Annotated in this window: 100 protein-coding genes, 7 tRNA genes and 2 other RNA genes (2 of these 109 cut by a window edge); 78 read left to right on the top strand and 31 right to left on the bottom strand. The window is 68.4% G+C overall.

What is annotated here, in order from left to right; genetic code table 11:
- From ispE to ychF, 6 genes are all read left to right on the top strand, one after another.
- Positions 1-363: the final stretch of a 4-(cytidine 5'-diphospho)-2-C-methyl-D-erythritol kinase gene (ispE, locus tag I596_RS12445; protein WP_067648412.1), read on the top strand. Its footprint begins 531 nt before the window's first position; only the last 363 of its 894 coding nucleotides appear in the window; the start codon falls outside the window, past its left edge; the stop codon is at positions 361-363.
- 70 nt (positions 364-433) lie between these two features.
- Positions 434-508 (top strand) — tRNA-Gln (locus I596_RS12440).
- 58 nt (positions 509-566) lie between these two features.
- Positions 567-1526 carry a ribose-phosphate diphosphokinase gene (locus I596_RS12435; RefSeq protein ID WP_067648410.1) on the top strand — a complete coding sequence of 320 codons (960 nt, stop codon included), beginning with the start codon at positions 567-569 and terminating at the stop codon, positions 1524-1526.
- Positions 1527-1627: 101 nt separating this feature from the next.
- Positions 1628-2278, top strand: a complete 651-nt coding sequence (locus I596_RS12430; RefSeq protein WP_067648407.1) for a 50S ribosomal protein L25/general stress protein Ctc — start codon at positions 1628-1630, stop codon at positions 2276-2278.
- Positions 2279-2302: 24 nt separating this feature from the next.
- On the top strand, positions 2303-2893 hold the full coding sequence (gene pth, locus I596_RS12425) for an aminoacyl-tRNA hydrolase (protein WP_067648405.1): 591 nt from the start codon (positions 2303-2305) through the stop codon (positions 2891-2893).
- Between the two features lie 46 nt (positions 2894-2939).
- On the top strand, positions 2940-4031 hold the full coding sequence (gene ychF / locus I596_RS12420; protein WP_067648400.1) for a redox-regulated ATPase YchF: 1092 nt from the start codon (positions 2940-2942) through the stop codon (positions 4029-4031).
- A gap of 1017 nt (positions 4032-5048) precedes the next feature.
- Here the strand turns inward: ychF and I596_RS12415 are convergent.
- Together I596_RS12415 and I596_RS12410 are read right to left on the bottom strand one after the other, a co-directional pair.
- Entirely contained in the window at positions 5049-12008 is a 6960-nt protein-coding gene (locus tag I596_RS12415) for a S8 family serine peptidase (RefSeq protein WP_150132137.1), read from the bottom strand.
- Between the two features lie 390 nt (positions 12009-12398).
- Positions 12399-14828, bottom strand: coding sequence for a winged helix-turn-helix domain-containing protein (locus I596_RS12410; protein WP_067648394.1), 2430 nt, complete (start codon positions 14826-14828; stop codon positions 12399-12401).
- 617 nt (positions 14829-15445) lie between these two features.
- Here I596_RS12410 and I596_RS12405 point away from each other — a divergent pair.
- The 50 genes from I596_RS12405 (at position 15446) to I596_RS12160 (ending at position 55973) form a co-directional block, all read left to right on the top strand.
- Positions 15446-15531, top strand: a tRNA-Tyr gene (locus I596_RS12405).
- Between the two features lie 44 nt (positions 15532-15575).
- A non-coding RNA gene (locus I596_RS12400) (RtT sRNA) lies at positions 15576-15715 on the top strand.
- Positions 15716-15826: 111 nt separating this feature from the next.
- Positions 15827-15900: transfer RNA gene (locus tag I596_RS12395), tRNA-Gly, on the top strand.
- A 64-nt stretch (positions 15901-15964) separates the two neighbouring features.
- Positions 15965-16040 (top strand) — tRNA-Thr (locus tag I596_RS12390).
- 36 nt (positions 16041-16076) lie between these two features.
- Positions 16077-17267 (top strand): elongation factor Tu, encoded by a 1191-nt coding sequence (gene tuf / locus I596_RS12385; RefSeq protein ID WP_067648392.1) that lies wholly within the window; start codon positions 16077-16079, stop codon positions 17265-17267.
- Positions 17268-17361: 94 nt separating this feature from the next.
- Positions 17362-17437 (top strand) — tRNA-Trp (locus I596_RS12380).
- 12 nt (positions 17438-17449) lie between these two features.
- Complete coding sequence (gene secE, locus I596_RS12375; protein WP_067648391.1) at positions 17450-17839, top strand: preprotein translocase subunit SecE; 390 nt, start codon at positions 17450-17452, stop codon at positions 17837-17839.
- A 13-nt stretch (positions 17840-17852) separates the two neighbouring features.
- Positions 17853-18413 (top strand): transcription termination/antitermination protein NusG, encoded by a 561-nt coding sequence (gene nusG / locus I596_RS12370; protein ID WP_067648388.1) that lies wholly within the window; start codon positions 17853-17855, stop codon positions 18411-18413.
- Between the two features lie 176 nt (positions 18414-18589).
- Positions 18590-19018: a 50S ribosomal protein L11 gene (gene rplK, locus I596_RS12365; RefSeq protein WP_067648385.1), complete on the top strand. Its 429-nt coding sequence runs from the start codon at positions 18590-18592 to the stop codon at positions 19016-19018.
- A gap of 4 nt (positions 19019-19022) precedes the next feature.
- Positions 19023-19721, top strand: coding sequence for a 50S ribosomal protein L1 (rplA, locus tag I596_RS12360; protein ID WP_067648382.1), 699 nt, complete (start codon positions 19023-19025; stop codon positions 19719-19721).
- 329 nt (positions 19722-20050) lie between these two features.
- The gene (rplJ, locus tag I596_RS12355; protein WP_067648379.1) at positions 20051-20575 is read left to right on the top strand and encodes a 50S ribosomal protein L10; all 525 of its coding nucleotides are present in this window, start codon (positions 20051-20053) and stop codon (positions 20573-20575) included.
- Positions 20576-20635: 60 nt separating this feature from the next.
- Positions 20636-21013, top strand: coding sequence for a 50S ribosomal protein L7/L12 (rplL, locus tag I596_RS12350; RefSeq protein WP_067648375.1), 378 nt, complete (start codon positions 20636-20638; stop codon positions 21011-21013).
- 239 nt (positions 21014-21252) lie between these two features.
- Positions 21253-25413 (top strand): DNA-directed RNA polymerase subunit beta, encoded by a 4161-nt coding sequence (gene rpoB / locus I596_RS12345; RefSeq protein WP_484481958.1) that lies wholly within the window; start codon positions 21253-21255, stop codon positions 25411-25413.
- Positions 25414-25439: 26 nt separating this feature from the next.
- Positions 25440-29654: a DNA-directed RNA polymerase subunit beta' gene (gene rpoC / locus I596_RS12340; protein ID WP_067648369.1), complete on the top strand. Its 4215-nt coding sequence runs from the start codon at positions 25440-25442 to the stop codon at positions 29652-29654.
- A 161-nt stretch (positions 29655-29815) separates the two neighbouring features.
- Positions 29816-30190 (top strand): 30S ribosomal protein S12, encoded by a 375-nt coding sequence (gene rpsL, locus I596_RS12335; protein WP_067648365.1) that lies wholly within the window; start codon positions 29816-29818, stop codon positions 30188-30190.
- A gap of 20 nt (positions 30191-30210) precedes the next feature.
- Positions 30211-30678: a 30S ribosomal protein S7 gene (rpsG, locus tag I596_RS12330; RefSeq protein WP_067648363.1), complete on the top strand. Its 468-nt coding sequence runs from the start codon at positions 30211-30213 to the stop codon at positions 30676-30678.
- A 27-nt stretch (positions 30679-30705) separates the two neighbouring features.
- Positions 30706-32796: an elongation factor G gene (fusA, locus tag I596_RS12325; RefSeq protein ID WP_067648360.1), complete on the top strand. Its 2091-nt coding sequence runs from the start codon at positions 30706-30708 to the stop codon at positions 32794-32796.
- Between the two features lie 89 nt (positions 32797-32885).
- Positions 32886-34076 (top strand): elongation factor Tu, encoded by a 1191-nt coding sequence (gene tuf, locus I596_RS12320; RefSeq protein ID WP_067648358.1) that lies wholly within the window; start codon positions 32886-32888, stop codon positions 34074-34076.
- Positions 34077-34377: 301 nt separating this feature from the next.
- Positions 34378-34689, top strand: a complete 312-nt coding sequence (rpsJ, locus tag I596_RS12315) for a 30S ribosomal protein S10 (protein ID WP_067648354.1) — start codon at positions 34378-34380, stop codon at positions 34687-34689.
- A 21-nt stretch (positions 34690-34710) separates the two neighbouring features.
- Complete coding sequence (gene rplC / locus I596_RS12310; protein WP_067648351.1) at positions 34711-35355, top strand: 50S ribosomal protein L3; 645 nt, start codon at positions 34711-34713, stop codon at positions 35353-35355.
- A gap of 10 nt (positions 35356-35365) precedes the next feature.
- Positions 35366-35968 (top strand): 50S ribosomal protein L4, encoded by a 603-nt coding sequence (gene rplD / locus I596_RS12305; RefSeq protein ID WP_067648350.1) that lies wholly within the window; start codon positions 35366-35368, stop codon positions 35966-35968.
- The gene (rplW, locus tag I596_RS12300; protein ID WP_067648345.1) at positions 35965-36255 is read left to right on the top strand and encodes a 50S ribosomal protein L23; all 291 of its coding nucleotides are present in this window, start codon (positions 35965-35967) and stop codon (positions 36253-36255) included. The genes rplD and rplW overlap by 4 nt, the downstream gene beginning before the upstream one ends.
- 14 nt (positions 36256-36269) lie before the next feature.
- The gene (rplB, locus tag I596_RS12295; RefSeq protein ID WP_067648342.1) at positions 36270-37097 is read left to right on the top strand and encodes a 50S ribosomal protein L2; all 828 of its coding nucleotides are present in this window, start codon (positions 36270-36272) and stop codon (positions 37095-37097) included.
- Between the two features lie 12 nt (positions 37098-37109).
- Positions 37110-37391, top strand: a complete 282-nt coding sequence (gene rpsS, locus I596_RS12290) for a 30S ribosomal protein S19 (protein ID WP_067648339.1) — start codon at positions 37110-37112, stop codon at positions 37389-37391.
- A gap of 11 nt (positions 37392-37402) precedes the next feature.
- Entirely contained in the window at positions 37403-37732 is a 330-nt protein-coding gene (gene rplV / locus I596_RS12285) for a 50S ribosomal protein L22 (RefSeq protein WP_067648334.1), read from the top strand.
- A 19-nt stretch (positions 37733-37751) separates the two neighbouring features.
- A complete protein-coding gene (gene rpsC, locus I596_RS12280; RefSeq protein WP_067648329.1) occupies positions 37752-38471 on the top strand; it encodes a 30S ribosomal protein S3 in 720 nt (239 codons plus the stop codon).
- Between the two features lie 2 nt (positions 38472-38473).
- A complete protein-coding gene (gene rplP, locus I596_RS12275) occupies positions 38474-38887 on the top strand; it encodes a 50S ribosomal protein L16 (protein WP_067648325.1) in 414 nt (137 codons plus the stop codon).
- Complete coding sequence (gene rpmC / locus I596_RS12270) at positions 38887-39072, top strand: 50S ribosomal protein L29 (RefSeq protein ID WP_067648323.1); 186 nt, start codon at positions 38887-38889, stop codon at positions 39070-39072. Before rplP ends, rpmC begins: the two co-directional genes overlap by 1 nt.
- A 12-nt stretch (positions 39073-39084) precedes the next feature.
- Entirely contained in the window at positions 39085-39348 is a 264-nt protein-coding gene (gene rpsQ, locus I596_RS12265; protein WP_067648320.1) for a 30S ribosomal protein S17, read from the top strand.
- Positions 39349-39376: 28 nt separating this feature from the next.
- The gene (rplN, locus tag I596_RS12260; protein WP_067648317.1) at positions 39377-39745 is read left to right on the top strand and encodes a 50S ribosomal protein L14; all 369 of its coding nucleotides are present in this window, start codon (positions 39377-39379) and stop codon (positions 39743-39745) included.
- 13 nt (positions 39746-39758) lie between these two features.
- Positions 39759-40073: a 50S ribosomal protein L24 gene (gene rplX, locus I596_RS12255; RefSeq protein WP_067648314.1), complete on the top strand. Its 315-nt coding sequence runs from the start codon at positions 39759-39761 to the stop codon at positions 40071-40073.
- A gap of 11 nt (positions 40074-40084) precedes the next feature.
- The gene (rplE, locus tag I596_RS12250) at positions 40085-40624 is read left to right on the top strand and encodes a 50S ribosomal protein L5 (RefSeq protein ID WP_067648311.1); all 540 of its coding nucleotides are present in this window, start codon (positions 40085-40087) and stop codon (positions 40622-40624) included.
- Between the two features lie 20 nt (positions 40625-40644).
- Positions 40645-40950, top strand: a complete 306-nt coding sequence (gene rpsN, locus I596_RS12245; protein ID WP_067648309.1) for a 30S ribosomal protein S14 — start codon at positions 40645-40647, stop codon at positions 40948-40950.
- 168 nt (positions 40951-41118) lie between these two features.
- Positions 41119-41514 (top strand): 30S ribosomal protein S8, encoded by a 396-nt coding sequence (gene rpsH, locus I596_RS12240; protein ID WP_067648307.1) that lies wholly within the window; start codon positions 41119-41121, stop codon positions 41512-41514.
- A gap of 15 nt (positions 41515-41529) precedes the next feature.
- Complete coding sequence (gene rplF / locus I596_RS12235; protein WP_067648305.1) at positions 41530-42057, top strand: 50S ribosomal protein L6; 528 nt, start codon at positions 41530-41532, stop codon at positions 42055-42057.
- 31 nt (positions 42058-42088) lie between these two features.
- The gene (gene rplR / locus I596_RS12230) at positions 42089-42442 is read left to right on the top strand and encodes a 50S ribosomal protein L18 (protein WP_067648303.1); all 354 of its coding nucleotides are present in this window, start codon (positions 42089-42091) and stop codon (positions 42440-42442) included.
- Between the two features lie 128 nt (positions 42443-42570).
- Positions 42571-43080 carry a 30S ribosomal protein S5 gene (gene rpsE, locus I596_RS12225; protein WP_067648299.1) on the top strand — a complete coding sequence of 170 codons (510 nt, stop codon included), beginning with the start codon at positions 42571-42573 and terminating at the stop codon, positions 43078-43080.
- Positions 43073-43270: a 50S ribosomal protein L30 gene (gene rpmD / locus I596_RS12220; RefSeq protein WP_067648297.1), complete on the top strand. Its 198-nt coding sequence runs from the start codon at positions 43073-43075 to the stop codon at positions 43268-43270. Before rpsE ends, rpmD begins: the two co-directional genes overlap by 8 nt.
- Positions 43271-43299: 29 nt before the next feature.
- Positions 43300-43734, top strand: a complete 435-nt coding sequence (gene rplO, locus I596_RS12215; RefSeq protein ID WP_067648294.1) for a 50S ribosomal protein L15 — start codon at positions 43300-43302, stop codon at positions 43732-43734.
- Between the two features lie 4 nt (positions 43735-43738).
- A complete protein-coding gene (secY, locus tag I596_RS12210) occupies positions 43739-45052 on the top strand; it encodes a preprotein translocase subunit SecY (RefSeq protein WP_067648291.1) in 1314 nt (437 codons plus the stop codon).
- A gap of 116 nt (positions 45053-45168) precedes the next feature.
- Entirely contained in the window at positions 45169-45525 is a 357-nt protein-coding gene (gene rpsM, locus I596_RS12205) for a 30S ribosomal protein S13 (RefSeq protein ID WP_067648288.1), read from the top strand.
- A gap of 18 nt (positions 45526-45543) precedes the next feature.
- Positions 45544-45933 (top strand): 30S ribosomal protein S11, encoded by a 390-nt coding sequence (rpsK, locus tag I596_RS12200; protein ID WP_067648285.1) that lies wholly within the window; start codon positions 45544-45546, stop codon positions 45931-45933.
- A 16-nt stretch (positions 45934-45949) separates the two neighbouring features.
- Positions 45950-46579, top strand: coding sequence for a 30S ribosomal protein S4 (gene rpsD, locus I596_RS12195; protein WP_067648282.1), 630 nt, complete (start codon positions 45950-45952; stop codon positions 46577-46579).
- A gap of 16 nt (positions 46580-46595) precedes the next feature.
- Entirely contained in the window at positions 46596-47594 is a 999-nt protein-coding gene (locus I596_RS12190) for a DNA-directed RNA polymerase subunit alpha (protein ID WP_067651900.1), read from the top strand.
- Positions 47595-47906: 312 nt separating this feature from the next.
- Positions 47907-48296 (top strand): 50S ribosomal protein L17, encoded by a 390-nt coding sequence (rplQ, locus tag I596_RS12185; RefSeq protein WP_067648280.1) that lies wholly within the window; start codon positions 47907-47909, stop codon positions 48294-48296.
- 150 nt (positions 48297-48446) lie between these two features.
- Entirely contained in the window at positions 48447-48965 is a 519-nt protein-coding gene (locus tag I596_RS12180; protein WP_067648278.1) for a disulfide bond formation protein B, read from the top strand.
- A 74-nt stretch (positions 48966-49039) separates the two neighbouring features.
- Positions 49040-50431 carry a class II 3-deoxy-7-phosphoheptulonate synthase gene (locus tag I596_RS12175; RefSeq protein WP_067648275.1) on the top strand — a complete coding sequence of 464 codons (1392 nt, stop codon included), beginning with the start codon at positions 49040-49042 and terminating at the stop codon, positions 50429-50431.
- 221 nt (positions 50432-50652) lie between these two features.
- Positions 50653-53796: an amidohydrolase family protein gene (locus I596_RS12170; protein WP_067648273.1), complete on the top strand. Its 3144-nt coding sequence runs from the start codon at positions 50653-50655 to the stop codon at positions 53794-53796.
- Positions 53796-55097: an amidohydrolase family protein gene (locus I596_RS12165; protein ID WP_067648270.1), complete on the top strand. Its 1302-nt coding sequence runs from the start codon at positions 53796-53798 to the stop codon at positions 55095-55097. Before I596_RS12170 ends, I596_RS12165 begins: the two co-directional genes overlap by 1 nt.
- A gap of 96 nt (positions 55098-55193) precedes the next feature.
- Positions 55194-55973, top strand: a complete 780-nt coding sequence (locus I596_RS12160; RefSeq protein ID WP_223303826.1) for an HAD-IA family hydrolase — start codon at positions 55194-55196, stop codon at positions 55971-55973.
- A 244-nt stretch (positions 55974-56217) separates the two neighbouring features.
- Here the strand turns inward: I596_RS12160 and I596_RS12155 are convergent.
- Positions 56218-56307: transfer RNA gene (locus tag I596_RS12155), tRNA-Ser, on the bottom strand.
- A 267-nt stretch (positions 56308-56574) separates the two neighbouring features.
- Here I596_RS12155 and I596_RS12150 point away from each other — a divergent pair.
- Positions 56575-57225, top strand: a complete 651-nt coding sequence (locus tag I596_RS12150; protein WP_067648267.1) for a response regulator — start codon at positions 56575-56577, stop codon at positions 57223-57225.
- A 155-nt stretch (positions 57226-57380) separates the two neighbouring features.
- Here I596_RS12150 and I596_RS12145 read toward each other — a convergent pair whose 3' ends face one another.
- Positions 57381-60446, bottom strand: coding sequence for an Rne/Rng family ribonuclease (locus I596_RS12145; protein ID WP_067648264.1), 3066 nt, complete (start codon positions 60444-60446; stop codon positions 57381-57383).
- A 379-nt stretch (positions 60447-60825) separates the two neighbouring features.
- Between I596_RS12145 and I596_RS12140 the strand changes: the two genes are divergently transcribed.
- Positions 60826-61785, top strand: coding sequence for an RluA family pseudouridine synthase (locus I596_RS12140; protein ID WP_067648261.1), 960 nt, complete (start codon positions 60826-60828; stop codon positions 61783-61785).
- Here I596_RS12140 and I596_RS12135 read toward each other — a convergent pair.
- On the bottom strand, positions 61778-62116 hold the full coding sequence (locus I596_RS12135) for a 4a-hydroxytetrahydrobiopterin dehydratase (RefSeq protein ID WP_067648259.1): 339 nt from the start codon (positions 62114-62116) through the stop codon (positions 61778-61780). The genes I596_RS12140 and I596_RS12135 overlap by 8 nt on opposite strands.
- 76 nt (positions 62117-62192) lie before the next feature.
- Here I596_RS12135 and I596_RS12130 point away from each other — a divergent pair, with 76 nt between their 5' ends.
- Positions 62193-62789 (top strand): NfuA family Fe-S biogenesis protein, encoded by a 597-nt coding sequence (locus tag I596_RS12130; RefSeq protein ID WP_067648256.1) that lies wholly within the window; start codon positions 62193-62195, stop codon positions 62787-62789.
- Between the two features lie 98 nt (positions 62790-62887).
- Here I596_RS12130 and I596_RS12125 read toward each other — a convergent pair whose 3' ends face one another.
- From I596_RS12125 to I596_RS12115, 3 genes are all read right to left on the bottom strand, one after another.
- A complete protein-coding gene (locus I596_RS12125) occupies positions 62888-63394 on the bottom strand; it encodes a cupin domain-containing protein (protein WP_425478772.1) in 507 nt (168 codons plus the stop codon).
- Entirely contained in the window at positions 63391-66852 is a 3462-nt protein-coding gene (mfd, locus tag I596_RS12120; RefSeq protein WP_067651891.1) for a transcription-repair coupling factor, read from the bottom strand. The genes I596_RS12125 and mfd overlap by 4 nt, the downstream gene beginning before the upstream one ends.
- A gap of 701 nt (positions 66853-67553) precedes the next feature.
- Positions 67554-68123: a GNAT family N-acetyltransferase gene (locus I596_RS12115; protein WP_067648253.1), complete on the bottom strand. Its 570-nt coding sequence runs from the start codon at positions 68121-68123 to the stop codon at positions 67554-67556.
- Between the two features lie 144 nt (positions 68124-68267).
- On the opposite strand from I596_RS12115, the gene I596_RS12110 reads away from it, so the two are divergent.
- Entirely contained in the window at positions 68268-68639 is a 372-nt protein-coding gene (locus tag I596_RS12110) for an MmcQ/YjbR family DNA-binding protein (RefSeq protein WP_067648250.1), read from the top strand.
- A 15-nt stretch (positions 68640-68654) separates the two neighbouring features.
- On the opposite strand, the gene I596_RS12105 is transcribed toward I596_RS12110, so the two are convergent.
- A complete protein-coding gene (locus I596_RS12105) occupies positions 68655-69158 on the bottom strand; it encodes a Slp family lipoprotein (protein ID WP_067648247.1) in 504 nt (167 codons plus the stop codon).
- A 53-nt stretch (positions 69159-69211) separates the two neighbouring features.
- Entirely contained in the window at positions 69212-70060 is an 849-nt protein-coding gene (locus I596_RS12100) for a 23S rRNA (adenine(2030)-N(6))-methyltransferase RlmJ (protein WP_067651888.1), read from the bottom strand.
- A gap of 142 nt (positions 70061-70202) precedes the next feature.
- Between I596_RS12100 and I596_RS12095 the strand changes: the two genes are divergently transcribed.
- From I596_RS12095 to I596_RS12070, 6 genes are all read left to right on the top strand, one after another.
- Positions 70203-72032, top strand: coding sequence for a DUF885 domain-containing protein (locus I596_RS12095; protein ID WP_067648244.1), 1830 nt, complete (start codon positions 70203-70205; stop codon positions 72030-72032).
- Positions 72033-72209: 177 nt separating this feature from the next.
- Complete coding sequence (locus tag I596_RS12090; RefSeq protein ID WP_067648241.1) at positions 72210-72812, top strand: GNAT family N-acetyltransferase; 603 nt, start codon at positions 72210-72212, stop codon at positions 72810-72812.
- Between the two features lie 2 nt (positions 72813-72814).
- Entirely contained in the window at positions 72815-73696 is an 882-nt protein-coding gene (locus I596_RS12085; protein ID WP_067651885.1) for a carbon-nitrogen hydrolase family protein, read from the top strand.
- A gap of 249 nt (positions 73697-73945) precedes the next feature.
- Positions 73946-76345 (top strand): winged helix-turn-helix domain-containing protein, encoded by a 2400-nt coding sequence (locus I596_RS12080; protein WP_067648238.1) that lies wholly within the window; start codon positions 73946-73948, stop codon positions 76343-76345.
- A 280-nt stretch (positions 76346-76625) separates the two neighbouring features.
- A complete protein-coding gene (locus I596_RS12075) occupies positions 76626-78308 on the top strand; it encodes a hypothetical protein (protein WP_067648235.1) in 1683 nt (560 codons plus the stop codon).
- Positions 78309-78450: 142 nt separating this feature from the next.
- Positions 78451-79143: a hypothetical protein gene (locus I596_RS12070; protein WP_067648232.1), complete on the top strand. Its 693-nt coding sequence runs from the start codon at positions 78451-78453 to the stop codon at positions 79141-79143.
- A gap of 20 nt (positions 79144-79163) precedes the next feature.
- On the opposite strand, the gene I596_RS12065 is transcribed toward I596_RS12070, so the two are convergent.
- Positions 79164-79721, bottom strand: a complete 558-nt coding sequence (locus I596_RS12065) for a phosphatase PAP2 family protein (protein ID WP_067651882.1) — start codon at positions 79719-79721, stop codon at positions 79164-79166.
- On the bottom strand, positions 79721-80857 hold the full coding sequence (locus tag I596_RS12060) for a glycosyltransferase family 4 protein (protein ID WP_067648230.1): 1137 nt from the start codon (positions 80855-80857) through the stop codon (positions 79721-79723). The genes I596_RS12065 and I596_RS12060 overlap by 1 nt, the downstream gene beginning before the upstream one ends.
- 135 nt (positions 80858-80992) lie before the next feature.
- Between I596_RS12060 and I596_RS12055 the strand changes: the two genes are divergently transcribed.
- The 4 genes from I596_RS12055 to phoU are packed head-to-tail and all read left to right on the top strand — an operon-like array spanning position 80993 to position 84870.
- Positions 80993-82051, top strand: coding sequence for a PstC family ABC transporter permease (locus I596_RS12055; protein WP_067648219.1), 1059 nt, complete (start codon positions 80993-80995; stop codon positions 82049-82051).
- A complete protein-coding gene (locus I596_RS12050) occupies positions 82048-83310 on the top strand; it encodes an ABC transporter permease subunit (protein WP_067648216.1) in 1263 nt (420 codons plus the stop codon). The genes I596_RS12055 and I596_RS12050 overlap by 4 nt, the downstream gene beginning before the upstream one ends.
- A gap of 7 nt (positions 83311-83317) precedes the next feature.
- Positions 83318-84124 carry a phosphate ABC transporter ATP-binding protein gene (locus I596_RS12045; RefSeq protein WP_083965549.1) on the top strand — a complete coding sequence of 269 codons (807 nt, stop codon included), beginning with the start codon at positions 83318-83320 and terminating at the stop codon, positions 84122-84124.
- A gap of 23 nt (positions 84125-84147) precedes the next feature.
- The gene (gene phoU / locus I596_RS12040; protein ID WP_067651876.1) at positions 84148-84870 is read left to right on the top strand and encodes a phosphate signaling complex protein PhoU; all 723 of its coding nucleotides are present in this window, start codon (positions 84148-84150) and stop codon (positions 84868-84870) included.
- 61 nt (positions 84871-84931) lie between these two features.
- On the opposite strand, the gene I596_RS12035 is transcribed toward phoU, so the two are convergent.
- Both I596_RS12035 and cysS read right to left on the bottom strand, forming a co-directional pair.
- Positions 84932-85375, bottom strand: coding sequence for a SufE family protein (locus I596_RS12035; protein ID WP_067648213.1), 444 nt, complete (start codon positions 85373-85375; stop codon positions 84932-84934).
- Positions 85359-86756, bottom strand: a complete 1398-nt coding sequence (cysS, locus tag I596_RS12030) for a cysteine--tRNA ligase (protein ID WP_067648210.1) — start codon at positions 86754-86756, stop codon at positions 85359-85361. The genes I596_RS12035 and cysS overlap by 17 nt, the downstream gene beginning before the upstream one ends.
- A 200-nt stretch (positions 86757-86956) precedes the next feature.
- Here cysS and I596_RS12025 point away from each other — a divergent pair, with 200 nt between their 5' ends.
- Positions 86957-87526 carry a glycine zipper 2TM domain-containing protein gene (locus I596_RS12025; RefSeq protein WP_067648207.1) on the top strand — a complete coding sequence of 190 codons (570 nt, stop codon included), beginning with the start codon at positions 86957-86959 and terminating at the stop codon, positions 87524-87526.
- A gap of 63 nt (positions 87527-87589) precedes the next feature.
- Here I596_RS12025 and I596_RS12020 read toward each other — a convergent pair whose 3' ends face one another.
- Together I596_RS12020 and I596_RS12015 are read right to left on the bottom strand one after the other, a co-directional pair.
- Entirely contained in the window at positions 87590-89254 is a 1665-nt protein-coding gene (locus I596_RS12020; protein ID WP_067648204.1) for an isovaleryl-CoA dehydrogenase, read from the bottom strand.
- Positions 89255-89347: 93 nt separating this feature from the next.
- Positions 89348-90448: a ribonuclease D gene (locus I596_RS12015; RefSeq protein ID WP_223303825.1), complete on the bottom strand. Its 1101-nt coding sequence runs from the start codon at positions 90446-90448 to the stop codon at positions 89348-89350.
- A gap of 205 nt (positions 90449-90653) precedes the next feature.
- Between I596_RS12015 and I596_RS12010 the strand changes: the two genes are divergently transcribed.
- A tRNA-Phe gene (locus I596_RS12010) sits at positions 90654-90729 on the top strand.
- A 273-nt stretch (positions 90730-91002) separates the two neighbouring features.
- Here the strand turns inward: I596_RS12010 and I596_RS12005 are convergent.
- From I596_RS12005 to I596_RS11960, 9 genes are all read right to left on the bottom strand, one after another.
- A complete protein-coding gene (locus tag I596_RS12005; protein WP_150132135.1) occupies positions 91003-91983 on the bottom strand; it encodes a hypothetical protein in 981 nt (326 codons plus the stop codon).
- Positions 91984-92194: 211 nt separating this feature from the next.
- On the bottom strand, positions 92195-94261 hold the full coding sequence (locus I596_RS11995; RefSeq protein WP_150132134.1) for a tetratricopeptide repeat protein: 2067 nt from the start codon (positions 94259-94261) through the stop codon (positions 92195-92197).
- 179 nt (positions 94262-94440) lie between these two features.
- Positions 94441-95814, bottom strand: a complete 1374-nt coding sequence (locus I596_RS11990) for a TolB family protein (protein WP_067648191.1) — start codon at positions 95812-95814, stop codon at positions 94441-94443.
- Between the two features lie 34 nt (positions 95815-95848).
- Complete coding sequence (locus I596_RS11985; RefSeq protein ID WP_067648188.1) at positions 95849-97354, bottom strand: right-handed parallel beta-helix repeat-containing protein; 1506 nt, start codon at positions 97352-97354, stop codon at positions 95849-95851.
- A 111-nt stretch (positions 97355-97465) separates the two neighbouring features.
- Entirely contained in the window at positions 97466-100093 is a 2628-nt protein-coding gene (locus I596_RS11980) for a serine/threonine-protein kinase (protein ID WP_067648185.1), read from the bottom strand.
- Entirely contained in the window at positions 100086-100721 is a 636-nt protein-coding gene (locus tag I596_RS11975; protein WP_223303824.1) for an ECF-type sigma factor, read from the bottom strand. The genes I596_RS11980 and I596_RS11975 overlap by 8 nt, the downstream gene beginning before the upstream one ends.
- A 357-nt stretch (positions 100722-101078) precedes the next feature.
- Positions 101079-103073 carry a reprolysin-like metallopeptidase gene (locus I596_RS11970; RefSeq protein ID WP_067648179.1) on the bottom strand — a complete coding sequence of 665 codons (1995 nt, stop codon included), beginning with the start codon at positions 103071-103073 and terminating at the stop codon, positions 101079-101081.
- Positions 103074-103394: 321 nt separating this feature from the next.
- Positions 103395-103688, bottom strand: coding sequence for a hypothetical protein (locus tag I596_RS11965; RefSeq protein ID WP_150132132.1), 294 nt, complete (start codon positions 103686-103688; stop codon positions 103395-103397).
- A gap of 799 nt (positions 103689-104487) precedes the next feature.
- Positions 104488-105096 (bottom strand): glutathione S-transferase family protein, encoded by a 609-nt coding sequence (locus I596_RS11960; protein WP_067648174.1) that lies wholly within the window; start codon positions 105094-105096, stop codon positions 104488-104490.
- A gap of 93 nt (positions 105097-105189) precedes the next feature.
- Here I596_RS11960 and I596_RS11955 point away from each other — a divergent pair, with 93 nt between their 5' ends.
- Complete coding sequence (locus I596_RS11955) at positions 105190-106167, top strand: helix-turn-helix transcriptional regulator (protein WP_067648171.1); 978 nt, start codon at positions 105190-105192, stop codon at positions 106165-106167.
- A gap of 157 nt (positions 106168-106324) precedes the next feature.
- On the opposite strand, the gene ssrA is transcribed toward I596_RS11955, so the two are convergent.
- Together ssrA and smpB are read right to left on the bottom strand one after the other, a co-directional pair.
- Positions 106325-106679: a transfer-messenger RNA gene (ssrA, locus tag I596_RS11950) on the bottom strand.
- A 192-nt stretch (positions 106680-106871) separates the two neighbouring features.
- Positions 106872-107360 (bottom strand): SsrA-binding protein SmpB, encoded by a 489-nt coding sequence (smpB, locus tag I596_RS11945; protein WP_067648167.1) that lies wholly within the window; start codon positions 107358-107360, stop codon positions 106872-106874.
- Between the two features lie 83 nt (positions 107361-107443).
- On the opposite strand from smpB, the gene I596_RS11940 reads away from it, so the two are divergent.
- Positions 107444-107875, top strand: coding sequence for a type II toxin-antitoxin system RatA family toxin (locus I596_RS11940; RefSeq protein ID WP_150132131.1), 432 nt, complete (start codon positions 107444-107446; stop codon positions 107873-107875).
- Positions 107868-108167 carry an RnfH family protein gene (locus tag I596_RS11935; RefSeq protein WP_067648161.1) on the top strand — a complete coding sequence of 100 codons (300 nt, stop codon included), beginning with the start codon at positions 107868-107870 and terminating at the stop codon, positions 108165-108167. Before I596_RS11940 ends, I596_RS11935 begins: the two co-directional genes overlap by 8 nt.
- Here I596_RS11935 and I596_RS11930 read toward each other — a convergent pair.
- Positions 108158-108586 carry an outer membrane protein assembly factor BamE gene (locus I596_RS11930; RefSeq protein WP_067648158.1) on the bottom strand — a complete coding sequence of 143 codons (429 nt, stop codon included), beginning with the start codon at positions 108584-108586 and terminating at the stop codon, positions 108158-108160. The two genes, I596_RS11935 and I596_RS11930, sit on opposite strands and share 10 nt — an antisense overlap.
- A gap of 295 nt (positions 108587-108881) precedes the next feature.
- Here I596_RS11930 and fur point away from each other — a divergent pair, with 295 nt between their 5' ends.
- Positions 108882-109289 (top strand): ferric iron uptake transcriptional regulator, encoded by a 408-nt coding sequence (gene fur, locus I596_RS11925; protein WP_067648155.1) that lies wholly within the window; start codon positions 108882-108884, stop codon positions 109287-109289.
- A 57-nt stretch (positions 109290-109346) separates the two neighbouring features.
- Here fur and purB read toward each other — a convergent pair whose 3' ends face one another.
- Entirely contained in the window at positions 109347-110717 is a 1371-nt protein-coding gene (gene purB / locus I596_RS11920; RefSeq protein ID WP_067648153.1) for an adenylosuccinate lyase, read from the bottom strand.
- Positions 110718-110732: 15 nt separating this feature from the next.
- Complete coding sequence (locus tag I596_RS11915) at positions 110733-112040, bottom strand: hemolysin family protein (RefSeq protein WP_067648150.1); 1308 nt, start codon at positions 112038-112040, stop codon at positions 110733-110735.
- Positions 112041-112173: 133 nt separating this feature from the next.
- On the opposite strand from I596_RS11915, the gene I596_RS11910 reads away from it, so the two are divergent.
- Both I596_RS11910 and I596_RS11900 read left to right on the top strand, forming a co-directional pair.
- Positions 112174-113568: a class II fumarate hydratase gene (locus tag I596_RS11910; protein ID WP_067648147.1), complete on the top strand. Its 1395-nt coding sequence runs from the start codon at positions 112174-112176 to the stop codon at positions 113566-113568.
- A gap of 243 nt (positions 113569-113811) precedes the next feature.
- Entirely contained in the window at positions 113812-114606 is a 795-nt protein-coding gene (locus tag I596_RS11900; protein WP_150132130.1) for a hypothetical protein, read from the top strand.
- Positions 114607-114681: 75 nt separating this feature from the next.
- Here the strand turns inward: I596_RS11900 and I596_RS11895 are convergent, their stop codons facing one another.
- Positions 114682-114751, bottom strand: the final stretch of a protein-coding gene (locus I596_RS11895) for a hypothetical protein (protein ID WP_067648139.1). 905 nt of this gene lie beyond the right edge of the window; only the last 70 of its 975 coding nucleotides appear in the window; its start codon lies beyond the right edge, outside the window — the gene reads right to left on this strand; it ends in the stop codon at positions 114682-114684.

Raw genomic sequence — 114751 nt, 5'->3', positions numbered from 1 at the left:
CCCGGCGTGCACGTGCCCACCGCCGACCTGTTTCGGGCACCGGAATTGACACGCGATACGCCAGCTACGACAATTTCACGTTTCCTTTCGGGCGAAACGGCGTTCAACGCCTTCGAGCCGCTCGTGCGCCGGCGCTATCCGGCGGTGGCGCGGGCGTTCGAATGGCTCGAGCCGCATGGCGTCGCGCGGCTGAGCGGCTCGGGATCGGCAGTGTTCGTGCCGGTCGCGAGTGCGGAGGACGGGTATCGGTTGGCGGGCGATCGACCGGCGGGCATGACGGCCTTCGTCGCGCAGGGCCTGGACCGTTCGCCGCTGCACGCGATGCTGGAGCGCCGGGAGGGGGAAGACAACAGCGATTCCTGACACCGGACGGTGGTCGTTTCCCGCGGGGAAACGGGCGGCGCCGGCCTTGCCGGGAATCGCATCGGTTTGCTGGGGCGTCGCCAAGTGGTAAGGCACCGGGTTTTGATCCCGGCATTCGCAGGTTCGAATCCTGCCGCCCCAGCCACTTCGACCGGTTCCGGCGTGGCCTGTGTGGCAGCTGACGAGGGCGACACGTGAACAGCATGGCGAATACGGCCGGGATTCTGGTCTTCACCGGCAACGCCAACCGCGCGCTGGCGACGGCGATCTGCGAGGACCTGGGGCTGCCGCTGGGCAAGGCCCAGGTCGGGCGCTTCAGCGACGGCGAAGTGCAGGTGGAGATCGAGGAGAACGTGCGCAACCAGCGCGTCTTCGTGATCCAGCCGACCTGCGCGCCGACCGCCGACAATTTCATGGAGCTGCTGGCCCTGATCGACGCGCTCAAGCGCGCCTCGGCGTCCAGCATCACCGCGGTGCTGCCGTATTTCGGCTACTCGCGCCAGGACCGGCGCCTGCGGTCGGCGCGCGTGCCGATCACCGCCAAGGTCGCGGCGATGGCGATCGGCGCGGTCGGCACCGACCACGTGCTGACCGTGGACCTGCACGCGGACCAGATCCAGGGATTCTTCGACATCCCGCTGGACAACGTCTATTCCTCGCCGGTGATGCTGGCGGACATCTGGCGCGGCTACGGCCGCGACAACCTGATCGTGGTGTCGCCGGACGTCGGCGGCGTGGTGCGGGCGCGGGCGATCGCCAAGCGCCTCGACGACGCGGACCTGGCGATCATCGACAAGCGCCGTCCGCGCCCGAACGAGGCGACGGTCATGAACATCATCGGCGACGTCAGCGGCAAGACCTGCGTGCTGGTCGACGACATCGTCGATACCGCCGGCACGCTGTGCGCCGCGGCCGCCGCGCTCAAGAAGCACGGTGCGGCGAAGGTCGTCGCCTACTGCACGCACCCGGTCCTGTCCGGTCCGGCGCTGCAGAACCTGGCCGGGTCGCAGCTCGACGAGCTGGTGGTGACCGACACGATTCCGCTTTCCGAGGCGGCGCGTGCGGTCAGCAAGATCCGGCAGCTGTCGGTGGCCGAGCTGCTCGCCGAGACGATCCGGCGCATCGCCTACGGCGAATCGGTCAGCTCGTTGTACGTGGATTGACGGCCTCGGCCGGGAATCCTCATCGCTTCACTTCATCCGCTCTCCTGGTCGCGGGAGAGCCCGACGCCGCCGCGAGGCGGCCAACTCCAGAGGCAACAAAAATGGCAACTCACGTAATCAATGTCGAACGCCGCAACGACGAGGGCAAGGGTGCGAGCCGCCGCCTGCGTCGTTCCGGCATGGTGCCGGCCATCGTCTATGGCGGCGACCTCAAGCCGGTCAGCATCCAGATCATCCACAAGGACGTCATGGCGGCCAGCCAGAACGAGTGGTTCTACTCCTCGATCCTCGATCTCAGCCTGGGCGGCGACGTGCAGCGGGTGCTGCTGCGCGACCTGCAGCGCCATCCGTTCAAGCAGCAGCTGCTGCACCTGGACTTCCAGCGCGTCAACGAGAACGAGGCGATCCGTGCCCGCGTGCCGCTGCACTTCCTGAACCAGGAAACCTCGCCGGCCGGCAAGACCAGCGGCGTGATCGTCATGCACGAGCTGACCGAAATCGAAGTCTCGTGCCTGCCGCGCAACCTGCCGGAGTTCATCGAGATCGACCTGGGCCAGATCACGCTGGGCGACATCATCCACCTGTCCGAGATCACCCTGCCCGAGGGCGTGGAGATTCCGGAGCTGCGCCTGGGCAAGGAACACGACATCGCCGTCGTGATCGCCAAGATGGCCAAGGAAGAGGTCGAGCCGGTGCCGGCCGATGCCGCCGCCGCGCCTGCGGCGGATGCGAAGAAGGACGAGAAGAAGTAAGCGCCTGGGCGCTTCGGCTTCCCGATGGCCGGCCTGCGGCTCATCGTCGGCCTCGGGAATCCCGGGGCCGAGCATCTCAGGACCCGGCACAACGCCGGGTTCTGGTTCGCCGATGCCCTCGCCCAGCGCGAGGGCGCCCGTTTCGGCTTCGAGACGAAGCTGAGCGCCGAGACGGCCAAGCTGGCCGTCGAGGGCGGCACGGTCTGGCTGCAGAAGCCGACCACCTACATGAACAAGAGCGGCGTCGCCGTCGCGGCGGCGCTGCGCTACTGGAAGATCGAGCCGGAGGAGATGCTCGTCGTCCACGACGACCTGGATCTTCCTCCCGGCGCGGTGCGGTTGAAGTTCGACGGCGGCCACGGCGGCCAGAACGGCCTGCGTGACATCTTCGCCCACCTCGGGCACGGCCGCTTCCATCGGCTGCGGCTCGGGATCGGCCATCCCGGCCATCGCGACAAGGTGACGCCCTGGGTGCTCGGCCGGCCGTCGGTGGCCGACGAGAATGCCATCCTTGCCGCCATCGGCGAGGCGTTCGACGTGCTTCCGCTCGCCGTCCGCGGCGAGTTCGAGAAGGCCATGCAGTCCCTGCATACGCCGCGCGCGGCCGGCGCATAGCCAGGCCGGCGGGTGCCGGTCCGAATCCACCATTGCGGAGTTCCAGATGGGTATCAAATGCGGCATCGTCGGCCTGCCCAACGTGGGCAAGTCCACGCTGTTCAATGCCTTGACCAAGGCCGGCATCGCGGCGGCCAATTTCCCGTTCTGCACGATCGATCCCAACGTCGGCGTGGTGCCGGTGCCCGATCCGCGGCTGGTCGCGATCGCCGGCATCGCCAGGCCGTTGAAGGTCATCCCGACCTCGATCGAGTTCGTCGACATCGCCGGCCTGGTCGCCGGCGCCTCCAAGGGCGAAGGGCTCGGCAACAAGTTCCTGGCGCACATCCGCGAGGTGGATGCGATCGCCCACGTGGTGCGCTGCTTCGAGCATCCGGACATCGTCCACGTCGCCGGCCGGATCGATCCGATCTCGGACATCGAGACCATCGACACCGAACTGGCGCTGGCCGATCTCGAATCGGTCGAGAAGGCGCTCAACCGGGTCGAGCGCGCGGCCAAGGCCAATGACAAGGATGCGCTGGCCCGCCGTCCGGTGCTGCGCAAGCTGGCCGAGGCGCTCAACGAAGGGCGGCCAGCTCGCGCCGCCGGGCTGGACGAGGAGGAGAAGGCGCTGGTCCGCGACCTGTTCCTGCTGACGCTCAAGCCGCTGATGTACATCGCCAACGTCAAGGAAGACGGCTTCGTCGACAACCCGCACCTGGAGGCCGTGCGCCAGCGCGCGCAAGGCGAGGGTGCCGAGGTCGTGCCGGTCTGCGCGGCGATCGAGGAGGAGCTCTCGCAGCTCGACGACGCCGATCGCGACACGTTCCTGGCCGACATGGGCCTGGACGAGCCGGGCCTCAATCGCGTCATCCGTGCCGGCTATCGCCTGCTGGGCCTGCAGACCTACTTCACCGCCGGCGAGAAGGAAGTGCGCGCCTGGACGGTCCGCAAGGGGGCGACGGCGCCGCAGGCCGCCGGCGTCATCCATACCGATTTCGAGCGCGGCTTCATCCGCGCCGAAACCATCGCCTACGACGACTACATCAAGTACCGCGGCGAGGCGGGGGCCAAGGAGGTGGGCCGGCTGCGCCTGGAAGGCAAGGACTACCTCGTAAAAGAAGGCGACATCCTGCATTTCCGCTTCAACGTCTGAGCCCTCGTCGCGCGCGACCGCGTGCCCGGGCGGGTGCCTGCTCGTTATCCCGACGAAAGCTGCGGCCATGGATGGCCGCGAGTCACTGATCCGAATGCGTCGCACATTCGCGGCGACCTATCCCGACGGTGGCGATCCCGGACGGATCGCATAGGCAGCCCTCCCAGAAAAGTTCTTCGCCCATGTGCGGGGACATTTGGCCTTGCTCCTGCTTTGGCTTTGGCTCTTGGCTTTTTCGCCCTAAAGCAAGCCGAGCATCGCAGGGCGAGGAGGCCGCAGAGGCGCCCCGTGTCTGAGCGAAGCGAGTTGGGGCGCCGTGCCTGGTCGTCCGAGAAGCGCAGGGGACGCCGGGCGAGAGGGCTTTTGGTTCCTTTTGGCCCGTCAAAAAATGTCCGGGAGACATTTTTGACATCGCGTCAGCGATGGCCCGGAGGGCGGCGGCCAGGGATGGCTGCCGCAAAAGGGACTCGGCCGCGCAGCGGACGAAAGCTCTTGATGTTGCTGTTGTTCTTTTCTGTGCCAGCAATCCTCACCAGATAACCACGGCAGAAGATCAGAGCAGCAGCTTCCGCACGCTGCGCGCGCGGGTCACTTTTGCGGCCCGCCATCCCTGGCGGCCGCCCTTCGGGCCGTCGCTGCGCGACGTCAAGAATTTCTCCAGGAAATTCTTTGTCTTGGCAGAAGTAACCAAAACCGCCTGCGCCGGCGCGAGCCGGCACGGCTGCGCCGCGCCGGTCCCCTGCGCTTCTCGGTCGGCCAGGCACGCTGCCCCAACTCGCTTCGCTCAGACACGGGGCAGCTCTTCGGCCTGGCCGACCTGCGATGCTCGGTTCGCTTTAGGCGCCAACAGCAAGAGCGAGAGCACGGCAACGGCAACAGCGACAGCAACAGCGAGAGCGAGAGCAGCAGTGGTTGCGACGGAAGCGGCAGCTGATTGATTCCCGCGAAGGGGCGAAGAACCAAAAAAAAACCCCCCATCACAAGGATGGGGGGCGCAAGTCACGCGGCCTTGCCGGTCTAGTTCGCTTCGGCAACGCGGCGCACGGGGGTGAATGACCACAGCACGTAGCTGCCGGCCGGATCCGCCAGCGGCACGGTGAGCACGTCCGAGCCGATGCCCAGGTTCAGCACGTACTGCCGGCGCGCCTCGCCTTCTTCCGATCCAGGTTCGAGCTCGACCAGGGCGAGTACCGCTTCGCCCGCCGGGTTCGCTCGCGTCCAGTCGGTGGCGAAAGCCTGGCCGCTCTCGTCGCGGGCGACGATGCGCAGCCAGGTCGTCCCGGCGCCGTTGAGGCGTTCGATGCGGAAGGCGGCGGCCTCGAGCGCGTCCGAAGTCCCCTCCGGCATCGCGACGAGCACGGTATCGACCAGTTCCCGTGCCGGCGCGTCCGGCGTGAACGCGATCGCGGCCTGCATGTCCAGCCGCTCCTGTCCCGGCTGCAGGCCGGCCGTCTGGCCGAAGTGCTCGAAGCCGTCGCGGTAGATGACGATCGGCGCGCCGGCCGTGTGCTGGTCGTTGGCGGGGTTCGCGTCGGCGGCGTGCGTCGTCCGGCCGGCGAGCGCGGCGAGGCCGTCGGCGTTCCAGCGCACCGGGGCGCTGACCAGGTAGCTCAGGCTGCTGCCGGCCGGCACCGCCAGGCTCGCGTCCTGCAGGTCGCCGGTGCCGCTGCCGGTGCAGTGGCTGCTATCGGCCGCCAGGCACTGCCAGCTCGCGAACGTGGCATCGAGCTGTGGCGACAGCTGGCCGCTGACGGTCCCGTTCGCGACCGCATCGCGTCCGAGGTTGCGCACGGTCACCAGGTAGTCGAGCAGATCACCGCGCTGCGCGTAGCCGCGCAGGCTGCGCACCTCGATCGCGAGGTCGGTGCTGGCCGCGAGGTTGGTCAGCACGAACTGCGCCGGCGTCACGCCGCTGACGCTCGCCGTCACCGCGTAGGTGCCGGCGCTTGCATTGGCGACGGCCTGCACGGCGGCGTAGCCATTGGCGTCGGTGGTGACGCGTGCTTGCGACAGCGCGGTCGACGCGCCGGTGGCGGGCGCGGTGAAGTCGACGTTCGCGCCGGCCAGCGGCTGGCCCTGGCTGTTGAGCACCTGCACCGACAGCGGCACCGGGAAGGCCGCGTTCAGCGCCGCGCTCTGGCCCGAGCCGCCGAGTGCGCTCAGCGTGGCGGGATCGTTTGCGCCGGCTTCGACGGTCAGCCGGACCGGAACGATCACGCGCGGCTGTTCCGGATCGTTGCTGTCGAGGCAGAGGCTGGCATGGTGCTCGCCGGTGGCGAGTCCGCTGCTGTCGATGCGCACCGCGACGTCGGTGCTGGCGCCGGGCGCGACGCTGCCGCTGGACGGCGTCAGCGTCAGCCACGACACGCTGCTCGCGGCTTCGCAACCGGACACGTCGTGCGTGGCCGCGCGGATGAACAGCGAGCGATACGCCGGCCACGCGGCAACCAGCGATTCCCACGCGCCCTGGTCGAACTTCTTGTAGCCGTGGCCGACGTTGGCCGGCTGGCCAGCCGAAGTATCGGCGCCGAGCGTCACCGGCGGATCGGTGGCGAACCAGCGCACGCCGATGTAGACGCCGCCCGAGAAGATGCGCAGGTTCAGGCTCGACAGGTCGAAGCTCTTCCACGGCAGTGCCGGCGGCAGCGGCGGGATCGGCAGATCGGTCGCGCTGAGCGCGAGCGAGCCGAGCTCGGTACCCGGCGAGCCGCCCGGACCGTCGTCGTCGTAGACGACCAGGTCGAAGTCGAGCGAGCTCGGCCCGATGCTGACGAACACGATGCAGGCGGCGTCGAGCATGGTCGGGTACGTGCGCGGCACGAAGTAGTCGACCATCGTGATGCGCTGCACGAGGCTGGGATCGGCGCCGTAGCCGCTCTCGACGCTGCCGTCGTCGTGCCGGATCAGCCCGGGCGCGTTGTTGCAGTCGAGCTGGCCGGCCGTGCCGATCGTGGCGAGGCCGGGCAGCGGCTGGCCGAAATGGCCGGCCAGCTCGAAGCCGCCGGCCCCGGAACCGCCGGCGGGAGCGAGCACCTCGGGTGCCGGCGAAGCGGTCGGCGTCGCGCCGCGGGCGTTCCAGTCCAGCGTTCCGGCGCCGTCCGTGTTGTGCAGCGTGAAGGTCTGCGTGGTGTTGCCACCGGCTTCGAGGGCGACGTCGAACGCGGAGGGCGCGGTCTCCAGGCAGGGGGCGTCGAGCTTGACCTGCAGGTCCACCGTGGTGGTCTGCGTGGACGCCAGCACGATGTCGTCCAGCGAGACGTCGACATGTCCCGCCTTGCGCACGAGAACGGACAGCGGACTCTCGTCGAGGCTGATCTCCCTGCTGAAGCGGCCGGCGGAGTCGGTCGTCATCGTGAAGCTGTTGTGCTGGCCGGTGATGGTGACCTGCGCATTCGCCGCGGCCGTCGTCTGGCGGCCGCAGTAACCGAGCGCGGAGACGTTGCCGGCGAGCGTGCCGGCGCTGGAGTCGGCCACGGTCAGCTGCACCGGAACGCGGATCAGCTCCGCGTTCGGATCGTTGGTGCTGAAGCACAGCTGGGCGCGGTACTGACCGAGCGCCAGGCTGTTCGCGTCGGCACCCACGGTCACCACGGAGCCGGCGCCCGGCGCGACGGTGCCGCCGGTCGAGCCGAGCGTCAGCCACGGAACGTCGTGCGGGCTCATGCAGGCGCGTGCTTCGCCGCCGAGGCTGGTCTCGAAGGTGCCGCCGCCGTTGGTGGCGGCCAGCAGGCTCGAGGTCCCCTTGAAGGCGAAGCCCTGCGGAACCGGCCCGGCGACGGGGATGCCGCTGTCGAAGCGCTCGAAGCTGGCGCCGGCGTCGCCCGAACGCAGCACGCGGATCGTGCCGGCGAGGGTGGAGGACTGCCCGGCGTAGATCACGTTCTCGTCGACGGGATCGCAAGCGAGCGAGACCACCAGGACCGGGAAGGTGGAGCCGGTGGCCTGCCAGTTGGCGCCGCCGTCGTCGCTCCGGTACAGCGCGCTCGGATTGCCCTTGACCGCGAATACGCGCTGCGGCGTGGCCGGATGCGTGCACATGCGCGCAGTGGCCCAGTAGCCGACCGGCTCGATGCCGGCCGATGAGGGTTGCCAGCTGGCGCCGCCGTCGGTCGAGCGCAGGACACCGCCGAGCGAGGCCGAGCCGGCAGTGGCGACCATGTTCAGGTCGGTGCCGTCCTGGATGATCTCGATCGCCGTGACCTTGTAGCCGGCGGTGGCCTCGTGCACCTTGGTCCAGGTCTGGCCGCGGTCGGTCGAGCGCCAGATCGTGGCCTCGGAGCCGGCGACGCCGTTGTCCTTGCCGCCGACGACGATCAGGTTCGGGTCGTTCCAGCCGAACGCGATGGCCTCCAGGTCGACCAGGAAGTTCGCGCCCTGGTTCGGGCCGAGGTGCGTCCAGGTGCCGTCGGTTTCGCGGCGGTACACCGCTTCCCTGGCGATCGTGGTCGGGCCGGTCGAGATGCCGTACAGGGTGCCGTCCGGCGCGAAGCGCACCGTGACGTAGCGCGTCGGCGGCGCCGACTCGACGATCCAGTGTGCGCCGCCGTCGGCGGTCGAGTAGATGCCGCCGGCATTGGCGGCCTGGAACGCGACGGCGATCTCCTGCGGGTTGAGCGGGTTGGTCGTCACCGAATACAGGCGCGCCTCGGCGATGCCGGTGCCGTACGCGGCGAAGCTGTCGCCGCCGTCGAGGCTGCGGAACAGGCCTTGCGACATCGCGCCGGCGAGGATCTCGCCCGGGCTGCCCGGCACCAGGGCGAGGTCCATCATGCCGACGCGCGAGGTGCCGCCGAGTCCGGTCTGCCAGGTGACGCCGCCGTCACGGCTGCGATGGATGCCGCTGTTGCTGGTGGCGAGGTAGATCGTGTCGGAATCCTGCGGATCGACGGCAATGGCTTCCACGTGCGGCGTCGGCGTCGACGTGTGCAGCGCGGCCCAGGTGACGCCGAGATCGAGCGATTGGTACAGGCCGAAATACTGGTTGTTGTAGGCCTGGCCGCCGCCGACCAGCAGCCGCGTACCGTCGAAATGCACCGAGCGCGGCGGATTGCCGGGCAGGCCGGCGGAGCGGTTCGTCCAGCTCGCGCCGCCGTTCGTGCTGACCCAGACCTGGCCGCCGCCGAAGCCGCCGTCGAACAGCGCGACGACCGTGTTCGGATTGGTCGGATGCACCGCGATCGCGCGGCCGTTCAAGGTGGCGCCGAGGGTCGGCGTCACGTTCTGCCAGGTCACGCCGGCGTCCGTGCTGCGCAGCAGGTTCTTGGTCTGCACGCCGTTCGCGGCCGCGACCGCCGCCCAGACGATCGACGAGTTGCTCGGCGCGACCGCGACGCCGAAGGTCTGGCGGTTGGCGCCGATGTTGAGGTTCGGCGTGGACCACGTGACGCCGTCGTCGGTGCTCTTGCGTACACCGGCCATCGTTCCGGCATAGGCCGTGCCGTCGCCGGCGTACACGATGCTGTAGATGTTCGCGCCGCTGATGACCTGGGTCCAGCTCGCGCCGCCGTCGATGGAGCGGTACAGGTTGCCGGCGCCGACGGCGGGCGCGGTGCCGAGCAGGATCAGGTCGGGATTGATCGGCGAGATCGCGATCGCCTCGACGTCGCCGCCGAGCGGGCCGATCGGTTGCCAGGCGGCATCCGCGCTCGGCGCCGTCGCGCTGACGCCGGCCTCGGCGGCGGTCCAGACCAGCTCGGCCGAACCGGTGTTGGCGATGTTGAGGCTGCGGCTGTCGGTGGCGTCGGCCGCCAGGGTGAACGCGAGCGAGCCGGGCGTGATGCTGGCGACCGGGTCGAAGCGGGTGCTGAAGGTTCCGGTCGCCGACCAGTTGCCGCCGCCGCAGGTGTTCTCGCCGCGCACGCGCCAGTAGTAGGTCTTGCCGGTGGCGAGCAGGCTGGTCGGCCGGAAGCTGGTCGCGGCGACGGTCTGGTCGATCGACGGCGCGGCGAACGCGGCGTCGGTGGCGACCTGCACGTGATAGGTCTCGCCGGCGACGCCGTTCCATTCGAAGTTCGGTCGCACGACGACGTTCGTCTCGCCATTGGCCGGCGCGCTCAGCGTCGGCGCGGCGAGCGCGGCGGCGTCGATGTGCAGATCCAGGTCCACGCTGCGTTCGAGGGCGGCGAAGGCCGGTCCGGAGGATTGCGCCTTGACCGTCAGCCTGTAGCTGGCGCTGGGCTGGCCGGCGGTGTTGCCGAGGCCGAGCGTGGAGGTCGAGGCCGGGTCGGCCGGCACCAGCGGGTTCTGCGAGAAGCTCGCGGTGACGCCGGCGGGCAGGCCCGAGGCGATCGACAGCGTGACCGGGTCGTGGAAGCCGCCGTGGCTGCGCAGTTCGAGAGCGTAGCTGGCCGGGTTGGCCGCGCAGACGTGCAGCTCGGCCGGTGCGCCGGCAATCGTGAAGCCGCCGCATTCCTCCATCGCCGCGTCGACGGCGGCCAGCGCATCGATCTCGCCCCAGCCGGTGGCGTAGTTCGGCACGTTGCCCGGCCCCGGTGCTGGCGTTCCGCCGGAGGCGTACGGCACCGGCCGCGCGGTCTTCATGATGATCGTGCCGGTGCCGGCGTAGTCGCCGACCAGGCAAGGTGCCGCTTCCCACATCAGCGCCACCAGGCCGGCCACGTGCGGAGCCGACATCGAGGTGCCGTTGCTGAGGTAGTAGTGATCGTCGGAGTCCTTGCCGGCCGAAAGAACCGACACGCCGGGCGCGACGATGTTCGGCTTGATGCTCGGGAAGCCCTGGTGATCCGGATAGTTCGGCAGGCCGGCGGTGGGGTAGTCGGTCGGTCCCCAGTTCGAGTGGGCCGCGTACAGGCCGTTGTCGGTGCCGGTGGAGCCGACCGAAAGCACCTTGCCGTAGCGTGCCGGGTTGCCGACGGTGTTCAGGCCGGGCGGGCGCGAATAGTTGCAGTTGCTGGCGTTGCCGTTGGAGAACACCGGCACGATGCCGGCGGCGATCCACGCGTCGACGACGCCCTCGTACCAGGTGTCGACCTGGCGGTTGCAGTCGGTCCAGGAGTTGTTGACGACGTGCGGACGGCGGTTCGGATCGGGGTTCTGCTGGGCCAGGTTCCATGGCGCGAGCATGAACTGGCCGCATTCGAACAGGGCCGACGCGGTCGAGGACGGATTGAAGCCCTGGCAGGCCATCCATTTCGCGCCCGGCGCCATGCCGATCAGGCGGTCCGAGCCGCCGTCGCCGACCATCGTGCCGATCGTGTGCGAGCCGTGGTTGTGCGGGTCGGTGGGGGCGGCCGAGTGGTCGTACGGGCTCCACCAGTTGTAGTTGTGATCGTATTGGTCGGGACCGATCGTGCCACGGTACCGGTGCACCAGGGCGTCGTGGCTGTAGCGCGCGCCGGTGTCGATGTTGGCGACGGTGATGCCGCGCCCGGTGAAGCCGAGATTCCAGACGTCGGGCGCGTTGACGTGCTCGATGTTGCTGATCGCGGCGGCCAGCTCCGGCAGCAGCACCGGCTCGGTCTTTTCCGGCTCGATCAGGCGCACGTCCGGCTCGCCGATGATCCGATCGATGCCGGCGGAGGCCGCGCGGCTGGCCAGCGTGTCGAGCACGGCGAGATCGGCGTCGCGAACGTGGATGACGTTGTCGATCCAGAACGCCTGGTACTGGACGCCCTGCTGGTCGAGCAGGGCGCGCAGCTCGCGCTGCGATTCCTCGGCCACCGCCTGCAGCGCCTGCTGGACGTAGTGGCCGCGTGCGTTCCAGTCCATGCCGAACGCGGCTGAGAGGTCGGCGCGGCGTCCCAGGTAGACGAACATGTCGGACTTGCCGCCGCCACTGAGGCGGCCGGCCAGGGCCTGGTCGATATGGAACGGGGCCGCCTGCGTGGCGGATGGAGCGGGAACGGCTGACGGCGTACCGGCCGTGATCGGCACGGATACGCTGCCGGCGAAGCCTATCGCCAGCGACATCAGTAGCGGGCGCGGGTTGAGCCGGCCGCGACGTGGGACAACGGACATCGGGGTCTCCTTAACGGACATCGACGAAGAGCGGCCGAATCGGATGGCGCCTGCCATCGACTCGGGGTCCGCCTGCGAGTCTCGCGGCAACGCGCGGCGCCGGCCTTGCGAAAGCCCCTGCGAAGCCTTCCAAAACCCTGCCATTGGACATTCCAACGTGTTCATCCACCGGGGTTTTTGGCCGCATCCGGGGGCGGCGGCATTGCTGCGCCGCAGCGTCCGGACGGGCAGTCGTGGCATGGATGCGGTGGCGCGATCGGCCGCCGCCGCTCCCGGAGGGCGCGTGCGCGCGGCTCGCCTCGGGGAGTGCGTCCCGCGGAGCGGACCCGCCGGCGGCCATGCCCCGGTGCATCGAGCCGGCAGCGGATTGCGGTCGTGCCGCCGTCGCGGTCAGGGCGGGGTCGGCGGGACGAGCAGGGCGGGCGGCAGGTCGCGCTCGCCAGCCAACTGCCGGGCGCGATCGAGGGTGCGCCGCCAGGCGCTGGTCTGCCCGAGCGCGTGGTGCAGGCGGACCTGCAGCAGGGCGGCGTCGTAGTTGCTCTGGCCCCAGCGCGCCATGTGGCCCGCGATTCGCGTGGCGTCCTGGACCTGCCCGGTCGCGAACAGGAAATCGCAGTACGACTGGGCCACGTTGAGCATTTCCCGCGGCACGGCCCGGCGCACGGCCTGCGACCAGGCGGCTTCGTACAGCTGCCTGGCCGCGTCCGCATCGCCCCGTGCGGCGGCGTCCTCGGCACGCATCAGCGTGATCCAGTGGACGACCAGCGGTGCCTCCTGATAGGGCTCCGCCCAATGGCGTGCAGCTGCCAGCGTCGCCGCGGCGGCGTCCGCCTCGGCGCGCGCGCGCTGGGCGCGGGACAGTGTCGCCCAGGTGCGGGCGATGTTCCACGGTGCCCCGGTGGGCTTGCCGGCATGCCGCGCCAGCGCCTCGCCGGCAGCCGCGACGGCGCCCGCGGCATCGCCGGTCTCCTGCGCCAGCCACGCGGCGACGTACTGGGGCCACAGGCCCTTGCGGACATCGTCGGGGCCGGGCGGCGACGCCGGTTCCAGCAGGTGCCGCAGCCGTTCGCGTGCCTCGGCGAGCCGTCCGGCATCGGCGAGCATGTAGGCTTCGTTCAGGCGGGCCAGTTCGATCAGCGCGGGATTGTCCACCTGGGCGCCGGGCCGCTCGAACTGGCGCGCATCCTCGAGCGCGGCGGCGGTCTCCAGCTGGTCGCTGTGAAGCTCGGCCAGAGTGATGCGCAGGCGCAGCTCCGATTGCACGTCACCGAACAGGGCCAGCCGTTCGAGTGCCGCGCGCCCCAGCGACTGCGCCTCGGCGATGCGATGCGCGTCGCCGAGCAGCATCGAGAGATTGGCGTCCAGGCGCGCCAGCGCGAGCTGGTCGCCGCTGCTCTCGAACAGCACGCGCGCGCGGCCGTAGTCGGCCTCGGCGCCCGCGTAGTCGCTGTCGATCACGCGGCGCAGGAACGCCCGTGCGGAGATCGCGAAGCCGAGCGTGTCGTGCGCGTTGCGGAACGGCTCGCGCGTCTCCAGCAGGGCGATGGCCTCCTCGACATAGGGAAGCGCCTGCGGGTTCTGCACCTGGCGGATGTGCGTATAGGCCAGGCCGTGCAGGACCTGCGCGCGCAGTATCGGGTCTCGCTCGGCGGGAACCCGGTCCAGCAGATCCAGCAGGATCTGCTGCGCCAGCGCGTAGTTGCCGGCCCGCAGCTCTATGTCGCCGCGCTGGTAGAGGATGCGCGGCTCGTTGTGCGGCCCGGATTTCTCCAGCAGGTGGCGCGCCTCGTCGAGGCGGTCCACGAGGGTCGCCGCCTTCACCTGCTGCAGCAGGTAGTCCAGCGCGTCGCCGTGGGCGGTACCCGGGTCGGGGGCGGCGACGGCGAGGTCGAGCAGGATCGCCATGCGATCGGTGGCGGCGCGCGCCGCTTCGATGACGTCGGCGCCGTCCCCATGGGCCGCCAGCGCGTGCTCGCGGCCGTGCGCGGTTCTCAGCTCGACCCGCCAGCCGTCGCCGTTCGGCTCGGCGGAGGCGCGCAGCACGAGGCTGGCGGCCGTGGCGTCGGCGAGCGCCTCGATGTCGGCCGCGGTCGGTTCCGCCGGCAGTCTGCGGGCCAGGGCGACCACGTTGTCGCTCGGCACCACGGTCTGGCCGGCCGCGCGCAGGCGCTCGCCGATCAGGTCCATGACGCCGAGACGGATCCAGGCGTTGCCCGGCGCCTGTGGCGCCCGTACCGGCAGCACGATCGCGGTGTCGGCCTTGGCGTCGACCGCGGGGGCCATGAAGGTCGGCATCACGCCCCACAAGCCGATCAGTGCGGCGAGCGCGACCGCAGCCAGCCCGAGGCGCCACGGCAGTGCCTTCCGGCGCTTGGACGCAGGGGCCGCGGCGGCCGGCAGGGCACCGGCAGGCGCCTGGGCGAGGAAACCGGTATCGGCGGCCGCGCCTGGCTGGCCGGCGGGCTCGGGCGGGGCGTCGGCCTCCGCCGGATCGGCCGCGAGGACCCGGACCGGCATGACCCAGCTGTAGCCGACACGCGTGATCGTGCGGATCGTGATCTGCCGGTTGGCGTTGTCGCCGAGGACGCCGCGGATGCGGCTGATGATCTGGCCGAGCACGCTGTCGCCGATCTCGACCTTGCCCCAGACCGTCGCGATGATCTCGTCGTGCCCGACCACCCGGTCGCGATGCTCCAGCAGGTAGACCAGGCAATCGAACGCCTTCGGCTGCAACGGAACCAGCCGGCCTTCGTACCAGAGCTCGCGCTTGGCCGGGTCGACGCGATAGCCGTCGAACTGGTAGACCGCGTTGCTGCTCATGCCGTATGCCTTGCCGGGGTGCGGTTTCCGTCATCGGGTGCGGCGCGGGTGCGCTGCGTCGACGCACACCGGGCGGCGTCGGGAAGGCTGGCGGCGGGCGTGGCGGATCGGCGGGGCGAAAACGGCGGTGGCATGCTCGAAACTGCGGACGTGCGGCGGCTGACCTCGTCGAGGGCGCTTCCGCCTCGATCTTCCCCATGGGCATGAACACGCGCCCAGCAGCCGGCGAGCATGCCTCTTCCGGCCGCATCACGCCAGTTGTCGCGGCCGGCCTCCGCTTCCGGCCGAGAGCGAAGAGCGGCGCTGCGCAGCGACCGCGGCCAAGGCGGGGCGAGAAGCACGGACATGGAAAAATAACGAGACCTTCGGCAGTCATTGCCGGTAGGATGCGCCGCCCGGCGACGGTCGGTTGCCGCCCCGGAGCGATCCGGAGCGCGCAGGCGCCGCGGGGGCGGCGCGCCCGGCACCGGCAGCCGGAGTGTCCGCACGTGGCGAGGCGTAACTTTTCCGCTTGCGGACCTTGACAGTGCCTCGGCAGCGAAAGGACAATAAGCGGCTCCGTGACACGAGCTGCTTCGTGGCACAGGTTCGGGCACGAAAGTCCCGAAGCGAGATCCGGAGGGATACCCAAGCGGCCAACGGGGGCAGACTGTAAATCTGCTGGCTAACGCCTTCGGTGGTTCGAATCCACCTCCCTCCACCAGCTTCCGGCCGCTGCACGCCGCCGGGTTCTGGAGAGAATGCAAGTTCGAAGCGCGGCGGAGGTGGATTGAGAACCGCCGTCGTGGTTCGACAGGGACGCAGGAGCGGCCCTGAACGTATCGCGTAGCGATACGGCCCGGAGGGTGGAGGGCAGGATGCCCGGAGTCATCCACCTCCCTCCACCAGCGTCCGGCTGCTGTTCAAGCGCGGGGTGCTGGAGAGGACGGTCCGGCTGCTTCGGCAGCGGGTCCGGACAGCAAGACGAGAATGCAACTGGAAGTGTGTTTAGGTCCCGTGCGGGAGTAGTTCAATGGTAGAACCTCAGCCTTCCAAGCTGATGGTGCGGGTTCGATTCCCGTCTCCCGCTCCATTGACGTCCACCGCCCGTCCGGACACGTTTCCCTAGAAGCAAAGCTGCACACCTTTTTCAGTGTGCTCACGTAGCTCAGTCGGTAGAGCACCTCCTTGGTAAGGAGGAGGTCGATGGTTCGATTCCATTCGTGAGCACCATTTCTTCACTCTCACACTCGGTAGAAGAGCACTGCCATGGCCAAGGGTAAATTCGAGCGGACCAAGCCGCACGTGAACGTCGGTACGATCGGACACGTCGACCACGGCAAGACGACGCTGACGGCGGCGCTGACGAAGGTCGGCGCGGAGCGCTTCGGCGGCGAGTTCAAGGCATACGACGCGATCGACGCGGCGCCGGAAGAGAAGGCGCGCGGCATCACGATCTCGACGGCGCACGTGGAATACGAGTCGCCGAACCGCCACTACGCGCACGTGGACTGCCCGGGCCACGCCGACTACGTGAAGAACATGATCACGGGTGCGGCACAGATGGACGGTGCGATCCTGGTGTGCTCGGCCGCTGACGGCCCGATGCCGCAGACGCGCGAGCACATTCTGCTGTCGCGCCAGGTGGGCGTGCCGTACATCGTCGTGTTCCTGAACAAGGCCGACATGGTGGACGACGCCGAGCTGCTCGAGCTGGTCGAGATGGAAGTGCGCGAGCTGCTGAGCAAGTACGAGTTCCCGGGCGACGACACGCCGATCATCAAGGGTTCGGCGCGTCTGGCGCTGGAAGGCGACCAGTCGGAGATCGGCGTGCCGGCGATCATCAAGCTGGTGGAAGCGCTGGACGCGTGGATTCCGGAGCCGCAGCGCGACGTGGACAAGGCGTTCCTGATGCCGGTGGAAGACGTGTTCTCGATCTCGGGTCGCGGCACGGTGGTGACGGGCCGTATCGAGCGCGGTATCATCAAGGTCGGCGACGAAGTGGAGATCGTGGGCATCCGTCCGACGGTCAAGACGACGGTGACGGGCGTTGAGATGTTCCGCAAGCTGTTGGACCAGGGCCAGGCGGGCGACAACGCGGGTCTGCTGCTGCGCGGCACGAAGCGCGACGACGTGGAGCGCGGTCAGGTGCTGGCGAAGCCGGGCTCGATCACGCCGCACACGAAGTTCGAGGCCGAGGTGTACGTGCTGTCGAAGGAAGAGGGCGGTCGTCACACGCCGTTCTTCAAGGGCTACCGCCCGCAGTTCTACTTCCGCACGACGGACGTGACCGGATCGGTGGAGCTGCCGGAAGGCGTGGAAATGGTCATGCCGGGCGACAACATCAAGATGGTGGTGACGCTGATCGCGCCGATCGCGATGGACGAAGGCCTGCGTTTCGCGATCCGCGAAGGCGGCCGCACCGTCGGCGCCGGCGTCGTCGCCAAGATCTTCGAGTGAACTCAAAGCAACTGCTTTTGTCTTGAGCTGTCCAGAATAGTCCGGTCGGAATGGCCGGACTATTCTTGGCCGTCACGGAGGACGGCACACATGAACGCCAGTAGCTCAATTGGCAGAGCAGCGGTCTCCAAAACCGCAGGTTGGGGGTTCGAGTCCCTCCTGGCGTGCCACCACCCGAGAACATGAACGCTAAAGTCGAACAACATTCCGGCGCCGGTGCCGTGGAGATCGCCAAGCTGGCGCTGGCCGCGGTACTCGCCGTCGCCGGCATCGTTGGCTACTACTACTACGCCGGAACCCTGGGGTCGCTGCCGCGCCTGGGTATTCTGGTCGGTGCGTTCGTGCTCGCCCTGCTCATCGCGGCGTTCACGCGGACGGGCCGCTCGGCGCGCGAGTTCCTGGGCGAGTCGCAGTTCGAGCTGCGCAAGGTGGTCTGGCCGACCCGCGACGAGACCCTCAAGACGACCGGCGTCATCATCGTCGTCGTCATCATCCTGAGCTTGCTGCTGGGCTTGATGGACCTGATCCTGAAGTGGATCGTGCTGGACTGGCTGCTGAAGCTGGGCCACTGACGGAGGCGGGCCGATGTCCAAACGCTGGTACGTGGTTCACGCCTATTCGGGTTTCGAGCACCAGGTCGAGCGGTCGCTGAAGGATCGCATCGCCCGCGCCGGCATGGAGGCGAGCTTCGGCGAAGTGCTGGTGCCGACCGAGGAAGTCATCGAGATGCGCGGCGGCCAGAAGCGCCGCAGCGAGCGCAAGTTCTTCCCCGGTTACGTGCTGGTCCAGATCGAGACCGACGATCAGGGCAAGGCCCTGAAGATCGACGACGAAGCCTGGCATCTGGTCAAGGAGACGCCGAAGGTGCTCGGCTTCATCGGCGGTACGGCCGACCGGCCGCTGCCGATCCGCGACAGCGAGGCGGACGTGATCCTGCGCCGGGTTCAGGAAGGCGTGGACAAGCCCAAGCCGAAGGTGCTGTTCGAGCCGGGTGAAATGGTCCGCGTCATCGACGGCCCCTTCAACGATTTCAACGGTGTCGTCGAGGAAGTCAACTACGAGAAGAGCCGCCTGCGCGTGGCGGTTCTGATCTTCGGGCGCTCGACGCCGGTCGAGCTGGAATTCGGCCAGGTCGAAAAGGCCTAAAATCCCTGCTATACTTGCCGGCTCGCCGTCATGAAGGCGGGCCGAAGTTCCGGCCGCCGCATGGCGGCCGTCGGCATGTCGGCCGATCGAAAATGAACAACGTGACGCCGGGACACGTGATTTCCCGGTCCGATGGGGAGCCTTGAATCCAAAGGCGCTAGCACCCGGAGAGAGAAATGGCTAAGAAAGTCGTCGGTTACATCAAGCTGCAGGTCAAGGCCGGCCAGGCCAACCCGTCGCCGCCGGTCGGTCCGGCGCTCGGTCAGCGTGGCCTCAACATCATGGAGTTCTGCAAGGCGTTCAACGCGGCCACGCAGAAGCTCGAGCCGGGCCTGCCGATCCCGGTCGTCATCACCGCCTATTCCGATCGCACGTTCACCTTCATCACCAAGACGCCGCCGGCGACGATCCTGCTGAAGAAGGCCGCCGGTATCCAGTCCGGCTCGAAGACCCCCAATACCGTCAAGGTCGGCAAGGTCACGCGCAAGCAGCTCGAGGAGATCGCCAAGGCGAAGGAACCCGACCTGACCGCGGCCAGTGTCGACGCGGCGGTTCGTACGATTGCGGGCAGCGCCCGCAGCATGGGTCTGACGGTGGAGGGCTGAGGTCATGGCGAATATCGGAAAGCGCTACAAGTCGCTGCGGGACAAGGTCGTTCCGGGCAAGGCCTACGGGATCGAGGACGCACTCAAGCTGGTCAAGGAGGGCGCCAAGGCCAAGTTCGTCGAGTCGGTCGACGTCGCCGTCCGCCTCGGCATCGATGCGAAGAAGTCCGACCAGGGCGTGCGCGGCTCGTCGCTGCTGCCGCACGGCACCGGCAAGACCGTCAAGGTCGCCGTGTTCGTGCCGGCCGGCGAGAAGGCTGAAGCGGCCAAGGCCGCCGGCGCCGATGCCGTCGGCATGGAGGACCTGGCCGAGAAGATGCAGGCCGGTGATCTCGACTATGGCCGCGTCATCGCCACGCCGGACGCGATGCGCGTCGTCGGCAAGCTCGGCCAGCTGCTCGGTCCGCGCGGCCTGATGCCGAACCCGAAGGACGGCTCGGTCACGGCCGACGTCGCCACGGCGGTCAAGAACGCCAAGGCGGGGCAGGTCAAGTTCCGCAACGACAAGGCCGGCATCATCCACGCGACGATCGGCAAGTCCAGCTTCGAGATCGACGCGCTCAAGGACAACCTGAACGCGCTGCTGGCCGATCTGGTCAAGGCCAAGCCGTCCACCGCCAAGGGCGTGTTCCTGCAGAAGGTCTCGGTGTCGAGCACGATGGGCGTCGGCGTCAGCGTCGATCCGTCGAGCCTCAGCACCTGACCGGATTCGAAATGAGGCAAGCCCGCCGTTCGCACCGGCGGGCCGAGAAATTTTGAGGGCCTCCCGCAAGGGAGCCGTCAAAGACCGCAGGCGGCCAAGACGGCACGCTCCCGGCGGCAAGGAAGCGGAACTTGCGAAGGAAACGCCGGGGCGAGCGTCGTCGAGTCCTTAAAACGACCAGCCTGCGTAGATGGTGCAGCCCGACAGGTTTACCTGGAACGGCCACCTAATGGCGCGAAAGCGCCGACGGGTCTGCGATGGAACCGCGGCCCGTGACCGTTTGGGAGCCGGAACGCAGGAGCGCACCGGAGCCCGGTTCGGAGACAACAATGGCGCTCAATCTTGCGCAAAAGAAAGAGGTCGTTGCCGAACTGGCGGATGTCGCTGCCAAAGCGCATTCCCTGGTCGCGTCCGAGTACATCGGTCTTACCGTCGAGCAGCTCACCGAGCTGCGCAAGAAGGCCCGTCAGGGCGGCGTGTATCTGCGAGTGGCCAAGAACACCCTCGTATCGCGCGCCGTGGACGGCACGGACTATGCGTGTGTCAAGGACACGCTCACCGGTCCGCTGCTGTACGCCTTCTCGACCGAAGATCCCGGTGCTGCCGGACGTCTGATCAAGGAATTCGCGAAAGCCAACGACAAGTTGCAGCCAAAGCTGGTCGCCATTGGCGGCAAGGCATATCCGGGGACGCACGTCGACGTGCTGGCCTCGCTGCCGACCCGCGAACAGGCGCTCAGCATGCTGCTCAGCGTTCTCGTCCAGCCCGCCACGATGCTCGTGCGCGTCCTGGCCGAGCCGGCCTCGCAGGTTGCCCGCGCGATCAACGCGGTCGGCCAGCAGAAGTCCGCCTGAGCGCATTCGCCGATTCGTCACACCTTTCCATTCAGTTAGAACCGTTTCAGGAGCAAATTCATGTCCCTCAGCAACGAGCAGATCATCGAAGCGATCGCCGGCAAGACCCTCGTCGAAGTGATGGAGCTGGTCAAGGCGATGGAAGAGAAGTTCGGCGTGTCCGCAGCCGCTCCGGTGGCTGTCGCCGCCGCTCCGGCCGCTGGCGCTGCCGCGCCGGTCGAAGAGAAGACCGAGTTCACGGTCTCCCTCAAGTCCGCCGGCGAGAAGAAGGTCGAAGTCATCAAGGTCGTCCGCGCCATCACCGGCCTGGGCCTCAAGGAAGCCAAGGACCTGGTCGAGTCGGCTCCGGCCGTCATCAAGGATGCCGTCAGCAAGGACGAGTCCGAGAAGTTCAAGAAGGATCTTGAAGCCGCTGGCGCAACCGTCGAGATCAAGTAATCGACGTTGCGTCGCTGGTCTCGGCTGGCGATACCCGAAGCCTGGGGGCGAAAGCCCCCGGGCTTTGTCCGTTGCAGCGCCGGGGCGTGGCGATTGGCGACTGCCGGTGGGAACCGGCGATGCTCACGGCATCGTCACGTTGTCCCCGGAAGACAGTCCCCATCCGCCAAACCCTTTGAGTTTCTCCTTCGCCGGTGCGATCCGTGCCGGCATGCAATCCCGACCCGAGGCGGTACCCGATCATGACCTACTCGTTCACCGAAAAGAAGCGAATCCGCAAGGACTTCGGCAAGCGTCCGCCGGTGCTGGACGTCCCGTTCCTGTTGGCCATCCAGGTCGACTCCTACCTGGAGTTCCTGCAGGCGGACGTCCCGCCGGCCAAGCGTGAGGACAAGGGCCTGCATGCCGCCCTTCGCTCGGTGTTCCCGATCTCCAGCTACTCGGGCAGCGCCGCGCTCGAGTACGTCAGCTACCGCCTGGGCGAGCCGCCGTTCGACGAGCGCGAGTGCCGCTCGCGCGGCATGAGCTACGGCGCACCGCTGCGCGTGACCGTGCGGCTGGTGATCTACGACCGCGAGTCGTCGAACAAGGCGATCAAGTACGTGAAGGAGCAGGAGGTGTACATGGGCGAACTGCCGCTCATGACCGACACCGGCACCTTCATCGTCAACGGCACCGAGCGCGTCATCGTCTCGCAGCTGCACCGCTCGCCGGGCGTGTTCTTCGACCACGACCGCGGCAAGACGCATTCGTCCGGCAAGCTGCTCTACAGCGCGCGCGTGATTCCCTACCGCGGCTCGTGGCTGGACTTCGAGTTCGATCCGAAGGATGCGCTGTTCACGCGTATCGACCGCCGCCGCAAGCTGCCGGTCACCGTGCTGCTGCGCGCGCTCGGCTACAACAACGAAGAGATCCTCGACATCTTCTTCGAGAAGAACGAGTTCACGCTGGGCAAGAAGGACGGTGCCGAGCTGGAGCTGGTCGCCGAGCGCCTGCGCGGCGAGACGCTCAACTTCGACCTGCGTGTCGGCGACGAGGTGATCGTCGAGGCCGGCAAGCGCATCACCGCGCGCCACGTGCGCCGCCTCGAGAGCGCCCAGATCAAGACGCTGGAAGTGCCGGACGAGTACCTGCTCGGCCGCATCCTGGCCCATGACGTGGCCGACACCAAGACCGGCGAGCTGCTGGCCGCGGCCAACGAAGAGATCAACGACGGGCACCTAGAGACGTTCCGCAAGGCGGGCGTCGAGAAGGTCGCCACCCTGTGGGTCAACGACCTCGACCGCGGCCCGTACATCTCGCAGACGCTGCGCATCGACTCGACGCGCACGCCGCTCGAAGCGCTGGTCGAGATCTACCGGATGATGCGTCCGGGCGAGCCGCCGACCAAGGAAGCGGCGCAGAACCTGTTCCAGAACCTGTTCTTCTCGGCCGAGCGCTACGACCTCGATCGCGTCGGCCGGATGAAGTTCAACCGCCGTGTCGGCCGCAAGGAAGACACCGGCCCGGGCATCCTGTACGACTCGAAGTACTTCGGCGACCGCAACGACGAGACCTCCAAGGGCCTGTACAAGGAGCTGGGCGTCGGCTCGGACATCCTCGACGTGCTCAAGGTGCTGATCGAGATCCGCAACGGCCGCGGCACCGTCGACGACATCGACCACCTCGGCAACCGGCGCGTGCGCTCGGTCGGCGAGATGGCCGAGAACGTGTTCCGCATCGGCCTGGTGCGCGTCGAGCGCGCCGTCAAGGAGCGCCTGTCGCTGGCCGAGTCCGAGGGCCTGACCCCGCAGGAGCTGATCAACGCCAAGCCGGTGGCCGCCGCGATCAAGGAGTTCTTCGGCTCCTCGCAGCTGTCGCAGTTCATGGACCAGAACAACCCGCTGTCGGAAGTCACCCACAAGCGCCGCGTCTCGGCGCTCGGCCCGGGCGGCCTGACGCGCGAGCGCGCCGGCTTCGAGGTGCGCGACGTGCATCCGACCCACTACGGCCGCGTCTGCACGATCGAGACGCCGGAAGGCCCGAACATCGGCCTGATCAACTCGCTGGCGGTCTATGCCCGCACCAACGACTACGGCTTCCTCGAGACGCCGTACCGCAAGGTCGTGGACGGCAAGATCACGCGTGAGGTCGAGTTCCTGTCGGCGATCGACGAGGGCGAGTACGTGATCGCCCAGGCCAACGCGCCGCTCAACGAGGACGGCAGCTTCCAGGAAGACTTCGTCGCCTGCCGTTCGCGCGGCGAATCGGAGCTGCGTGGTCCCGGCGAGATCCAGTTCATGGACGTCTCGCCGATGCAGACCGTCTCGGTCGCCGCGGCGCTGATCCCGTTCCTCGAGCACGACGACGCCAACCGCGCGCTGATGGGCGCCAACATGCAGCGCCAGGCAGTGCCGACGCTGCGCGCCCAGACGCCGCTGGTCGGTACCGGCATCGAGCGCGCCGTGGCGCGCGACTCGGGCGTCACCACGGCCGCGCGCCGCGGCGGCGTGATCGACCAGATCGACGCCGGACGCATCGTGGTCCGCGTCAACGAGGTCGAGATCGGCGAGAACGACGCCGGCGTGGACATCTACACGCTGACCAAGTACACGCGCTCGAACCAGAACACCAACCTCAACCAGCGCCCGCTGGTCAAGGTGGGTGACGTCGTCGCCAAGGGCGACGTGCTGGCCGACGGCTCGTCGACCGACCTGGGCGAGCTCGCGCTCGGCCAGAACATGCTGGTCGCGTTCATGCCGTGGAACGGCTACAACTTCGAAGACTCGATCCTGATCTCCGAGCGCGTGGTCCAGGAGGACCGCTACACGACGATCCACATCGAGGAGCTGACCTGCGTCGCCCGCGACACCAAGCTCGGGCCGGAGGAGATCTCGGCCGACATCCCGAACGTCGGCGAGCAGGCGCTGGCGCGCCTGGACGACTCCGGCGTGGTCTACATCGGTGCCGAGGTGAACGCCGGCGACATCCTGGTCGGCAAGGTCACCCCCAAGGGGGAAAGCCAGCTGACGCCGGAAGAGAAGCTGCTTCGCGCGATCTTCGGCGAGAAGGCGTCGGACGTGAAGGACAGCTCGCTGCGCGTGCCGCCGGGCATGGACGGCACGGTGATCGACGTCACCGTGTTCACGCGTGACGGCATCGAGAAGGACAAGCGTGCGCGCCAGATCGAGGAAATGGAGATCAAGCGCATCAAGAAGGACTTCGACGACCAGTTCCGGATCCTCGAAGGCGCGATCTTCAGCCGCCTGCGCTCGGTGATCGTCGGCAAGGTCGCCAACGGCGGCCCCGGCGCGCTCAAGAAGGGCAGCGACATCACCAACGACTACCTCGACGGCCTCAAGAAGGACGAGTGGTTCTCGATCCGGATGAAGGACGAGGACGCCGCCGACTTCCTCGAGAAGGCGCAGGAGCAGATCAAGCGCCATCGCGAGGAGTTCGACAACCGCTTCAAGGAGAAGCAGGCCAAGATCACGACCGGCGACGATCTGGCGCCCGGCGTGCTGAAGATGGTCAAGGTGTACCTGGCCGTCAAGCGCCGCATCCAGCCGGGCGACAAGATGGCCGGCCGCCACGGCAACAAGGGCGTCGTGTCGATGATCGTCCCGGTCGAGGACATGCCGTTCGATTCGAACGGACGCCCGGTCGACATCGTGCTCAATCCGCTCGGCGTGCCGTCGCGCATGAACATCGGCCAGATCCTGGAAGTCCACCTGGGCTGGGCCGCACGCGGCCTCGGCGAGAAGATCGGCCAGATGGTCGAGATCAACGCCAAGGCGGCCGAGGTGCGCAAGTTCCTCGACCAGATCTACAACCACGACAAGGACGAGTTCGGCCAGCGCGTCAACCTCAAGTCGCTGAGCGACGAGGAGATCCTGGAGCTCGCCCGCAACCTGCGCAGCGGCGTGCCGATGGCGACGCCGGTGTTCGACGGCGCCAGCGAGGCGGAGATCAAGGCGATGCTGCGCCTGGCGGACCTGCCCGAGTCGGGGCAGACCGTGCTGATCGACGGCCGCACCGGCGAGGCGTTCGATCGCCCGGTCACGGTCGGCTACATGCACATGCTCAAGCTCAACCACTTGGTCGACGACAAGATGCACGCCCGCTCGACCGGCCCGTACTCGCTGGTCACCCAGCAGCCGCTCGGCGGCAAGGCGCAGTTCGGCGGCCAGCGCTTCGGCGAAATGGAAGTCTGGGCGCTGGAAGCCTACGGCGCCGCCTACACGCTGCAGGAGATGCTGACGGTCAAGTCCGACGACGTCTCGGGCCGCAACCAGATGTACAAGAGCATCGTCGACGGCGACCACGAGATGGCGGCCGGCATGCCCGAATCGTTCAACGTGCTGGTCAAGGAGATCCGCTCGCTGGCGATCGACATGGAACTGGAAGAGACGAAGAAGTGAGCGCCCCGGGCTTTGGAGACTGAACCATGAAAGACTTGCTCAACCTGTTCAATCAGCAGCGCCAGACGCTCGACTTCGACTCGATCAAGATCGCGCTCGCCTCGCCGGACCTGATCCGTTCGTGGTCGTTCGGCGAAGTGAAGAAGCCGGAGACGATCAACTACCGCACGTTCAAGCCGGAACGCGACGGCCTCTTCTGCGCGGCCATCTTCGGACCGATCAAGGACTACGAGTGCCTGTGCGGCAAGTACAAGCGCATGAAGCACCGCGGCGTGGTCTGCGAGAAGTGCGGCACCGAGGTCACGCTGGCCAAGGTGCGCCGTGAGCGCATGGGCCACATCGAGCTGGCCTCGCCGGTCGCGCACATCTGGTTCCTGAAGTCGCTGCCGTCGCGCATCGGCCTGATGCTCGACATGACGCTGCGCGACATCGAGCGCATCCTCTATTTCGAGGCCTACGTCGTCATCGACCCGGGCCTGACGCCGCTGCAGCGTGCCCAGCTCCTCAACGAGGAGCAGTACCTGCAGGCCGTGGAGGAGCACGGCGACGAGTTCGACGCGCGCATGGGCGCCGAGGCCGTCTACGAGCTGCTCAAGACGATCGACCTGCAGCAGGAGATGATCAAGCTGCGCGAGGAGATCGCCTCGACCAACTCCGAGACCAAGCTCAAGCGCCTGACCAAGCGCATCAAGCTGGTCGAGGCGTTCCACGAGTCGGGCAACCGCCCGGAGTTCATGGTGCTGACCGTGCTGCCGGTGCTGCCGCCGGACCTGCGTCCGCTGGTGCCGCTGGACGGTGGCCGCTTCGCCACGTCCGATCTCAACGACCTGTACCGCCGCGTCATCAACCGCAACAACCGCCTCAAGCGGCTGCTCGAGCTCAATGCGCCCGACATCATCGTGCGCAACGAGAAGCGCATGCTGCAGGAGTCGGTCGACGCGCTGATGGACAACGGCCGTCGTGGCCGGGCGATCACCGGCACCAACAAGCGGCCGCTGAAGTCGCTGGCCGACATGATCAAGGGCAAGCAGGGCCGTTTCCGCCAGAACCTGCTCGGCAAGCGCGTGGACTACTCCGGCCGTTCGGTCATCGTGGTCGGCCCCACGCTCAAGCTGCACCAGTGCGGCCTGCCGAAGAAGATGGCGCTGGAGCTGTTCAAGCCGTTCATCTTCTCCAAGCTGCAGCGCCGCGGCATGGCCACGACGATCAAGGCCGCCAAGAAGCTGGTCGAGCGCGAAAGCGCCGATGTCTGGGACATCCTCGAAGAGGTGATCCGCGAGCATCCGGTGCTGCTGAACCGCGCGCCGACCCTGCACCGCCTCGGCATCCAGGCGTTCGAGCCGGTGCTGATCGAAGGCAAGGCGATCCAGCTGCACCCGCTGGTCTGTACCGCGTTCAATGCCGACTTCGACGGCGACCAGATGGCCGTGCACGTGCCGCTGTCGCTCGAAGCGCAGCTGGAGGCGCGCGCGCTGATGTTGTCGTCCAACAACATCCTGTCGCCCGCCAACGGCGAGCCGATCATCGTGCCGACCCAGGACGTCGTGCTCGGCCTGTACTACATGACCCGCGAGCTGACCAACGCGAAGGGCGAGGGGATGGTCTTCGCCAACATCGCCGAGGTCCATCGCGCCTACGAGAACCGCGTCGTCGAGCTGCACGCCAAGGTCAAGGTGCGTCTGCGCCAGGTCGAGATCGACGATGACGGCAATCGCAGCGAGAAGACCTCGCTGGTCGAGACGACGATCGGCCGTGCGCTGCTGGCCGAGATCCTGCCCGAAGGGCTGCCGTTCTCGCTGGCCAACGTCGAGCTGACCAAGAAGGCCATCTCGCGCCTGATCAACTCCTGCTATCGCCGCCTGGGCCTGAAGGACACGGTCGTCTTCGCCGACAAGCTGATGTACACGGGCTTCCATTACGCGACCCGTGCCGGCATCTCGATCGGTATCGACGACATGAAGATCCCGGCCGAGAAGAAGGGCATCCTCGAAGAGGCCGAGAAGGAAGTCACCGAGATCCAGGAGCAGTACCAGTCCGGTCTGGTCACCGCGGGCGAGCGCTACAACAAGGTCATCGACATCTGGTCGCGCACCAACGAGCGCGTCGCCGCGGCGATGATGCGTGGCGTCGGCACCGACAAGGTCAAGGACAAGGACGGCGCGGTCGTCGATCAGAAGTCGATGAACTCGCTGTACATCATGGCCGACTCCGGCGCCCGTGGTTCGGCCGCCCAGATCCGTCAGCTGGCCGGCATGCGCGGCCTGATGGCGCGACCGGACGGCTCGATCATCGAGACGCCGATCACCGCGAACTTCCGCGAAGGCCTCGACGTGCTGCAGTACTTCAACTCGACGCACGGCGCGCGTAAGGGCCTGGCGGACACGGCGCTCAAGACCGCCAACTCCGGCTACCTGACGCGCCGTCTGGTCGACGTCGCCCAGGACGTGGTCGTCACCGAGCCCGATTGCGGCACGCCCAACGGCCTGACCATGACGCCGATCGTCGAAGGTGGCGACGTCGTCGAGCCGCTGCGTGATCGCGTGCTCGGCCGTGTGGCCGCGGAAGACGTCTTCGCGCCGGGCAACGACGAGGATCCGATCGTCGAGCGCGGCACGCTGCTCGACGAGACGCTGGTGCAGCGGCTCGAGCAGGCCGGCGTGCAGTCGATCCTGGTGCGTTCGCCGATCACCTGCGATGCGCGCTTCGGCGTCTGCGCGATGTGCTACGGCCGCGACCTCGCGCGCGGTCACCTGGTCAACCACGGCGAAGCGGTCGGCGTCATCGCCGCGCAGTCGATCGGCGAGCCGGGCACCCAGCTGACGATGCGTACGTTCCACATCGGTGGTGCCGCCTCGCGTGCCGCCGCCATCGACAACGTCCAGGTCAAGACCACCGGCACGATCAAGTTCAACAACCTCAAGACCGTGCAGCACGCCGCCGGCCACCTGGTCGCGGTCTCGCGCTCGGGCGAGCTGTCGGTCATGGACGCGCACGGCCGCGAGCGCGAGCGCTACAAGGTGCCGTACGGCGCCGTGATCGACCTCAAGGACGGTGCGGCGACCAAGGCCGGCCAGACCGTCGCCAAGTGGGACCCGCATACCCATCCGATCGTCTCGGAAGTAGCCGGCGTGATCCGCTTCATCGACTTCATCGACGGCATCACGATCCAGGAGCAGGTCGACGAGCTGACCGGCCTGGCCAGTGCGGTCATCACCGATCCGAAGCGGCGCGGTACGGCCGCGAAGGACCTGCGCCCGATCGTGCGTCTGGAAGACAAGAAGGGCAACCACCTGAAGCTTCCGGGCTCGGACGTGCCGGCGCAGTACTACCTGCCGGCCGGTGCGATCGTCTCGCTGCAGAACGGTGCGGAAGTCGGCGTCGGTGACGTGGTGGCGCGTATCCCGCAGGAAACGTCCAAGACCCGCGACATCACCGGCGGTCTGCCGCGCGTCGCGGACCTGTTCGAGGCGCGCAAGCCGAAGGAGCCGGCGATCCTGGCCGAGCGCTCGGGCGTCATCAGCTTCGGCAAGGACACCAAGGGCAAGCAGCGCCTGATCATCAAGGATTCCGACGGCAACGAGCACGAGGAGCTGATTCCCAAGTGGCGTCACGTGATCGTGTTCGAGGGTGAGCACGTGGAGAAGGGCGAGACCGTCGTCGACGGCGAGCCCAATCCGCACGACATCCTGCGTCTGCTCGGCGTCGAGCCGCTGGCGGCCTACCTGGTCAAGGAGATCCAGGACGTCTACCGGCTGCAGGGCGTGAAGATCAACGACAAGCACATCGAGTCGATCATTCGCCAGATGCTGCGCAAGGTCGAGATCAGCGAGCCGGGTGGCACGCGCTTCCTGCGCGGCGAGCAGATGGACCGTTCGCGCGTGCAGGAGGAGAACATCCGCGCGGCCGCCCGCGACGAGCTGCCGGCGGAGTTCATGCCGGTGCTGCTCGGCATCACCAAGGCCTCGCTGGCGACCGAGTCGTTCATCTCGGCGGCTTCGTTCCAGGAGACCACGCGTGTGCTGACCGAGGCTGCCGTCCGCGGAACCCGCGATACCTTGCGGGGGCTCAAGGAAAATGTTATCGTCGGCCGCTTGATTCCGGCCGGAACCGGTCTCGCCTACCATTCGCAGCGTCGCGGACGGGCCGGCGGGTTGACCGAATCGGAGCTGGAAACCCTTGGCGGCGCGGGCAGTTCCAGCTCGGTGGCCGAGGCGGTTGCGGAAGACGGCGACGGCGGCTGATAGGCCGCCGCCCCACACAAACGAAAAGAGACGCAGGACGCGTCTCGTGTTCGTCGCAGGACGCACGCGGAAGCCTTGAGCTTCCGCAATCCGCAGGCTATACTCTTTCGTCTTGACAGGCCGGCATCGGCCTGTCTTTTGTTTCTTAGGGCTCATTACGCATGGCGACAATCAACCAGCTGCTGCGCAAATCACGGCGTCCGAAGGACTACAAGAGCGCCTCGCCGGCGCTTGCCAACTGCCCGCAACGCCGCGGCGTCTGCACGCGCGTCTACACGACGACGCCGAAGAAGCCGAACTCCGCGCTGCGCAAGGTGGCCAAGGTCCGCCTGACCAACCAGCAGGAAGTCATCAGCTACATCGGTGGCGAAGGCCACAACCTGCAGGAGCACTCGGTGGTGCTGATCCGCGGTGGTCGTGTCAAGGACCTCCCGGGCGTCCGCTACCACACCGTTCGCGGCTCGCTCGACGCTGCCGGCGTGACCAAGCGTCGCCAGAGCCGCTCCAAGTACGGCGCCAAGCGCCCGAAATCCTGATTCCTAGCTAGGTCAGAATCATGTCGCGTAAAGGTTCAACCCCCGTCCGCACGACCCTGCCCGATCCCAAGCACGGCAGCGACGTCATCGCGCGCTTCATCAACATGGTGATGAAGAGCGGCAAGAAGTCCGTGGCCGAGAGGATCGTCTACGGCGCGCTCGACCACATCGGCGAGAAGCATGCCGAGCCGGTCGGCGTCGTCGAGAAGGCGCTCGGCAACGTCGCGCCCGCGGTCGAAGTGAAGTCCCGCCGCGTCGGTGGCGCGACCTACCAGGTGCCGGTCGAAGTGCGCTCCACGCGGCGCATGGCGCTGGCGATGCGCTGGGTCATCGAGGCGGCGCGCAAGCGCGGCGAGAACTCGATGCCGCGCAAGCTGGCTGCCGAGCTGCTCGAAGCGGCCGAAAGCCGCGGCGGTGCCGTCAAGAAGCGCGAAGAGACCCACCGCATGGCGGAAGCCAACAAGGCGTTCTCGCACTACCGCTGGTAACAAGTTAAGAGTTTCAGAGGAAGTCCCGTGGCTCGTACGACCCCCATCGAGCGCTACCGCAATTTCGGCATCATGGCCCACATCGATGCCGGAAAGACCACCACGACCGAGCGCATCCTCTTCTACACCGGCGTCAATCACAAGATTGGCGAGGTGCACGAAGGTGCAGCCACGATGGACTGGATGGAGCAGGAGCAGGAGCGCGGCATCACGATCACGTCGGCGGCCACCACCTGCTTCTGGCAGGGCATGGACCACTCCTTCCCGCAGTACCGCTTCAACATCATCGACACCCCGGGCCACGTCGACTTCACGATCGAAGTCGAGCGTAGCCTGCGCGTGCTCGATGGTGCGGTGTTCGTGCTTTGCGCGGTCGGCGGCGTCCAGCCGCAGTCGGAGACCGTGTGGCGCCAGGCCAACAAGTACGGCGTGCCGCGTCTCGCGTTCGTCAACAAGATGGATCGCACGGGTGCCGACTTCGACAAGGTCGTCGGCCAGCTGAAGGCACGTCTGGGCGCCAACCCGGTGCCGATGCAGGTGCCGATCGGTGCCGAGGACCATTTCGAGGGCGTCATCGACCTCGTCAAGATGAAGGCCATCTACTGGGACGCCGAGTCCCAGGGCATGAAGTTCGAGTACCGCGAAATTCCCGCAGGCCTCAAGGAGGTCTGCGAGAAGGCGCACGCGTACCTGGTCGAGTCGGCTGCCGAGACCTCGGAAGAGCTGATGAACAAGTACCTGGAAGAGGGTACCCTCAGCGAGGACGAGATCCACGCGGGCATTCGCGCCGGTACGCTGTCGACGTCGATCATTCCGGTGTTCTGCGGCACGGCGTTCAAGAACAAGGGCGTCCAGGCGATGCTCGACGCCGTGGTGCGCTATCTCCCGGCTCCGTCCGACCGCCCGCCGGTCAAGGGCCTGGACGAGAACGAAAAAGAAGACAGCCGTCAGGCCGGCGATACCGAGCCGTTCTCCGCGCTCGCGTTCAAGATCATGACCGATCCGTTCGTCGGCTCGCTGACGTTCTTCCGCGTCTATTCGGGCGTGCTGGCTTCCGGCGACACGGTCTTCAACCCGGTCAAGTCGAAGAAGGAGCGCATCGGTCGCATCCTGCAGATGCACGCCAACGAGCGTCACGAACTGAAGGAAGTCCGCGCCGGCGACATCGCCGCGGCGGTCGGCCTCAAGGACGTGACGACCGGCGATACGCTGTGCGCGCAGGACAAGATCATCACGCTCGAGCGGATGGTGTTCCCGGAGCCCGTCATCGCGATGGCGGTCGAGCCGCGGACCAAGTCCGACCAGGAAAAGATGGGCATCGCCCTGGGCCGTCTCGCCCAGGAAGATCCGTCGTTCCGCGTGCGCACCGACGAGGAGTCGGGCCAGACGATCATCTCCGGCATGGGCGAGCTGCACCTGGAGATCCTCGTCGATCGCATGAAGCGCGAGTTCAACGTGGAAGCCAACGTCGGCAAGCCGCAGGTGGCTTACCGCGAGGCGATTCGCAAGGCGGTCAAGCAGGAAGGCAAGTTCGTCCGCCAGTCCGGCGGCAAGGGCCAGTACGGCCATGTCGTCATCGAGCTGGAGCCGCAGGAGCGTGGCGCGGGCTACATCTTCGAGAACGTGACCGTCGGCGGTTCGGTGCCGAAGGAATACGTGCCTGCGGTCGACAAGGGCATCCGCGAGGCGATGACCAGCGGCCCGCTGGCCGGCTTCCCGGTGGTCGACGTCAAGATCAAGCTGGTCGACGGCTCCTACCACGAGGTCGACTCCAACGAGATGGCGTTCAAGATCGCCGGCTCGATGGCCTTCAAGGAAGGCTTCGGCAAGGCCAGCCCGGTCCTGCTCGAACCGATGATGAAAGTCGAGGTGGTGACGCCGGAAGACTACATGGGCGACGTGATGGGCGACCTCAGCCGGCGTCGCGGCATCCTGCAGGGATCCGACGACACGCCGTCCGGCAAGGTCGTCAATGCGATGGTGCCGCTCGGCGAGATGTTCGGCTATGCGACCAGCCTGCGCTCGCAGACGCAGGGCCGCGCGACGTTCACGATGGAATTCGACCACTACGCCGAAGCGCCCAACAGCATCGCCGAAGCGGTCATCAAGAAGGGTTAATCGGTGCGGTCGTCCTGATCGCGGAAAGTCAAAAGGCGGCCGCCCGTGGCCGCACCTTTCAATTTTTTCTGTTCTGAGGTGGCAAAACCATGGCCAAGGGTAAATTCGAGCGGACCAAGCCGCACGTGAACGTCGGTACGATCGGACACGTCGACCACGGCAAGACGACGCTGACGGCGGCGCTGACGAAGGTCGGCGCGGAGCGCTTCGGCGGCGAGTTCAAGGCATACGACGCGATCGACGCGGCGCCGGAAGAGAAGGCGCGCGGCATCACGATCTCGACGGCGCACGTGGAATACGAGTCGCCGAACCGCCACTACGCGCACGTGGACTGCCCGGGCCACGCCGACTACGTGAAGAACATGATCACGGGTGCGGCACAGATGGACGGTGCGATCCTGGTGTGCTCGGCCGCTGACGGCCCGATGCCGCAGACGCGCGAGCACATTCTGCTGTCGCGCCAGGTGGGCGTGCCGTACATCGTCGTGTTCCTGAACAAGGCCGACATGGTGGACGACGCCGAGCTGCTCGAGCTGGTCGAGATGGAAGTGCGCGAGCTGCTGAGCAAGTACGAGTTCCCGGGCGACGACACGCCGATCATCAAGGGTTCGGCGCGTCTGGCGCTGGAAGGCGACCAGTCGGAGATCGGCGTGCCGGCGATCATCAAGCTGGTGGAAGCGCTGGACGCGTGGATCCCGGAGCCGCAGCGCGACGTGGACAAGGCGTTCCTGATGCCGGTGGAAGACGTGTTCTCGATCTCGGGTCGCGGCACGGTGGTGACGGGCCGTATCGAGCGCGGGGTCATCAAGGTCGGCGACGAAGTGGAGATCGTGGGCATCCGTCCGACGGTCAAGACGACGGTGACGGGCGTTGAGATGTTCCGCAAGCTGCTGGACCAGGGCCAGGCGGGCGACAACGCGGGTCTGCTGCTGCGCGGCACGAAGCGCGACGACGTGGAGCGCGGTCAGGTGCTGGCGAAGCCGGGCTCGATCACGCCGCACACGAAGTTCGAGGCCGAGGTGTACGTGCTGTCGAAGGAAGAGGGCGGTCGTCACACGCCGTTCTTCAAGGGCTACCGCCCGCAGTTCTACTTCCGCACGACGGACGTGACCGGATCGGTGGAGCTGCCGGAAGGCGTGGAAATGGTCATGCCGGGCGACAACATCAAGATGGTGGTGACGCTGATCGCGCCGATCGCGATGGACGAAGGCCTGCGTTTCGCGATCCGCGAAGGCGGCCGCACCGTCGGCGCCGGCGTCGTCGCCAAGATCTTCGAGTAAGGCTTGCTGTTTCGTTCGCGATACGGCTATACTTGATGGTTCAGGGCGCTGACGCGCTCTAGTGAGTGAAGCCGGGCCTCGTGCCCGGTTTCGACTACCGCGAAAAGAGGTGCTGGATGCGCCTCGTGTTCGCCAGACTAAGGATGGGCGTCGCCGTTCTCCGATTCCGTCGTGCAGGATTGACGGAATCGATGGCGCGTACTATACTTTTCTGTCTGGCAGGCCGGGAAACCGGCCTGCCTGATTTTTCTCGGGAGCGACTTCGAGTCGCGTTCCGGCTCTTTTCAACAGGAATACGGCAATGGCGGACCAGAAGATTCGCATCCGACTCAAGGCCTTCGATCATCGGCTGATCGATCGTTCGGCCAGCGAGATCGTCGAGACGGCAAAGCGCACCGGCGCGCAAGTGCGCGGCCCGATACCGCTGCCGACCAAGATTGAGCGTTACACCATTCTGGTTTCGCCGCATGCGGACAAGGATGCGCGTGACCAGTACGAGACCCGCGTGCACAAGCGCGTGCTGGATATCGTTGACCCCAACGACAAGACCGTGGACGCATTGATGAAGCTCGACCTGGCGGCCGGTGTGGACGTCCAGATCAAGCTGCACTGAGCACGGCGATAGGACACGACGATGAGTATCGGATTGGTAGGCCGCAAGTGCGGCATGAGCCGAGTCTTCACCGAAGACGGCCGTTCGGTTCCGGTGACGCTGATCGAAGCGACACCGAATCGGGTCACCCAGGTCAAGACGATCGAGACCGACGGCTACAACGCCGTGCAGGTCACCGCCGGCAACAAGCGGGCGGCGCTGGTCAACAAGCCGCTGGCCGGGCACTACGCCAAGGCCAAGGTCGAGGCTGGGCGCGGGTTGTGGGAGTTCCGCGTCGAGGCCGATGACCTGGGCAAGTTCAACATCGGTGGCGAGATCAAGGCGGACGAGGTGTTCCAGGTCGGCCAGAAGGTCGACGTCGCCGGCGTCAGCAAGGGCAAGGGCTTCCAGGGAACGATCAAGCGTCACCATTTCACGATGGGCGACGCCACGCACGGCAACTCGCTGTCGCACCGTTCGCCGGGATCGATCGGCCAGCGCCAGACGCCGGGCCGCGTGTTCCCGGGCAAGAAGATGTCCGGACACATGGGCAACGTGCGCCGCTCGTCGATCAACCTCGAAGTCGTCAAGATCGACAGCGAGCGTCACGTGATCGCGATCAAGGGTGCGGTCCCCGGTGCTCCCGGCGGTCACGTCATCATTCGTCCTGCCGTCAAGGCAAAGTGAGGAGGACGCCATGGAACTGAATGTCATTGGCGCCAAGCCCCTCGCCGTTTCCGAAGCGGTGTTCGGGAAAGAATTCCGCGAGGACCTCGTCCACCAGGTCGTGGTCGCTTATCGCAACGCCGGTCGCGCGGGCACCAAGGCCCAGCTGTCGCGCTCGGACGTCTCGGGTACGACCAAGAAGTTCAAGAAGCAGAAGGGTGGCGGCGCCCGTCACGGCGACTACCGCGCACCGATCTTCGTCGGCGGCGGTGTCACGTTCGCCGCGCGTCCGCGCAGCTTCGCGCAGAAGGTCAACCGCAAGATGTTTCGCGGCGCGCTGGCTTCGATCCTGTCGGAGCTCAATCGCCAGGGACGCCTGAAGGTCGTCGAGTCGTTCGGTATCGAGCAGCCCAAGACCCGTGATCTGGTCGCGAAGCTGGCCGGCTACGAGGCGACGGGCCGTACGGTCCTGGTGGCCGAGAATGCGCCCGGAGCGCTGTACCTGGCGGCTCGCAACATTCCCTACGTCCACGTCGTCGACGTGGCGGGGCTGGACCCGGTCAGCCTGGTCGGCGCCAAGCAGGTGCTGCTGACCGTTGACTCGGTGAAGAAGATCGAGGAGTGGCTGGCATGAACGAGCGTTTGCTCGGCGTTCTGCGCGCGCCGCTGGTCTCCGAAAAGACCGCGCGGCTGCAGGAAGCCAATCAGTATGTTTTCGAAATCGCCCAGGCGGCGACGAAGGCTGACGTCAAGGCGGCCGTCGAGCAGTTGTTCGACGTCCAGGTCGAGGCCGTCAACGTCGTCACGATCAAGGGCAAAACCAAGGCTTTCCGGTCGCGGGTCGGTACCCGCGGCAATCGGCGCAAAGCATACGTTCGTCTGCGCGAAGGCCAGACGATCGACGTGATGGCCAAGGCCTGAGGGCGGACTAATTCATGGCACTGATCACACTCAAGCCCACATCGGCTGGTCGCCGCGCGACCGTTCGCGTGGTGACGCCGGGCCTCCACAAGGGTGACCCGTACGCGCCGCTGACCGAGTCGCAGTCCAAGACCGGTGGTCGTAACCACTACGGTCGGATCACGACGCGCCACAAGGGCGGCGGTTCGAAGCAGAACTACCGCATCATCGACTTCAAGCGCGACAAGGAAGGCATCGCCTGCCGTGTCGAGCGGATCGAGTACGACCCCAATCGCACGGCGCACATCGCACTGTTGTGCTATGTCGACGGCGAGCGCCGCTACATCATCGCCCCCAAGGGCGTGCAGGTCGGTGACCAGCTGATGGCCGGTCGCGACGCGCCGATCAAGGCCGGCAACACGCTGCCGCTGCGCAACATCCCGGTGGGTGCCACGGTGCACTGCATCGAGATGAAGCCGGGCAAGGGCGCGCAGATCGCACGCAGCGCCGGTGCGTCGGCACAGCTGGTGGCGCGCGAGCAGGGTCACGCGACGCTGCGCCTGCGGTCGGGCGAGATGCGCAAGGTGCCGGCCGAGTGCCGCGCCACCATCGGCGAGGTCGGCAATTCCGAGCACAACCTCGAGAAGCTGGGCAAGGCCGGCGCGAAGCGCTGGCGTGGCATCAAGCCGACCGTGCGCGGTGCGGCGATGAACCCGGTCGACCATCCGCACGGTGGTGGCGAAGGTCGTGCCGGCCAGGGCAATCCGCATCCGGTGTCCCCATGGGGCACGCCGGCCAAGGGTTACAAGACACGCAAGAACAAGCGCACGCAGCAGTTCATCGTGCGCGATCGCCGGGGTTGATAGGTACACGCCATGCCACGTTCACTGAAGAAAGGGCCGTTCGTCGACCACCACCTGCTCAAGAAGGTGGAAGTTGCCGCAGCCGCCAACAATAAGCGCCCGATCAAGACCTGGTCGCGCCGTTCGATGATCGTGCCGGACATGGTCGGGCTGACCCTGGCGGTGCACAACGGTCGTCTCCATGTTCCGGTCCTGATCAACGAGAACATGGTCGGACACAAGCTCGGCGAGTTTGCCGTCACGCGCACCTTCAAGGGGCACGGTGGCGACAAGAAAGCCGACGGCAAGAAGTAAGGAGAAGCACCGTGGAAGCGAAGGCTGTTCTGCGCACCGCGCGCATCTCCCCGCAGAAGGTCCGGCTGGTTGCCGACCAGGTGCGTGGCCTGCCGGTGGACCGCGCTCTGACTCTGCTGAAGTTCAGCGACAAGAAGGCCGCCCATCTGGTCTACAAGGTCCTGTTCTCGGCGACGTCCAATGCCGAGAACAACCTCGGCGCCGATGTCGACGAGCTCAAGGTCGCCCGCATCTTCGTCGACGAGGGTCCCATCCTCAAGCGGATGCATGCGCGGGCCAAGGGTCGCGGCACCCAAATTTTCAAGCGCACCAGCCACATCACTGTGGTCGTGGGCGAATAAGTTTCGAAGGACGGCAACGATGGGTCATAAAGTTCATCCCACCGGCATCCGCCTTGGCATCGCCAAGGACTGGAACTCGAAGTGGTTCGCCAACAAGCGTGAGTACGCCGAGTATCTCGCGGCCGATCTGAAGGTGCGCGAGCTGCTGCGCAAGAAGCTGGCCCAGGCCGGCGTCTCGCGCATCCAGATCGAGCGCCCCGCCAAGAATGCGCGCGTGACGATCCACACGGCCCGTCCGGGTGTCGTCATCGGCAAGAAGGGCGAGGACATCGAGAAGCTGCGCAAGGAGGTCTCGACGCTGATGGGGGTTCCCGCCCACATCAACGTGACCGAGGTGCGCAAGCCCGAGCTCGACGCGCAGCTGGTCGCCGAGTCGATCGCCCAGCAGCTCGAGCGCCGCATCATGTTCCGCCGCGCGATGAAGCGCAGCGTGCAGAACGCGATGCGCCTCGGTGCCCTCGGCATCAAGGTCAATGTCGCCGGCCGCCTCAACGGCGCCGAGATCGCGCGTTCGGAGTGGTACCGCGAAGGTCGCGTGCCGCTGCACACGCTGCGTGCCGACATCGACTACGGCTTCGCCGAGGCAAAGACCACCTACGGCATCATCGGCGTCAAGGTGTGGGTCTACAAGGGCGAGATCTTCGATCTGGCCGCCGCGACCCAGGAAGCCAAGGCCGAAGCCAGTGAAGAGCGCGCGCCGCGCCGGCCGGCCAAGGCCGCCGCAGCCGCAGGAGCCTGATCATGCTGCAACCGAAACGTACCAAGTATCGCAAGGTCCACAAGGGCCGCAACAGCGGACTGACCTATGTCGCCACCAAGGTCAGCTTCGGCGAGTTCGGCCTGAAGGCGATCACGCACGGCCAGCTGACCGCGCGCCAGATCGAGGCGGCCCGCCGCTGCATCACGCGCTACGTCAAGCGCGGCGGCAAGCTGTGGATCCGCGTGTTCCCGGACAAGCCGATCACCAAGAAGCCGATCGAAGTCCGCATGGGTAACGGCAAGGGCAACGTCGAGTACTGGGTTGCGCCGATCCAGCCGGGTCGCATGCTTTACGAAATCGAGGGCATCGCCGAGTCGGAGGCCCGCGAGGCGTTTCGTCTGGCCGCGGCCAAGCTGTCGGTGCAGACCCAATTCGTTACCAGAACGGTGCTGTGATGGAACTCAACGAACTCCGCAAGAAGTCGGTACAGGAACTGGGCGAGCATCTCGTCGAGCTCCGCCGCGAACAGTTCAATCTGCGCATGCAGAAGGGTTCCGGGCAGTTGACCCAGACGCACCAGATCGGTCGCGTCCGTCGTGAGATCGCGCAGGTCAAGACCCTGCTCGGCGCCCAGAAGTAAGGACCGGCCGCAATGAGTGATAACCAGAAAGTGCTGCGTACCGTCGAAGGTCGGGTCGTCAGCAACAAGATGCAGAAGACCGTGACCGTGCTGCTGGAGCGCCAGGTGCAGCACCCGCTGTACGGCAAAATCGTGCGCCGGTCCACCAAGGTCCACGCCCATGACGAGAACGGCGAGTGCCGCGAGGGCGACGTCGTGCGCATCAGCGAGTGCCGCCCGTTGTCGAAGACCAAGAACTGGCGCGTCGTCGAAGTCGTCACGCGCGCTGCGCAATAAGCGCTGATCAGCAGAAGGAGCAAACAACATGATCCAGATGCAGACCACGCTGGATGCAGCGGACAACAGCGGCGCACGCGAGCTGTTTTGTATCAAGGTGCTCGGCGGCAGCAAGCGCCGCTACGCGAGCATCGGCGACATCATCAAGGTCTCCGTGCGTGAAGCGATTCCGCGCGGCAAGGTCAAGAAGGGCGAGGTCTACGACGCCGTGGTCGTGCGCACCCGCAAGGGCGTGCGCCGTGCCGACGGCTCGCTGATCCGGTTCGACGGCAACGCCGCCGTTCTGCTCAACAACAAGCTGGAGCCGATCGGCACCCGTATCTTCGGGCCGGTCACGCGTGAGCTGCGTAGCGAACGATTCATGAAGATCGTCTCGCTCGCTCCTGAAGTGCTGTAACAGGATCATTGCCATGAACCGCATCCGCAAAGGTGATCAAGTCATCGTGATCACCGGCAAGAACAAGGGTCAGCGAGGCGAAGTGCTCCGCGTAGCGGGCGATCGCGTCTTCGTGCAGAACGTCAACCTGGTCAAGCGCCACACCAAGCCGAATCCGCAGGCCAACCAGCCCGGCGGCATCATCGAGCGCGAGGCCTCGGTCGACATCTCCAACGTTCAACTGTTCAACCCCGCCACCGGCAAGGGCGCGCGCGTCGGCTTCAAGAGCCTTGAAGACGGTCGCAAGGTGCGTGTCTTCCGCCCGAGTGGCGAAGTGGTCGACATCTAAGGCAGCCTGTCATGACACGCCTCGAAAAAATCTACAAGGAACAGGTCGTTCCCAAGCTGATCGAACGCTTCGGCTACAAGAACGTGATGCAGGTGCCGCGGCTGACCAAGGTCACGCTCAACATGGGCGTGGGCGAGGCCGTCGGCAACAAGAAGATCCTGGAGAACGCGGTCGCCGACATGGCCAAGATCGCCGGCCAGAAGCCGGTGGTCACGCTGTCCAAGAAGTCGATCGCATCGTTCAAGATCCGCGACAACTGGCCGATCGGCTGCAAGGTCACCCTGCGCCGCGCCCAGATGTTCGAGTTCATCGATCGCCTGATCAGCATCTCGCTGCCGCGCGTGCGCGACTTCCGCGGGATCTCGGGCCGGTCGTTCGACGGTCGCGGCAACTACAACATGGGCGTGAAGGAACAGATCATCTTCCCGGAGATCGATTTCGACCAGATCGACGCGCTGCGTGGCATGGACATCGCGGTCACGACGACTGCCGCCACGGACGAGGAAGCGAAGGCGCTGCTGGAAGCCTTCGGTTTTCCCTTCCGCAACTGATTTGAGGCACGAGAAGAGTCATGGCCAAGAAGTCGATGGTTAATCGCGAGATCAAGCGGACCAAGCTGGTCAAGCGGCATGCCGCCAAGCGTGCGGAGCTGAAGGCGATCGTCGCCAGCCCGACCGTTTCATACGACGAGAAGATCGCCGCCGCGACCAAGCTGCAGAAGCTGCCGCGCGATTCGAGCGCTTCGCGTCAGCGCACGCGGTGCGCGCTGTCGGGCCGTCCTCGCGGTGTCTACCGCAAGTTCGGTCTGGGGCGCAACAAGCTTCGTGAAGCCACCATGCGCGGCGATGTGCCGGGACTGCGCAAGGCCAGCTGGTGACGTTACCTGTTTCTCCAGAAGCCCATCGTGGACTTTTGGAGAATCGCCGAGTCCGGCGCATGTCCGTACTCGGCTCCGCCGAACGAGCAGGCTCGTTCGGCGGGCGATCCGTCCATGGATCGCTGTAATTCCGAATTTTCGGATATCGATGCTGAGAGGATTTGATAGATGAGCATGACTGATCCCATCGCCGACATGTTCACGCGCATTCGTAACGCGCAGGCCACGGGCAAGCGTACCGTGGCGATGCCGTCCTCGCGCGTGAAGCAGGCGATCGCGACACTGTTGAAGAGCGAGGGTTACCTGACCGACGTCCAGGTGGTTCCCTCCGACGGCAAGCCGGTCCTCGAGATCGCGCTGAAGTACTACGAAGGCAAGCCGGTCATCGAGCGCATCGAGCGCGTCAGCCGTTCGGGCCTGCGCGTCTACCGCGGCAAGAGCGATCTGCCGAAGGTGCTGGGCGGTCTCGGTATCACGATCGTGTCGACCTCGTCGGGCATCATGACCGACGCCGAAGCCCGCAAGAAGGGTCTCGGCGGCGAAGTGATCGGCCTCGTCGCCTGATCAGGAGAAGCAGATATGTCACGTGTTGCCAAGAAGCCGATTCCGCTTCCCAAGGGCGTCGAGTGCAAGCTCGATTCCGGTACGATCGTGGTCAAGGGGCCGAAGGGTTCCCTGACGCTGACGACGCCGCAGGGCGTCGACGTGTCGATTGACGACGGCGTCGTGAAGTTTTCCGCGAAGGAGCAGGACGACGTCAAGCTGGCCGGCACCGCGCGTGCGCTGGTCAACAGCATGGTCATCGGCGTCAGCGAAGGCTTCCAGCGCAAGCTGGAGCTGGTCGGCGTCGGTTACCGCGCCGCGCTGCAGGGCAAGGACCTGAACCTTTCGCTGGGTTTCTCGCATCCGATCGTGTTCAAGGCGCCGGAAGGCGTCACGATCGAGGTGCCGTCCCAGACCGAGATCCTGATCAAGGGCGCCGACAAGCAGAGCGTCGGTCAGGTTGCGGCCAAGATCCGCGCGTTCCGTCCGCCGGAGCCCTACAAGGGCAAGGGCGTTCGTTATTCCGGCGAGCAGATCACCCTGAAGGAAGCCAAGAAGGCCTAATGGGCGCTTCAGCTTCCGAGAGAGAAGAATCATGACGAAGAACGTTTCCAGGTTGCGTCGCGCCAAGTCGACCCGCCTGCACATCCGCAAGCTCGATGTCGCGCGCCTGAGCGTGCACCGTACCGGCCAGCATCTGTATGCGCAGATCGTGACCGCGGACGGTGCCAAGGTCATCGCGGCGGCCTCGACGCTGCAGAAGTCGGTCGCCGAAGGGCTGACCGGCACGAAGAACAAGACGGCTGCCGCCGCCGTCGGCAAGGCCATCGCCGAGCGGGCGATCCAGGCCGGCATCGACACGGTTGCATTCGATCGTTCCGGCTTCAAGTATCACGGCCGTATCGCGGCGCTGGCGGATGCCGCACGCGAGGCAGGTCTGAAGTTCTGATCCATTTCCCGCCTTTCGGGGCGGGTGCTCCTGCAGCGGTTTGCGCGGCAGGCATACAACAACTCCAAGCGGCTCCGGCCGCAAGCAGAAGTCCACACCGCATCGCGGGTGGCAGGCAAAGGTGAATCATGTCAACCAATGATCGTGACAACGGCGACGGTTTCCTCGAGAAGCTCATTGCTGTCAATCGCGTCGCCAAGACCGTCAAGGGTGGCCGCCAGATGAGCTTCACGGCGCTGACCGTCGTCGGTGACGGCGACGGCCGTGTCGGTTTCGGCTACGGCAAGGCGCGTGAAGTGCCGGTGGCCATCCAGAAGGCGATGGAGCGCGCCCGCAAGGGCATGGTCCGCATCGAACTGAACAACGGCACGCTGTTCCACGCGGTGAAGGCCAACCACGGCGCGGCGCGTGTCTACATGCAGCCTGCGTCCGAAGGTACCGGCGTCATCGCCGGCGGCGCGATGCGCGCCGTGCTCGAAGTGGTCGGTGTGAAGAACGTGCTGGCCAAGGCCGTCGGTTCGCGCAACCCGATCAACCTGGTCCGCGCGACCATCAACGGCCTGCAGGCGATGGTTTCGCCCAAGCGCATCGCCGCCAAGCGCGGCAAGTCCGTCGAAGAGGTGCTCGGCAATGAGTGACAGCAACGCAAAGACGATTCGCGTGCGCCTGGTCAAGAGCGTCAACAGCTGCCAGCAGCGCCATCGCATCAGCGTCCGGGCACTGGGTCTGCGCAAGCTCAATGACGTGCGCGAACTCAAGGATTCGCCGTCCGTACGCGGGCTGATCAACCAGGTGTCTTACCTGGTCAAGGTCGAAGAGGGCGCGTAAGCGCCGGCCAGGATCACGAGGAACAGCACATGCATCTCAATACTCTCAAGCCCGCCGCCGGCGCCCGCAAGGCGCGCGTCCGCGTCGGTCGCGGCATCGGTTCCGGTCTCGGCAAGACGGCCGGTCGCGGCCACAAGGGTCAGTACGCACGCGCCGGCAAGGGCAAGGTCAAGCCGGGCTTCGAAGGCGGCCAGATGCCGCTGCAGCGCCGGTTGCCGAAGGTCGGCTTCCGCTCGCAGAAGGCTCACGAAGTCAGTGAAGTCCTGCTCTACAAGCTCGACGCGCTCAAGGTCGACGTCGTCGATTTCGCCGCGCTTCGCGATGCCGGTCTGATCGAGAAGCGCGCCGAACGCGCGAAGATCGTCAAGAAGGGCGAGATCACCCGTGCGGTCAAGCTCAAGGGCGTGGCTGTGACGGCCGGAGCCAAGGCGGCTATCGAGGCTGCCGGCGGCAGCGTGGAGTAAGCGAGTGGCTGCTTCGCAACCTGGTGCACTGGCTTCGCTCGGCAAACTGACCGAACTGAAGCAGCGCCTGCTGTTCGTCCTCGGCGCGATGATCGTGTTCCGTTTCGGATCGTTCATCCCGGTGCCCGGGGTGAACCCCGAGGCGATGACCCGTCTGGTCGACCAGGCGGGTGGTCTGCTGGACATGTTCAACATGTTCTCGGGCGGCGCGCTGGAGCGGTTTTCGCTCTTCGCGCTGGGCGTGATTCCCTACATCTCGGCCTCGATCGTCGTCCAGATGATGGCGGCGGTGGTGCCGTCGCTGCAGCAGCTTCGCAAGGAAGGCGAATCGGGCCGGCGCAAGCTCACGACCTATACGCGCATCGGCACGGTAGGCCTGGCGGTGTTCCAGTCCTTCGGCGTCGCCTCGATGCTCCAGCAGCAGACCGGCGTGGTCTATACGCCCGGACCCGGGTTCATCTTCACGACGGTGGTCGGCCTGACGGCCGGTACGCTGTTCCTGATGTGGCTGGGCGAGCAGATCACCGAGCGCGGCGTCGGCAACGGCATTTCGCTGCTGATCTTCGCCGGCATCGTCGCCGGCCTGCCGTCGGCGGTCGTGCACACGCTGGGCATGGCGCAGAGCGGCGAGCTGAACTACCTGAAGGTGCTGGCGGTGCTGGTGGTGGTGCTGGCGGTGACCGCGTTCGTGGTCTTCGTCGAGCGTGGCCAGCGGCGCATCACGGTCAACTACGCGCGGCGCCAGGGTGGTGCGGGCAAGGCCTATCAGAACCAGACCTCGCATCTACCGCTGAAGGTCAACATGGCCGGCGTGATCCCGGCGATCTTCGCCTCGTCGCTGATCCTGTTCCCGGCCACGGCCGCGGCATGGTTCAGCAGCTCGGGCGACATCCGCTGGCTGCAGATGCTGACCTCGTCGCTGGGACCGGGCGAGCCGCTGCACATGCTGGTCATGGCGGTCCTGATCATCGTTTTCGCGTTCTTCTACACCGCCCTGGTGTTCAACTCGCAGGAAACGGCCGACAACCTCAAGCGGTCGGGCGCCCTGATCCCCGGCATCCGGCCCGGCAAGGCGACTGCCGACTATGTGGATGGGGTCCTGACCCGCCTGACCGGCGCCGGCGCACTGTACCTGGTGGCGGTCTGTCTGATTCCGGACATCATGCGCAACGCCTGGCACGTGCCGTTCTATTTCGGCGGTACCTCGCTGCTGATCGTGGTGGTCGTGGTCATGGACTTCATCGCCCAGATCCAGGCCCACCTGGTGTCGCATCAGTACGACAGTTTGCTCAAGAAGGCCAACCTGCGCGGGCGTTGAGCCCGGCGGTCAGGTCGGCGGGGAAGGGCAAATGCCCTTCCAGAATCGGATTAGTTACGTTAGAATAGCCAGTTCGCCGCGCCGAGTGCGCGGCGCATTTTTCGGAGAGAGTCCAAATGGCGCGCATAGCGGGTGTCAATCTGCCGGTCCAGAAGCATGTCGGGATCGCGCTGCAGAGCATCTATGGTATTGGCCGCTCGCGGTCGAAGAAGGTCTGCGTTGACGCGGGAGTCAACCCGACCGCCAAGATCAAGGACCTGGTCGAGTCGGAGATCGAGAAGCTCCGTCACGAAGTGGCCCGCTATACGGTCGAGGGTGACCTGCGTCGTGAAGTGGGCATGTCCATCAAGCGCCTGATTGATCTGGGCTGCTATCGCGGCCTGCGTCATCGCCGCGGGTTGCCGCTGCGCGGTCAGCGCACCCGTACCAATGCGCGTACCCGCAAGGGTCCGCGTCGCCCGATCAAGAAGTAATCGAGTCCGGATCATCCAATGAATAAGCCGGTTGCCAAGCCGAAGAAGAAGATCAAGCGCGTTGTCACCGACGCCGTCGCCCACGTGCAGGCGTCGTTCAACAACACTGTCATCACGATCACCGACCGTCAGGGTAACGCTCTCTCCTGGGCGACCGCCGGCGGCGCGGGCTTCCGCGGTTCGCGCAAGTCCACTCCGTTCGCAGCCCAGGTGGCGGCCGAGAAGGCCGGCCGGGCAGCGGCCGAGTACGGCGTCAAGACCGTCGAGGTCCGCATCAAGGGCCCCGGCCCGGGCCGCGAGTCCACCGTGCGCTCGCTGAACAACATCGGATTCAAGGTCACCAACATCGTCGATGTGACCCCGATCCCGCACAACGGTTGCCGTCCGCCGAAGAAGCGGCGCGTGTAACGGAGCTGAGACGACCATGGCACGCTATATCGGACCCACCTGTAAACTGGCCCGTCGCGAAGGCGCGGACCTCAGCCTCAAGAGCCCGGCGCGGGCGATCGATTCCAAGTGCAAGCTCGAGCAGAAGCCGGGCCAGCACGGACCGGTCGCCAAGCGTGGCCGCCTGTCGGACTACGGCGTGCAGCTGCGCGAGAAGCAGAAGGTCAAGCGCATCTACGGCTTGCTGGAGCGCCAGTTCCGCAGCTACTACCACAAGGCTTCCAACCAGAAGGGCAACACCGGCGAGAACCTGCTGCGCATGCTCGAGTCGCGACTGGACAACGTCGTGTTCCGCATGGGCTTTGCCGTCACGCGTGCGCAGGCTCGCCAGCTGGTGTCTCACGCCTCGGTTCTGGTCAACGGCAAGAAGGTCAATCTGCCGTCCTTCCAGGTCAAGACGGGTGACGAAGTGGCCCTGACCGAGCGTGCCCGCGGGCAACTGCGCGTGCAGGAGTCACTGACGGTTTCCCAGGAAATGGACCTCGCTCCAGGCTGGATCGAAGTCGACGCGAAGAAGGCAAGCGGTGTGTTCAAGTCGCTGCCGGAACGTTCCGATCTGCCCTCGGACATCAACGAGAGTCTGATCATCGAGCTTTACTCAAAGTAATTTGGAGCCCCTGTTCATGGCAGGAACATCCACAAACGTGCTGCGTCCTCGTGGCATCAACGTCGAGCGGATCGGCGCCAATCGCGCCAAGGTCGTCGTCGAGCCGATGGAGCGTGGCTTCGGCCACACGCTCGGCAACGCGCTGCGCCGTGTTCTGCTTTCGTCGATTCCCGGCAGCGCGATCGTCGAGGCCGAGATCGACGGCGTACTCCACGAGTACACCACGCTCGAAGGCATGCAGGAAGACGTCATCGAGGTTCTGCTGAATCTCAAGGACGTCGGTATCCGCATGCATGGTCATGACGAGACCACCCTGACCCTTTCCAAGAAGGGACGCGGTGTCGTCACGGCGGCCGACATCACGGTCGACCACTCGGTCGAGATCGTCAATCCCGATCACGTGATCTGCCACCTGACCAAGGACATCGCGCTCAACATGCGCCTGAAGGTCGCGCGCGGCACCGGCTATCAGCCGGCCACCGCACGCCGCCTGCCGGACGAGGAAGCGCGTCCGATCGGCCGCCTGCAGATCGACGCCTCGTTCTGTCCGGTCCGCCGGGTCGCCTACCAGGTCGACAGCGCTCGCCTCGAGCAGCGCACCGATCTCGACAAGCTGGTGCTGGACGTCGAGACCAATGGCGCGATCGATGCGGAAGAAGCGGTACGCAAGGCCGCCGAAATCCTGCAGGACCAGATCTCCGTGTTCGGTGACTTCACGCGTCGCGAGAGCGACAGCGCGAAGGCCGACAAGGGGGGGGTCGATCCGGTGCTGCTGCGTCCGATCGACGACCTGGAGCTGACGGTGCGTTCGGCCAACTGCCTCAAGGCCGAGAGCATCTACTACATCGGTGACCTGGTGCAGCGCACGGAAGTCGAGCTGCTGAAGACGCCCAATCTCGGCAAGAAATCGCTGACCGAGATCAAGGACGTGCTCGGCCAGCGTGGCCTGTCGCTCGGCATGAAGCTCGACAACTGGCCGCCGTCCGGTCTCGTGCACGGAATGCAGCTGGGTTGAGTTGTTTCTCCGCGGCCGTGAGTGACAGTTGTCGCTCATGGCCGTTGGTTTGTTTTGCGATCGTCCTTGATCGCCGCTGCGGCCGGTTGGCCGCCCGAAGACTGAGTAACTGATGCGATCATCCGTGATCGCAGAGTAGGACGGGATCCGGCAGGTTCGTGGGCAAGTGCCCTCACCGGATTCCAGAGCGGCCATCCTTGGCCGCACTTTCAATGAGAAGCCCGGTTTAATCGGGCATATAACAGCGGGTAACCGCGGGATGCCGGACATAGGTGCCGGTCTCTCATAACAATAGATATCGAGGATTCCACCATGCGCCACCAGAAAGCCGGTCGCAAATTCAGCCGGACGAGCAGCCACCGCGAAGCGATGTTCAAGAACATGGCCGCGTCGCTGTTCAAGCACGAATTGATCCGTACCACGCTGCCGAAGGCGAAGGAACTGCGCCGTGTCGCCGAGCCGCTGATCACGCTGGCCAAGGTCGACGGTGTCGCCAATCGCCGCCTCGCCTTTGCGCGTCTGCGCGACAAGCAGGCGGTGGGCAAGCTGTTCGTGGAGCTCGGTCCACGTTTCCGCGAGCGCAAGGGCGGCTACCTGCGCATTCTCAAGTGCGGTTTCCGCGCGGGCGACAATGCGCCGATGGCCTACGTCGAGCTTCTCGACCGGCCGCGTCCGGCTGCCGACACCGACGCTGCCGAATAAGCGCAGCCGTCGTCACGAAATGCCGGGCCCCGGTCGGATTTCCGACCGGGGCCTTTTCGTTTCCAGGCCCCGTATTCCTGCAGGCGTCGCGGGGAACACCGGCAGCCGGCCGCGGTCTGCACAGCACTCGAATCCCTGCGGAGATCGACGATGAGCCTCAATCCGTTTCGCTGGCCGTTCCGCGCACAGTTCGCGTTCGGCGCCTTCGCCTGCATCGCGCTGCTGGCCTATGCCTACTACGAGCAGTTCGTGATGGGCGAGGATCCGTGCCCGATGTGCATCTTCCAGCGCATCGCCTTCATCGGCATGGCCCTGTTCTTCCTCGCCGGTGCGATCCACGGCCCGCGCGGCGGCGGGCGCAAGGTCTATGCGGTCCTGGTGGCGATGGCCGCCCTGGTCGGGACCGGCATCGCGATCCGGCATCTGTGGCTGCAGATGAATCCGCCGGATCCGCTGCTCGCCGGTTGTGGCCCGGGCCTGGCCTACATGCTCGACGCCTTCCCGCTGCACGACGCGATCCGCAAGGCCTTCACCGGCTCGGGGGACTGCGGCCAGGTCAGCTGGCGCTTTCTCGGCATCACGATGCCCGGCTGGACCCTGATCTGGTACGTGCTGCTCGGGGCCGGGGCGATCTTCGCCGGTTGGCGCCGGCGGCGCCCGGCGTTCTGACGCCGCACGCGGCGGCATTCCCTTTCGATGCAGCTGTGGCATGATGCTGCAGTGCAAGGTCGATTCCAGGCGCCATGATCCCAGAACGCTCGATTTCGCCGGTCCGTGAGGCGGCCGATTGGTCGCCCGCGTCGTGGCGTGCGCGTCCCGCGGTGCAGCAGCCGGTCTATCCGGATCGTGCCGCGCTCGACGAGGCCCTGCATCGGCTGGCGCAGCTGCCGCCGCTGGTCACGTCCTGGGAAATCCTCGCGCTGCGGCAACTGCTGGGCGAGGCGGCCGAGGGACGGCGCTTCCTGCTGCAGGGCGGCGACTGCGCGGAGACGTTCGACGACTGCACCTCGCCGCTGATCTCCAATCGCCTCAAGGTCATGCTGCAGATGAGCCTGGTGCTGGTGCACGGCCTGCAGCTGCCGGTGGTGCGGGTGGGCCGCTTCGCGGGCCAGTACGCCAAGCCGCGCTCGGCCGACACCGAGACGCGTGACGGCGTGACCCTGCCGAGCTACCGCGGCGACCTGGTCAACGGGCCGGCGTTCGACGCGAAGACGCGCGTGCCCGATCCGCTGCGGCTGGTCCGCGGTCATGCGCATTCGGCGATGACGATGAACTTCGTCCGCGCGTTGATCGACGGCGGTTTCGCCGACCTGCACCATCCCGAGTACTGGGACCTGGCCTGGGTGGAGCATTCGCCGTTGCAGCAGGACTACCGCCGCATGGTCGAATCGATCGGCGATTCCCTGCGCTTCATGGAGACACTGGCCGGGCGACCGGTCAGCGATTTCCAGCGGGTGGACTTCTTCACCTCGCACGAGGCGCTGCTGCTCCACTACGAAGAGGCCCTGACGCGCCAGGTTCCGCGCCAATGGGGCTGGTTCAACCTGTCCACGCACTATCCGTGGATCGGCATGCGCACGGCGGCGATCGACGGCGCGCATACCGAGTACTTCCGCGGCATCCGCAACCCGATCGCCGTCAAGGTCGGCCCGTCGGTGACGCCGGATCAGTTGCTGCGCCTGATCGACGTGCTGGATCCGGCCAACGAACCGGGCCGGCTGACCCTGATCCATCGCATGGGGGTCGCCAAGATCGAGGCCGTCCTGCCGCCGCTGCTGTCGGCCGTCCGCTCGGCGGGCCGCAAGGTGCTGTGGTGCTGCGATCCGATGCACGGCAATACCGAGTCGCTCGATAACGGCTACAAGACCCGCCGCTTCGAGAACATCCGCGGCGAGCTGGACCGCGCGTTCGACATCCACGCCGCCGTCGGTACGCGCCTGGGCGGCGTCCATCTCGAACTGACCGGCGAGAACGTCACCGAGTGCCTCGGCGGCGCCCGTTCGCTCGCCGAAGCGGACCTGGCACGCGCCTACAAGTCCACCGTCGACCCGCGCCTCAACTACGAGCAGGCGCTCGAGATGGCGATGCTGATCGTGCGCAAGCGCGGGGCCGTCGCGCCCGGCGTTCCGGCCTGACGGGCGCTCGGTCCCGCGCCATCCCGATGTGATCGCCGCCGCCGCGGCTGCCGGCTTCCACAGCCGGGTGCTCGGCCGTGGCGTATCGCCTCCGATCCGCGTGGCCGGGTCCGGGCGCCACCGCCGGTAGCGGCCCGCGCGCGCGGGCAGCCATGACCTTTGCCGGTGTGCGAGGCCGCGTCGCCGACTATGATGGCGGTCGGCCAGTTGGGGATTGCCTGATGAAGTACACCGTATCCGCGCGGATCGGAGCGCTGCGCCTGACCGTATCGTCGCTGCTTCTGGGCTTGCTGGCGGGAGGCGCCGGCGCACAGGTCGCCACCGTCCCGGTCGCCGGCATCGCCGACCGCACACCGCGAACGATCGCGCTTACGCACGCGCGCCTGGTGGTCCGGCCCGGCACGGTCGTCGAGGACGGTACCTTGCTGGTGCGCGACGGCGTCATCGTCGCCGCGGGGCGCAAGGTTTCCATACCGGCGGGCACCGCCGTCACCGATCTGGGCGGTCGCAGCGTATTCGCCGGCTTCGTCGACGCCGGCAGCGACTACGGCCAGCCGCCACCGCCGCCGGTCCGCACGGAAGCGCCCGGTCGCGTGGCCGCTCCGGCAGAGGCGGCAGCGGGCGCGGGGCACTGGAACCGGCGCGTCAAGGCCGAGCACCGCGTCGCCGATACGTTCAAGCCGGATGGTTCACGCGCCACCGCATTGCGCGGCAACGGCTTCACCAGCGTGCTCTCCACGCCGAAACAGGGCATTTTCCGCGGTCAGGCGGCCCTGGTGACGACGGCCGACAGCGGTCGCCCCAACGAGATCCTGGTCGCTGCCGATGCCGCCCAGCAGGTCGCCTTCGAGCAGGCGCGCGGTTCGGACGACTACCCGACGTCGCTGATGGGCGCGATCGCGCTGATCCGCCAGACCTTCCTCGACGCGCAGTGGCAGCAGCAGCGGTCGGCCTGGCAGGACAAGCACCGGCAGGCCGAGCGCATCGAGGCCAACGCCGCGCTCGATGCGCTGGCGGCGCCGCTGGCCGGACGCCAGCCGGTGATCTTCGCGACCGAGGACGAACTGGACTATCAGCGCGCACTCGCCCTGGCCGACGAGTTCAAGCTGCGGCCGATCCTGGCCGGCAACGGCCGCGAGTACCGTATGGCGACGGCACTCAAGGCAGCCGGCGTGCCGGTGATCGTGCCGCTCAAGACCAACGATGCCCCGGTGGTCGAGGACCCGGACCAGGCGCTGGACGTCTCGCTGTCCGAGCTCGAGCACTGGGAATGGGCGCCCTACAACGCGCGCGTGCTGGCCGAGGCCGGTGTCACGTTCGCGCTGACGGCCGGGAGCCTGAAGAAGCCGGACGAGTTCTGGCCGGCGCTGCGCAAGGCGGTGGAGAAGGGACTCGACGAGGACGCGGCGCTGGCGGCCCTGACCACGCATCCGGCGAAGATGCTCGGGCTGGACGATCGCATCGGCACGCTCGAACCGGGCCGCCGCGCCGATTTCATCGTTGCGGATGCCGACCTGTTCCGTTCCGACAAGGCGCGCGTCCGCGAGACCTGGGTCGGCGGCCGGCGCTACGAGGTGGCCGCCGGCGCGACCGACACACGCGGTACCTGGTCGCTCGCCTGGACCGGCACCCAGGGACCGGCGCAGCTGGAGATCACCGGCGAGACTGGCGATCCGGTGATCAAGGCCGGCGCGACGACGATTCCGGCGACGGTCGCCAAGGACCAGATGCTGCTCTATCCGCCGGGCAGCCTGCTCGGGCGCTCCGAGGAGCGCGTGACGGTGGTCGCGACGATCGATGGCGACCGCCTGCAGGGACGGGCGCCGCTGCCCGGTGGCGGGGAAGCGGTCGTGACCGGCCATCGCACGCAGGCGTCGCCGCGTGCGGCTGATGCGGCCAAGCCGCGCCCGACGCTGCCGGCACCTGCATTGCGCTATCCGGCCGGCGAGTTCGGCCGCGCCGGCCTGCCGGCGCAGCCGCGGGCGGTGATCGTCCGCGGCGCCACGATCTGGACGCAGGGGCCGCAGGGCCGGCTCGAGCAGGCGGACCTGCTGGTCGAGAAGGGCCGCATCGCGGCGGTCGGGCAGGGGCTCAAGGCGCCTGCCGATGCGGTCGAGATCGACGGGCGCGGCAAGCACGTCTCGCCGGGCATCATCGATGCGCACTCGCACATCGCGATCGCGCGTGGCGTCAACGAAGGGTCGCATGCGGTCACCAGCGAGGTACGCATCGGTGACGTGCTCGATCCGACCGACATCACGATCTATCGCCAGCTGGGCGGCGGCGTGACCTCCGCCCAGCTGCTGCACGGCTCGGCCAATCCGATCGGCGGGCAATCGCAGGTCATCAAGCTGCGCTGGGGCAGCGACGCGGCGGGACTGCGCTTCGCCGGCGTGACGCCGACGATCAAGTTCGCGCTCGGTGAGAACGTCAAGCAGTCCAACTGGGGCTCGGAATTCACCTCGCGCTACCCGCAGACGCGGATGGGCGTGCCGGAGATCATGCTCGACCAGTTCCTGGCGGCACGCGGCTACGCGGCGCGGCTGCGGGAGAAGGGCGGCGCGCCGGTCCGGCGGGACCTGCGGCTGGAGGCGCTGGTCCAGGTGCTGGCCGGTGAACGCATCGTGCACATTCACAGCTACCGCCAGGACGAGATCCTCGCCTTCGCGCGCATCGCCCAGCGGCTGAAGTTCGTGCCGGTGTTCCAGCACATCCTCGAAGGCTACAAGGTCGCGGACGTGCTCGCCGATCTCGGCGCCGGCGCATCCACCTTCAGCGACTGGTGGGCCTACAAGATGGAAGTGGTCGATGCGATTCCATACAACGGCGCACTGATGGCGGCCCAGGACGTGGTGGTGTCGTTCAATTCCGACGACGGCGAGATGGCCCGTCGCCTCAACACCGAGGCGGCGAAGGCGATCAAATACGGTGGTCTGGCGGAGACAGCGGCGCTCGACCTGGTCACGCGCAATCCCGCCCGGCAGCTGCGCATCGACGGCCGCGTCGGTTCGCTGGAGGCGGGCAAGGATGCGGACTTCGTCATCTGGAGCGACAGCCCCCTCTCGACGCTCGCCTATGCCGAACAGACCTGGATCGACGGGCGCCGCTACTTCGACCGCACCGAGGACCGTGCCGAGCAGGCGCGGATCGAAGCCGAGCGCACGCGGCTGATCGCCGCGGTCCTGCCGGAGCGGGTGAAGGCCCTGGCGAAGAAGGGCGACAAGGTGCCCAAGAAGGATGCCGCCGGCGAGCCCGCGCCCGTGCCACCCGAGAACGAGATCGACATCCACGCGCTCGACCGCATCCGGCCGATCTACCACGACGGGGAATCGATCCATCTTTGCAGCGGACTGGAGGCACACTGATGAACCGTTTCTTCGCTTCCGTCGCGCTGGCCGCAGCCTTGTCCACGCAAGCCGGCGCCGAGGCGCCGGCCGAGACCATCGTGCTGATCGGCGCGGATCTGCACACGATCAGCCACGGCGTCATCGCCGGCGGCCAGCTGCTGATCCGGGACGGCAAGATCGCCGCGCTCGGTCCGCAGGTGGACGTGCCGGCCGGCGCACGGCGGATCGACCTGGCCGGCAAGCGCGTCTATCCGGGCCTGATCGCCGCCAACAGCATCCTCGGCCTCACCGAGGTGTCCTCGGTGCGCGCCACCAACGACTACAGCGAGGCAGGCGCCAGCACGCCGGAAGTCCGCGCCGAGGTGGCCGTCAATCCGGACACGGAACTGTGGCCGGTCGCCCGCGCCAACGGCGTGCTGAGCGCCCTGGTGATGCCGCGCGCCGGCAGCGACGGCGTGATCGCCGGCCAGGCGGCCCTGATGCAGGCCGATGGCTGGACCTACGAGCAGATGACCGTGGCGCCCTCGCTGGGCATGGTCGTCGCCTGGCCGTCGGCGCGCGTGCCGGACTGGCTGCCCGAGGAGCGCAAGCAGCGCATCCGCGAGGGCGTGCAGAAGAAGCGCGACGCGCTCGAGCAGGCGATCCGCGATGCGCGTGCCTACCAGGCCGCGCAGCAGGCCGGCACGGTGAGCGTGGCGGACCTGCGCGACGAGGCGATGCTGCCGGTCATCGAGGGACGCATGCCGCTGCTGGTGCTGGCCAACGACGCCGTGCAGATCCGCGAGGCGCTGGCCTTCGCGGCGCGCGAGAAGCTGCGGCTGGTCCTCGTCGGCGGCAGTGACGCCTGGCGGCTGGCCGCCGCTCTCAAGGCGCAGGACGTCCCGGTGATCCTCGGCTCCTCGCACAACCTGCCGCTGCGGCGCTGGGAAGGCTACGACGCGGTCTTCGCCGCAGCGGGCAAGCTGGCGGCCGCCGGCGTGCGCCTGGCGATCGCCAACGACGGTGACGCCATGTCGGCGATGAACGAGCGCAACCTGCCGTACCAGGCGGCGAGCTACGCGGCGCACGGCCTGGGTGCCGAGGCGGCGCTGCACGCGATCACGCTCGGGCCGGCGCAGATCCTCGGCGTTGCCGATCGCCTCGGCTCGCTCGACGCCGGCAAGGAAGCGACGCTGTTCGTCGCCGACGGCGACATCCTCGACATCCGCTCCACCGTGGAGCGGGCCTGGGTCGCCGGTCGCGAGGTCGACCTGACCAACAAGCAGTCCCGGCTCTACCAGCAGTACCAGCGCAAGTACCGCGGCGAACCGAAGGGCTGACCGCGCCGCAGGACGCGCGAGCCGGCGCAGGATCACCTGCGCCGGCCGCCGGAACGGATATGGCATGCTGCGCCGGCGCCTCTTGCCGGACGGACCATGATGCCCAGTACGCTGCGTGCGCTGATCTTCGATGTCGACGGTACGCTGGCCGATACCGAGCGCGACGGTCATCGCATCGCGTTCAACCGCGCGTTCGCCGACGCCGGGTTGCCGTGGCACTGGGACGTGGCGGGCTACGGCGAGCTGCTGGCCGTAACCGGTGGCCGCGAGCGGCTGCTGCACTTCATGGACGCCCACGTGCCGCAGATGGCCCAGGCCGAACGCGAGATGCTGGCGCGCCGGCTGCACCAGCGCAAGACCGACCACTACCTGCACCTGGTCGAGCACGGAGCCATCGCCTGGCGCCCGGGCGTCCTGCGCCTGATCGCGCAGGCGCGCGAGGCCGGCGTTGCGTTGGCGATCGCGACCACCACGACCCGCGCCAATGTCCTCGCGCTGCTGAAGCATGCGGGCGATGCCTGTCCGGCCGAGGCGTTCGCTGTCCTCGGCGCCGCCGAGGACAGCGAACGCAAGAAGCCGGACCCGGGCATCTACTTTCATGTGCTGGATCGGCTCGGTCTGGCGCCCGGGCAGTGCATCGCCGTCGAGGATTCCCAGGCCGGGCTGCAGGCCTCGCGTGCCACCGGCATCGCCACCGTCGTGACGGTCAACGACTACACGCGGCTGCAGGATTTCGCCGGTGCCTTGAGCGTCGTGAGCGACCTGGGCGAACCGACGGTACCGGCCCGCCATCTTCAGGGACTTGCGTTGCGCGGAGCTTGCGTGGACCTGGCGCAGTTGCGCGTCTGGCTCCACGATCGCGACGAGGCGGCCTGATCGATCACCGCACCGGTCCGGCCGCACGCAGACGCTGTGCTGCCGGCGCCCTCATCGACAGGCAGCGCCTTTCGAGAATCCGCCTGCTGGGCGCGGTCCAACGTAGGATCGTTTGCGGGGCGACGGCGCAAGCGGTTGGTCCGCGTAGCCGGCGGCTTGGCGTTGTCGCCGTCGCGTGAAGTGAGAAAGGAGATGGACGGCCCTTTCTCGGCACCTGCCAGAGGACCTCCGGCGGCTAGTGGTGTGGCGGTGGGTCAGGGATTCGAACCCTGGAAGGGATTGCTCCCTTGCTAGTTTTCAAGACTAGTGCCTTCAACCGCTCGGCCAACCCACCTTGTTGTACGACGCGCCGGGAAATCTGCCCGGGTTCGCCGTGTTTGCAGCCTCTGGGCCGCAGCTCCCAGCACTCATGCCGTCAGTCCACCGGGCACGCTGTCCGGTTCATCTGATTGGCCCCTGCCGGGGCGCGACAGTCTACACGCTCGTAAAAAAGCGTGCGCTTGGTCACCAATCGCGTTTTTGTGATGATTCTCTCGTTGTTACAGGGTTGTCTGCCGGAGAGCAGGGGGCGAAACTGAACGCGTTGGTACAGGGGAAGCCCATGATTCGCATAGTCTTGGTCGACGATCACGAACTGGTTCGCACCGGCTTCAGGATGATCATTGCGGCGCAACTGGATCTGTCGGTGGTCGGCGAAGCGTCCGACGGCGAGACGGGGCTGGCGCTGATCCGGCGCGAGAAGCCCGATGTCGCGCTGGTGGACGTGCACATGCCGGGCCTGAGCGGCGTCGAACTGACCGAGCGCGTCAACCGTTCCAAGCTGGCCACGCGCATCATCATCCTGTCGATGGTCAGCGACTCGCCGTTTCCGAGGCGTCTGCTGGAGGCGGGGGCGGGTGGATACCTGACCAAGGGATGCCCCGCCGAGGAACTGCTGAAGGCGATCCGGGCGGTCGCCGATGGCCGGCGCTATCTGGCCCAGCACGTCGCCGAGCAACTGGCCCTGAGTGCGCTGGATGGCCATCGCGATTCCCCGTTCGAACTGTTGACGGCGCGTGAGCTCGAAGTGGCGATGATGCTGGCGCAGGGACGGGAGATGCGTGACATCGCGCGCATCATGAAGCTGAGCGCGAAAACCGTCGCGACCTACAAGTACCGCCTGTTCGACAAGCTGCGTGTCGACAATACGGTGGCATTGGCACATCTGGCCGGACAACACGGCCTGATCGACCGGCCGTTGCCGGGCGCCTGATCCGGCGCCGGGCCGATGGCGGCCGGCCCGGTGGCACCGGGCCGGTGGTTCCTTCCGAGATCTGCGTGGACTGCGCTGGCCGGGTCCGGGATGCCGGCTGGGCCGCATTCCCGCTCCGGCCGATCGTGCCGGAGCGGGAGGTGGCGATCCTGCAGCTAGTCGCCGCTGTCGCGTGCCGGCGGCGTGTTCGCTGCCGGCGCCTGTTCGGACCGGGCCGGCGCTGACGCGGGAGCGACCGGACGGGACAACGGCAGTTCGGTTTGCGTCGTCGAAACAGGGGCCGGAGCCGAGGCCGGAGCCGAGGCCGGAGCCGAGGCCGGAGCCGAGGCCGGAGCCGAGGCCGGAGCCGAGGCCGGAGCCGAGGCCGGAGCCGAGGCCGGAGCCGAGGCCGGAGCCGAGGCCGGAGCCGAGGCCGGAGCCGAGGCCGGAGCCGAGGCCGGAGCCGAGGCCGGAGCCGAGGCCGGAGCCGAGGCCGGAGCCGAGGCCGGAGCCGAGGCCGGAGCCGAGGCCGGAGCCGAGGCCGGAGCCGAGGCCGGAGCCGAGGCCGGAGCCGAGGCCGGAGCCGAGACCGGAGCCGAGACCGGAGCCGAGACCGGAGCCGAGACCGGAGCCGAGACCGGAGCCGAGACCGGAGCCGAGGCCGGAGCCGAGACCGGAGCCGGGACCGGAGCCGAGACCGGAGCCGAGACCGGAGCCGAGACCGGAGCCGAGACCGGAGCCGAGACCGGAGCCGAGACCGGAGCAGGAGCCGGACGGGACGCGGCGGGCGCCGCTGCGGCTGCGGCCGGCACCGATGCCGGCTTCACCGCGGGGAACGTCGAGGCGGCCGTCCCGGTACGCGTGTCGGAGGCGTCGGATCGCTGCGCCGGCGGCGTCGCGCCGCGCGGCGACGGCGCAGGGGCCGTATCGGTGGTGTGGTCCGCGTCCTCGTCATCGAAATCGATGCCGTCGGAGGACGACTCGGTCGCCGTCATGTCGACTTCGCTGCCGGCGCCCTTGCGGTTGCGGCGACCGCCGCGACGGCCACGACGGCGCGAACGGCCTTCGCCGGTCTTGCCTTCTGCGGCTGCGCTTCCCGGTGCGGTGGCATCGGTGGTGCCGGCGGGCGCCTGCGTCGGCAGGGGCTTGTCGATGGCTGCCGCGGTGGTCGAGGGCGAGCCGGCCAGCGTGGTGGCTACTGCAGGCGTGGCTGCCACCGCCGCGGCGGCAGCGGCTGCCGGCTGCGTCGCTGCGGGTTTCGCCGCTGCCGGTGCCTTGTCGGCCGCCGGCGAGGTGGGCCGGCTCTCGGACGGGCGGCGCTGCTGGGCGCGCTCGTTCTGCTGGCGTCCCGGCTGGGAAGCACCGGGCCGTCCATTGCGATCGCGAGGCGCCGCACCCTGACCCTGCGGCCGGGTCGACGCGGCGCCGCGGGCTTCACGGGCGGGCGGCTTCGGGCCGCGCTCATTGCGTGCCGCGGGGGCAGCGGCGGGCTTGGGGGCCGGCTTGGCGGGCGGCGCGGCGGCGGTATCCGGGGCCGGGCGGAACCAGCCCACCAGCCGCGACAGGAAGCCGCCGGCCTGCGGGCGTGCCGGTGCGGGCGCCGGCGCGACGACCACCGGCTCGGCTTCTTCGCGCTGCGGCGCGGGCTGGGCCGGCACGACGCGCGTGACCGCGGGCTGTTCCGGCTCGACGCTGGGACGGGCCATCTGCGGCAGCTCGGTCGGCTGCACCGGGGTCAGCCGCTGGTAGCTGGGCTTGTTGTCCTCGCCGATGTCCGAGGCGCGGATGCGCTGGATCTCGAGGTGCGGTGTCTCGAGCTTCTCGTCGGCGACCACGATGACGGCCACGTCGTGACGCAGCTCGATCTCGGCGAGCTGCTTGCGCTTCTCGTTCAGCAGGAAATTGGCGACTTCCGAAGGCGCCTGCACCAGCACCTGGCCGGTGCTGTCCTTCATCGCGTGCTCCTCGACCAGCCGCAGCGCCGACAGCGACAGCGACTCGACGCCGCGGATGCGGCCGTGGCCGTCGCAGCGCGGGCAGACGATCTGCGTCGATTCGCCGAGGCTCGGGCGCAGGCGCTGGCGCGACATCTCCAGCAGTCCGAACTTGGAGATGCGGCCGAGCTGGACGCGGGCGCGATCGAGCTTGAGCGCGTCACGCAGCTTTTCCTCGACCTCACGCTGGTGCTTGGGGCTGTCCATGTCGATGAAATCGATCACGATCAGGCCGCCCGCGTCGCGGATGCGCAGCTGGCGGGCGATCTCGACCGCGGCCTCGCAGTTGGTGTTGAACGCGGTTTCCTCGATGTCGCCGCCCTTGGTCGAGCGCGCCGAGTTGATGTCGACCGCGGTCAGCGCCTCGGTCTGGTCGATCACGATCGATCCGCCGGACGGCAGCCGCACCTGGCGCTCGAAGGCGTTCTCGATCTGCGTCTCGATCTGGAACCGCGAGAACAGCGGGACGGTGTCCTTGTACAGCTTGAGCTTGCGCAGGTTGTTCGGCATGACCTGCTGCACGAACTCGCGCGCGTCGCTGTACAGCTCCTCGCTGTCGATCAGGATCTCGCCGATGTCGTTGCGCAGGTAGTCGCGGAGCGCGCGGATGATCAGGCGCGACTCCTGGTAGATCAGGAACGGCGCGTGGCGCGTCGTGGCGGCCTCGGAGATGGCCTTCCACAGCTGCAGCAGGTAGTCCAGGTCCCATTGCAGCTCTTCGGCGTCGCGGCCCATGCCCGCGGTGCGCACGATCAGGCCCATCTCGTCGGGGACGCTGAGGTGGTCCAGGGCTTCCTTGAGCGCCTGCCGGTCCTCGCCCTCGATCCGGCGCGACACGCCGCCGGCGCGCGGGTTGTTGGGCATCAGCACCATGTAGCGGCCGGCCAGGCTGATGAAGGTCGTCAGCGCCGCGCCCTTGTTGCCGCGCTCCTCCTTGTCGACCTGAACGAGCAGTTCCTGGCCTTCCTTCAGCAGCTCGCGGATGCCGGCCTTGTTGTGGTCGACGCCGGGCGTGAAGTACTGCCGGGAGATCTCCTTGACCGGCAGGAAGCCGTGGCGCTCGCCGCCGTACTCGACGAAGCAGGCCTCCAGCGAGGGTTCCACGCGGGTGATGCGACCCTTGTAGATGTTGGACTTCTTCTGCTCGCGAGACGGGATCTCGATGTCGAGGTCGTACAGGGTCTGGCCATCGACGATGGCCACACGCAACTCTTCACGCTGAGTTGCGTTGATCAACATGCGCTTCATTGTAGGTTCCTTTCACAAGCGCTCGACTGCTGCCGCGCGGCGCGCTGGAATCGTTCGCGCTGCGTCACCCGCGTTTCGCGGATCTCGGCCTCAGGAGCGCCGTTTGTTCGTTCGGTGCCGGCGCTTCCACGCGCCGGCGGTCATTGGGTTGCTGCTCATCCGGACACCCCCGCCGCCATGCCGGCCGCGGGCAATCTCCGACTCGAACCGTTACGATGACCGCGATTCCCGCGCGACGCTCCTACGGAGCCGTTCGGCGGGGCCCGACAGGGCGTGACGGGCGAGTGCGCCATGTGGATTCCGGACTCCCTCGAAAGGGGCCTCGGACCGGCGCAATGCGCCGCAACATAGTACCAGTGGACCCCGGAAATCTCCAATAATGACGCGTACTTCGGCCAATCAGAGCGCGGAAAACCCGACCCCGGGAGTACAGAAGGTTCAGGTTCCGGCGGACCGGGAGGGGCAGCGCCTGGACAATTTCCTGGCGACGCGGCTCAAGGGCGTTCCCAAGAGCCTGATCTACCGGCTGTTGCGTACCGGCCAGGTCCGCGTGAACGGCGGGCGCGCGAAGCCGGACCAGCGCCTGGTCGCCGGGGACGAGGTACGCCTGCCGCCGGTGCGGACCGCCGAGCGGGAGGCGACAGCCGCACCGCCGACCAGCCAGACCGACCGGGTCGAGGCCGCCGTCATCCACGAGGATCGCGATTTCCTCGTGATCGACAAGCCCTCGGGCGTGGCCAGCCACGGCGGCAGCGGAGTCAGCTTCGGGGCGATCGAGCTGTTGCGGGCAGCCCGCCCGCGCGACACGCTGGAACTGGTCCATCGCCTGGATCGCGATACCAGCGGCGTGCTGGTCTTCTCGCGGCGCCGGTCGGCCCTGACCGCCCTGCAGACCGAGATCCGCGAGGGGCGGGTGACCAAGCACTACCTCGCCTTGCTGGAGGGGCGGCTGCCGCAGGCCCGGATGACGGTCGACGCGCCGTTGCGCAAGTCGGTCCTGCAGGGGGGCGAGCGGATGGTCAGGGTGGATCCGGACGGCAAGCCGTCGCGCTCGCACATCCGCCAGGTGGAGCAATACGCGGCAGCGACCCTGGCCGAGGTCGCACTGGAAACCGGCCGGACCCACCAGATCCGCGTCCATTGCGCACACATCGGTCATCCGCTCGCCGGCGACGAGAAGTACGGCGCGCGCGACTTCAACCGGACGATGCGCGAGGCGGGCCTGCGGCGCCTGTTCCTGCATGCGGCGCGGTTCGAGTTCGCGCTCGGCGAGCGCGCCTACAGTTTTTCCGCGCCGCTGCCGGCGGAACTGGCCGGCGTGCTCGATCGCCTCAGCTGAACAGGCCTTCGACGCGCGCCGCGCAGACGAAGTCGTTTAGCGACAGGCCGCCGACGTCGTGGGTCGAGAACCGCACCAGGGCGCGCGCATAGCCGATCTCGAGGTCGGGATGGTGATCCTCGGCGTGGGCGATCCAGGCCAATGCGTTGATGAAGGCCATCGTCCGGTGGAAGTCGTCGAACCGGAAGGTCTTGCGGATCTCGCGCGTTCCCGGCGTCAGCTCCCAGCCCGGCAACAGCTTGAGATGCGCGGCAATGGCCGCATCGTCCAGGGCATGGTCCGGGCCCTTGCGCGGCCGGCAGTGCTGGGCCTGAAGTTCGGCCAGGGTCATGGAAGCCTCCGATAGCGACGGGATCGTCGAGTATAGGCGCCGGTCCCGATCGCATTCCATCCGGTAGACTGCACCCATGATCGTTCTATCGCAAAACGCCCAGGACCATTTCCGCCGGTTGATCGAGCAACAGGAGATCGCCGAACTCGGCATCCGCCTGCGCGCCGTCCATGCCGGCACGCCGCAGGGCGACTGCCAGCTCGAGTTCTGCGAGCCGGGCGACCTGCGCGGGGACGAGTGGGAAGTCCAGTGCAGCGGCTTTTCGCTCTACGTCGAAGGCACCAGCGTGCCGTTCCTCGACGGGGCCGAGGTCGATTTCATCCGCGACGCCACCGGCGGGCAGCTGACGATCCGCGCCCCGGCACTGCGCGGCGTACCGCTGGCGGACGACGCCTCCGTCGTCGAGCGCGTGCGGCACGTCATCGAGACCGAGATCAATCCGCAACTGGCCTCGCATGGCGGCCGGGTCGGCCTGCGCGAGGTCACGGCCGACGGGGTGGTCGTGCTGCAGTTCGGTGGCGGCTGCCACGGCTGCGGCATGGTCGACACCACGCTTCGCAACGGTGTCGAGCAGACGTTGCGGCAACGCGTCCCGGAAATCACCGCGGTGCGTGACGCCACCGATCACGCCACCGGCGAGAACCCCTACTTCAGCAAGGCCGCCGGCGGCTAGCGCGATTCGCGGCGCATCGTTCGCGGTCCGCGTCCGGCGCGAGCCGCGCGGGACCGCATCCGCTTCGCGGGACTGCGGTTCTCCGCCTGTGCGGCGGCTCAGGCCAGGTCCAGCGTATCCGGCGCGATCCGCGCCAGGCGCACGGCGATCTCCGGCGCCTGGTCGAGCAGCCGGTAGCCGCCGTAGTCGAACCCCGGAGCGACCGTGCACCCGACCAGCGCGTAGGCGCCCAGTGGACGTGCCGCTTGCCAGGTTCCAGCCGCGACCACGATCACCGGATTGGCCGCCGGTGCCGCCGGTGCCAGGAGATGGCGGCGGATCGCATCGTGCTCCGGGTCGAAGCACAGCAGCTCGACCGGTTCGCCTTCGAGGAAATGCCAGACCTCGTCCGCATCGACGCAATGCCACCGGCTGATCTCGCCGGCGGCGAGCAGGTAGTGGATGGCCGTCGCCGCCGGCCGCCCCGGCTGGCTGGAAGCGAGGGCGGATTGATAGATCCGGCGAAAGCGTCCGCCTTCGACGTGGGGTTCGAGCGCGAGCAGGCCGATCAGCTCCGCGGCACGCGGGTGCAGGGGCGGCAGGGCGTCCGTCGGCACGGGGCTCATCGGGCCGGCGATCCGCGCAGGATGGCCAGCAGCTCGCCGGCGGTGCGGATGCGCTCGGCGGCGCCGGGCAGCTCCATCTTGATGCGCAGCTTGTCCTGCCCGTCCAGCGCGAAGACGCGGGGCTGGGTCTGGATCAGGCCGATCACGCGCATCGGGTCGAAATTCGGCTTGGGCGTGAAGAGGACCCGGCCCCCGTTGGCGCCGAGTTCCAGCTTGCGGATGCCCAGCGGTGTCGCCGCCAGCTTGATCGCGGTGGTCGCGAACAACTGCTTGACCGGGTCCGGCAGCAGTCCGAAGCGGTCGATCATCTCTACCTGCAGCTCGCGCAGCTGGTCTTCGTCGGTAGCGCTGGCGATGCGCTTGTAGAGGGTCAGGCGGGCGTTGACGTCGGGCAGGTAGTCGTCCGGGATCAGCGCGGGCACGTGCAGGTCGATCTCCGCCTCGTGCTCGCTGGTCAGGTCGAAATCCGGCACCTTGCCGGACTTGAGCGCCTTGACCGCGCGATCGAGCATGTCGCGATACAGCGAGAAGCCGACCTCCTCGATCTGTCCGGACTGCTCCTCGCCGAGCAGCTCGCCGGCGCCGCGGATCTCCAGGTCGTGCGTCGCCAGCGTGAAGCCGGCACCGAGCTCCTCCAGCGAGGCCAGCGCTTCCAGGCGCTTCTCCGCGTCGGCGGTGATCGCGCGGTGATCGGGGACGACCAGGTAGGCGTAGGCGCGATGATGCGAGCGGCCGACGCGGCCCCGCAGCTGGTGCAGCTGGGCCAGGCCGAAGCGATCGGCGCGATTGATGACGATCGTGTTGGCGGTGGGTACGTCGATGCCCGACTCGATGATCGTCGTGCAGACCAGGACGTTGTGCCGCTGCCGGTAGAAATCGAGCATCGCCTGCTCCAGCTCGCGCTCGGCCATCTGGCCGTGGGCGATGCGGATGCGCGCGTCGGGCACCAGCTCCGCGAGCTCGCGCGCGGTCTTCTCGATCGTCTCGACCTCGTTGTGCAGGAAATAGACCTGGCCGCCGCGCTGCAGCTCGCGCTGGAAGGCCTCGCGGATCAGCGCCGGGTCCCAGCTGCCGATGAAGGTCTTGACCGCCAGCCGGTGCGCCGGCGGCGTGGCGATGATCGACAGGTCGCGCAGTCCGGCCATCGCCATGTTGAGCGTGCGCGGGATCGGCGTGGCGGTCAGCGTCAGCAGGTCCACCTCGGCGCGCAGCTTCTTGAGCTGTTCCTTCTGCCGCACGCCGAAGCGCTGCTCCTCGTCGACGATCACCAGCCCAAGGTCCTTGAACCGGACGTCGGGCTGCAGCAGCTTGTGGGTGCCGATCATGATGTCGATCTGGCCCTGCGTCAGCTTGGCGATCGCCGCCTCGGTCTCCTTCTTCGACTTGAACCGCGACAGCACCTCGACGCGGACCGGCCAGTCCGCCAGCCGGTCGCGGAAATTCTGGTAGTGCTGCTGGGCGAGCAGGGTGGTCGGCGCCAGGATCGCCACCTGCTTGCCGGCGGTGGCGGTGACGAACGCGGCACGCAGCGCGACCTCGGTCTTGCCGAAGCCGACGTCGCCGCAGACCACCCGGTCCATCGCACGGCCGGCGGCCAGGTCGGCGATGACGGCCTCGATCGCCTGCAGCTGGTCGGGGGTTTCCTCGAACGGAAACGCCGCGGCGAACTGGTCGTACATCGCGCGGTCGATCGCCATCGCGGTGCCGACCCGCGCCTCGCGCTGGGCGTAGATCGCCAGCAGTTCCGCGGCGACGTCGCGTACCTTTTCGGCCGCCCGCTTCTTGGCCCGCTCCCAGGCGTCGCCGCCGAGCGAATGCAGCGGCGCCAGTTCCGGCGGCGTGCCCGAGTAGCGGCTGACCAGGTGCAACTGCGCCACCGGTACGTAGAGCTTGTCGCCCTTGGCGTACTCGATCGCGAGGAACTCGCCGCCCTCGCCGCCGATGTCGAGCTTCAACAGGCCCTGGTAGCGGCCCACGCCGTGATCGATGTGCACGATCGGCGCGCCGATCGCCAGCTCCGAGAGGTCGCGGATGACCGCTTCGGGGTCGCGGGCGGCGCGCTTGCGCCGCCGGGCCTGCTGCGCGCGCTCGCCGAGCAGTTCGCGCTCGGTCAGCAGCGCCAGCGCCGGCGTGTCCAGTGCGAATCCGCGTTCGAGCGGGGCGACCGTGATCGCCAATGGCAACTGCGCATCCGGCGACGCGTCGGCGAATTCGGCCCAGGACGCCACCGTCTCCGGCTGCAGGCCGGCGGCCTGCAACTGCTCGATCAGGGTCTCGCGCCGACCGGCCGAATCGGCCGTGATCAGCACGCGGCCGGGATAGGCGCCGAGGAACCGCTTGAGTTCGCCGGCCGTGTCCTGCGTCTGGTTCAGGGGCAGGCTCGGCACCGGCCGCGTGCCGGTGTCGATCGCGTGCTCGTTGTCGCCGCGGGCCACCACTTCGACGCGCAGCTGGCGGTTGAGCTGCTCGCGCAGGTGTTCCGGCGGCAGGTACAGCTCCGCCGGCGGCAGCACCGGGCGCTCGATGTCGTGCGCGCGCTGGTCGTAGCGGTCGGCGGCCTGCGCGAAGAACGGTTCGGCGGCGTCCAGCGCCTGGTCACCGAGCACGAACAGGGCCTGTGGCGCGAGGTAGTCGAACAGCGTCTCGGTGCGCTCGAAGAACAGCGGCAGGTAGTACTCGATGCCCGCCGGCGCAGTGCCCTCGCGGATGTCCTGATAGAGCGGGCAGCGACGCGGATCGATCGGGAACCGCTCGCGCAGCAGGGCGCGGAACGCCTTGGCCGACTCCTCGGTCAGCGGGAACTCGCGCCCCGGCAGCAACCGCACGTGCTCGACTTTGTGCGCCGACCGCTGGGTCTCCGGATCGAACGTGCGGATCGAATCGATCTCCTCGTCGAACAGCTCGACCCGGTAGGGTGTCGCGCTTCCCATCGGGAAGACGTCGAGCAGGGCGCCGCGTACGGCGAAGTCGCCCGGTTCGAGCACCTGCGGCACATTCCGGTAGCCGGCCGCTTCCAGACGCCGCCGCTCGTCGGCGAGATCCAGCGTCTGTCCGCGCTCCAGGACCAGTCCGGAGCCGGCGACATAGCTGCGCGGCGCCAGCCGCTGCATCAGGGTCGCGATCGGGACGACCAGGACGCCGCGGTCGAGCGACGGCAGCCGGTACAGCGTGGCGATGCGCTGCGAGACGATGTCGGGGTGCGGCGCGAACAGGTCGTACGGCAGCGTCTCCCAATCCGGGAAATGCAGCACCGGTACGTCCGCTCCGGCGAACGTCGCGATCTCCGCTTCCAGCGCGTGCGCCGAGTGCGTGTCGCGCGTCACCGCGATCACCAGGCCGGCGTGCCGGCGGGCCGTCTCGACCAGCAGCCACGACAGTGCCGATCCCGGGGGCGTGATCCAGAATCGGCGTTGCTTGGGCGACGAGGGGAACAGGGATGCGGGAATCGGCAAGGTCATCGGCGGTGCGGAAAACGACGGCAGCGCCGGCGGCACGATGCCGCCAGCGCAAAGGCGCGAAGTCTAGCAGGACTGCCCAGGAGGGCAGGCAGCGTGGCGGCGCTGGCGGCAGCGCGACCGGCTCTGCACGAAGTGTCGAGCGGCGGCCGGCGATGGCGGATCGTCCGGCCTCACCCCGCGCGCCGGTGCGGTGCGTGCGACGGACGAAGCGCCGCTACGGCGGGAAACAAAAATTTGCAGCGTGGCAACGGAAGCGGCCGTCGATGCCGCTTCCGCAAGCGGTCAGCGCCAGGGACGCGGGCGACTGCTCTTGTCGCTATTGGACGCGCGACGGCGAATTTCGGCTTCGATACGTTGGTGCTCGGCGCAGCGAAAGCCGGAGGCCATGACGGCCTCCCAGGCGCGGATCTTCAGTTCATGCTCGTCATGCTGCGACAAGTCATTGAATGTATAGGGGATTACATTCGACATAGGGGCTGGCCTCAATCAGGGGACGCCCACCCGGCCTTTAGGGGGAGCTTCCGTGGTTCTGCACGCCCCATGCCAAGCATTCCGGCCGGATCGGTGCGAGTTCCCGATCGACCTGCGCTGGGCGGGGGCTGGATCTTCCGTGACCGGTCACCTCGATCTTTGCCCGTATCGCAAAAGTATGCGCGAAAACGCCGGACTGTGGATGCTGCGTCGCAGCATCGACGGCCGGCTCAATCGAGCAGGCGCCACGCCCGCACGACCGTCGCATCGTCGGCGCGTCGCTGGCGCTGGAATCCCAGCCGCGCGACCAGATCGATCATCGCGCCGTTGTCGGCCAGCACGTCGCCCCAGATCTCGGTCATGCCGCGGCTGCGCGCTTCGGCGATCAGGCGATCCATCAGGGCCTGGCCGAGGCCGACACCGGTCCATGACGGATCGATCGCGATCGCGAACTCGGCCGCCGCTGCCGCGTAGTCGCAATGGATGCGCGCCTCGCCACGGATCTCGCTGCCGTCCGGATCGGTGGCCACGATCGCATGGGTCTGTTGCGGGTCGACGTTGCACATCCAGGTGGCGATGCGCTCGGGCAACTCGTTCATCGCATGAAAGACACGCTGGTGCACCTGGTCGGGGGTCAGCCGCGCGAAGGCGCGGCGCAAGGCTGCCACGTCGCCCGGGTGGATCGGGCGGATCCGCACCTCGCGGCCGTCCCGCGTGACGAACCTCTCGCCGGCCGCCGGTGGTGCCAGCGGCGAGGCGCGCGCTGCCGGCGGCCGGATCGCGGAGAGATAGTCGTTCATGGATTTCGCTACACTGGCGCAGTTGCCGACCGCTGTCGATGGACCGGCGTATTTTGCGCTGCAGCATCGGCGTTTGCCTGAACATCACGCCTCCGCCGCGCCCGCACCGGACGCCTGCGCTAGGCGGCCCGGGGGAGAACTGCGATGACCGCCACGAAGGCCCTGACGATCGATCAGCTCGATACGCTGTGCGCGGCGCTGCCCGGCGCGACGCGCTCGATCAAGTGGGAGGTGGACCTGGTCTGGAGCGTGGGCGGCAAGATGTTCGTGGTCTACTGCACGCTGGGGCCGGAGCGCGGGCGCCTGTCGTTCAAGGTCGATACCGACCGTTTCCTGGAACTGAGCGACCAGCCGGGCATGATGGCGGCACCCTACATGGCGCGGGCGTTCTGGATCTGCGTGTCGGAGCCGGAGCGCTACGCCAGCCGGACGCTCGCCGAGCATGTCCGGCACTCCTATACGCTGGTGCGGAGCCGCCTGTCCAAGCGCATGCAGGCCAGCCTGCCCGACGCGTAGCCCGCGGCCGGCTTCTCAGTGGATGCCGACGCCGATGCCGAGGCTGATGGTGGGCTTGTCGAACTGGAAGCCGGAGGGCCATACGTGCACGGCCTGCGCGCGCACCAGCGGGAACACGTAGTCGCGTTGCTGGATCGGCTTGACGCGTGAGCCGGCCAGGCGGCCGTGGACGGTGACGTAGCGCCCCTCGGGATAGTCGTAGGCTTCGACGTAGCCCGGCAGGACCAGGATGAAGCGGCCTTCGCTGCGTGCCTCGGGCAACGGCCGCTGCGCGCGGTCCATCGGGTAGCCGACCAGCTCCACCTCGGTGGTGGTCTCGCGGTTCTCCACGGCGATGATCCGGCCCGCCCACACCACTTCACCCTCGGTGTAGCGCTCCGGCGCGCGCTGCACGTCGAGCGGCGTCGCGTCGATGCGGTTGGCGACGTCCTTGAATACCGGCGTAGCGCAGCCGGCCACCAGCACGGTAACGACCAGCACGAGGGACCGCAGCGGCGAAAAGGCGAGGGAAAGGGACATGGCGCAGATGAGAGGGCGGTACGGCATTGTAGTGCGTGAGCGCGCGCGCGGCGTCAAGGGCCCGCCAGCCAGGTCAGGCGCGACCGGCCGAGACCGGCGTCGCCCAGGTGGCGCGCGAGGACGTCCAGCGCCGGCTGCAGTGCCTGTTCGAAGCGCCAGGGCGGATTGACGATCGCCATGCCGCAGCCGTTGAGGCGCAACGGCGTGTCCGCCGGGCGCAGCAGCACCTCGGCCACCAGCACGCGGGCGGCGCCGGCCTCGTGCGCCAGCCAGCGATGGAACGGCACCACGTCGGCATCCTGCTTGATCGGATACCAGATCGCGTAGACGCCGGATGGCCAGCGCGCCAGCGCCGGCCGCAGGGCCGATTCGATCGTCGCGAACTCGCCGGCCTGGGCTTCGAACGGCGGGTCGATCAGTACCACGCCGCGTCGCTGCACCGGCGGCAGCAAGGCCTTGAGCGCGCCGTAGCCGTCGCGCTGGTGCACGGCCAGGCGCGGGTCGTCGCGGAACAAGGCCTTCAGCGCGGCGGCCTCTTCGGGGTGCAGTTCGCACAGGATCGCCCGGTCCTGTTCGCGCAGGAGCGACTGCGCGAGCAGCGGCGAGCCGGGGTAGATCGTGACCGCCTCGGCGTCGGCGTTGCAGGCGGCCACCTGCCGCAGGTAGTCCGCCAGCAGCGGCGGCAGGGCGGCAACCCCGGCCAGGCGCTGGATGCCGCCGTGGTGCTCGCCGGTCTTTTCGGCCTGCTCGGCGCGCAGGTCGTAGCGGCCGCGGCCGGCATGGCTGTCGACGTAGCACAGCGCCGTGGGCTTGGCCTGCAGGGCCTGGATCAGGCCGACCAGCACCGCATGTTTGAGCACGTCGGCGAAATTGCCGGCGTGATAGGCGTGGCGATAGTTCAGGGGAGGCTGCCCGTTGCGAAGACGGCGCGATTGTAGGGCAGGCCGGCACGGCCGATCGCACTCGCGGTGGAGGCGGCAAACCGGTAAGAATGCGCCCAGCCGCCGGTGCCGTGGCGGACGCGCCGTCGGGGAGAGGGGAGACATGAAGCGAGTGTTGCGGTGGTTGATGGGCCTGGTGCTGGCGGTCGTGCTCGTGGCCGGTGCCTTCTTCGTTCACGTCTGGTACTTCAAGCCGGCGCGGGTCGACTGGTTCTATGCGCGCACGTTCGCGCAGTTCGCGCTCGACAGCCCGGAAATGCTGAGCAGCATGCGCGTGCTGCCCGGTTGGATGGATTTCTACGGCGGCCGCCTCGACGACGCCTCGCTGGCGCACGAAGCCGAGCAGCTCGACCTGCTCGAGCGCAGCCAGGTCACCCTGCGGCGCTATGACCGGTCCGCGCTGGACGCGGCCGGCCGGCTTTCCTACGACGTGCTCGACTACTACCTCGGCATCGCCAAGGAGGGCACCGACCGCTTCCGCCATCACGACTACCCGATCAACCAGATGAGCGGCGTGCACACCGACCTGCCGGCCTTCATGACCAGCACGCATTCGGTGAGCGACCTGCGCGACGCACGCAACTACGTGGCCCGCCTGCGGCTGTTCCCGCGCAAGTTCGACCAGGTGCGCGAGGGTCTGGAGCTGCGCGAGGCCGGCAACCTGCTGCCGCCGCGGTTCGCGGTCGAGAAGGTGCTCGGCCAGATCGACAGCTTCCTCGCGCCCGCGCCCGACCAGAATCCGCTGTACACCACCTTCGCCCAGAAGCTCGACAAGCTGCCCGCCGGCACGATCGAGCCGGCGATGCGCGATGCGCTGCTGGCCGATGCGGCCCATACGATCGAGCACAGCGTCTATCCGGCCTATCGCGCGCTGGCGGCGTACTTCTCGGCGCTGAAGCAGAAGGTGCACGAGGACCACGGCGTGTGGAGTCTGCCCGACGGCGACGCCTACTACGCCTGGCGCGTGCGCCTGTTCACGACCACCGACATGACGCCGGAGGAGGTGCACACGCTCGGGCTGGCGGAGGTCGCGCGCATCGCCGGCGAAATGGAGCCGATCCTGCAGGCGCAGGGCCTGACCGAGGGCAGCGTCGGTGCGCGCGTCCAGCAGCTCGCCCAGCGGCCGGACCAGCGCTACCCGGACAGCGACGAAGGCCGGCAGGCGATTTTGGCCGAATACCAGCGCCTGCTCGACGAGATCGACGCCGGCGTCGGCAGCGCCTTCGACGTGCGCCCCAAGCTCGGCGTCGAGGTCCGTGCCGTACCCGAGTACGCCCAGGACGGCAAGGCCGGCGCCTACTACCAGCGCGGTGCGTTCGACGGCTCGCGCCCGGGACTGTTCTACGTGAACCTGCGCGATCCGGGCTCGACGCCACGCTTCGCGATGCGCACGCTGGCCTATCACGAGGGCATCCCCGGCCATCATTTCCAGATCGCGATCGCCCAGGAGCTCAAGGGCGTGCCGTTCTTCCGCCGCATCCTCGGCTTCACCGCCTATGCGGAAGGGTGGGCGCTCTACGCCGAGCGGCTGGCCTGGGAAATGGGCTTCGGCCGCGACCCGCTCGACAGCCTCGGCCGCCTGCGTGACGAGATGATGCGGGCGGTCCGGCTGGTCGTGGACAGCGGCATCCACCACCAGCGCTGGACGCGCGAGCAGGCGATCACCTACATGCGCGAGAACACCGGCATGGCCGAGGCCGAGGTCACGACCGAGATCGAGCGCTACTTCGTCATGCCCGGCCAGGCGCTGGCCTACAAGGCCGGCATGCTGAAGATCCTCGCGCTGCGCGAGCGGGCGAAGGCGCGGCTCGGCGAGCGCTTCGACCTGCGCGCGTTCCACAACCAGGTGCTGACCCACGGCTCGCTGCCGCTGGCGCTGCTCGAGCAGATCGTCGACGACTGGATCGAGCGCACCTTGTCCGGCCAGCCGTAGGCCGCATATCGATCCGCCGGGCCCGCGCGCCCGGCGCGGCGCTGTCGCCGGACGCGGGCACCGGCCTGCGGCGTTGCGTGCACGCGCCCGGCCGGCACGGCTCGCTACAATCGCCCACAGCCCGGCACGGTCGGCCTTCCGCCGGCCGCGCCTTGGACCGCAGCTGGAGACCCATCGGTGACGACGCACGTAGAGACCTTCACCGGCGCGACGATCGGTCCGTACCTGGACGACGTCGCGCGTCTGCGGATCGCCGTCTTCCGCGCGTTTCCGTACCTGTACGACGGCGACGTCGGCTACGAGGCGCGCTACCTGCAGACCTATTCGCACTCGCCCGAGAGCCTGTTCGTGCTGGCGTTCGACGATGACCGCGTCATCGGCGCCTCGACCGGCATCCCGCTGACGGACGAGACCGGGGCGTTCCAGAAGCCGTTCGCCGCGCGCGGCACGCCACTGGGCAGCGTCTTCTACTTCGGCGAGTCGGTGCTGCTGCCCGAGTACCGCGGCCATGGCCTGGGTCATCGCTTCTTCGACGCGCGCGAAGCCTATGCGCGCCGGCTCGGCCGCTTCGACCTGACCGCATTCTGCGCGGTCGTGCGCGCGCCGGACGATCCACGCCGGCCCGACGGCTATCGCGCCAACGATGCGTTCTGGACCAAGCGCGGCTACGTCCAGCAGCCGGACATGCGCTGCGAGATCGAATGGAAGGAGCTCGGTGCCCCGACGCCGACCGTCCAGCAGCTCGCGTTCTGGCTGCGGCCGCTGGAGCGCGCGGCATGAAGGTGACGGTCGCCTGCGCGCAGTACGGCATCGGCGAGCCGGCGGATTTCGCGGCGTTCGCCGATCGCGTGGCCGGCCAGGTCGCGACGGCCGCCGCGCGAGGTGCCCGGTTCGTGATCCTGCCGGAGTACCTGGCACTGGAGGCGGCCGCCGGATTGCCGCCGGCCGTGCGCGGCGATTTCGCCGCCTCGCTCGCGGCGCTGCAGCCCGCGCACCAGGACTACCTGGACGCCATGGTCGCGCTCGCACGCCACCATCGTATCCACCTGGTGGCCGGCAGCTTCCTGCTCGACGTCGGCGGCGGACGCTATCGCAACCGTTCCTACCTGATCGCGCCGGACGGACGGACCGTCTTCCAGGACAAGTTGACGCTGACCGGCTTCGAGAAGGAGACCGGCCTCATCGAGCCCGGCGACCGGCTGAAGGTCTTCGAGACGGCGTTCGGCCGCGTGGCGATCGCCATCTGCTACGACATCGAGTTTCCGCTCTACGCCCGCCGCCAGGTCGAGGCGGGCGCGCGGCTGCTGCTGGTCCCCAGCTGCACCGATACCGAGGCGGGCGCCAATCGCGTGCGCTACGGCTGCCAGGCGCGCGCAATGGAGAACCAGGTCTTCGTCGCCTGCGCGGTCACGGCCGGCGAGGCGGCCTGGAGCCCGGCGCTGGATACCAATACCGGACGCGCTGCGATCTATACGCCGGTCGACCGCGGCTTTCCGTCCGACGGCGTGCAGGTCCGCGCCGACGAGGGTCCCGGCTGGGCGATCGCCGAAGTCGATCTGGCGGCGCTCGACACGCAACGGCAGCGTGGCCAGGTCGGCATCGCCGCCGACTGGCCTGCACAGCAGCGCCCGGATCTGGAACGGCCGATCGTCGAGGCCCTCTAGCGCGCTGGCGAGCAGGGTCGTCCTGCCCGTTCTCGCATGCGGTCGCGGCAAAGCCGCGCCATCGGTTCCACAGGTCGACCGCGTGCGCCACCGACCTGCGAGCGATCCATGGCTGGATCGCGCCAGCAGGCCGTTTCTCGACAACCTGCCCGGAGCGCGGTGCTCCGGGCGCCGGTACCGCAGCTGCTGCGACCGTCCGATGGGCCGGCGTCGTCTACACTTGCCTGCAGCTTCCAACACGTGGGCTCGATGACCCGTCACGTCTACCGATTCGGCACTTTCCGGCTCGACGCCGCGGCCCGCGAACTGTGGTCCGGCGCGGAGCGGCTGGTGGTGCCCAGCAGCGCGTTCGACTGCCTGGCCTATCTGGTCGAGCATCGCGATCGCGCGATCGGCCGCGACGAGCTGATCGCGGCGATCTGGGGGCGCTCGGACGTGACCGATACGCAGCTGGGCCAGGCGATCGTGCGGGTGCGCGGCGCCCTGGGCGATACCGGCCGGGAGCAGCAGTTCGTGCGCACCGTGCCGCGGTTCGGTTATCGGTTCGTCGCCGAGACCACGGTCGAGACCCCGATCGAATCGACTTCCGTACGCGCAACCGAGGCCGCGCCCGAGAGCGGGTCCGGCCTGGCGCCGGCCGCGCTGCCCGCACCAGCGGCGGCAGCTTCGGCCGGCCGGCCTGCGGGGTTTCGCGTCTGGCTGCTGGCGGTGGCGATCGGCCTGCTGGCCCTTGCGGTCGCGATCGTGCTGGGGTGGCCGGCCGGCCGGCAGGCGTCGAATGTGGCCGGTTCGACCGCGATCCCGCCGCCGGTCGCCGGGAGTGGTGCGCTGACGATCGTATGGCCGGCGTCGGTGAGCGCGCCGGCCGACTGGGCCTGGTTGCGGCTGGGCATCATGGACCTGGTCGCCACGCGCCTGCGAACGGCCGGCGTGCCGACGATGCCGAGCGACAACGTCGTCGGCCTGATGCGCGCCCAGACCGGGCAGGGCGAGGCACCGGGCGCCGACCTGATCCCTGCCGATGCGCTGCGGATCGAGCCGCGGGTCGAGCAGGACGCGACCACCTGGCAGGTGCGGCTGCACGCCACCGGGCGGGGTCAGGATCTGATCGCGGTGGGCGCGTCCGACGACGTGCTCAGCGCCGCGCGCGGCGCGGTGGATTCGCTGCTGATCAAGCTCGGTCACGCGCCGCCGCTCGGCAGCGAGCAGCCGCAGCACGCACTCGAGGAATTGTCCCAGCGCGTCAATGCCGCTTCGCTCTCCGGCCAGAACGCGTTGGCGGAGAACCTGATCCAGCAGGCGCCGGCCGAACTGCGCGATCACCCCGAGATCGGCTGGATGCTGGCCAACATCGAGTTGCGCGGCGGGCAGTACGCCAAGGCCGAGCAGCGCCTGACACAATTGCTCGACCGTGTCCCGACCACGTCGACGCTGCGTGGAAAGGTGCTCAATACGCTGGCCGCGATCTACGTGCGCCGCGACCAGCCCGGCCTCGCCCGCGAGGCCTACCAGGAGGCCGAGCGCGTGCTGCAGGGGCATGACGATTCGGCCTTGGGGCTGGCCTATCTCGGCCTGGGCCTGACGGCCGAGATGGAGGGGCGCGGCGACGAGGCGACCACCCGGCTCGGCCAGGCGCGAACGAAGTTCGAGGGCGCGGGCAACCTGCTCGGCGTCGCCCACGTCGACGCCAATCGCGCATCGATCGACCTGCTGCACTACCGGCCGGGCGATGCCGTGCCGCGGTTGCTCGATGTCGAGCGGCGCTTCTCCCGGCTCGGTGCGCAGGAGGAACTGACCTACAGCCGCATGATGCTGGCGCGCGCCTACCTGCAACTGCTGGAGACCGACCAGGCACTGGCGGCGATCGACCGCTGCTGGCCGCTGGAGACGCAGGTCGCCAACGAACGGCAGCGCTGGCAGGCGATCGCCGTGCGCGCCCAGGTGCTGGCGGCCGTGGGGCGCTTGACCGAGGCCGATGCGCTGCTGGCCCAGATCCGCAGCCAGGCCGATGCCGGACAGGATGCGGCGACGCGTGCAGTGGCCCTGGCCCTGGCTGCCGAGATCGCCGCCGGCCGCGGCCAGCCCGACGAGGAGGTCGCGCGGATCGCGCAATCGGCCCTGTCGCCGGCGCTGGAGGGGTTCAGCAACGACCGCCGCCTCTACCCGCTGACCTGGATGGTGCGCCTGCGCGCCCTGCGGCGTGCCGGTGCCACCGACGTCGCCGCCGCCGAGACCGCGCGGCTGGTGGCCTGGTTCGAAACCCCGTCCGACGATTGGCGCTCGGCCTGGGCCGAGCAGGCCAAGGCGGAACAGGCCTGGCGCGAAGGCGGCCGCGAGCAGGCCCTGCGGCATTTCGAAGCCGCCCTCGAGCGCATCCAGCGCCTGGGCATTCCGGAAGACACGATCGCCATCGCGCAGCCGTACGTGCTGGCCTTGATCGACAGCGGCGACACCGAAAGGGCCGGGGCCGTGGTCGGCCGCATCGCGGCCTGGGGCGAGCGCGATTTCCGCGTCGCCTGGGCACAGGCGCGCCTGTACCGCGCCCTCGATCGCCCCGCGGCCGCCCGGCAGGCCACCGAGCGCGCGCTGCAACTGGCCGGCGAGCGGGCCTTGCCGGGAGAACGGCGGACGTCGGCCGATCCCTCGTAGGCGCCGGCGTCCGGCGCTGCGGTTCTCGCGGCGGTTCGTGCTTCGCCCTCGGCGCGGCTCGATGACGGCGGTGTGAACGCAATGTGTTGTTTTGATTGAAGAGAAAGTTTTCCGAGTGTTTTCCGAAAGCCGGGCGAATGTTTCCAGCCGGGCTTTGGAGTGCTTCTCTCCGGGCCGGCCTTGACACTCCGGCGCCGACGCCTCGTTCAGGCAGGCCGCTTGCGTATCCGGCAGCGGCGCCCGGCGTCGAATTCGATCAACACAGCAACGGGGAGTCGCAATGCAGGTCAAGCAGAAGGTGCTGGGAATGGTGGCCGTGGCCGGGCTGTGGTCGGCCGCCGTGTCGGCCCAGACGACGGTGGTGACGTTCGACCAAGGCTGGGAGGGCTGGAATGCGCCGGGCGCGTCGAGCGGCGGCACGACGGTCGAAGCGGAGGGCGGCAATCCCGGCGCGCATGCGCATACCGTCGCCCAGGTGTGGGGGCTGGACTACTACATCGACGACATCTTCGGTTCGGACTCGCCGTTCCTCGGAGATCATACGCAGCACGCCTCGCTGACCTTCGGCGTGGATCTGCAGGTTCAGTCGATCCATACCGCCGGTCAGCCGGTCGAGCGTCCGCTGATCGTGCACTTCCGCAACTTCACGCGTAACGCGTCGGTGTACTACCGCCTGGGAACGCTGGCGGCCGGCCAGCCGTGGACCCGCTACTCGGTCACCGTCGATCCGCGCGCCGTCCAGATGCCGGCTGGCTGGGGGGGCACCGGTGGCGGTGATCCGGTGACGGGCGAGCCTGCACTGCCGGCCGGCGTGACCTTCGCCGACGTCATGGCCAACGTCAACGAGGTGACGATCACCGGCCAGGAGCCGTATCAGCCTTACGACGCCAGCGACTTCGACGTCCGCATCGACAACATCCGGCTGGTGCTCGGTGACGGCCAGCCGTCGACGCCACCGAACTACGAGATCATCGACCTCGGCACCTTCGGCGGCGATTTCGCCAATGCTCTGGCGATCAACGAGGCCGGCGCGGTATCCGGCGTCGCCATGAACAGCGAGTTCGTCGAACTGCCGTTCCTGTGGCAGGACGGCCACATGCGCTACATCGGCACGCTCAACCCGGCGATCGAATTCGACCATGGCATCGCCCGCGGCATTAGCGACAACGGCTACCTAGTCGGCTACTCGATGGCACCGCTGAGCAACTTCCCCGGCACCGTGGCGCATGCCTTCTTCTGGTCGGAAGAGAGCGGCATGGTCGACCTGAACCCGGGTGCGGATACCTCTTCGTGGGCCTGGGACGTCAACTCCGCCGGTCAGGTCGTCGGCGAAGGTATTGGCGCCTTCCTCTGGACCCGCGAGGAAGGCATAACCCGGATCGCCGCCGGTGCGGCCGAGGCGATCAACGAGAAGGGCGAAGTCGCCGGCTGGGGCGCGCTGCCCGGCGGCGGCATAGGCGGCTGGGTCTACGACAGCGCCAGCGGCAATATGCGCTATCTCGACACCTTGGGGCGGACCTCCGAGATTCGCGACATCAACCTGCACGGCAAGGTTGTGGGCTACTCGATCACCGACGACTGGCGCTCGCGCACGGTTCTGTGGAACGCCGACGGTTCGATCGTCGATCTGGGCGTGATCCCCGTGCCGGACTACGGCCCCGGCGTGGCCAGCGGCATCAACGACAACGACTGGGTCGTCGGCCGCGACGATTTCCTGGGCTGGTCGGTGACGCCGAACCGCGGCTGGCTGTGGATCGCCGGTCAGAAGTACGACCTCAAGGCGCTGATTACCGATCCGGTCGTGCAGGCATCCTGGACCGAGCTGGCTCACCCGCTGGGCATCAACAACCGGGGTGAGATCGTCGGCATCGGCATCCACGACGACATTCCCGGCCGCGCGTTCCTGATGCGTCCGATCCAACCCTCGGACGTGCTGTTCGCCGACGGCTTCGATCAGGACTGACGGCTGCCGGTACCGTCCGGCAGGGTGGCGCCACGTCCGGGAGGGCGCGGCGCCACCCTGCTGCGACGCTGCCGCCGCGCCCGGCGTCCTGTCTGGACCGGGCCGACGCACGCAATCGGCCTTCTCGACGGGAGAAACGGCGATGCGGCGATCGATGGCCTGTTGGGGTGGTGCCTGTCTGCTGACGGCGAGGCTGGCCGCGGCGCAGACGGCGGTAGTGACGTTCGACGACGGCTGGGCCGGCTGGTCGGGCCCTCAGGGCGGTGGGGGCGCAACGACCATCGAGCCCGAAGGCGGCAACCCCGGCGCGCATGCGCACACCGTCTTCAATGACTTCGGCATCAGCTTCCGGACCGAGTCCCATCCGGCCTTCCTCGGCGACTACGGTACGGCCGCGTCGGTCACGATCAGCATCGACGTCAAGGTCGACAGCATCGCGATGCTGGGCACGCCGGTGCCGCGCACGCTGGTCCTGGACGTGCGCAGCCACAGCCTCGCGCAGGGCGGCTATCCATGGGCGTCGGTCTGGTATCCGCTCGCGCTGCTCGAGACCGGTCAGGATTGGGCGACCTATACGGTCAGCTTCGATCCGCGCGCGGTCGAGCTGCCGGCCGGCTGGGGCGGCTCCGGTGCGGAGGATCCGGTCACGTTCGAGCCGCAGCTGCCGGCCGGCGTCACGTTCGCCGACGTGCTCGGCCACGTCGAGGAGCTGGCGTTCACGACGCTCGAACCCGGCATGTTCTACGGCTTCGCCGACTTCGACGTGCGCATCGACAACCTGCGCATCGGGCGCAATGCCGATCCGATCTTCGTCGACGGTTTCGAACCCGACTGAGGACGCCGAAGGCCCGTGCCCTAGACGACCGGCAGCATCCAGGCGGCCAGCCGCAGCGAGACGGTGCCCAGTCCGATGCCGATCAGCGTTGCGGCGATGACGTCGCTCGGATAGTGCAGGCCGAGCACCACGCGCGAGGCGCCGACCAGCAGCGCGAACGGAATCAGCAGCACCGCCAGCCACGGCACGTAGGCGATCGCGACGGTCGTGAAGCTCACCGCGTGCAGCGTGTGACCGGAGGGGAAGCTGAACTCGTCGAGCGGCGCGATGTGCGCGACGATGCCGCCGTGCGAGCGGAACGGGCGCGGGCGGCGCGTCCAGCGCTTCAGGCCCCGATACAGCATGAGCGCGACGATGCCGACCAGGGCCATGTTGAGGGCGGCGGCGGCCCCGCGTGCCGTGCCGCTCAGCAGCAGCAGGCCCATCAGGACGTACCAGAACACCCCGTCGCCGAGTCGGCTGACGGCGCCGAAGAAGGCCAGGGCCGCGCGCCGGGCACCCCAGCGGTTGGCGCGCTGGCACAGGCGCCATTCGCCGCTGCGCGCCTCGAAGCGTTGGAACAATTCCAGTGCGCTCATCATGCGGCCCTCAGCGAGAGGTCGGACAGGAGTTCGACGAAGCGGTTGGTGACCGACGCCGGGTTGAGTCCTTCGACCGCCGTGCGCGCGGAGCGTCCCATCAGGCGGCGTGTCTCCCCGTCGACGGCCAGGGCGGTCGACGCGGCGATGAAGGCCTCGGCGTCGTCGAACGGCACGCGCACGCCGGTCCGGCCGTCGGCGATGCGCTCGCGGGCGGCGCCGTAGTCGTAGGCGACCACGGCCAGTCCGCTGGCCATGGCTTCCAGCGTGACGTTGCCGAAGGTCTCGGTGATGCTCGGGAACAGGAACAGGTCGCCGCTGGCGTAGTGGCGCGCCAGGTCTTCGCCGCGGTGCAGGCCGCAGAAGACGATGTCCGGATGCTGCTGGGCCAGGCCCGCCCGCGCGGGTCCGTCGCCGACCAGGATCAAGCGGGCGTCCGCACGCTGCCGCTGGATCGCCCGGAAGGCATCGACCAGCAGGTCCAGGTTCTTCTCCGGCGCGATCCGGCCGACGTGCACCACGGCCAGCTGGTCGGGCGTCAGGCCCCAGTGCGCGCGCAGCGCCTCGTCGCGTCGCTGGGGATCGAACAGCCGCGTATCGACCGCGCGGTGCAGCAATCGCACGTTGCGGAAGCGGTGCCGGCGCAGGAACTGGGCCAGTTCCTCGGTCGGTACCAGGGTGGCCGCGGCCCGGTTGTGGAACCGGCGCAGCCAGGCGAACACGGCCGGCGTCAGGAAGCCCAGGCCGTAGTGGCGGACGAAGTCGTCGAAGCGCGTATGGAAGCCGGTGCAGGCGGGAATGCCCAGGCGATGCGCGATCGTCATCGCGCTGACGCCGAGCGGACCTTCGGTGGCGACGTAGATCGCGTCGGGACGTTCCATGCGCCAGCGCCGCAGCAGCGTGTGGCGGGCCGGCAGGCCGAAGCGCAGCCCCGGATAGCGGGGCAGGGCCGCGCCGCGCACCAGCACCTGCTCGATGCCGGCCGGCCCTTCCATGGCCTCCTCGTCGGACTGCCGCGGCCGCACGACCTCGACCCGGTGGCCCAGGCTGTTCAGGCCCGTCGCCAGCGAGTGGACGGTCAGCGCGACGCCGTTGATCTCGGGGGGCCAGGTTTCGGTGACGAGTGCGACATGCATCGTGATGAGGCCTGCGGGTAGCCGACGGCAGGCTGGCAGGTGGTCCTTTCGCGGGCGTTGCGCTTTTGTTGCGCAGCGATGACGCAGGCTTCACGATGTCATTTTCCTGTCACAACCAATGCCTAGCGTGCTTCGATGTCCGCCGATCTGCGTCCGAATCCTGCCCTAGCGGTCGCGCGCATCGCGCAGGAACGGCACGCCGTGCGGCGGCGGCGCGAGCGTTTCGGACGCCTGCTGGCCGCCACCGGCGCGGCGATCGTGGTCCTTTCGATCCTGGTCATCCCGGCCTTCCTGCTGTTCGAGCTGCTGCCGCATGCGCGCATGCCCGAGGGCGTCGGCGGCCGTTTCCTGTTGCTGCTGGCCGGGACGCTGAAGGCCGGCCTGATCGCCGTGCTGGTGGCGTTCCCGATCGGACTGGGCACCGCCATCCATATCGTGTGCTTCGCCACCGGCCGCTGGCGCGCGGGTTTCAGGGCGGTTCTCGATGTGCTGGCGGCGATCCCGACCGTGGTGCTCGGGCTGATCGCGCTGACCTGGCTGGCGCCGTGGCTGCGGTCGCACGTCGCGACCTTGCTGGTGCTCGCCGCCGTCGCCCTGGCCGCCGTCCTCGTGGTCTCCGTCGTTTTCGGCCGGCCGCTGCGCGCGCGCCGGTCCTGGCTGCCGCTGATCGTGCTGCCGATGCTGGTGCTGGTCGCCGGCGTGATCGTCGGCCTCGATCCGCTGGTCGATGCGATCGCGGTGGATACGCCATGGAACGGCCTCCTGGTCGGGCTGGCGCTGGGCGTGGCGGCGATTCCGCTGGTCTGCGCGGTCATCGGCGAGGTCTTGCAGGCCGCCTGGGATCGCCATGTCGATGCCGCGATCGCGCTGGGCGCTTCGCGCTGGCAGGCGCTGCGCTCGCTGGTGCTGCCGGCATCGGCACCGGGACTCGTCGCGGCGGCCTTGCTGGCGTTCGGGCGCTGCACCGGCGAGACGATGGTGCTGCTGATGGCCAGCGGCAACACGCCGATCGCCAGCCTGGATCCGCGCGATGGCCTGCGCAGCCTCAGCGCCGAGCTGGCGCTGTCGCTGCCGGGCGCGGAGCGCGGCAGCCTCGCCTGGCAGGTGCTGCTGTTCGCGACGCTGGCCTTGTTCCTGCTGAGCTTCGCCTGCAACTTCGCGGCGGGTCGCATTCGCGGCCGGCTTTCCTCATGAGGCCCGGCCGTCCGCTGCCGAGCGCGGAGCTGCGCGGCGACGTCGGCGTCTGGCTGTCGGCCGCGTGCCTGGCGCTGTGCATCGCACTGGCAGCCGGCATCGTGGTGGTGCTGGTCCGGGCCGGACTGGGGCCGTTCTGGCCGCAGCCGGTCGTCGAGCTCGTGCTGCGCGACCAGCAGCGGCTGCTCGGCGAGATCGCACTGGAGGAGGGCGACGCCTGGATCCTGCGAACCAGTGAAACGGCACGGCCGAGCGACGGCTACGTGCGCGTCCGGCGTGCCGAGGTCCTGCAGGTGGATCGTCCCGCCGACGCCTGGGTGCTGCTCCACGCGGACGGCCGTCGCAGCTACCGCCGCGCCGCGCAGGCGCCCGAACCGGGCGCGACCGATATCGTCGCGGCCGATCCGCGCAATGCCCTGTCGTTCGGCGAAAAGGTGGCCAGTTTCGGCAGGAACCTGCGCGCCTATGCGGCCGGCGGCACCGGCGAGGGGCCGGGCATGCTGCCGGCGCTCGCCGGCACCCTGGTCCTGGTCCTCCTGATGAGCGTCATCGTGATGCCGATCGGCGTCGCGGCGGCGATCCACCTGCATGCCTATGCCGGCCCTGGCCGGATCGGCCGGCTGGTGCGGGGCGCGGTCGGCAGCCTCGCGGGCGTGCCGTCGATCGTCTATGGCGTGCTGGGCCTGGGCCTGTTCGTGCACGGCATCGGCGGCAGCATCGACCGGTGGTTCTATGCCGATCGCCTGCCGGTGCCGACCTTCGGCGCCGGCGGCCTGCTGTGGGCGGCGCTGACCCTGGCGCTGCTGACCTTGCCGGTGGTCGTCGTCACGGTCGAGGAAGGCCTGGCGCGCATTCCCGTCGCGCAGCGCCTGGGTTCGCTGGCGCTCGGCGCCACGCAGGGCGAGACCTTGCGCGCGCTGCTGCTCCCGCTTGCGCGTCCGGCGCTGCTGACCGCCTGGATCCTGGCCATCGCGCGCGCGGTCGGCGCGGTGGCGCCGCTGATGCTGGTCGGCGTCGTCAAGCTGGCGCCCAGCCTGCCGCTGGATACCGAGTTTCCGTACCTGCATCCTTCGCGGCAGTTCATGCACCTGGGCTTTGCCGTCTACGACAATGCCCTGGCCAGTCCCGACGCGCTGGTCGGCGTGCCCCATGCCTACGCCAGCGCCTTGCTGCTGGTGGGCCTGGTGCTGACCCTCAACGCGGCCGCCGGCCTGGTGCGCAAACGGCTGCGCGACCGCTATCGCGCCTTCGAATCATGAAACGAACATGTCCACCCCTTTGACGAACACGACGGTCGCGCCGCGCCTGTTCGACGGCCTGGAAAGGATCGTCGAGACGCAGGGGCTTTCGCTCTGGTACGAGACGCGGCAGGTGATCCACGATGTCAGCCTGACGATTCCGGCCGGGCGCGTGACCGCCCTGATCGGACCCAGCGGCAGCGGCAAGACCAGCCTGCTGCGCTGCCTCAACCGCCTGAGCCAGGAGGTTCCCGGCAGCCGGATGCACGGCGAGGTCCTGCTGCGCGGCGTCCCGGTCCGCGGTGCCGACTGGCCCGCGCACGAGGTCCGCAGGCGCATCGGCATGGTGTTCCCGCGCCCGAACCCGTTCCCGCTGTCGGTCTACGAGAACGTGGCCTACGGCCTGCGCCTGCTGGGCCTGCGCCGTCGCCGCGACCTGGACGCCCCGGTCGAGGAGGCGTTGCGTGCCGTCGCGCTGTGGGACGAGGTGGCCGCGCAGCTGGACGAGCCGGCCCTGACGCTGGCGCCGGGCCAGCAGCAGCGACTGGCGATCGCGCGCGCGCTGATCCTGCAGCCGGACGTCCTGCTGATGGACGAGCCGGCCGCTGCGCTCGACCCGCAGTCCTCGCTGCGCCTGGAGGAACTGCTGCGCCAGCTCGGGCGGCGCTGCACGATCGTCCTGGCCACGCACAACCTGCAGCAGGCCGCGCGCGTCTCGGACTTCGCCGCGTTCCTCAACGACGGCCGGCTGATCGAGGTCAACGACACCGATACGCTGTTCACCAATCCCCTGCGCCGCGAGACCGAGGACTATGTCACCGGTCGCTACGGCTGACCTGGAGTTCCATCCCGATGCCGATGTCGACCGAACACACCCATCTCAATCCGCACATCTCGCGCCAGTTCAGCAACGAGCTGGAGGACGTGCGGCGCAAGGTGCTGGCGATGGGCGGCCTGGTCGAAGAGCAGCTGGCGGTGGCCTTGCGCGTGCTGACCGACGGCGACGCGCGGCTGGGTGCCGAGGTGACGGCGCGCGAGGAGCAGATCAACGCCGCCGAGATCGAGATCGACAGCCAGTGCACGCAGATACTCGCTCGCCGGCAGCCGGCCGCCTCGGACCTGCGCCTGGTGCTGACCGTCATGAAGATGCTCGGCGACATCGAGCGCATCGGTGACGAGGCCAAGCGCATCGAGCGCATCGCCGAAGGCCTGGTCGGCGAGGACAGCCATGGCGAGGAGCCGACAGCGGCCCTGGCCGGCCTCGGCGTGCAGGCGCGCGACATGCTGCGGGGAGCGCTGGACGCGTTCGCTCGTCTGGACGAGCGCCTGGCGCTGGACGTCATCCGCCGCGACCGCCGGATCGACGCGCGCTATCGCGACCTGCTGGCGTTGCTGACCGACCGGATGCGCCAGACCCCCGACGCGATCCCGCGGGAACTGGAGCGGCTGTGGGCCGCCCGCTCGCTGGAGCGGGTCGGCGATCGCTGCAAGAACCTGTGCGAGTACGTGCTCTACCTGGTGCGGGGCAAGGACGTGCGGCACACCGGCCTGGCGCGCAACGAGGACCCGGCCGCGGAGTGAGCCTCGCCGGGCGCGGCGATGGGCGCCGCGGCGATTCGCGGGGCGCGCCCGCGTGCGTGGATCAGCCGGCGCTTGCGGCTGCCTTGTGCTTGATCGTCGCCAGCATCGCGGCCAGGCCGTTGGAACGCGTCGGTGACAGGTGCTTGGCCAGGCCGATCGCCTCGATGAAGCGCGGTTCGGTCGCCAGGATCTGTGCTGCCGACCGTCCCGAGTAGACGCGCAGCAGCAATGCGATCAGGCCCGACACGATGGCCGAGTCGCTGATCGCCTGGAACCGCAGCGCCTGCGCATCGCCTTCGGCCACCAGCCATACCTGCGATTGGCAGCCCTGGACGCGGTGCTCCTCGGTCTTGAGCGCTTCGGGGAACGGCGGCAGCTTGCGCCCCAGGTCGATCAGGTACTGGTACCGCTCGGTCCAGTCGCCGAAGAACGCGAATTCCTCGGCGATCGCCAGCTGGGCGGCTTCGGCCGTGTCTTCGATCACGCTGTCAGGCCGGGCAGTCATCGTTCTTCGCCACTTTCCAGCGCGTCGCCCCGGCGCCGTCCTCGATCAGGATGCCGCTGGCGGCCAGCTCGTCCCGGATCCGGTCGGAGGTGGCGAAATCGCGCGCGGCACGCGCGGCACGGCGCTGCTCGAGCAGGGATTCGACCCAGCCGGCATCGATCGTCCGCCCGCCCGCCGCCTGCTGGAACCAGGCCTCGGGATCCTGCTGCAGCACGCCCAGCAGTTCGCCCGCCGCGAGCAGGTCGGCCTTGGCTGTGCGCTTCTCCTCGACCGAGGTCGCCTTGCGAGCGGCGTCCGCAAGGCCAGCCAGCACGGCGAACGCCGCCGGCGTGTTGAGGTCGTCGCAGAGCGCCGCTTCCAGCTCGGCCGGGACCGGGGCGGTCTCGGTCGGTATCGCCGCCAGGTCGCGCAGCACGCCGTACCAGCCATCCAGCGTGCGCGTGGCCTGCGTGATGGCCGATTCGGACCAGTCCAGCGGCTGCCGGTAGTGCGCCTTCAGCAGCACCAGCCGCAGCGACTCGGCCGGATGCAGGTCGAGCAGTTCGTGCAGCACCAGCACGTTGCCGAGCGACTTGGACATCTTGCGCCCTTCCATGCTCAGCATGCCGTTGTGCAGCCAGTAGCGCGCGAAGACCTTGCCCCCGTGCGCACAGGTGCTCTGGGCGATCTCGTTCTCGTGGTGCGGAAACAGCAGGTCGTTGCCGCCGGCGTGGATGTCGATCGTTTCACCGAGGTGCGCGGCGGCCATCGCCGAGCACTCGATGTGCCAGCCCGGCCGGCCCCGTCCCCACGGGCTGTCCCATCCGGGAAGCTCGGGCGTGGAGGGCTTCCACAGCACGAAGTCGGCCGGGTTGCGCTTGTACGGAGCGACCTCGACGCGGGCACCGGCGATCATGTCCTCGGCCGAGCGGCCGGACAGCCGGCCGTAGTCGGGGAAGCTGCCGACGTCGAACAGCACATGGCCCTCGGCCTCGTAGGCATGTCCCGTGTCGATCAGCCGTTGGCACATCGCCACGATCTGCGGGATGTGCGCCGTCGCGTACGGGACGATGTCCGGGGGGGCCACGCCGAGCTTGGCCATGTCCTCGTGGTAGGCCCGGGCATAGCGATCGGTGATATCGCCGATCGGCACGCCGGCCTGCAGCGCGGCGGCATTGATCTTGTCGTCCACGTCGGTAATGTTGCGGGCGTAGACAACGCGGCTGTAACGGCGGCGCAGCAAGCGCGCCAGAAGATCGAACACGACCGGGGGCCGGGCATTGCCGATGTGGACGTAGTTGTAGACGGTCGGTCCGCAGACGTACATCGTGACCCGGGCCGGATCCTGGGGAACGAATTCCTCGGTCTGCCGGGTCAGGGAATTGTGCAGGCGTAGGCTCATTCGGACGGGGATTTTGTTGCTTCGCCGCATCATAGCAGCTTGCCGGGGGGCCTCTTTCGGGATTGTAAAAACTCCTGATCCGGCAGTATCTTGGGCGGCGATTCAGGGATCCGGTGCTGTAATTCCGCGCAAATATGGTCACGGCCCGTGCGACATCCGTATCGCATGGGCGACGTGCCACCCCCGATTCGGAGATTCAAATGAAGATGTTTGTACTTTCGGGTCTGTCGGTCGTGCTGATCGGTGGACTTGGAATCCGGCCGGCGGTCGCCCAGGAGGCGCCCCCGCCTCCGTACGAGGCGTCACGCGGCGGCGAGGGCTATGACGACAACGTCAAGTTCGTATGGGCCGACGTGCTGCGCGTGGACCCGATCTATGAACAGATCAGGAATTCCCGCCCCCGCGAGGAGTGCTACGAGGCCGAAGTCGAGCAGCGGGAAACCGGCAACCGGGCAGGCGGCACCGTGCTCGGTGCGATCGTCGGCGGCGTGCTCGGCAACACCATCGGCAAGGGAGACGGCCGCAAGGCCGCGACCGTCGCAGGCGCGTTGGCCGGCGGCGCCATCGGCAACAACATCGGCGGCCGCAACGACCGCTACTACACCGATACCGAGACGCACTGCCGCACGGTTCGCGAGTCGTTCGAGGAGCGGCGCATCGCCGGATACGACGTCCAGTATCGCTACCGCGGCGACGTCTTCATGTCGCGCCTGGACTACGACCCGGGCGAGCGCATGCGCGTGCGCGTGAGCGTCACGCCCGCCGACTAGGGCGTCTCGTCCGTGTGATCGCCGCCGCCGGGCGCTGTCCTGCGGCGGCACCGGCGAGCCGGTTCAATCGGCCGCCGCCGGCCAGGCGCGGCCCAGCAGGGTTCCCAGGTCGGCCGTCGCCGGCAGCGTGCCGTAGCAGCGCCCCGCCTCGTCACCGAGCCGCGAGCGGCAGAACGCCTCTGCTACGGCGGTGTGGCCGGCGCGCAGCAGCAAGGCAGCCTGCAGCGCGAGCGTCATGCGCTCGGCCAGGAAGCGCGCACGCAGTTCCCGGTCCTGGGTCTGCGCGAGCAGGTTCCGCAGGCGGGCGGCCTCCTCGCGCAGTAAGGCGTGGCCGTCGCCGGCCTCGTCGAGTTCCGCGAAGAAGGCCTCCCGGCTGGCGGGCTCCCGCTCCAGCGTCCGCAGGATGTCCAGGCACTGGACGTTGCCGCTGCCTTCCCAGATCGAGTTCAGCGGCGCCTGGCGATACAGGCGCGGCAGCATCGATTCCTCGACGTAGCCGGCGCCGCCCAGGCATTCCTGCGCTTCGTTGACGAACGGCGGGCAGCGCTTGCAGACGAAGTACTTGCCCAAGGCGGTGGCCAGCCGGGCGAAAGCCGCTTCGCCGGCGTCGCGCGATGCCGCGTCCACCGCCCGCGCGACGCGCATCGTCAGCGCGACCGCCGCCTCGGACTCCAGCGCCAGGTCCGCCAGGACGTTGCGCATCAGCGCGTGGTCGATCAGGCGCCGGCCGAAGGCGCGCCGGTGCACGGCGTGGTGCAGGGCCTGCACGAGGGCCTGGCGCATGATCGCGCTGGAGCCGATCAGGCAGTCCAGGCGGGTCAGCGCGACCATTTCCAGGATCGTCGCGATGCCGCGACCCTCTTCGCCGATCATCCAGGCCAGCGCGCCCTGGAACTCGACCTCCGAGCTGGCGTTGCTCCAGTCGCCCAGCTTGTCCTTCAGCCGCTGCAGGCGGATCGCGTTGAGGCTGCCGTCCGGCGCGAAGCGCGGCAGCAGGAAGCAGGACAGGCCGGCACCGGCCTGGGCGAGCACCAGGAAGGCATCGCACATCGGCGCCGAGAAGAACCACTTGTGGCCGACCAGCTCGTAGAGCTGGCCGGCACCGGCCTGGCCGATCGGCGTGGCGCGGGTCGTGTTCGCACGCACATCCGATCCGCCCTGTTTCTCGGTCATGCCCATGCCGATCGTGTTGCCGGGCTTGTCCCAGGCGGGCACGAAGCGGCCGTCGTACTCGGTCGCCGTGACGCGCGGCAGCCAGTCCCGCGCCAGCGCCGGCTGGTGACGCAGCACCGGCACGCACGCGTAGGTCATCGTCAGCGGGCAGTTGTTGCCCTGCTCGGGCTGGTTGTGCAGGTAGGTCAGCCCGGCACGCGCGACGTGGGCGCCGGTCCGTTCGGCATGGCGCCAGGCGAAGCTGGGCACGCCGTGCCGGATGCCCAGGGCCATGATCGCGTGATAGGCCGGATGGAACTGGACGCTGTCGATGCGGTGGCCGTAGCGATCGAAGGGCACGAACCGCGGCTTGTTCTCGTTGGCCAGGACGCCCAGCTCCATCAGTTCGCCGCCCGCGACCGGTCCAAACGCTGCCAGGTGATCCTCGGCCCAGCCGCCGCCTTCGCGCCGGATGGCCTCGCGCAGCGGCAGGTCGGTCGCCCACGCGTCATAGGGGGCGAGCGGCGGCGGCTGGTTCTCGACGGTATGGGTGCGGAAACGGTCGGCGGTGTTCATGGGCGGTCTCCCAGGCGGCCGGGATGTGCGGCCGATGTCGGCGCTGCGTTCATGCGGGCGTCCCGCTTCGCCAACCGGAAGGCCGGCCGGCGCTCAGGCCTCGCTGTTGCCGTCCGGCAGCCGCGTCATGAGGCCGTCGAACAACACCTGCCGCCGCCAGCCTTCCAGCGCCGTGGGCCAGCGGCGCGTCGCCAGCAGCGATTCCAGGTGCCGTCTCGCGCAGAGCAGGCCTTCGGGCAGGTCCAGCTGCAGCGCCGTCGTGTTGACGAAGGCCTTCAGTGCGGCGATCACCCGCTTGTCGGCCGAGGTCGGCAAGGCCGGGATCGGGTCGATGTCCCGCTCGGCCGCTTCCAGCGGGCGGTTGAGCACCGACAGCAACTCCGCCCGTTGCGGTCCTCGCAACGCGCGCAATCCCTTGCTGCGCTGGTGCAGCTCCTCGCCGTCCGCCGGTGGCCGGAAGGCGAGGTCCAGGGCGTGCGGGTCGTCCAGCAGCCATGAGCGCGGCCGGTCGATCGCGCGGGCGGTCACGTCGCGCCACAGCAGGATCCGGCGCAGCAGCGCCTGCTTCTCCAGCGGCCAGCCCGCCGCACCGCGCAGCGCCATCTGCGGCTGCGGATCGGGCTCACGCCGGCGGGCACGTTCGACCATGCGACGGCAGTCTTCCGCGTGCCAGCCGGCATAGCCCCGCTGCGCGAGGCGCTCGGACAACTGCCCGTGCAGGTCCGCCAGATGGGTCACGTCCTGGGCCGCGTACTCCAGCTGCTCGGCGCTCAGCGGCCGCCGCAGCCAGTCCGAGCGCGTCTCGGCCTTCGGCAGCTCGACGCCGGTCAGCTCGTGGACCAGCCGCTGGTAGCCGAGCCCCGGCCCGAGTCCGGCGAAAGCGGCCGCGATCTGCGTGTCGAACAGGCAGCCCAGTCCGCGCGGCACGATGTTCGTCAGCGCTTCCAGGTCCTCGCTGGCGCTGTGCATGATGCAGGTCCGTTCCGGAGCCGCCAGCGCCTCGCCGAAAAGGGCGGTGTCGTCCACGGCGAGCGGATCGATCAGTGCGGTCCGCGAATCGGAGGCCAGCTGCACCAGCGCCAGTTTCGGATAGAAGGTGTCGATGCGCATGAACTCGGTGTCGAGACCGATCAGCGCCGGTAGCGTCCCCGCCATGTCGCGCAACGCTTCGTTGCGGTCGATCCAGTCGGCCAATGCCTGTTCCTCATGTCGGACAAGCACGGAGGGTAGCAAGTGCCGGGGCAGCCTGGAACGACGATTTTCGCTGCGGGTGTTCACAGCCGCTGCGGAACCTTGTAGGATTGCGCGCCCCGCAGGGCCGGCCAGCATCCGCTTCGAGCCGCCGCCGGCGGGGCGCGCCGCGAGGTTTCGCTGCGCACGGCGGCAGCGCCGCTTCAATGGCCGGGTAGCTCAGTTGGTAGAGCAGGGGATTGAAAATCCCCGTGTCGGCGGTTCGATTCCGTCCCCGGCCACCATTTCATACAAGAAAACCGGCCTTTCAAGCCGGTTTTTTTGTGCTCGATGTTTGCTGTCCAGCGGGATTTCTCGCCTCCTGCCCGGGGCCGCCGCACAGGCGGTTCGGACGATGGGTGCCGGCCCGATTCCGCCTGGTCTCTCTTTGCTGCGGTTGGGCGGGCGAATGACTTCATCGTCCGTGACGCTGCAGGATGTGTTTCAGAACCCGCAGGCGTGTCGGCGCCGGCCAGAGCGGATCGGGGCCGGATGGGTGCGGTGCGCCTCCGCGGTCTTCATTGCGCCGGATACTCCACGGTGTTTTCGCTGCTGCGTATCCAGGCATCGTCCATGCGATTGAGGACTACCGGACCGCGCACGGTCCAGCCGATGCCGTCCTTGGCCTCGATGACCAGCACCGCGTTGTTGCCGAGCTGCCAGCCCTCCTTGACGACGACGTCGCGCAGGAAGCGCAACGCATGCGTGGCGAAAAGGGCCTGGCGTTCGGCGAGCGGAACGGGCTCGCCGTTCGGCCGCGTGTCGGCGAGGACCTGCGCGACGAAGCGATCGCCCGCGCGCGCCGCCGCGTCAGGATCGTTTGCATCGACCGCAGCGGCCAGGGCGCGGGTCTGCTCGACCAATGCAGCGCCGGGGGCACCGCCGCCGGCCGGCAGTCTGGATGCCGCCTTGGCCCAATCGGTGCGCTTTTCGCCGCTTTGCATGTCGTAGATGCCGCGCTCGAACAGTTCCTCGACCAGTTGTTCGTTCGTGCGCGCGCGTTGCGCGGCAAGCTGCTCGGGCGTGTAGTGCAGCGTGGCGAGCTTGTACGCACCGCCGTACTCGCCGTAGGGCAGGCGCATCGTGTCGGAGCCGGTACCGTCCGTCCGCTTCATTTCGACCACGACCGTGCCGACGACGGCCGGTGCGGTCATGCCGCCCTTAGCCGCGGCCTCGGCGATCTGGCTCTGCCGCGCCGCGTCGATCGGCGCCAGCGATACCGTGCAGGCGGCTACGCTGCCGCATTCGCGGGCGCTGTCGAGCAGGAGAAAGCGCAGGCTCGCCGGCGCGTGGGTCAGATCGGCGAGTTTCGCGACTGCAGCGGTATCGCCTTGGTCGAGGGCGACCTGCAACGCGTGCGTGAAGGCGGCTTGCTTGTCCGCGCAGTGGGCCAGCGTGGGCAGGCTGGCGAGGACGAAGACGGATCGGAGGATGTTCATGGCGGTGTCTCCCAGGGCATGGTGTGGGCCTGTGCGGTGGTTTTCTGCGTGCGCGTGCACGACGCCCAGGCAGGGCGAGTGCTGCGCATCCGGGGCGATGCCGACGGCTCCCGTCGCTCCAGCGCGCCGAGTGCACCGCTCCTTGCTGGGCTACGGGAAAGGCCGCCGATCCGGGCCAGGCGCGTTCGCAGCCGGGCTTTCCAGGACGAGATGGTGATGGCGGCCTGCGGCGACATGCACCGGTCCCGTGGAGCGGAATGAACCTCCGGCCTCATTCCATCCACGGATTGCGCATCGGCTCGATCGTCGCGAGCGCCTGTCCGCTCTCGATGCGTGCGATGTGCGCGCGCAGCTGGTCGGCGACCTTCGCATCCAGCGGCAATTTCTTCTGTTCGAGCAAGCGCCGATACGCCGCAAGCGCGGCGTCGCGCTGCCCGAGGCGCAGGTAGGCATTGCCCAGCTCCACGCCCGCATCGACCTTGTAGGGCATCAGCGCCGCGACTTCTTCCAGGCGCCTGGCCACCAGCGCCCAGTCCTTGCCATTCTCCTTGTAGAGGTACTCCATCACGCGGAACGCGAGGCTGGAGGCGCGTGTCTTCGGCCGCACCTGCCGTCCGTGCCAGATGCCCACGTTGCCCAGCTGCGCCACCAGGGTCAGGTCCTTGAACACCTCCTCCGGATCCCAGTCCGTCTGCGGCAAGGGCAGGCGATCGGTGTTGGCGTAGACGAACCAGCCTTCATAGACGCCGTCCACGTTGGTGTCGTCGAGGGTTTCCACCCGCGGCCGGTAGGCCAGCCGCGCCGCGCGTATCTGGCTTTCGACCAGCCACACGCCCGAGTACAGCGGCTGGCCGCTGGACGCGATCTCGCGGTCGTGGAAGGCGCGGATCTCGTTGAAGCGCTGGCCGAGGTCGAGCCCTTCGTTGCTGAAATAGCGCCAGGCGTTGGCGCTGCCGCCGGCCAGTTCGTTGTGGTATTCCCACAGGCGCGGTTCGCGGATCGTCATGGCGAAGGCGGCGGCGAGCAAGACGGCGCAGCCCGCCAGCAGCGTGCGTGACCGCCGCCGCCAGGCTTCCGCGAACGCGCCGCCGCCGAGTACCGCCGCCGCCGCGATCAAGGGCGTGGCATGGCGCACGCCGCCCCAGGCAGCAGGCGAGATCGCGAGCGCGGCCAGATGCATCACGCTCGCGGCCAGCAAGGCCGCCAGCATCCAGCGCACGGTCGCAGGCAGGGGTGTGCGCCACAACAGGGCGACGCCGAGCAATGCCAGCGCGGAGAGCGCCAGCGGAAGTTTCGCGGCGAGGATCGCGGGCCAGGTGAACCATGGCGTGCGGCCTTCGTAGCGGTGGCCCCAGACCAGATGCACCGGCCAGCCCCGGCCTTCGACCCCGGTGCGCACCGTGTCGGCCAGGCCCCACAGATAGGCGCGGGGCAGCACGTGCAGGCGGTCGGCGACTTCGAGCGCACCGCGCAACGACGGCGTGGCCACCTCGGCGATCTTGTCGTCCAGCGCCCGGTTGAAGGCATCGCCGCCGTCGCGATCGGCGTGGAAGCGAAAGCCGTACTGCGCCCACAGCACCACGATGGCCAGCGCCGCGCAGGCCAGCAGTTGGCCGTTGCGGCGCAGCAGTTCACGCAGGCCGCCGTGGTGCAGTCCCGCGTACATGCCGGCGACGAGCACCAGCCAGACGCCCAGCAGTCCCGCCAGTGCCGAGTGCTTCGTGCCCAGCGCGAGCCCCGCTGCGGTTCCCGTGATGGCGACCCAGCGCCATTGCCAGGTCGCCGCGAGGATGCCGGCGGCGACGACGGCGCAGGTCAACGTCAGGGCCAGCGGCCCATCGGTCATCACCACCGGCAGGTAGGCCGCGATGGTCGGTTCGAGCACGAGAAAGGCGAGCGTGCCGGCGGCCCAGGCGAAGCCCGCGGCGCGCCACAGCAGCACCCCGAGCGCGGCGAGCAGCAACCCGTGGAAACCCCACATCGCGATGCGCGCGCGCTGCTGCGCACGGTCGGCGTCGTTGTCCAGGAACATCGTCTTCTCGACCCATTCGCGCTCCTGCGCCTTCTCGCGCAGCTCGGGTTCGGGGCCCAGCCGGAAATCCTCCGGCATCGCCGCGCCCACCCACAGCTTCACCAGCGGCGGATGCTCGGGATTCAGGTGCCGCTCGCCGCCGCGCACATAGGCGGTTCCGGCGACGATGTGCCAGGGCTCGTCCACGGTGAAGCCGTCCAGCTGCGTACCGATGGACGAGCGCAGCAGTGCGAGCGCGGCGAGCAGCAGCAGGACGATGCCGCCGAGCAGCCGGTGCATGGGGACGATCGGGCGTGGCGAGGTCATGGGCGGGCGAGGTCCGTGCGGTGATCGGTTCTCACTGACACGGGATCGCGCGGTGACTCGGGCCAGCGGCCGCGTCGCCGCTCACCTGGCCAGCGCAGAAGCGCGAATCGTCATCAGGTCCGCATGTCCGGCACCCGCCCGCGGCCGGCGGTTGCCGGGGACGGAAAAGCGGCCATGCTTCACGGCGTGCCGTCCGCGGGTGGGGACGGGTGCTCGAAGCCCTCGGTGAAGATCGTGTCGCCGCCGGTAGCTACGCGGAAGATGTCGTTGAGGTCGCCGTTGGGGTCGTCCTCGACGAGGTTGGTCGCTTCCGATTCGTAGGCGACGTAGCGGCCGTCGCCCGATACGCCGCAGTTCTCGGCGTAGTCGTCGCCAGGGCCGCCGTCGAAGGCGACGCTGGCGATGCGCAGGGAACCGGTGTCGCGGTCGTATATGAACACGTCGCGGTCCTCGTCCGGGTCGATGGTGACGATGTCGCCCGGGACCAGATTGCTGGCGTCGGAATGGAAGGCGATGATGCGGCCGTCGGCCGAGATGCAGGGCGCATAGGAGGCTTCGTTCGCGCCCGCGCCGTCATGGCCGCGCGAAATCAGTTCGGTGACACCGAGTTCGAGGTCGCGTACGAATACGTCGACGAATCCGTTGGCGTCGCCCGCGACCAGGTTGGTGGCATGACTGGTGAAGGCAACGAAGCGCCCGTCGGCGGAAATCGCGGGACTGCGGCTGTAGCTGTCCGGCTCGGCGTCGCCGAGGCCGACGCTGGCGAGGATCATCGTATCGGCGTCCCGGTCGTACACGTACACGTCGTCGGAGCCGTCGGTGTCGAGCGGTGAAAGATTGCTCGCGCGGCTCGTGAACGCGATACGGCGGCCATCGCCTGCGATCGAAGACGAATTGCTGAAGCCGTTCGCACCGGCCGTGATCTTGGTCGTGAGGCCGGCCGCGACGTCGTGCACGAAGATGTCGTCGAGGTCGTCGACGACATCGCCGTCCACCAGGTTCGCGAGCTTCGAGTGGAAGGCGACGTGCCCGCCATCGGCCGACAGCGCGGGTCCGGTGCTTCCCAGGTGCGCGGTGGGGCCGCCGTTGGTGATGTCGATGCGTACGGTGCGGTGGGTGTCGAGATCGTGCAGGAAGATGCTCGGTTGCGAATCGACCTCGTCGCCTGCGACGAGATCGTTCGCGGAGGAAAGGAAGGCGATGACGCGGCCGTTCGCCGAGATCCGCGGTGACCCGCTGCCCGCGTTCGCATAGTCGCCGCCGTCGGCCGGATTGCTGATGCGGATCGTCGTTCCGAGCGCGACGTCGCGCAGGTAGACGTCGGCATCCTGGTCGTTCGGATTCGGCTCGGGATCGGAGAGGCCCGAGGCGCGCGAGGTGAACGCGACATGGCGGCCGTCATGCGACAGCGTGGCCGTGGGCAGTGCCTGGCCACCGTTGCCGCTGCCGCTCTGCCGGTCCGGCAGCGAGACGATCACGGTGGGTTCGGCCGCGAGCGCGGTGGCGGCGCCGAACGCGAACGCAGCAATGGCGAGCAGCGATGCTGCGAGCACGCGGTGTCCTCGATCGGCCGGTCGCAGCCATCGATCATTCGAAATCGTCGGCGAACACGTTGTCGCCGGCCTCGATCGCGCCGGCGTCGTAGCCGTTGCCGAACGGGCGGCCATGGCCGCGCTGGTCGGCAGGCAGGCCGGCGGAGGCCTGCGGCAGGTCGACGGCGATGCTGCCTTCGCCCGGCGCGTAGGTCGGGGCGAAGCCGCCATGGTTGCCGAGTTCCCCGAGCGCCAAGGCGGACGCAGTCACGTCGGCCAGGTTGAGGCCGGCCTGGAGGCCGCAGGAGTGGCCGGGGCTTTCGATGTTGCCGAAGGTGCCGCCGCCCCAGGATGCGCCGGGGTCCAGATGGCAGGCTCCACGCAGGATGCTGTTGTTGGCGATCAGGTCGATGCCGCCGCCTTCGCCTCCGATCAGCGTGCCGAGGATGCCGGCCGGCAGGAAGGTGGGGGATACCGCCGTGACGTGCGCCAGGTACAGGGACGCGCCGTTGACGCCGTCCCAGCCGATGGCCGCGCCATGTGCGCCGTTTCCGGCCGCCTCGACGGTGAACGTGTTCCCGGAGAAGGTGCTGTTGAGGATCGTCATGTCCGCATTGCCGGTGATGAACACGGCGCCGCCGGCGTCCCGGTGGGTGCGGTTGCCGATGAAGCTGGATCGCTCGACGAGCCATTCGGCGCCGCCGTCGGCGAGGACGGCGCGATCGGTGTTGCCGCGGAACTCGCTGTCCTCGACGATGACCTGCGCGGCGGCCGTGGTCTTCACCGGTCCGGTGTTCTCGAGGTAGCGCACGCGGCGGAAGGTCAGCGTGCTGCCTGGGCTGTTCACCGCGACATGGCCTCCGGCGATGGTCGCGTCCTCGATCGTGATGCGGCCTGTGTGCCCTTCGGCCACCGTCAGGTAGCTGTAGTGGTCGGGATTGACGGCCTTCTCGATGCGACTGCCTTTGATCTGCACGTCCAGGGACGAGCCGGCGTACGAGTAGGCCTGGAAGTGGACCATCTCGCTGCCGGTGATCGCGCAGGCGCCCGCGCCATGGCAGGAGAAGAAGCCCTGGAGGACGCTGTTGCGAATCGTGATGTCCAGGTCGGCGCCGGCGAAGAGCAGCTTGCCGGCCGGGTAGGCGCCGAGGGCCTTGGGAATCCGGACATTGTCGAGCGTGCGCTTCCTGCCATCGAGCACGTTGCCGTCGAGCGATTGCAGGGCGAGGTGGCGCAGGGTCAGCGGCCCGTTCGACGCGAACAGGGTGGTCGCCGATCGGAGAAGCGTCTGGTCCAGGGCTGCGCCCACCACCTCGATGCCCTGCGGCGCGACCGGCAGCGCGCCCCGGGTGAGCGCGTACGCGCCCACGGCGAGATCGATCCGGTCGGCCGGCCCCGCAGGGTCGTTCTGCGTCGCCGCGATGGCCGCCTCGCGCAGCGAGCAGTCCTGTGAGGTGCAGGTGTCCGGCACGGGATCGTCGAAGCGCGTGACGACGAAGGTTTCGGCCTGGGCTGCGCCGCAGATCAGGGCGAGCGCGGCGAATCGAAATAACCGGGACATGGACGGCTCCTGTGGCTCGATCGTCGGCGCGCAGGTGCGCCGTCATATCGGGCTACGGGAAAGGTCATCGATGCGGGCCACCGTGGTTCGGTGGCCCGCATCGAGCCGGTTTCAGTCCAGGCTGGCGCGGACCTCACGCGCGCGGCGGGTCTCCGGATGCTCGGTACCGTAGGCGGTTTCGAGCAGGGCGACGGCTGCATTCTGTGCGATACGGGCTTCTTCGTGGCGTTGCAGGGCCGCGAGCGCGGCGGCACGCGCCTGCTGAGCGCGGGACTTTTCCGAGCTCAAGCCGGGACGGGGGGCCAGCTGCGCGAGGGCGGCGTCGGCTTCGTGCAGGGCCTCTTCGGCGCGTCCCGTTTCCGCCAGCAACTCGGCGCGCTCGGCGCGCAATATCACGCAATGCTGCTCGACGATGGAGGCGTTTTCGCTCTGGCACTCGCGCCAGCCGCGCTCGAGGCTGGCGAGTGCGGTGGTGTCATCGTCGCGTTGCGCCTGCATCGCGCCCAACTGGCGCAGGCCGGTGACGACACGCGGACTTTGCAGTTTCTCGTAGATCGCGATGCCCTCGCGGATCGCCGCCTCGCCCGCGACGAGGTCGCCGTTGCGGACGCGCACGCGACCCACCTCGATCAGGCTGTCGGCGACCCAGGGGTGATCCGGTGGAAAGTGGGTCTGCGCGATCTTCAGGGCTCGCTCTTCTGTCGCCGCTTCCTGCGCCAACTGGCCACGCCGGTACTGGATGTCGGCGAGATTGGACAGGTTCGGCCACAGGTTCGGGGAATCCGCCCCCTGGTGTGCTTCGACGATGCGCATGGCTTCCAGGAAGCCGGCCTCGGCCTGCGCGAGGTGCTCGTCGTTGAGGTCGAGGATCGCGACGTTGGTGATGCGCACCGCCAGCTCCATGTCGTCCGGAGCGCTGTACCGACGATCGAGCGCGAGCGCGCGGCGCGAGAGTTCGGCTGCCTCGGAAAGGCGGTTCTGCTGCTGGCGCGCCGCCGCCAGGGCACTGATCGCCGTGACCTGGGCCTTGTGGTCGCCGCCGTCGTCGCGTTCCAGGATCGCCACGGCGCGTTCCAGGTACGGTGCGCCCGCCACCGAATCGCGCGACATCAGCGAAACCACGCCGAGGTTGGTCAGCGATTCGGCCAGTACCGGATGCTCCGCGCCGTACTCCTTCTCCGCCACGGCCACCGCCTGCTCGAACAGCGCCTTGGCCGGGCCGAATTTGCCTTGGTTGGCGAGGATCTCGCCGAAGTCGTCGAGCACGTCGGCTTGCAGCACCGGATCGGAGGCGAGCTCCGTGCGCGCGCGCTCGATCGCGACGTCGAACGCCTGTGCCACGGTTTCCGGGCTGTCCTGCGTGCGCCGCATCGGATCGGCCTGCACGAAGATCGAGACGAGGAACGCCTTCACCTTCCGGGTGCGCTCGGCCTGCGCCTTGGCACGCACGGCTTCGGCGTCGGCGCGCCGCGCCGCATCACGCGCAACGTCGGCCTGCCATAGCGCGAGCGCCAATCCGGCGAGCAGTGCCAGCAGCACCGCGCTGGCGCTGCCCACGGCGATGCGATGGCGCGTCACGAACTTCTTCATGCGATAGCCGGCGGTATCCCGCTGTGCGGCGATCGGGCGGCCGTCGAGCCAGCGCCGCAGATCCTCGGCCAGCTGCGCCGCACCCGTGTAGCGGCGTTGCGCATCCGGCTGGAGTGCGGTGGCCGCGATCGTGTCGAGATCACCGGCCAGCTCGCGCGCCGTGGTCGCGGCTTTCGCGTCACCGGTGTCGCGGCCGCGTGACTTCAGTGCCTGGCTCGGGCGCGGCGCGGTCTCGGCGGCCAGTTCCGCCAGCAGGCGCTCCGGCGCGACGCTGCGTTGGGGGTGTGGCGGTTCGCCGGCAAGGAGCTCGTACAGCACGGCGCCGAGCGCGAAAACGTCCGCCGCCGTGCCCACGGCCTCGCCGCGAATCTGCTCGGGCGCGGCGTAGGCCGGGGAAAACATCCGCACGCCGGTACCGGTGAGCTTTTCCGCAGCGGAGTCGTCCAGCAATCGCGCGATGCCGAAATCCAGCACGCGGACGCGGCCTTGCGCATCGACCAGGATGTTCGATGGCTTCAGGTCGCGATGGACCACGAGCTGGCTTTGCGCATGGGCCACGGCGTCGCAGACCTGCAGCAGCAGCTGCACCCGCTCGCGCACGGACAACGCCTGCTCGTTGGCGTAGCGCACGATGTCGGTGCCGCGCACGAACTCCATCGCATACCATGGCGTACCGTCTTCGGCCACGCCGCCGTCCAGGAGGCGCGCGATATTGGGATGATCCAGCCGGGCGAGGATGCGCCGCTCGCGTGCAAAGCGTTCGCGCAAGCTCGGCGAATCGAGCAGCGGGCGGATCAGCTTGATCGCGACGGCCTGCTCGAAATCGTCCACGCGCTCGCCGCGCCAGACCTCGCCCATGCCGCCGGTACCGATGCGTTCGACCAGACGGCAATGGCCGATGCGCCTGCCGCTCTGCGCGAGGGCGTCGTCGGACTGGAGCAGGTGCGTCATCACCGTGGGTGCGGCTCGTGCCACGTCGCCGTCGAGCAGGCCGGTCTTCGTTTCCAGCGCCAGGAGGCGGCGCAACCGGTTCGCGAGCTCGGCGTCGGCGACTTCGATCTGTTGCAGGTGCCGTTCGCGTGCCGCTTCGTCGAGATCGAGCAGGACGTCGAGATGGTCCGACAGCTGCTCCCACCGTGCTTCATTCATCGGGAAGGTCTCCACCTTCGAGCGCCGCGTGCAGCACCAGCCGGGCCTTGCGCCAGTCGCGCTTCAACGAGCGCTCGGAGCGGCCGGTGACCTGTGCGATCTCGGACAGGTCCAGGCCCGCGAAATAGCGCATTTCCACCAGCGCCACCAGGCTCGGATCGAGGGCGGCCAGACGGGCAAGGGCCTGGTCCAGTTCCAGCAGGCGTTCGGCGTCGCCGAGGTGGCCGGGCAGGTCGGTGGTTTCGTCCAGCGAATCCTTGACCACGTTCCCGCCGCGCTTCTGCGTGGCGCGGGCCAACGCATGGTCGATCACCAGTTGCCGCATCGCACGCGCCGCCAGCGAGAAGAAGTGCTCACGGCTGGCCACGTGCAGCGCCTCGGGCCGGGCCAGGCGCAGATAGACCTCGTGCACCAGCGAGGTCGCGCCAGGGCCGTCGATGCTGCGTGCCACCTGACGGCACGCGATCCGGCGCAGCTCCGCATACACCAGCGCAAAGACGCGATCCGCCGCTTCGCGGTCGCCCTGGCCGGCGGCAGCCAGCAAGATGCTCAGATCCCCCATCGCCGGCCTCGCGCCATGTCGGGCAGGCGGGCAGTTTAACCAAACCATCGTGGGATTCGGACGCATCGGCGTCGCGTGGGCGGCGGCGGGTGGGCATGCTTCCCGGTACGGGAAAGCGGGACGCAACGGGCCAGTGGCAGATGGCGCCCGGAGGCTTTCCGCAGTCCCCGACGGCGGCGCCGGATGTCTCCGGCTGCGATCATCGGGAGGTGCCGGCGTACGCCCTAGATGCTCGCGGCAGAGCCGCGCCACCGGTGCCGACCGGCCGTCCGCGTCGTCGTCCTGCGACCGATCCCTCCCCGGATTGGATCAGGCCGAGGCTGTTTCTCGACGGCCCGCTGGCCGTCGCCGTGGCGCATGCGGATCTCGCCAAGGGCGTCGGCCATCGGCTTCCGCCGCCGGTGGGCCCTCGGGGAGGAGTGGCTATTTCATGCGGTCGAGCTTGCGTTGGGCGGTCCGGATGACCGATTCGAGCACGTCGCGTGCCTTCATGGTCGTCACCGAGCGCTTCATGACCTGGCGCGCGGTTTTCTCGTCGCCCGCATCGGCCAGGGCGCTGGCCAGGCTGTCGAGCATGTCGAAGTAGCGGATGTGCCCGAGCGTATCGGCCGCACGGTCCGGTGCATTCGTCAGCGCCGCCATCTGCGCGGCGGCGGCTTCGGGGGCCGCCTTTTCGCAGCGAATCACCAGGTCGTGCGGGCCCGGCCCGGCTTCCAGGCGCTTCTGGTTGCGCAGTTTCGGCGACGCCAGGGCGACGGCCGCATGCACCGCGGCTGCGCGGCTCGGACACCGTGCGACGAGTTCCTGCAGCGTCGTGGCGGCCTGCGACAAGGCCGGCGTGGCGCCGAACACCAGTGCACGGCCGACATCCTCGGTGAAGTAGTCCAACGCCAGCCGGTCTTCCTCGTCCGATCGCGAGGGCGCGACATAGATGCGCAGCACGTTGGACACGACCTCTCGCGGTCCGACCTCGGCGGCAGCCTGGATCCGGTAGAAGCCGGGCTGGTCGATCAACCAGCCGACCGACGAGGCGCTGACGAGGTGCGCGGCATAGATCGCCTCGCCCGGCTTGAGCGTCACGCTCTCGACCTTGTCGCAGCGCTGGACCATCGGCCGCCACTGGGCTGTGGAGCCGCCTTCGCGCTGGATGAACAGCGTCATGTGGTGGCCGTCGGTCAGTGTATCGGCGTCGACCGCCGCCTCGAGCGTCGATGCATTGGCCAGCTTGAACTCGATCACCACCGGTTCGAGGAACTGGTAGTCGTTACGCTCGCGATTGGGCCGGATTTCCAGCCGCCAGTCGCTGTGGTCCTCCAGCAACTCGGGCGCCACGAAGCCGTGATCGACGAACCACTTCGAGTTGCCCATCTGCACGAACCGCCGGGGCGCATGGCGCATGAACACCAGTTCTTCGTCGCTGAAGCGAAAGCGGAAATCGGAGAAGAACGCCGCCTGGCCGCCCGCGACCAGTGACGGGTAGTTCATGAAGCTGCGAGCCTCCGGTTCGTTCTCCAGCGGGATCCAGGGATCGCCGGGCGCTCCCTGGCCCACGCCCAGTGCCTTCTGGAACGAATGGGCCATGTTGAAGGTGTGGCCGATCTCGTGCGCCAGGATGGTGAACATCATCCGCTGGCGCCAGGCGGCGCCTTGCTTGTCGTCCGCCGGCGGGTCAAACAGGAAGCTCTCCGAGAAAAGCGCGGCGCCACGCCGCTGGTTGGGCCCGATGTCGTCGAACATCAGGCCGCCCACGTTCCGGCCCAGGTCGTGGCGGGCCGCCCAGAGCATCCACATCGCCCACTGCGGCCGGTCGGCGTAGCGGGACCAGTAGGTGACCATGGCGTCGTGCAGCTCGGCGGTGGACCAGGTGCCGTTCACGCCGGCCGCGCTGAGCGGAATCACCGTGCCATTGGGCGACAGCGTCGCCGCGAATCCCGCACGCTGGTAGACGGCGGTCAGCGACAGCACCTCCTGCGGCAGATCGGCCGGTCGGTTGGAATGGGACGCGGTGTCGTACTTCAGCACCGGCTCGCCGGCGTTCTCGACGCGATCGACCTCGAACTCGACGGCGTCGAAGTAGCGCGAATCGAACGTCAACGGATAGCGGCGAATCGCAGCGCCGGCGACACTCAGTGTCAAGGCGTAGTTCTGGTAGGTGGTCGCCTTTTCCCGCGAGGCTTCGAAGGTGACCTGGTCGCCCGGCATCAGGTCCGGGTTGCCGTTGCGGTAGACGACCACCGCGGTGATCCGCCGGTGGTTGTAGGCCAGGCATTGGTCAGCCGTCACCTCGGCGACGACATGGGCTGCGTTTCGCGAATCCAGGCGCGATACCGTGATCGAGATGCGTCGCTGCGGATACGGGGCATCGACATCGACCCGCACCGTGAAGGTCAGCAGCTCGGTCCCGACCGGCTTGTACACGTAGCGGCCGCTGACGGGATCGCACTTGACCGGATTGAGGCCGGGGGGCCGGGAAGGCCCGATGACCGGCGGGCCTGCCGAAAGCGATTCGGGCGATGAGACGGCCGGTCCGGCCGAAGCATCGGTAGCGGGTGTCGCCTGGGCGAGAACGGTGCCTTCGCCGGCCGAGCCGCTCCGGGAATCGGAAGGGGCGTCGGCGGCGATGGACGTGCTCGCCTGCCGGCTCCCCGGCTTCGCGGAACGGTTCGAGTCGGAGGATTTGCGATTGGGCACGTAGGAGTCTCCTTCAGGCGAGGGGATGCGTCCGTTGAAACGGCTTTTTCAGAAGTACCCGACCGGCCCCCGTGCCGGGCGCAGGATCAGCGCGTGATCGACGAGGTTGGCCGTCAGGATCGTGTCCTGGTCGGCGACCGCATAGGTCTGGCGAAGGCCGAGCGAAGGCACCTCGACGGTGACGGTCTGGCCGGGTTCCACGCTGAGCGTCTCGACGTGCGCGAGGCCCAGCTGGAGGCGCGTACGGGCGTCGAAGCGTGCGCACACCTGCGCATCGACGGCGACGATGACGGCCTGGCCGGAAAAACCTTCCTGCAGATGCAACTCAAGCGAGCGGGGCATGGGCGCGCCGCTCCGGTGCAGGGACGGTTGTCAGTGGATGATCCATCTTCCATTCCTCGCTATCGGGCGATGCCTGCGTTGGGGCTGTTCCGTCACGCAGAGACCTGCCTCGCGGGCGCAAAGATTCCCGCCCGGTCCGGGCGCAGGCGCCTGCCGACCGGGCCCGAGTATACGGTGACCGGAGCGTGATGCATCCCGTCAGGGCGGCGCGCGATGATGCCGCCGACGCCCGATGGGCCTGTGCCTGCACACGACGGCAAAGCGCTGCAGCGAATGCCGTGATTGCAGGCCGGGCGACCGGTCGGCATTTCGGACTGCCGGCGTTGTCCGATCGACGCAGGCGAGGGCACGCCAGGCGAAGACCATGGCGTGGTTCGACCACCGGCAAGCGAGCCGCCGATGACCGGACGCGCATCCTTCTGGCTAGTGCATTGCGCGAGCCGGATAGGGCAGCCCTCATCCGGGGCGCAGTACGACGAAGCCGCGCCCGTCGCCGGCCGGCGACGGGCGGTTTCCATCAGCCGCTTCGACCCGCGTGCGCGTTCCATCGCCGTTCGACGCTACGGGCCAGCCGCCCGGTGCCCGGCTCTCCCAGGCCGGTGTGCCGTCGGCGGCATCGCGCTTGCGCAGGAAGGGCCGCAGGCCACGGCCGACGAGGCCGATCCGGTCGCTGGCGATCAGCGCGATGCCGCCGAGACCCCGGTCGTTCCGCGCTCACCCGTCCCGCTGCGCAAGCCCTCAGCGCGGTGAGCACGTGTGTCGACCGCTGCAGGATCGGGCGGACGCCAGGGCCGCGCCGTCAGTGCGCGCCCTGCATCGCCGGCCGGGCCTGCACCCGGCCCAGCCACGCGCTGACATGCGGATGGGCGTCTACCGGCGCACCGATATAGACGCTGTAGCCGATCACCGAGCCCACGACCAGGTCCACCAGCGAATAGTCGGCACCGAGCATCCAGGGCTGCCCGGCGAGGCGTTCGTCCAGGAGTGCCAGCAACTGGTTCAGGCCCTCGCGCGCCGCCTCAACGTGGGCGGGATGGTGCAGGGCCGGATCGCCCATCGTCGCCACCTGCAGGCGCACCAGCACCGCGCCGTAGGTGACATACGACCAGGTGCACCACGACAGCGCCTGCAAATGCGCGGGCGTGCCGGCCTGGGGCCACAGGCCGCGGGCGACGCCGAAGCGCTCGCCCAGCCACAGGTGGATGGCCAAGGCCTCGAACAACGGGGCGCCGTCCACGGTGAGGGTCGGCACCTTGCCGTTCGGATTGAGCGCCAGGTAGTCCGGGCGGCGCTGCTCGCCGGTGCGGATATCGATCTTCACGCGCTCGTGCGGCACCGCCAGCTCGGCCAGGGCGGCGGCGATGGGGGTGGCGCTGGATTGGGGATGCCAGTACAGGACGATGGACATGGAAGGCTCCTTTCGGGTGGGGACAAGCGATGCCGCACTGTAGGCCGCATTGAGGACAGATTCCGCCCTCGATCAGCGATAGACTGGACGCCGATGCTGATCGCTTCCATCCGCCTGCTGCGCCTGCTGTCGCTGCTGCAGACGCGCCGCCACTGGGCCGGTGCCGAGCTGGCCGAACGGCTGCAGGTACACCCGCGCACGCTCCGGCGCGACATCGACCGGCTGCGTCAGCTCGGCTACCCGGTGCAGGCCAGCAGCGGCGCGGCCGGAGGCTATGCCTTCCGCGCCGGTCAGGCGTTGCCGCCGCTGCTGCTGGACGACGAGGAGGCGCTGGCGGTATCGATCGCGCTGCGCACGGCCACTGCCGGCGCGGTCGGCGGCATCGAGGAACCCGCGCTGCGGGCGCTCGTCAAGCTGGAGCAGGCGATGCCCGCGCGCCTGCGCAAGCGCGTGGATGCGCTGCGCTCGGCCATCGTGCCGCTGGAACGCGCCGGCCCGGTGGTGGACGCCTCGCGACTGGCCATCCTGGCCGCCGCCTGTCGTGACCAGCTGCGGCTCGAATTCGCCTATGCCGACAGCCGCGGGCGCAGCGCCTCGCGCCAGGTGGAGCCGCAGGGCGTGGCGCACACCGGCCGGCGCTGGTATCTGGTGGCATGGGACCTGGCACGCAGCGACTGGCGCACGTTCCGCGTGGACCGCATCGCCGGCGAACCGATGGTCGGCGCGCATTTTGCGCCCCGTAGCCTGCCCGATGGCGGCGACCTGCGGGCCTACGTGTCGCGCTCGCTCGCGGTGGCGCCCTACGCCGAGCAGGCGCGCATCGTGCTGCATGCGCCGCAGGCGCAGATGGCGCGCCGCATCCCATCCGATGCCGGCGTGCTGCAGCCGCTGGACGACACGCGCTGCCTGCTCGAATGCGGTGCCGGCGAACTCGACGGGCTGATGTACTGGCTGCTGGCGCTGGATGTCGATTTCGAGGTGCTCGAGCCCGCGGCCTTGCAGGCGCGGCTGCGCTCGGCCGGCGAGCGGTTGGCGCGCGCCCTGGACGCCGCCGATCGGGCTCATCGGTGAGGGGCGTGCCACCTCGGTGGCCTGCGCTCCGCGAACCCCGCTCTCGACCATACGGTCAGTCAAGGGGCCAGGCTGACGAGCCGGGATGGCAGGCAAGAAAAAACCCCGCATCGCTGCGGGGTCATGGGGTGCATCGCGCCGTGGCGGGATGCTCGATTGGTGGAGGTGGCGGGAGTCGAACCCGCGTCCGAAGGCGCTTGACGCCCAGTACTACATGCTTAGCTCACCGTTGAGTCTCGTCTGCCGGCAGCACGGTGTGCGAAGCGCGCCGGTGGACCAGCCTGCTTGATTTGACCGCTGACCCGTCAGGCAACAGGCAGCGGCGATCCCGTGATAGTGACGGTACACCCACGAGCACGAGCACAAGTGGGTTCCCGGCTTACGCCTTAAGCGGCGAGAGCGTAGTTGTCGTCGTTGGCAACTATAAGTTTGCAGCTGGATTAACGAGGAAAGCGGCCCCCTCGGCATGCACCAAGCTATCTCACTACCCCCGTCGAAGCCAGGACACCCCCGGGGACCGTGGATCGTACCACGGGATACACATGGGGGCATGCGCGCACGGCTCAAGCCGGTAGTGCAGGTGCTTGCGTCATCCGTGCGACGGGTACGGGCGTGCGTGCAGGTCCGGCGTGTCCTGGAGCGACGCCCGCCCGGTATCGAGCGGGACCGCCGCGGTCCTCGGGCGAGGAAGGGGCGGTGCGGGGTCAGGCCGCCTTGTTGTGGGCGCGCATCGTGCGCTGCTTCTCGCGGTCCCAGTCGCGCTCCTTCTCGGCATTGCGCTTGTCGTGGTCCTGCTTGCCGCGGGCCAGGCCGATCTCGAGCTTGACCTTGTTCTGCTTCCAGTACATCGCCGTGGGCACCAGGGTGTAGCCCTTGCGCTCGACGGCGCCGATCAGCTTGTCGATCTCTTCACGGTGCAGCAGCAGCTTGCGCGTGCGCCGGTCGTCCGCCACCACGTGGGTGGAGGCCGAGATCAGCGGCACGATCGAGGCCCCGAACAGGAAGATCTCTCCGCCACGCACGATGGCGTAGGCGTCGCCGAAGTTGACCCGTCCCGCGCGCAGGCTCTTCAGCTCCCACCCCTGCAGGGCGATGCCGGCCTCGAAACGCTGGTCGATGTGGTACTCGTGGCGCGCGCGCTTGTTCAGCGCGATCGTTCCGCCACCCTTTTCCTTGTCTTTCTGCTTGGCCATCTTGGTTACACTGCCGTCATCCGCAGGTGCCGGGCACCCGTCCCATATTCGTTCATGCGCGTCCTTGTCGTCGGAGCCTTCGCGTGACCCATATCAGTCGCAGCGCGCTGGTTCGCTACACGCCCCGGCAGATGTTCGACCTCGTCAACGACGTCGAAGCATACCCGAGCCGCTTCCGCTGGTGCTCGGCGGCCCGGATCCTCGAGCGCGACGAAGACGCCATCACCGCGCGCCTGGACCTGCGCTTCGCCGGCATCGTGCAGGGGTTCACGACGCGCAACACCCTTGCCGCACCCGAGCGCATCCACATGCGCTTCGTCGAAGGACCCTTCAGGTCGCTCGAAGGCGTCTGGCTGTTCCAGCCTCTCGGCGATGCCGGCTGCAAGGTCTCGCTGGCGCTCGATTTCGAGTTTTCCAGCCGCCTGGCCGGTGCCGCCTTGCGGCTGGGTTTCCAGGGCCTGGCCGATCGCATGGTCGACGATTTCTGCCAGGTAGCGCGCGACGTCTATGGCTGAGCCTTCGATCCGCGTCGAGATCGCCTACGCCGATGCGGCGCACCAGTTTCTCGCCGAGCATCGATTCGCGGCCGGTACGACGCTGGCGCAGGCGCTGGAGGCCTCCGAGGTTGACCGGATCTGCCGCATCACCTGGCGGACCCTCGCGGTCGGCGTCTGGTCGCGACAGGCCGCGCCGGACACCGTGCTCGCGGATGGCGACCGCATCGAGATCTACCGGCCGTTGAAGGCCGATCCCAAGGACGCGCGCCGCCGGCGCGCGGCGAAAGGAAAGCCGCCGCGTCAGCCCTGACGCTGCGGGCCGCCCTGGCCGCTGGGCGTCGGACGCTCTTCCTTGGGGCGCTTCTCGTCGGGATACTGGCGCTTGAACTTGCGCGCGTCCTTGATCAGCTGGTTGGCGTCCTCGGGGAAGTAGTCGCCTTCCACCTTGACCAGGGCGTCGTTCTCGAAATACAGCGTCAAGTCCTTGCTTTCCATCTTGCCGCGGCCGCGCCGGATCGAGGAGACGTAGTCCCAGCGGTCCTGGTCGAACGGGCTGACGACGGACGGCGATCCCATGACCAGCAGTACCTGGCGCTTGGTCATGCCGGTCTTCAGGGCATCGACCGTTTCCTTGTCGAACAGATTGCCCTGCTGTACGTCGAGCTTGTAGACCATGCCGCAGCCGCCGAGCGCGACCAGGCAGAAAAGAGCGACCACGATGTTGCGCATGCGCGGGTATCCAGCGAGGGTAAAAGCGCCCGGATGATACACCAGAGCGTGTTATCGGCCTCGCCGCAGGCGCCGCCGCGCGTCCTGCCCCTGGCATTGCGTTCAGGGAAGGGCAGGGACGCCGGGCCGGCCGGACCGGAGGCGCGGTGCAGCCGGCACCGTGGTCGGACAAAGAGCCCCCGGCGCTCGCGTTCGCGCCGGGATCGTGGCACGCTCTGGGTTTGTATAGCACCGACCTTGGCCCGCCTCCTGCTCAGCAGCACCCGGCAGCCGGCCAGTATCACTGGAGGAGACCATGGAAACCACCGACCTGCGTCGCGCAGGACTCAAGGTGACGCACCCGCGCATGCGCATCCTGTCCATTCTCGAGGCCGGGGATGGCAAGCATTTCAGCGCCGAGGACATCTATCGCAAGCTGCTCGAGAGCGAAGAGGACATCGGCCTGGCGACGATCTACCGCGTGCTGACGCAGTTCGAGGCCGCAGGCCTGGTGCTCAAGCACAACTTCGAGGGCGGGCAGGCCGTTTACGAGCTCGACCGCGGCAAGCATCACGATCACATGGTGGACATCGAGACCGGCAAGGTCATCGAGTTCACCAGCGAGGAGATCGAGCGGCTGCAGCACGAGATCGCCGACCGCCACGGCTACGTCCTCGAGGAACACAGCCTGGTCCTGTACGTCCGGGCGAAGAAGAAGCGCTGAGGCTCCGGCTTCCCGGCGGCCGCCGCCCGTTGCGGGGGCGGCCCGGGAAGGCTGCGATCAGACCGCCCGCGCCAGCTGCTCGGCGAGCCCCACGTAGGTGGCCGGCGTCAGCGCCCGCAGGCGGGCCTTGGCGTCTTCCGGCAGATCCAGCGCCTCGACAAAGGCGCCCAAGGCCTCGCGGCTGATGCCCTGGCCGCGGGTCAGTGCCTTGAGCTGTTCGTACGGATTGGGCAGGCCGTAGCGGCGCATGACGGTCTGCACGGCTTCGGCCAGCACTTCCCAGCTGGCGTCCAGATCGGCGTGGAGCCGGGCCGGATCCGCCTTGAGCTTGCCCACGCCCTTGGCCAGCGCGTCCAGCGCGATCAGCGTGTGGCCGAAGGCGGTGCCGACGGCCCGCAGCACGGTCGAGTCGGTCAGGTCGCGCTGCCAGCGGCTGATCGGCAGCTTGGCGCTGAAATGCTCGAACAGCGCGTTGGCGACGCCGAAATTGCCTTCGGCGTTCTCGAAGTCGATCGGGTTCACCTTGTGCGGCATGGTCGAGGAACCCACCTCCCCGGCCTTGAGCGCCTGCCGGAAGTAGCCCAGCGAGATGTAGCCCCAGACGTCGCGCGCGAAGTCGATCAGGATCGTGTTGATGCGCCGGATCGCATCGCCGATCTCGGCGACGCAGTCGTGCGGCTCGATCTGCGTGGTGTAGGGATTGAAGACCAGCCCCAGGCCCTCGACGAAGCGCTGCGCGAACGCCGGCCAGTCGACGTCGGGATAGGCCGCCACGTGCGCGTTGTAGTTGCCGACCGCGCCGTTGATCTTGCCGGTCAGCTCCACCGCGGCCAGCTGCCGGCGCTGGCGGTCGAGCCGGGCCACCACATTGGCGATTTCCTTGCCGAGCGTCGTCGGCGAGGCGGTCTGCCCGTGGGTGCGCGACAGCATCGGCTGCGCCGCCTGGTCGTGCGCGAGCTGGCGCAGCGTAGCGGTCAGCCGGTCCAGCGCGGGCAGCAGCACCGCGTCGCGCGCATCGCGCAGCATCAGCGCGTAGGCGAGGTTGTTGATGTCCTCGCTGGTGCAGGCGAAATGCACGAATTCCTTGGCTGCTCCGAGCGTCGGGTCGGCGCCGATCTTCTCCTTGATCAGGTACTCGACGGCTTTGACGTCGTGATTGGTCTCGCGCTCGATCGTCTTGATCCGCTCGCCGTCGGCAGCGGAAAAGTCCTCCCCGATCGCCAGCAGGCGCGCGCGCGCGTCGGCCGGCAGTGGCGACACTTCGGCGATCGCCGGCTCGTCGGCCAGCGCGAGCAGCCAGCGCAGTTCGACCTGGACGCGCCGGTGCATGAGGCCGAACTCGCTGAAGATCGGACGCAGGGACTCGGCCTTCCCGGCATAGCGGCCGTCGAGCGGCGAAAGGGCGAACAGCGCGGCGTTGTCGCTCATGGGACTTTCCGGTACCTAGATTCGGGGTTGTACGGTGATGGTCTTGATGCGGGCGCCCTGCATCTTGCGCACGATCAGGTCGAAGTCGTCGAAGGCGAGCGTCTCGCCCTCGGCGGGCAGTCGCTCGAGCCGGTCGATGATCAGGCCGCCGACCGAATTGACGTGGACGGGCGCGGGGATGTCGCGTTCGAGCATCCGCTCCAGGCGGAAGATCGGCAGGCCGCCGGAGATCGAGAACGAGCCGTCGGGCGCCCGCTGCGGCGCGCCGGGGCCGCTGCGCCGGTGCTCGTCCTCGATGTCGCCGACGATCACCTCGATCACGTCCTCCATCGTGAAGAAGCCGACGATGCGACCGGACTCCTCCGCACACAGCGCGATATGGGTATGCCCGCTGCGGAAGCGGCGCAGGATGTCCAGTACCGGTGCCTCGAGCGGAACGGTCACCGCCGGCCGCAGCAGGGCGGGGATGTCCTCGACGTGGCCGTCGTTCTCGGTCACCGCCTGCAGCAGGTCCTTGACGTGCAGGATGCCCTGTACGGTCTCCTCCTCCTCGTCGAACCACGGATAGCGGCTGTAGCGCGCGGTGCGGAACGAGGCCAGAACCTCCTCCAGCGTCATCCCCTGGTGCAGGTAGGCGAGCTGGTCGCGGGTGCGCATCAGGTCGCCGGCGACCAGTTCGGGTAGCTCCAGTGCGTGGCTCATCATCAGGAACTCCTCGCCGACCGGCCGGCCGCTGCGGGCGGCGCGCTTGGCGTGGAGGATGAGTTTCAGCTCGTCCCGGCTGTACTGCTGCTCCTCGTTATGGGCATCCAGCCCGGCGCCGCGCAGGATGCGGTTGGCGCTCGCGTTGAGCAGCCAGATGGCCGGGTACATCAGCCAGTAGAAGGCGTAGAGCGGCGCCGCCGTCCACAGCGACATGCGTTCGGGCCGGCGGATCGCCATCGACTTGGGCGCCAGCTCGCCGAGCACGATGTGCAGGTACGAGATCACGGTGAACGCGATCACGAAGGCGATGATGTGCGCGCTGTCGGGGCCGATCTCGAAGCGGGCGAACAGCGGCTCGAGCAGGCTGGCGAAGGCCGGCTCGCCGATCCAGCCCAGTCCCAGCGAGGCCAGCGTGATGCCGAGCTGGCAGGCGGACAGGTAGGCGTCCAGGTGCTCGTGCACGTTGAGCAGGATGCGGCCACGCCAGCCGTGCTGGGCGGCGAGCCCGGCAGCCTGGGTGTGACGCAGCTTGACGAGGGCGAATTCGGCCGCGACGAAGAAGCCGTTCAGCAAGACCAGCAGCAGTGCGGCGAGAAGGTAAAGCAGGTTCCCCAGCATGGACCGAGATAACGGGAATGGCCCACCGATTCTAGCATTGCGCGCCCCCCGCACCCCGTCGGGGGCGGCGGATCGGGACGGACGGCTATAATCGGCGCCCCTCTACCACCTACCGAAACCGCAGGAACTCCCGATGAGCCAATACCGGATCGAGCGCGACAGCATGGGCGAACTCAAGGTGCCCGCCGACGCGCTTTACGGGGCGCAGACCCAGCGCGCCGTCCAGAATTTCCCGATTTCCGGGTTGACGATGCCGCGCGAGTTCATCCGTGCACTCGGGCTGATCAAGTCGGCCGCGGCCCAGGCCAATGCCGATCTGGGCCACCTGAAGAAGACGCATGCCCGGGCGATCCGCAAGGCGGCCGAGCGGGTCGCCAAGGGCGAGTTCGACGCGCAGTTCCCGATCGACGTGTTCCAGACCGGCTCCGGCACGTCCAGCAACATGAACGCCAACGAGGTCATCGCGCACGTCGCGGCGGCGGCGGGCACCAAGGTGCACCCGAACGACGACGTCAACAACGGCCAGTCGTCCAATGACGTCATTCCGACCGCGATCCAGGTCAGCGCGGTGCTGACCACCAGCGAGCAGCTGCTGCCGGCGCTGGCGCACCTCAAGGCCGTGCTCGACAAGCGCGCCAAGGAGCTGCGCAAGGTCGCCAAGACCGGTCGCACGCACCTGATGGACGCGATGCCGGTCACCTTCGGCCAGGAGCTCGGCGCGTGGTCGGCGCAGGTGCGTTCCAGCATCGAGCGCATCACCGATACGCTCAAGCGCGTGCGCCGCCTGCCGCAGGGCGGTACGGCCGTCGGTACCGGCATCAATGCCGATGCCGAGCTCGGCCCGCGCATCGCCGCCGAGCTGACGCGGATGACCAAGGTCAGGTTCGAGTCGGCCGACAACTACTTCGAAGGTATCGGCTCGCAGGATGCCGCGGTCGAGCTGTCCGGCCAGCTCAAGACGCTGGCGGTCACGCTGACCAAGATCGCCAACGACCTGCGCTGGATGAATTCCGGTCCGCTGGCCGGCCTCGGCGAGATCGAGCTGCCGGCGCTGCAGCCGGGCTCGTCGATCATGCCGGGCAAGGTCAATCCGGTGATCCCCGAGGCGATGGCGATGGTCGCCGCCCAGGTGATCGGCAACGACCTGACGATCACGATCGGCGGCCAGAGCGGCAACTTCCAGTTGAACGTGCAGTTGCCGGTGATCGCCTACAACCTGCTGCAGTCGATCGAGATCCTCGCCAATGCGGTGGTCGCGCTGGCCGACAAGGCGATCGCCGGGTTCAAGGTCCGCGAGGATCACATCAAGGAAGCACTCGACAAGAATCCGATCCTGGTCACGGCACTCAATCCCGTGATCGGGTATGAAAAGGGGGCTGCGACCGCCAAGCAGGCATACAAGGAAGGCCGGCCGATTCTCGACGTGGCACTGGAGACGACCGGCCTGCCGCGCAAGCAGCTCCAGGAGCTGCTCGATCCGGCTGCGCTGACCAAGGGTGGCATTCACGGCGGATCCGCGGGCGGCTGATCCTCGTCCCGGCACCGGTCGCCGGGCGCGGTTCCGGCCCGCGGGCAGCCTGCGGCAGGTGCGCGGCGCAGGCGCTGCGGCGCGGTTCGATCGCTGATCGGATCGTGCCGCGCAAGGTCGCGCCAGCCGCGGATACCGCCGCCCCCGGCCATCGGATGGTCCGTGGCGTCCGGCACAGGTCTTTGCGATCGGTGCCGGACATGATGCTTTGGATCTTTCGATGAAGATGAAACAGGGGGTGTGATGAAGATGAGAGGTTTGGTGCTGGCGGTCGCCCTGGCCGCAGGCAGCGTGTCGGCGCAACAAAGCGTCGACATCAAGGGCGAGGATCTGACGTCCGGTGCCGCCGATGCGCGATTGGCCGGCATCGGACGCGAGGCGGCCGCTGCCAGCCAGCGTGTCGTCGTGACCGCGCCGCAGTACTGGCATGGTGCGATCGCCGCGAAGCTTCGCGCCGGTGGCGGCAGTCGCCTCACGATCGTCCTGCGCGACGGGTTCTACGAGAACGTGGTCCTGCGTGTGGAAGCGGCCCCGGCCGAGCCACCGCCGCGGCCGGAGACCGCGCCTGCGGTCGCGCGGACGCCGCTACCCGCCGAGCGTCCGCCGCCACCGGCGCCGGCCGCCGCTCCGCCGCCGGTGGTGGCACCGCCGCCGCCGCCGACTGCGCCGGCCGCCGCCGTGGTGCCGGCGCGTCCGTCCATACCCACGCCGGCACCCGCGCCGGTCGCGTCGGCGCCGGAAGAGCCGATCAGGCCGCCGGTGTTCGACCGTTTCGCCGAACCGTCGGACGTGGCCGAGGAACGTGCCTTTCTCGAAAAGGCCTACAACGACAACCGTCGCATCCGCTCGCGGCTCAAGCCGAGCGATCTGCGTACCGGTGATACGGTCTACGTGCGCAACGGGGCCGCCGTGATCGTCCGGCGCGACGGTGGCAGCCTCGATCGGTTCTGGCTGGAAGGCCAGCTGAATCTGGAGCAGAACGGCATCGTCAAGGAAGGCGGCAACAAGTATCAGGTCACGCGTTCGGGCTTCCGCTGAAAAACGAATGCCCGCATCCGTGCGGGCATCGTCTCGAATCGAACCGGGCCTGCCGTGTTCCGCGGCAGGTGCCGGTCAGGCGGCTGTCTCGATGCGGCGACCGCGCAACCAGATCGCGGCCGCGATCAGGACCGCGCCGACGACC

It is taken from the genome of Dokdonella koreensis DS-123, from assembly GCF_001632775.1.
Taxonomy (GTDB): Bacteria; Pseudomonadota; Gammaproteobacteria; order Xanthomonadales; family Rhodanobacteraceae; genus Dokdonella; species Dokdonella koreensis.
Note: the sequence above shows the minus strand (reverse complement) of the source record. Positions and strands in the feature narration are given on the sequence as shown.

Bases quoted from the DNA above. Each gene is read 5' to 3' on its own strand.
- I596_RS12435 (WP_067648410.1), top strand. From the start codon at position 567: ATGGCGAATACGGCCGGGATTCTGGTCTTCACCGGCAACGCCAACCGC.
- I596_RS12430 (WP_067648407.1), top strand. From the start codon at position 1,628: ATGGCAACTCACGTAATCAATGTCGAACGCCGCAACGACGAGGGCAAG.
- pth (WP_067648405.1), top strand. From the start codon at position 2,303: ATGGCCGGCCTGCGGCTCATCGTCGGCCTCGGGAATCCCGGGGCCGAG.
- ychF (WP_067648400.1), top strand. From the start codon at position 2,940: ATGGGTATCAAATGCGGCATCGTCGGCCTGCCCAACGTGGGCAAGTCC.
- I596_RS12415 (WP_150132137.1), bottom strand. From the start codon at position 12,008: ATGTCCGTTGTCCCACGTCGCGGCCGGCTCAACCCGCGCCCGCTACTG.
- I596_RS12410 (WP_067648394.1), bottom strand. From the start codon at position 14,828: ATGAGCAGCAACGCGGTCTACCAGTTCGACGGCTATCGCGTCGACCCG.
- tuf (WP_067648392.1), top strand. From the start codon at position 16,077: ATGGCCAAGGGTAAATTCGAGCGGACCAAGCCGCACGTGAACGTCGGT.
- secE (WP_067648391.1), top strand. From the start codon at position 17,450: ATGAACGCTAAAGTCGAACAACATTCCGGCGCCGGTGCCGTGGAGATC.
- nusG (WP_067648388.1), top strand. From the start codon at position 17,853: ATGTCCAAACGCTGGTACGTGGTTCACGCCTATTCGGGTTTCGAGCAC.
- rplK (WP_067648385.1), top strand. From the start codon at position 18,590: ATGGCTAAGAAAGTCGTCGGTTACATCAAGCTGCAGGTCAAGGCCGGC.
- rplA (WP_067648382.1), top strand. From the start codon at position 19,023: ATGGCGAATATCGGAAAGCGCTACAAGTCGCTGCGGGACAAGGTCGTT.
- rplJ (WP_067648379.1), top strand. From the start codon at position 20,051: ATGGCGCTCAATCTTGCGCAAAAGAAAGAGGTCGTTGCCGAACTGGCG.
- rplL (WP_067648375.1), top strand. From the start codon at position 20,636: ATGTCCCTCAGCAACGAGCAGATCATCGAAGCGATCGCCGGCAAGACC.
- rpoC (WP_067648369.1), top strand. From the start codon at position 25,440: ATGAAAGACTTGCTCAACCTGTTCAATCAGCAGCGCCAGACGCTCGAC.
- rpsL (WP_067648365.1), top strand. From the start codon at position 29,816: ATGGCGACAATCAACCAGCTGCTGCGCAAATCACGGCGTCCGAAGGAC.
- rpsG (WP_067648363.1), top strand. From the start codon at position 30,211: ATGTCGCGTAAAGGTTCAACCCCCGTCCGCACGACCCTGCCCGATCCC.
- tuf (WP_067648358.1), top strand. From the start codon at position 32,886: ATGGCCAAGGGTAAATTCGAGCGGACCAAGCCGCACGTGAACGTCGGT.
- rpsJ (WP_067648354.1), top strand. From the start codon at position 34,378: ATGGCGGACCAGAAGATTCGCATCCGACTCAAGGCCTTCGATCATCGG.
- rplC (WP_067648351.1), top strand. From the start codon at position 34,711: ATGAGTATCGGATTGGTAGGCCGCAAGTGCGGCATGAGCCGAGTCTTC.
- rplD (WP_067648350.1), top strand. From the start codon at position 35,366: ATGGAACTGAATGTCATTGGCGCCAAGCCCCTCGCCGTTTCCGAAGCG.
- rplW (WP_067648345.1), top strand. From the start codon at position 35,965: ATGAACGAGCGTTTGCTCGGCGTTCTGCGCGCGCCGCTGGTCTCCGAA.
- rplB (WP_067648342.1), top strand. From the start codon at position 36,270: ATGGCACTGATCACACTCAAGCCCACATCGGCTGGTCGCCGCGCGACC.
- rpsS (WP_067648339.1), top strand. From the start codon at position 37,110: ATGCCACGTTCACTGAAGAAAGGGCCGTTCGTCGACCACCACCTGCTC.
- rpsC (WP_067648329.1), top strand. From the start codon at position 37,752: ATGGGTCATAAAGTTCATCCCACCGGCATCCGCCTTGGCATCGCCAAG.
- rplP (WP_067648325.1), top strand. From the start codon at position 38,474: ATGCTGCAACCGAAACGTACCAAGTATCGCAAGGTCCACAAGGGCCGC.
- rpmC (WP_067648323.1), top strand. From the start codon at position 38,887: ATGGAACTCAACGAACTCCGCAAGAAGTCGGTACAGGAACTGGGCGAG.
- rpsQ (WP_067648320.1), top strand. From the start codon at position 39,085: ATGAGTGATAACCAGAAAGTGCTGCGTACCGTCGAAGGTCGGGTCGTC.
- rplN (WP_067648317.1), top strand. From the start codon at position 39,377: ATGATCCAGATGCAGACCACGCTGGATGCAGCGGACAACAGCGGCGCA.
- rplX (WP_067648314.1), top strand. From the start codon at position 39,759: ATGAACCGCATCCGCAAAGGTGATCAAGTCATCGTGATCACCGGCAAG.
- rplE (WP_067648311.1), top strand. From the start codon at position 40,085: ATGACACGCCTCGAAAAAATCTACAAGGAACAGGTCGTTCCCAAGCTG.
- rpsN (WP_067648309.1), top strand. From the start codon at position 40,645: ATGGCCAAGAAGTCGATGGTTAATCGCGAGATCAAGCGGACCAAGCTG.
- rpsH (WP_067648307.1), top strand. From the start codon at position 41,119: ATGAGCATGACTGATCCCATCGCCGACATGTTCACGCGCATTCGTAAC.
- rplF (WP_067648305.1), top strand. From the start codon at position 41,530: ATGTCACGTGTTGCCAAGAAGCCGATTCCGCTTCCCAAGGGCGTCGAG.
- rplR (WP_067648303.1), top strand. From the start codon at position 42,089: ATGACGAAGAACGTTTCCAGGTTGCGTCGCGCCAAGTCGACCCGCCTG.
- rpsE (WP_067648299.1), top strand. From the start codon at position 42,571: ATGTCAACCAATGATCGTGACAACGGCGACGGTTTCCTCGAGAAGCTC.
- rpmD (WP_067648297.1), top strand. From the start codon at position 43,073: ATGAGTGACAGCAACGCAAAGACGATTCGCGTGCGCCTGGTCAAGAGC.
- rplO (WP_067648294.1), top strand. From the start codon at position 43,300: ATGCATCTCAATACTCTCAAGCCCGCCGCCGGCGCCCGCAAGGCGCGC.
- rpsM (WP_067648288.1), top strand. From the start codon at position 45,169: ATGGCGCGCATAGCGGGTGTCAATCTGCCGGTCCAGAAGCATGTCGGG.
- rpsK (WP_067648285.1), top strand. From the start codon at position 45,544: ATGAATAAGCCGGTTGCCAAGCCGAAGAAGAAGATCAAGCGCGTTGTC.
- rpsD (WP_067648282.1), top strand. From the start codon at position 45,950: ATGGCACGCTATATCGGACCCACCTGTAAACTGGCCCGTCGCGAAGGC.
- I596_RS12190 (WP_067651900.1), top strand. From the start codon at position 46,596: ATGGCAGGAACATCCACAAACGTGCTGCGTCCTCGTGGCATCAACGTC.
- rplQ (WP_067648280.1), top strand. From the start codon at position 47,907: ATGCGCCACCAGAAAGCCGGTCGCAAATTCAGCCGGACGAGCAGCCAC.
- I596_RS12180 (WP_067648278.1), top strand. From the start codon at position 48,447: ATGAGCCTCAATCCGTTTCGCTGGCCGTTCCGCGCACAGTTCGCGTTC.
- I596_RS12175 (WP_067648275.1), top strand. From the start codon at position 49,040: ATGATCCCAGAACGCTCGATTTCGCCGGTCCGTGAGGCGGCCGATTGG.
- I596_RS12170 (WP_067648273.1), top strand. From the start codon at position 50,653: ATGAAGTACACCGTATCCGCGCGGATCGGAGCGCTGCGCCTGACCGTA.
- I596_RS12165 (WP_067648270.1), top strand. From the start codon at position 53,796: ATGAACCGTTTCTTCGCTTCCGTCGCGCTGGCCGCAGCCTTGTCCACG.
- I596_RS12160 (WP_223303826.1), top strand. From the start codon at position 55,194: ATGATGCCCAGTACGCTGCGTGCGCTGATCTTCGATGTCGACGGTACG.
- I596_RS12150 (WP_067648267.1), top strand. From the start codon at position 56,575: ATGATTCGCATAGTCTTGGTCGACGATCACGAACTGGTTCGCACCGGC.
- I596_RS12145 (WP_067648264.1), bottom strand. From the start codon at position 60,446: ATGAAGCGCATGTTGATCAACGCAACTCAGCGTGAAGAGTTGCGTGTG.
- I596_RS12140 (WP_067648261.1), top strand. From the start codon at position 60,826: ATGACGCGTACTTCGGCCAATCAGAGCGCGGAAAACCCGACCCCGGGA.
- I596_RS12135 (WP_067648259.1), bottom strand. From the start codon at position 62,116: ATGACCCTGGCCGAACTTCAGGCCCAGCACTGCCGGCCGCGCAAGGGC.
- I596_RS12130 (WP_067648256.1), top strand. From the start codon at position 62,193: ATGATCGTTCTATCGCAAAACGCCCAGGACCATTTCCGCCGGTTGATC.
- I596_RS12125 (WP_425478772.1), bottom strand. From the start codon at position 63,394: ATGAGCCCCGTGCCGACGGACGCCCTGCCGCCCCTGCACCCGCGTGCC.
- mfd (WP_067651891.1), bottom strand. From the start codon at position 66,852: ATGACCTTGCCGATTCCCGCATCCCTGTTCCCCTCGTCGCCCAAGCAA.
- I596_RS12115 (WP_067648253.1), bottom strand. From the start codon at position 68,123: ATGAACGACTATCTCTCCGCGATCCGGCCGCCGGCAGCGCGCGCCTCG.
- I596_RS12110 (WP_067648250.1), top strand. From the start codon at position 68,268: ATGACCGCCACGAAGGCCCTGACGATCGATCAGCTCGATACGCTGTGC.
- I596_RS12105 (WP_067648247.1), bottom strand. From the start codon at position 69,158: ATGTCCCTTTCCCTCGCCTTTTCGCCGCTGCGGTCCCTCGTGCTGGTC.
- I596_RS12095 (WP_067648244.1), top strand. From the start codon at position 70,203: ATGAAGCGAGTGTTGCGGTGGTTGATGGGCCTGGTGCTGGCGGTCGTG.
- I596_RS12080 (WP_067648238.1), top strand. From the start codon at position 73,946: ATGACCCGTCACGTCTACCGATTCGGCACTTTCCGGCTCGACGCCGCG.
- I596_RS12075 (WP_067648235.1), top strand. From the start codon at position 76,626: ATGCAGGTCAAGCAGAAGGTGCTGGGAATGGTGGCCGTGGCCGGGCTG.
- I596_RS12070 (WP_067648232.1), top strand. From the start codon at position 78,451: ATGCGGCGATCGATGGCCTGTTGGGGTGGTGCCTGTCTGCTGACGGCG.
- I596_RS12065 (WP_067651882.1), bottom strand. From the start codon at position 79,721: ATGAGCGCACTGGAATTGTTCCAACGCTTCGAGGCGCGCAGCGGCGAA.
- I596_RS12060 (WP_067648230.1), bottom strand. From the start codon at position 80,857: ATGCATGTCGCACTCGTCACCGAAACCTGGCCCCCCGAGATCAACGGC.
- I596_RS12055 (WP_067648219.1), top strand. From the start codon at position 80,993: ATGTCCGCCGATCTGCGTCCGAATCCTGCCCTAGCGGTCGCGCGCATC.
- I596_RS12050 (WP_067648216.1), top strand. From the start codon at position 82,048: ATGAGGCCCGGCCGTCCGCTGCCGAGCGCGGAGCTGCGCGGCGACGTC.
- I596_RS12045 (WP_083965549.1), top strand. From the start codon at position 83,318: ATGTCCACCCCTTTGACGAACACGACGGTCGCGCCGCGCCTGTTCGAC.
- phoU (WP_067651876.1), top strand. From the start codon at position 84,148: ATGTCGACCGAACACACCCATCTCAATCCGCACATCTCGCGCCAGTTC.
- I596_RS12035 (WP_067648213.1), bottom strand. From the start codon at position 85,375: ATGACTGCCCGGCCTGACAGCGTGATCGAAGACACGGCCGAAGCCGCC.
- cysS (WP_067648210.1), bottom strand. From the start codon at position 86,756: ATGAGCCTACGCCTGCACAATTCCCTGACCCGGCAGACCGAGGAATTC.
- I596_RS12025 (WP_067648207.1), top strand. From the start codon at position 86,957: ATGAAGATGTTTGTACTTTCGGGTCTGTCGGTCGTGCTGATCGGTGGA.
- I596_RS12020 (WP_067648204.1), bottom strand. From the start codon at position 89,254: ATGAACACCGCCGACCGTTTCCGCACCCATACCGTCGAGAACCAGCCG.
- I596_RS11995 (WP_150132134.1), bottom strand. From the start codon at position 94,261: ATGACCTCGCCACGCCCGATCGTCCCCATGCACCGGCTGCTCGGCGGC.
- I596_RS11985 (WP_067648188.1), bottom strand. From the start codon at position 97,354: ATGTCCCGGTTATTTCGATTCGCCGCGCTCGCCCTGATCTGCGGCGCA.
- I596_RS11980 (WP_067648185.1), bottom strand. From the start codon at position 100,093: ATGAATGAAGCACGGTGGGAGCAGCTGTCGGACCATCTCGACGTCCTG.
- I596_RS11975 (WP_223303824.1), bottom strand. From the start codon at position 100,721: ATGCGTCCGAATCCCACGATGGTTTGGTTAAACTGCCCGCCTGCCCGA.
- I596_RS11965 (WP_150132132.1), bottom strand. From the start codon at position 103,688: ATGCCCCGCTCGCTTGAGTTGCATCTGCAGGAAGGTTTTTCCGGCCAG.
- I596_RS11960 (WP_067648174.1), bottom strand. From the start codon at position 105,096: ATGTCCATCGTCCTGTACTGGCATCCCCAATCCAGCGCCACCCCCATC.
- I596_RS11955 (WP_067648171.1), top strand. From the start codon at position 105,190: ATGCTGATCGCTTCCATCCGCCTGCTGCGCCTGCTGTCGCTGCTGCAG.
- smpB (WP_067648167.1), bottom strand. From the start codon at position 107,360: ATGGCCAAGCAGAAAGACAAGGAAAAGGGTGGCGGAACGATCGCGCTG.
- I596_RS11935 (WP_067648161.1), top strand. From the start codon at position 107,868: ATGGCTGAGCCTTCGATCCGCGTCGAGATCGCCTACGCCGATGCGGCG.
- I596_RS11930 (WP_067648158.1), bottom strand. From the start codon at position 108,586: ATGCGCAACATCGTGGTCGCTCTTTTCTGCCTGGTCGCGCTCGGCGGC.
- fur (WP_067648155.1), top strand. From the start codon at position 108,882: ATGGAAACCACCGACCTGCGTCGCGCAGGACTCAAGGTGACGCACCCG.
- purB (WP_067648153.1), bottom strand. From the start codon at position 110,717: ATGAGCGACAACGCCGCGCTGTTCGCCCTTTCGCCGCTCGACGGCCGC.
- I596_RS11915 (WP_067648150.1), bottom strand. From the start codon at position 112,040: ATGCTGGGGAACCTGCTTTACCTTCTCGCCGCACTGCTGCTGGTCTTG.
- I596_RS11910 (WP_067648147.1), top strand. From the start codon at position 112,174: ATGAGCCAATACCGGATCGAGCGCGACAGCATGGGCGAACTCAAGGTG.
- I596_RS11900 (WP_150132130.1), top strand. From the start codon at position 113,812: ATGAAGATGAGAGGTTTGGTGCTGGCGGTCGCCCTGGCCGCAGGCAGC.